Below are 115,343 nucleotides of genomic sequence, written 5' to 3' on the forward strand. Positions count from 1 at the left end.
GTGCGTTTTAATATCCTGGAGTTTCGTAATCGTAAGTATCGTCAGTATGTCGAGGCCCAGGTTGAAAATTACCAACGACTTCTCTGGTCCTTGATTGATCCCGACGATGCCTCTACCTTTACTGGTCTGATTGGCATCATTCATCATTTGAGCGAATATGAGGCGAGGCATGCGACCACTGATATGCGCTATACAGCCTCCAGTGATCGACTACGCCAGCTGCGCTACGCGATCGCGCTGATGATTGCCCGGGTAGGGGTCTACCATTTCACGAAACTGCGTATCCTGCTGGAGCAACTCGTGGGTGATAAACGTGCCCCGGTCTCGCTCACAGCCGCTTTTGTGCTGGCTGAAATTGCACGTCGCGACGTGCATTTCGATTTTATCGAGCAGCTTTTGCGAGCTTGGTGCCAAAGTCAACGCTTTGACCAGATGTGGGTGGTTGCCGCCAGTATTGCCTACATCTACGAAGCGATTGCCCGCACTCTGGAAGATGAGCACCTGGCATCAAGTGAAGGGGATGAGCTGGAAGAGGAGGATGATGCTGATCTGCCGGAATACCAGGCCACGATGACGCAAGACCAGAAACAACGTGGGAAAGCGCAACTAGCAACATTACGGAATATCCTGACAGAACTGGTTGAAGTTCATAGCCGCTTTGGTGAAGAGGCGATCAATGAAGAGCAGCGTAACATATATGCCGCGTACCGGGCACGGCTCAGGCAGGAAGCTGAAACCGCCGTGGAACCTGTCACGGACAAAGGCCGCCTCTTCAGAAACCTCAGCGAGATCGAGCAGGAGCAGTATCTCAATCGTCTCTATGCAGACCACAAAGAGGCTATTGATGCAGCCATCCGACGCGATATTGGCGCGCTAACCAATTCCTGGAAAAATCAGATGCGCATGATGCTGCTGCAAACGCTGGGACATATGGCGCAGATGTCGCCGCGCGATATCACGCACCTGGTGCGCGTTTGGCTGGATCGTAAAGATACAAAGAGTTCGCTCTGGCAAATCGGACATATGGCCTTAAACTATCTTTTTTATGCATCGATCAGCATCAAGGATGCCTCACTGTTAGAGCAATCGGCATACCCGCTGCTGTACCTGATTCCCATGGCAATGCGTACACACATCGTGACGCAGGAGGTATTTCTGTATGATGTGAAATTTCTTTTGCAGTTCGAAGATCTCATAGATAGCGGGACTGCGGATATCCACATGGAGGTAGGCAAACTGCTGCGGGGCGATTCCCTGGTCTACGCACTCTATGCTATTCAGCAGTGGTACGAGAACCTGTCGCGCCTGCCAGTTCGGGAGGAGCACACTGCAAATGATCGTCAATTCACGGCCTCCAAAGAGTATGAACTGGCAGAAGATGAACGAGCAGAAGCTGACGAGGCAGAGAATCCGTATCAGGAGCGCTGGCAAACGGTTGTCAGCGCGGTCCTGTCTCAAGCCATGAACAGCGCGGCTCAGGAGGAGCGTCGCAGGTTGCGCAATGTTCTCTTTCTCTGGATCAAATCCGGCTACCCGGTGCTCAATCGTATCGCGCGCATCTTGATCTCTCATTCCTACGTTATGGATGGAGTTGTGATGGACTTACCAGCCAGTAAACGAGCCGGGATTGTCGTCGTTGATGGCGAGCAGGAATCACGAGAAAGCCGTGAACGCATCTTCAATCTGTTGCAGAACCTCTCCGCCATCACCCCCGTTCACCTGCACTGGCTGGGTTATACCGGTCGCAGCCGTGTTTTGAATAGCGACAACCGGGCTGAGAATGGGCAGGAGGATAGTAATGATGGGATGACCTCTTTTGGTCCGGATGATCTGCAACTCCGAGGGGCCAATCGCCCGCCCCTTCTGTTGCCGGTGATGATTTCCAGGCAGGGGCAGGGATACACAGCGGAGCAGACGTACTTTGTAACAGTTTTTCATACCGAACCGATTCTGGACCTGGCTGAATTATACCGCAATGCTGCTGATGCTACCCAGGAACCTAAAGGTAATATCTTCACGGAGCATCTTCAGCGCCAGAAAGCGACCACAGGGGCCACTAGCCAGCCCTGGCAAGGTAAAGTTTATCTGCTGTCGCCGGCAGCAACGATGGGGTTGCCCGACTCACTCGCCGCTCTTCTGAAGGTTGTGCGCACAGAAAGCCTGGGGACGTTGGAGGAGGAGCTGCGGCAGAAAGTTACCACGACGTTACGCTCCTGCCCGGTAGAGGAGCTCTGGCGTGACTTGCGCGCATATATTGGCGTGCCTGGGGTTGAACCGCGCACGTTTGAGAGTCTGTGCGGCGAAATTGAGACCTGGTTGGCGCAACTTTCGGATACCAGTGCTCTTTATCCCGATGTCTCGCTCTTTATTCTCTGGACAATCATGCTGAGATCGCGGGAAAACTTGCCCGAGGCCATCCGTCTGGTCGAGCATATGTTGCGTGAGAAGGCAGAAGAGCGTGAAGATAAGGCGACAAAGAGAGCCAAAAAACTCAGGCAGCAGATGGGGATCGCCTGTACGCGCATGCTTTTTTACTTCTACGGAGTGGATAATCCAACCCTGGCGGCTAATACGTATGGAGCTCTGACTGGCCTGCTGACGCAGGTCGTGGCCTGTGCCAGTTTGTATACAGAGATTGTGCCAGTGCTCTCTGTGCTTTTCCAACTCGCCAGGGCGAGCGATTGGCTCCAGCTCTTAAATGAAAGTGATGGAGCACTCTTCGTGTGCATCAATAAAATTTCTACCAGAGATATCGCTCCTTTGCGTGAACGGTTGAAGTATGATTATCAATTGATCGCTATGACCCGGCTGTTCATTGAATTCAATCAATCGTTCAGTAACTTTCGCACCTTTGGTGAAAATGTTTCTCGTCGTTATCTCTCGTCTCAATCGGCTCGACCTGCCAGGAAAGGGGAGCCCGCACCCAGGGATATGGACAGCAAGTTTCTGGCTGTTTTGCCTTCCAGTGAGGGACAGGAAGAGAACGCTCGTTACCAGTGGGCACTCCAGCAAATCGAATTTCAGCAGGCCAGTTTGCGCGATCCCGATGCCAGAGCCGCTACCCTGGCCGGCCTGCAAAATCTGGAAGTATTGCTTAATCATCTGATGAATGCGCTCCAGAACCGCTTGGATGGCACTATTGAGCGCTTGAAACAGGGCGAATCTTACGGAGTCGTGTTGGTCGAAGCACATAACAAAACCGCTGTTCGCCAGGCCAACCTTGTGCTTGATGAGTTTGTCAGACAGCGGCGGCAGGGCAAAGGCCAACGTATCACGCTGATGTTACAGTGGCTGGGCAAGAAAGAGATTCGAGCCAAGGTACATAACAGTCGCCGAAAAATAAGCGAGTACGAGATCAGCAATCGGCGTAAACACCCACAGCTAATCGGCCCCTTACTCGAATGCTATCCTGCCGAACAGGTAGACTTTGTGCTTATTATCACGGCTACGCCCGTGATTGATTACGATGATTGGGTCGAGCAGGATCACTGGTCCTCACGCTTATGGGTGGCCCGCCTTGGCGGATGGCATCCCTATCGTGGTGAGATAGTTGCCCTGGGGGAGAGCACTCAATTAACCCTGGAAACTTTACTAAAACAATCTCGAGGAGAAAAAGAAAGCTATGATCATGTGTCCCTATTGTCTGACCATGCAGGACCCACAACCAACCAATCTGTGCAATAACGCGGATTGCGGGGAAAAGCTTCCGTCCAAGTACGTTGAGTGCGCACGAAACAGGAATGTGATGTGCTTGGGCACGTTCGGATTGCCATCCCATGGGAAAACGGTGTTACTCTTCAGCCTTATGCAATCCACCCAGGCGGTGGCGAAAATCGCTACCGGTAGTTATGTGCGCCCACTCGATGATGCCACGCAGAAAAAGCTAGCTGAGTGGTCAGCACGCTTTAAAAGCGGGAATGTGAAACTACCAGCGACACAGCCCAGTACACAGCCCAAACCGCTTCTGATAATGAATAATAAATTTTTGGTTGCAAACTCGATGGCGATGGTCGCTTATGATCTGGCCGGTGAAGTGCTCGACAAAGCTGGCAGCCAACCGGAATATGTACGTGCGCTTCACCGCGTCAACACCATCTGGTGCGTGGTCAGCCTGGATGACCTGATCAATAATAATGAAGCGGGTTATTCGCTGGATAGTTTATTTACGATCTACCTGGATGCTATGTCCGAGCTGAATATTCCGATTCTTGACAAAAATATCCTGGTCGTCTACACCAAAGCAGATATCCTCCTGGGTATGCGGCCCGGATTAGAACCGCTACCATTTGATGTCATCGACTATCTGTCGACTGATCCTTATGATCAACTGCGAGCAAAGCGCAGTTCCGAGCTACCAGCGCTGGATGAAGATGCCTATTTTGAGAAGATGTGCGAAATATCTGACATCTTGCGAGAATACACGATTGAGTGTGTCGATGGGGGCGATGCTTTTGTCAATATGATCCAGGATGCCGGCGCGCAAGTCTACTTTACGATCAATTCTGCATATGGTAGCAATATGGATGCAAGTGATATCATCTTGCATACCCAGGTGCGGGCTATTCGTGTACTTGACGCTTTAATCTGGGCCATCAAACTTGGTCAACCACGGGTCTCTGAACAGGAAGTGGCTTTAATCGTGCCTGCGACGATTGAGAGCACGGGCCTGGCCAGCCAGGAGACGATTGTGCGCTTTTATGATGAGTTGAAGGCGCATGGGGGCTATGTTGCGACATACTATCCGGGGCAGATTGAGCCAGCATTTCCCCTGGGCATCTTACCGATGGGAATTCAATCATCTTACCACCTTTCACTGATTGGTCCGATTCTGGACAGTCTTAAACCTGATACCGCTGTTGTTCTTCTTGTGAATGATACGCTCCCCCTGGACTTTGTTGATCTGTTCTCCACGCACTGGATGAACAGAGTGTTGCTGGTCGTTGCTCACAGAGAGTTGGTCGCGACCTGGTTGCCTCATCGACGGGTTTTTACGCATAGTGGAGAAATAGCCCCGGCTGTCAGTGCCTTCCTGGAGCATGTAATGGAGAGAACGAAAAAGCTATGATGAACATGCTATCATGCCGCGTCGATCCGCAAACCCATTTTCCGCTGGTTGATGTACCAGGGCAAGGATTCGCGCTTTTCTGGCTGCCCATCACCAAAATCCAGATCGAATACTTTTTGTGTGAGACGATTGATAGCCGGTTTGATCGCGCCTGGTATCGTGAGCGTATGCGCATGAACCCGCGCCTGGCACCCGAGGAACTCGTTGCTCAGAATTTCTTGTGTGCATTTCTTACAGGTATCACACTCTCTGAGGCGCGTGCGTTTATTCACTGGTACGGGCGAGGTTTTGACTTGCCCACTGTTGAGGAATGGAGTAGAGCCTTACAAGCCTTTGATCAGCTCAAAGCGCACCCTGCTTTTTTTGAGCAGATCATGGACCTATCAGGACTGCATCCACGCGCTAAATACTTGCTAGAGTCCTGTGAAAAGATCTTACCGACGTATCAACGTCTGCGAGACGGGGTGGAACGCAAGCTCTCGCATCAGCTGATGCTACGTTCTGGCATGTTAGAGTACGTATACCAGGATACTACCTACAATCGCTGTAGCGCATGTGGAATCCCTCCTCAATCAGGAAGATCCGGAACAAGCATACAGGAGATCTTCCATCCTCTACGACATCCGGATATAGGAGAGCGCATGTTACAATTGGGTATACGTCCTATACTACGTGATTCTGTGTGAGCTGTTATGATTTGTCATAGACATCAATCATTGACGTTCCTACGAAAATCCCCGCAGTACCTCAATCCTTTGTATCATTTTTGTTAGAAGGTGCCGAGTTTCTGGGCGAGCGCGATAAAGAACTTCAAGCTTGCATGATTCATGCCGACTTGGCCTATGAGGTACAATGGCATAGGGAGAGAATGATTCTCCATGCTGAGTTTCAGAGCCGTCGACTCAAGAAGATGCCGCAACGTGTCTGGGAATATAATGTCCTACTAGAGTGTGCGACGCCTGTACCGTCAGGAATGTTTGGCCCGTACCATTTCTGACTGATGCATCATTAAGTGTCAGGCACAGTGTTCCTGGAGAGGGGCTGAGTGGTATGATGTCTATATTGTAAGCAATATTATATTGTTTCACTTTAGAAAACTGTTTGCGCGGTAGACACTCCTGAGGGAACAGGAGTATCTGGCTGGCTGTCCAGGGAGAATAAAGAAGCGTGTTATTTCGTAACGGTCTTGTAGTTTTGGAGGATGGTCCAGTGCGGCTGGATCTGCGTACGCGTGGAGAAATTATTGTAGAGTTGGCCTCCCAACTTGCGCCCGAGCCGGAGGAGCAGTGCATCGATGCGTCTGGCCTGTATGTTCTGCCGGGTTTTATCGACTCGCACGTTCATTTTAGAGATCCGGGTGCGACCTATAAAGAGGATTTTTTAAGTGGGACACAAGCGGCCCTGGCGGGCGGTGTGACGACGGTGCTCGATATGCCGAATACGCATCCCTCCACAGCCAGTCTGGAGCATTTGAGAGAAAAAGCTGCTCTGGTAGCGACGAAGGCGGTCGTCGATTATGGATTGTATTTTGGGGCGACCGATACGAATATCGATGAAGCTCTCTCCAGCGCCGATGAAGTTGCGGCGCTAAAACTCTATATGGGATCGTCCACAGGATCGTTGCTCGTGACGGAGTTCTCACCTATTTATCGACACTTCTCGACTTTCCCCGCCCACAAGCCGATCGTTGTCCATGCGGAGGACGAACAATCGCTCAAATATTTTGGAGCGCTCGGCTTGCAGGATCATAATCAGGCGCGTCCGCCTGTCAGTGCGCAGATCGCTTTGAGTCGTGCGCTGGCGATTGCCGAACGAACGGGGCGTATGGTCCACGTTGCCCACACGACCACGCAAAGAGAGCTTGAACTGATCCAGGAAGCCAGGCATAAAGGCGTCCGCGTCACCTGCGAAGTCACGCCTCTGCATCTCTTTCTGAACTCCGATGATCAGCAGCGACTGGGGAATTATGGCAAAGTGAATCCCCCTCTGCGTAGTCCGGCAGATCAACAAGCCTTGTGGCGTCTCTTTGGCAGTATCGACACAATTGGCACCGACCACGCTCCACATACGCGTGCAGAGAAGGATCAGCCTTATGAGAAGGCTCCCTCGGGTATGCCTGGTGTCCAAACAATGCTCCCCCTTCTGATGACAGCCGTCAGCGCAGGAAAAGTCTCGCTGGCAGAGATCATCACGCGCTGCGTCAGTAATCCAGCCCGGATCTTCGGCTTGCAAAACAAAGGAGCCCTCTCTATTGGCAAAGATGCTGATATCGTCCTATTTGATCCGCATCCCATCTCCGAGATCACCAACCAGCAGATTCTCTCAAAATGCGGCTGGACACCGTTCGCCGGCACTAAAGTCGTCGGAAAAATCGAACAGGTCTACCTGCGCGGCACCCTTGCCTATGAGCGAGAAACGTGTCTGACGCAACCCGGTAGTGGTAAGCCTGTAAGATATGGACATCCCCAGTAGATGTGTTCCCCGTTACGGTATAGCAACGAGCGGTCGCCGACCACGAAATTAGTGGTCGGCGACCGCTCGTTGCTGTGGAGATAATACTTTCCTCTTTGATCTGTCCCCACATGGTGTAAGAATCACTGAAGAACTGTGAAGTACATCATAGAAAATATTTTATTAAAGATGTATAGTTTGAAATAAGAATACATATTATAGAAATCACATGTAGGACTCCTCTTGGGCTTTTCGCGTATACGAGTATTGATGCTTTTCTATGCTTAGGGGATATATAAAGAGGTAATAATCTGTGAATATTAGAAAAAGAACGCAAAAGAAGTTTTACTGGCTCACTCTGGGCATGCTATGTTGCCTGATCTTATGTTTGAGTGCTTGTAGTAATCAGCCTACTTCGGATACAGGGAATGTGCCAACTATCCCCACGACTTCAGTAAAAGGGAGCATGACTGCGATTGTGCATGCAAGCAGTACGGCGAAGGCAACCTCGGGTAGCGTGGGGAGTGGAGGGAGTGGAGGCAGTCCGACAAGCTCTGCAGTGCGTCTGACAACGGTGCGTATGATCAATCAGTCGGTTGGATGGGCGGTTGCCAACAAGACGACGGTTCTGCGTACTATCGATGGCGGTGACCATTGGATGATTGTGACACCTACCTATACCAATGGCCCATCCAGCCAGCTGCCGCCAACCTTTACGTTTACCGATGGCTTGCATGCCTGGATTGCTTATCAGGCTGGCATGTATCAGAATCCGGTGACGATATTGCGCACGACGGATGGCGGACAGACATGGGGAAAAACAACCATCTCGCCATCAAACGTATCACATATTGTGGCCTTACAATTTCGCGGGACTATTGGGTGGTTGATGCTTGGTGGTGATCCTGGTGCCGGTCACGAGGGATATAGCTTCTATAAAACGACGAATAGTGGTGCGAGCTGGTCGGCTTTATCGACGCTCTATACCAGCGATCAAGTCAGTGGCATCTCGTTTCTTGATACGACGACAGGTTTCCTGGCTTTTGGAGGTCCTTATGCCACGCCTCAGCTGGCTGTGACCCATGATGGTGGCCTGACGTGGACCAATCTCAGCCTTCCAGTGATCAAGAATCTGCCATCTGCGGCGGGTGAATACCTGACCACGCCTCCTGTTCTCTTTGGATCGCATGGTTATCTGCCCGTCTATGTGTCGATCGGGACATCGATCCAGGGATTTGTGGTCTATCAGACGCTTGATAGCGGTAAGACCTGGATCGCTGGCGATGCCAAAACATTGCGTTCCAGTGGGAGTCCTGGTAGCCCAAGTGACTTTTATATCGTTGATCAGTCCCACGGCTATGTCACCGATAATTACGGTATAACCTGGATGACTACTCTGAATAATGCTGATCTACAGAACGGTACTTATTGGCGCAAATTGGACGGAGTGGTTGGTCCTGAGGTTCATTCGCTTAGCTTCACTGATAACCAGCATGGATGGGCAGCAGGCAATGGTCTGTGGCGCACCTCCAATGGAGGAAACTCCTGGCAAGAGGTGAATTATACAGTCCTATAAATAACCCAAAAGTAGCGTCGTACGCTCGCGTACGATGTCCACTCGACGTACGATCAGGCACCCCGGTGTGGCTCGCTGTAAGCCTGCTGTCTCGTACGAGAAACTGGACATCGTACGCGAGCGTACGACGCTACTTTTGGGTTCAGAAATTGCACACGTGCACAGGTCTTTATTTTTACAGAAGTGTGTTTATGACAGAAAAATATCCTAAAAAAATATGATTTAGGTTGAGAAACCTTAACTGGTGGTGGTACCTTTTCTTAACCAAAAAGAAGTGCCCGCATGTGCATTTCTAAATAGTGGTAGTATTTTGCGTAGAGCACGAAAGTTGAATGTCAATGAGTAAATTCATGGCCAGCTTAATCGATGTAGTGATATGTGTGAAAGGCAGTGAAGTGAATAATGTACTTTTTTCTTATGTCTGCTGCTCGCCGTAAAAGTTGCCTACCAACAGACGTGATGCATATAGAAATTGTTGATCGTAGTCTAAGAGAGGGTTAAGAAATCATGCCGACCAAGTTACGAGCTAATTTAGGATCAAGCACCTCCATGTACTCGCAGAGGCGAGGACGGCGCTTTTCGCCGCTGATGCTGATTGGTATCATTGTTCCACTGGTACTTCTGATTATTGGTGGATCAGTGTTCGCATGGTATAAAGTTGCATCTCATGCTGCTGCGGCCGATCCGAATCCTAACTGCACCTTGCAAGTGCCCGCGAACCCACTATCTGCGAAGGGACTTGCTACGCCATATCAGCTCTCGGCACCCGATGCGGCTGCCAATGGACCTTGTAACGAGGCCAATGCAGCTCAAAGTGCCTTTGTCCAGGGTGTTATTTATGATCCGGCTACAGGCGCATTTAGCGTATATAATCCATTGGTCATTGATGCTGGTACGCAGCCAGCAGTTGTCCCAACTGCTCCTACGTTGCCTGCAAATGCCGTCGTGGGTCTCTGGTTTGGATTTAACGGGACCAACCTGACACTCAAAGGAGCGACAGGAAATACGCTCAATCAGGGCAGATGTGTCAATGGCCTGAATGGATCGGTCTTTGGACAATTTGCCTATTGTAATGCAGTGCGCTTCTTTGCCTCTGCCAAACAGGGGATTGCCGCTGGCCTGGTGAAGGTACCGGCTCTGGGAACTGCTAAAGATGGTATGCCATGCCTGACATCACGCGACTTTGGCTTGATTGACCAGGACCAGAGCGATAACGTTCAGACACAATACATTGCCAATGGAAATGGTCAGACAGCACAATTTAGTGCAGCCAACCAGGCTGCGGTTGCAAATGGAACCACCATCGCCAATCCGAGCGATAACGCTCTGCTTACAGCATTTGTTGATCCTGCGCTTGGTTGTACTCCCTGGACTGCTCCTGACCTGGCCAATAATAACACGCCAGTCTCTGCGCTTGCCCTGGATGAGATTATGGCCAATGCTGATCAGGCTGCTCCCATCGCGCTTCTTCCAGTAACTGACCCGATGGTATTGAATAATAATAATGCTAGCCTGAGAAAAACTAATTTATACCGCGTTGGTGTAGATCAGGCCCCTGCCGGCAATGCTGGGGCGGCAAGTGGTACAACCTATTGTCAGAACTTCTTTACAACTGGTTTAGCCCGTCTCAAATTAGACATGCCTATCACCGTGGCGGCTACCTCGCCAGTACCAGACGCTGCAAATTCTCTGTTCTCCTTTCTGGCGATGCGCTATAACCAATCTTTCACCAATCTAAACTGTCAGAATCTTATCAATCAGGCCAACCCGGTTACCCTCCAGATGGACGGAAATGGCATTGTGATTGGCGCTACCTTTGCAGGTGCTGCAAATGGGGGAGGCAATGGAGGGGCAGGTAACGGCGGAGGCAATGGAGGTACAGGCAACGGTGCTGGGACAGGTGCTGGCGGAGTACAACAAGTAGCAACCGGTCAGGCCACTATTGCTCTTGATACGCAGGCTGGTAACGCCGATGTGACGTTAGCACTCACATATCCAAATCATCCGAATCAGAGAGTCAATGTTAATCTTGCTCCCAATAGTTGCACGGGAACGGCGACCTTTACACAGGTCGAAGATACAGATGGCAACGGGGCTGTAAATGCAAGTACGGTGATTAACGGTCTGCAAGGACTTACCGCATTGCCAGCCAACTGGTTCTTTACCGTGACAGATCCAAATCAGGCTGGAACTCCAGTGGTCGGCTGTGGAAGTGTTACTGTCAATGGTGTAAATGGTACCGCAGTCTTAGGGACTGTTGCCACTGCTTGTACGACGACTGGTGCCACGGCCGCACCAACGACAGCTGCCGCCGCACCAACGACAGCCGCCGCTGCACCAACGACAGCCGCCGCTGCACCAACGACAGCCGCCGCTGCACCAACGACAGCTGCCGCTGCACCAACGACAGCCGCCGCTGCACCAACGACAGCCGCCGCTGCACCAACGACAGCCGCCGCTGCACCAACGACAGCCGCCGCTGCACCGACAACAGCTGCAACCACGCCTTGTGGGACGGCTACAACGCCAACTGCTGGTAACGGTGGTACCGTAACGACATCACCAACGGCTCCTGCTTCGGCTGGTAATGTAACAAAAAAGAATAGAATGTATGGTAATAACAAGAAGCATTCGAAGTGGTAAGTCTCCTGCTGTGGGACGAGCATAGAAGAGTGAGAGAGAAGGCGTGCAAAAACTTGCATGCCTTCTCTCTATTTTTATACTTTATGGGTCGGTGACTCAGATTTTTAGCTCTTTATAGAAGAAAAGAGGAAGCGATAAGAGCTTCAGATCATAAAACTCTTATCGCTTCCGCAAAGGTGCTTATCACCACTGCTTCCTGGCTGGATTAATCTCCATACCAGGGCTCAATCGCTACGCAATCGTATGAGCGAAGCCGCCTGCGAGGCTCAGACGTTTCTTCAACCGATCAGTTCCCCATGACCGAGCTTATAGTCGGCTTCGCTTATGCTCCTGATTGCTACTTAGCCGTAAGAGCATGGCGTTTACGATTGCTTTGTATTGCCTGTTACCAGCAGGGTGCTACATTGCGGCTGAAACCTGACCACATGGAATAGGATGGCATGTAGTTGGTATAGCTTGGGGCTGATGGTGGGCAAGGTGCAGCACTATTAGGGAAACTTGGGGTTGATGGCGTACATGATGTGCCGCCAGGGAAACTTGGGTATGCCGGCTGGCATGGTGCTGCGCTGTTAGGATAACTTGGTGCAGTCGTGCCAGGATAACTTGGTGCAGTCGTGCTAGGGAAACTTGGTGCAGTCGTGCTAGGGAAACTTGGTGTCGATGTCTGACAAGGTGCAGTTGTGCTAGGGAAACTTGGATAGGATGGCTGACATCCTTGTGTTGGAGTATATCCGGTAGGTGCAGTTGATGGGCCTACTGGTGGCGTTGTATCCACAGGCGTAGCTGTGATAATTACCGGCGGCAATGGTGTCGCTGTTGATGTGACGTAGTTAATTGGTGGCGCTTGATTATATTGCACAATTGGTGCTGGATTTTGTGCAAAGTAAATCGTTTGCTGTGGTGGCGCCGGCAGGTTGACGGTTATTTGTGGTGGTGTCACGTTGATTGTGTTTGGTGACGGCTGAATCAAGATAGGTGGTGCTGGCGTCTGTGGAATATCGATTGAAACAGGCGTCAGTACAATATTAATTGGAGCTGTTGGTGGCTGCTGAACCACAATTGGCGTGGTTGCGTCGCTGGGGACCTGACCTGGTGTGGTATTGGGTCCTTGCGTTGATCCAGGATAGGTTCCACCAGGATAGGTACTGGGTCCAATTGGTTGTGTGTCGCATGGTGGCAGCGGCACCGGAGTGCACGAAGCATCAAAATGAGCAGTAGTGGATACTACATGGTTATGAATAGTGTGGGTCGCTGCATATGCGCTATGAGGTACCAGCAAGGCCGCGAATCCCAGTGCCAGGGCTGCTGTTCCTACTAATTGCTGTCCCCGTGCGAAATTGCTACGGGATTGGTGTAAGGTCATATTTATCCTCGTACTGTATTCTACTTGCGCTGCTAGAAAAGCGTCTCTAGCAGCATAAATTGTAAATAGGGAGCCCACGAATTTTTATTGTATGAGTCCCTATTAATAGTATACAGATCGCGATAAATAGATAAAAGCTTATTTTGTGCAGTAGTGACGCTTTCCACTTTGTCAGGCGGATAGAACTGGCTGAAGTCCTTCGCGGCGATAAGCGGCGGCTGACTCGTATTTGTTGGCGTAGACACGGTCGCCGCAAAACACATTTTTGCGCGCAAATTCTAGCGGAGTTTCCAGGCGCAGGCGCTCCTGAACCGGTTTTCTTTTAGCACCGATGCCCAGAAACCATGGATCTGCCAGGGGAGCATATTGCTCTGCATGGACCCAGTTGGGGCAGGGGAGGAGATATTTTGCGCTGAGATATTCGACGGATGCAGCACAAAAGACGGCCCAGCGCTGTTGCTCAAGCGAGGCATTCAGCGGCAGAGAGACAGCCTGATAGAGCAGATCGGCGCGTTGATCTGTCGCATAGCCAAAGAAATCATTCATAAAGTTGCCGAGCGCCACCCAGGGAGTCTCGCCGGAGCAGATCTCCACATAGGCATCATGCAACGTATGCAATCTCTGATCGAACATTTTATCTATCCTCCACTTCTATTGTACCATGGAAGAAAGAAGCATGCAGGCATCTATCCGAAAAGAGCATCCAGGGTCTTGGGGAGCATCTCATGGGCGTGCCAACGGGTGTCCGGGACAAAAAAGTTGATGAGTTCTTGCGCCTGCTCACGTGTTGCTAGATCCAACTCGTCGAGGAGGACATCGATGTCATCGCTATCCTTTGGACGACCGGCCATCAATTTCAGCACTAGTAGACATCTTTTTGAGGGGATATCGACCTGCAAATGATGTCCTGAGAACCACGGCAGCAACTCGGGAGCAGGCATCATATCACGGACAAAGAGCGCGGCGTCGTCGTTGAGCCAATCCTTGGGCAGATGATGCTTGCGGGCGACGATGCGTACCGCTTTCACCAGGGCATCGCTTTGAGGTGTCCTGGTGAGCGTATCGATCTTGTCGAAGACCGCATCGATGTCTTTTGTGGCCTTCCGATGAGACATCCCGTGGGCCAAGATAGCACCACCGCCCGGGACCCAGCAGCGGATGACTGTCTCCGTCAAGAGTGGTTGTGCGGCAATCGCATCGTCCAGATCACGTAAATAGATTTCGATTTGTGCTCGGCTCTCCACTAAATCTGTAACCTTTCTCTGCTTTTTTCTAGTGTAGCCTATTCTTGGTTCAGCGACAAGGCTTATGCTGTGTTTTTTAGAGAAGAGCGGATTAGATAAGCAGGAGGAGTCCGATGACGACGACGATGACGCCTCCAATTTTTTGTCGCATATGGTTCCTCTCTTTGAGGATCAGGATGGCAAGGATGACGGTGACGATTGTTCCTGAGGCGCTGATGGGTGCGATTAATGAGGCGTTTCTGGCGACTTGATAGGCTCTCGAGATGCAGATACTTCCCATTGTGGCTGTACAGGAGACGATACATACGCTGAGCAGATGCTTTGGCTGTCGATAAAAAGACAACTTTTTGTAGATTTTTGGGCGGATACAGATGAGTAATAGGAGTGGGAGGAACCAGGTGTAGGCGTTAAAAGAGAAAACGTCATAGTCTCTCACGACATAGTCTCCAACGATGTTGTTGAGCGCATAGAGTAGCGCGGCCATCATAGCAAAAATGACGGCATGGTTGAACACAAAGCGCTTTTTCCTCCATTGCGCGATGCCAATGCCAATCAAGACGATGAAGGTCCCTAAAAGCCTCCTACTGGAAAAGGTCTCCTGTAACGCAAAAAAGGCCAGAACCACCTCCCAGAGGTTTTGGGTGGAGAGCAAGATACTGCATTCCGAGGCCTCTAAATATTTGACGGCTCTGAAGCGGCAGATGGGAGCTAACATGCCGGCGAGCATCAAAAACGCAAAAAAAGGGACTTGATGCCACGAAATCGCATACTGGAAATTCCCACGCGCTATTGCGAGCGACAACGTAAGCAAGCCTGCGATCCCATAGTACACAAAGGTTTGTGCGAAGGGATCTGACTTAATATCTCTCATTACTACTCTATGAAATAGATTACTAAGAGAAAACAGCAGGGTGCTTAATACAATTAATACTGTCCATGACATAGAATAGGCACTTCCTTTATTCACTTTCTTATAGAATAGATTATAAATAAATGGAAGTCAAATAGAGCAATTTATATCTTGGATGTATTTATAGTCGTAAAAACTACCTGGAAAAGCATAGCACCATACAAGGTAATATGTAATGCTCAAATTCTCTACACCAAAAATAACATCGTAGGCCTGTATACGATGCGTCGCTTCAGGTATGAAAATCCAACCAGCGGTGTGTAACGCCTGGACTAGCTGAGATGCTCGCTGATGCGGTAGGCGTTGGCGAGGATGGTGAGAACGGGATTCACTCCGCCGTTGGTGACGTGGAGCGAGGCGTCGACGATATGGACATTGTCATGCCCCCAGACGCGTCCCCATTTGTCGGTAACGGAGGTGGCGGGATCATCGCCCATCCGGCACGTGCCCGCTTGATGCTGTCCGCCGCTTGGTCCTTCGGCTCTGGCTCGGGTGAGTGGAACAATTGTCCGAGCACCGCTAGCCATGAGCCAATTGCTCGCCTTCTCAGCCATAAATTCCATTGTCTTATAGTCAAGATCGTGGATGCTGCCACTGAGGCGAATGACCGGGATGCCGAAGCCGTCGCGTACGTGTGGATCGAGCGTAACTCTGGCCTCGGGATTAGGGATTTCCTGTCCCGGTCCCGTGACAAGGATCATGCGGGGGTAAAGATCGCGCATGCCCTGCTTGCTATCTGCGCCCCAGCGGGGGATAACTCCGAGGGAGGTGAGCATGTTCCAGCTAGCCAATGGCGTCTGGATAAAGTCATTGGCTAGCATACCGCCGCCGATAATCCCGTCGTTGTGATGGCGGAAGTCGTTGGTCGCGATATTTGGACCTGGTCCAAAGCAATCCTGAATATCCTGGGTAAAAAGCCCGATGGCTCCAGTGTAGACGTGTCCTTGCAGGTGGCGTCCAACCTGATCGTGATTGTTGCCGAGTCCATTGACCTCACGCGCTGAACTGCTATTAAGTAGCAGACGAGCAGTCTCGATAGCACCGGCCGCGAGGATGATCTGCTGCGCGTTGATCGTGCGTCTCTGGATAGATCCGTCGTGAGAAGTCACCAGCGCCACCGCAGTTGCCTTGCCCTCCGTGTTCGTGAGCAACTTCTCAGCCCGGACGTTGATGAGCACCTCGCAACGGCCCGTGGCGATGGCTCGCTGGATGACGGTGTTATACGTCCCATTTTTGAACTCGCCGGGACAGCCGAAACCGACGCAGGCCGCGCAATTGAGGCAAGCTCCACGACCGTCGCGAGGCACCGAATTAATCAGGAGTGGCACGGGACCTGTCTTAATTCCCATCGTCCGAGCGCCAGCGTCGAGGACTTTACGGGCTGCGTTGCCGGGCAGTGGCGGCATCGGATAATCCCGTGAGCGAGGACCGGTGGCGCTATCCCCGGATGGATCTCCAGACACCCCGATCTCCCATTCGGCCCGCGTATAGAACGGTTCAAGATCTTCATAGGAGATTGGCCAATCCGCCAGCGAACTATCTGTGGGGACACCATACGTTGTAGCCATACGGAAATCCTCGGGAGAAAAGCGCCACGCCTGCGCACCGTAGACGCGTGTGCCACCACCGATCGTCATCGCGTTATTATTCCAGCGATAATCTGCTGGAGTGATAACCTCGTCCCCGGCGGACGTCGAGAAGACCCGAGGATTTCCCTCGCTGGGCGGTCCCGCCGGAGTATCATAGCCCAGAACCACCCTCTGATTGCGTAGATGATCCGGTCGGAGATCGCTCGTGAGTAGCCAGTCGCCGCGTTCAACCAGCAACACCTGATGTCCAGCCTCAGCCAGCACACAGGCCGCCACGCCACCGCCTGCGCCCGCACCGATTACCACATACTCATAGGCGGCTTGCAGATGCTCCCAGGAGAGCGTCCGGGGAGGCGTCGCAGCTATCTGCGGCCAGATTGTCTGCTTCTGAACCGGACGATAACCGATCATCGACCAGGAGATCGCAGCACGATTGCCTCCGTTATCTGGATCGCTATAGAAGCCGTGGATCGTCAAATTGAGCAGCAACTGCGCAAAATCCTGAGCAGGGACCGTCCAGGATAGAATTGTCCTGCCCGCCAGCAAATCCTCAAAGAGAGCATCTTGCTCTGCCGCAGGGATAGCGGCAAAGCTTTTCCCATCGTAGCGGGCTGCCGACTCCCGCTCAAGATCGTCCAGACCAGACTCGATCAGCGGTCGACGGCTTGCAAGATCGCTTGTGAGCACGCGCTTAATAAAGACTCCCACGCCGGCTTGCCAGCCCGATGGATGGCTATCCGCCGGGATAATTCTGTCTACTAATGCTTCAAGCGTCCGATTGGTGTCCAATGCCTCACCCATATTTTTACTTTGCTCCTTTGCGCGCTCATTGCTAGCCTCTTCTTTGACGATAATGCAGGACTCTCTAGTATAAACGTATGTGAAGAATACAAATCCTCTTTGGATTTCTATAAATAAGCAGGCAGGCTTTATATATAGAGCGGAATGTGAGCAGGTTCTATGCATTTGAAGATTTTCTCTCTAGGCGCGTTTAATAGATGTAAAGATGAATTTTATTAGGAAGGTGATAGAAGATAAATGATATGACAGATTGAATTAATACGAGTCACATGTGCAGGATGTGTGTCAGGAATGCGCGGACACGCGCATCATACAGGTTGGGATTTTTATTCCACGACTGGACGTGTTCTGCGCCCTGGACGCGATAGTAGGTGACAATGCTGGCATGGAGCCTGGCAAAGGTGTCGCTGACGGCGATGGGTGTGGAGCTATCGCTGGTGCCGTGGAAGAGCAGGATCGGTATCTGCTTTTGTGCTTGATCGAGTTGGTCGAGGCGATCGAAGTTGATGCCGCTGCGCAGCGAGGCGATGGATTCGACGATATTGGCGAAGGCGTCGGGCAGATGGCGATGAGCGGCCTGGAAGTTCAGGGTGGAGCGCCAATCGAGGACGGGGGCGTCGAGAATGAGTGCCTGGACGCTGCTGGCGTACGTTGAATGCTCAAGGAACTCTTCGGCGATTGATCCGCCCATCGACCATCCATAGAGGACAAGATGGTGAGCACCGTGCTGCATGGCATATCTGACAGGTGCCTCGACGTCTTGCCACTCGCTATCGCCGAGATGCAGCAAGCCATCGGGACTCTTTGGGGCGTCGGCGTCGTTGCGATAGGCGGCCTCCAGGATGGGCAGTCCCAGCTTTGCCAGGGGTTGAAAGAAGTGGACGCCTGATCCCAGTGAATCGTTGCGGCCGTGGATCAAGATGGCCCAGGTATCTAATTTTCCAGGCACGTACAGCGTGGGTAGATCTCCAAGTGGACTTGTGAGCTGAATCTCCTGAACGTGCACTCCTCGGGCGGGATCGAGCTTGCCGAAGGGGCTGCTGCCCCGATGATTGGGGACCAGGAGGTCATTGGTGAAGATGAATCCAGCGCTTCCGGTCACGATCGCCAGCAACAGGATGACTGACAGTAGGAGCAATAGCCATCGGCGTAGTCGCAGCCTGCCTTTGTGGAGTGTCGAATTTTGTCTGATGATCATCGTCACACATTTCTTTCTCTGGATTTTCTTCTGATGATCATATCATGATATGTGCGAAATAATTGTATAGCCGGGCTGCTCTTTTCGCATGCATCATATTATTGTGGATTGTTTTTTGAGATGATTTTCCGTTGACATTCGTTTGAAATCCTGTTACATTCTCGTTAATCGATTAACAGGCAGCTTTTAACAAGGATGTTTCCCGTGTCTGGTCGATTTAATCGATTAACTGTTGGATCTATGAGCGGGCAAAGAGGCTTTGTATGACGACGATCTATGACGTTGCGAAGGCGGCGGGGGTGACGGCGGCGACGGTTTCGCATGTGCTTTCGGGCAAGAAACCGGTCAGTGATGCGACGCGTGCGAAGGTGTTGCGGTTTGTTGAGGAGTTGGGATATCGTCCGAATCTGGTGGCACGCAGCCTGATTACTCAGAAGACGCGTACGATCGGTTTTGTGGTGCCGATGATTACGAATCCTTTCTACGCGGAACTGATCGAGGTAGCTGAGCGCATCTTGCATCGTGAGGGTTTCCAGATTCTGGTGACCAATACGCAGAATGATAAGCTGTTGGGTGAGGATCTTCTGGTTGATTTGCATGCTCGACGTGTCGACGGCATTATCATGATGAGTGGATCTGGCGGATTGCCTTTCGCGACGCTCAATGATCTTGTGGCCGGGGGCTTGCCTATCCTGGGATGTATCTGGGATGAGGAGGAGCTGGATTTCCCTGCCACGATCGGTTTCGATTATTATACTGGCGGGCGTCTGGTGGCCGAGCATTTTCTGGCGTTGGGACATCGTCGCATTGGCATTGTCGCGCACGGAGTCGTTGGCGAGCGGCTTCGGCATCATCTGCGCGTGGCAGGCTTTGTGGAGGCTTTGGCGGCAGCTGGATATCCTTTCGATGCCGAACTGCTCCTTTATGGTGACTCGTCGGCACGTAGTGGAGAGGCGGCGGCGCTTCAGCTTTTAGCACTTCCAGATCCACCGACGGCTATTTTTGCGACCAATGATTTGATGGCGATCGGAGTGCTCTCCGCTGCATGGATGCGAGGTCTTCAGGTGCCTCATGATCTCTCCGTTGCCGGATTTGATGATATTGTGCTGGCTGCCTATATGACTCCTCCACTGACCACGATCCGGATGGATCGGATTGCTTTGATGGAAAAATCTATCGCGATTTTGCTTGATATGATTGCTGGCAAACGTGTTATCTCGCTGCCATTGTTGGCTCCAACTCTCAGAACACGGGCCTCTACGGGCAAAAAAGTGGAGCGAAGAAAAACATGATTATCTCATCGATCCTGGTATCCCGCCTGAACTGGCATGTCCTGTCATCGGCTGTGATTGTATACGTACAATGGGCATGAAAAGCTTGTTGCGCGTCATGTAATGTTACTGAATACTCGTTGAGGAGATGATATGTTTACGCGCAAATATTTATATAATATAATTTTTCTTATCATGCTAAGCTGCTTACTTTTTCCGCTGCTGGTTGCCTGTGGAGGTTCAAGCAGCACCACTTCCAATGGACCTGTCACGCTCACCTTCTGGTCCTGGGTACCCAATCTTCAGGCTGAAGTCGATCTTTTTGAAAAATCGCATCCCAACATCAAGATCAAGTTGGAGAATGCAGGACAGTCGGCACCAGAGTATACCAAGCTACAGGCGACTTTGAAGGCTGGTACTGGAGCGCCAGATGTAGCCCAGATCGAGTTATCTCATCTTCCTGAATTTATCTTAACCGGTAAACTGCTCGATCTGACTCAATATGGTGCCGATGCGGTCAAAAATGATTATGTCTCCTGGGCCTGGAACCAGGTCTCGCGGGATAATAAAGTCTATGCCATCCCACAGGATAGTGGTCCCATGGGGATGCTGTATCGTAAGGATATTTTTGTACAATACCATCTCGCGGTGCCGACGACCTGGGCCGAATTTGCTCAGGAGGCCGAAACTCTCCATAATGCCAATCCCAACATCTATCTGACCAACTTCCCCAACGACTCGTCCCCTTTTGAGGCGTTCGCGGCGCAGGCCGGTTCCCGACCCTTTAGCGTAAGCGGAACGACCGTGGGCATCTCAATCAATGATGCCGGAGCTCTGAAGGTGGCGAATTATTGGAATGGGCTGATTAATAATGGATCGGTTTCTACCGCCTCGGACTTTACTAACGATTGGTATGCGGGCCTGGGAAATGGAACCTATGCCACGTGGCTCACGGCTGCCTGGGGACCAGTCTTCCTCTCGGGCGTTGCTGCCAAATCTGCGGGTAAATGGGCTGTGGCACCGTTACCGCAGTGGAATGCAGGAGATTCCGTCTCTGCCAACTGGGGAGGCTCATCAGACGCCGTCACCACGCAGAGCCGGCATCCGAAGGAAGCGACCGAGTTTGCAATCTGGTTGAACCATGACTCAGCCTCCACATTGATGTTGAACCAAAAGCAATCGCTCTTTCCCGTTCTCAACAGCACTCTGACCAATAGCGCCATTAATACGGCCGTCCCTTTCTTTGGAGGGCAAAAGGTCAACGAGATCTTCAGTGCATCATCCAAGGCGATCGACACAACCTATCAGTGGAGTCCTTTCGAGAGTTATGTTGATAACGAGCTACGAAATCAGCTCGCAGCCGCCAATAGTGGAAAATACACACTTGCGCAAGGACTACAGAATCTGCAACAATCAACTGTAACCTACGCGAAAAGCCAGGGTTTCACCGTCAAATAATTTAAAGGTGGTTTTTTCTATGCAATATGAGCAGGAGTTAAAGCGCCGTTTTCCAGTGACCGGTAGGGAACGGGATCGGAGAAGATCGAGGTGGCATATCTGGCGTCGGCACGTCGGCTTTCCCTATCTTTTCATGGCACCGTTTCTGATCTTATTTCTGCTGTTCTTTCTTTTTCCGCTGGGCTATGCGCTGTGGGTCAGTCTCTTTGCCGATCGCTTGATCGGAGGGACCGTTTTTATGGGGGTGCAAAACTATCTTCAGGTATTTCAGGATAGTACCTTCTGGGATGGCATTCGTCGTATGCTGCTCTTTATGATTGTCCAGGTGCCTGTAATGCTGATCTGTGCGCTGATCTTTGCCTTACTCCTCGATAGTGGGCTCCCGTGGGCCAGGACACTCTTTCGTCTGGGATATTTTCTTCCCTATGCCATCCCAGAGGTTGTCTCGGCGCTGATCTGGGGATATCTCTACGGCCCAAGTTTTGGGCTTTTTACGCAGGTGGCCAATGCTATCCATGTTGCGCCCCCTGCCTTTCTGAGTAGTTCGTGGATGCTGACTTCGATTGGGAATGTCGTGACCTGGCAGTATATGGGCTACAATATGATCGTTATGTATACAGCATTGAAGGGTATTCCCTCAGATCTGTACGATGCGGCTCGCGTCGATGGAGCCTCCGGCATCAACGTTGCACGCTTCGTCAAGATCCCCTTGATCGCGCCTGCCATTACACTCACCATGATATTTTCTATTATTGGTAGCCTGCAACTGTTTGGCATCCCTCAGATCATGTCCACACTGGCACCCGACGTGATCAATAGTTACTATACGCCAAACTACTATGCCTACACGCTGGCATTCACCAATCAACAATACAACTACTCGGCTGCCATCTCCTTCACACTGGGGCTGATCGTCTTTATCTGCTCGTACCTTTTTATGTATCGCAGCAATAGGGGGCTTCGCTAATGGCTGTCTACTCACGCACATCGCGATCGGACGCTCAACCTGAGTCCTTGTCGGCGCGTGCGTCACGACCAGCCAATCGGCGCTGGCAGGGACGCAGTATCGTAACATCGCTTATGCTGCTCAGCCTGATCTATTTTTTGCTGCCGTTCATCTGGCTTATCATCTCGGCGACGAAGACGAATGCCGATCTTTTTTCCACCTTCGGGCTAGGCTTTGCCAGAGATTTCAATCTTTTTACTAATCTTCAAGAGCTCTTTACGCAAGATGGGGGCATCTTCCTGATCTGGATGCTGAATACTCTCTACTACTCGATCTGTAGCGCTGTTGGAGCATCCTTGCTGGCAGCGCTGGCCGGTTACGTCTTCTCGAAATATCTCTTTCCGGGGCGACGACTCCTCTATGCAATTATCCTGGGTTCGGTCATGATTCCCAACACAGCTCTCGCGGTCCCCATCTATTTGCTGCTCAGCAAAGTTGGATTGATTAATACGCCTTTAGCCTTGATTTTGCCGTCGTTGGTCAGTCCTTTCGGAGTGTTTTTGATACGTGTCTATGTCGATCTGTCGGTCCCCGATGAGATTCTGGACGCGGCCCGCGTCGATGGCGCAAGCGAGTTTCGCATCTTCTATAGTATTGTCTTGCGTATCCTTGCGCCCGGATTTGTCACTGTGCTACTCTTTACCTTCGTCGGAACGTGGAACAACTACTTTCTGCCCCTGCTCGTCTTTAGCGATCCGACGCTCTATCCGCTCACGCTGGGATTAGCCACCTGGAACGCAGAAGCAAGCGTCAACGGGGGAGCTCAGTTATTGTATACGCTGGTGATCACAGGAGCGCTTGTCTCGATCACGCCGCTGGTTATCGCCTTCTTGTTTCTACAGCGCTACTGGCAGAGCGGATTGACCGCCGGTAGTGTGAAAGCTTAGCAATGGCGTGCGTGTATGACCCAGCTTGTCGGAAGGTTGAACATGACTTCACTCGGTAGGGGTCAGATACCACTCCTGATAGGGACTGCCATTGTAGTCCGCTTGATCAACTGTCCCGCCATCATCCATTGATTCGTCCGCCACTTCCAGCACTTTATTGCTGTTGCGGTTGACAAGCTTGAAGTTCTGATCGGTGGTATGCACGAATTGCCACTCCTGCGTTGGCGTTGCATCATTGTCCCATTGGTCGATGGTCGCGCCATCGTTTAAGGAAGAGAATTGGACTTCCAGTACCTTGTTGCTGTTGTGATTAATGAGCTCGTAATAGTTGTTTGAGGTCGATTGTATGCTCCACTTCTGTGTTCGTGTTCCGTTATCTCTCCATTGATCAACGATGCTGCCATCGTCGGTTAAAGCACCTGCCACCTCCAGCGTTTTGCCGCTGCCACGATTGATGATATGGAAGGTCTGTCCCGGTTGAAGGTTCGCGACCACGGACTGATTCGCCTGCGCGGTGGCGGTCATCTGTATCTGTGCGATGGCGGTGGCGGATTGGTGTGCCTGGGCGATGGCGGTAGCAGTCTGGCCGGCCTGGAGATTGGCCGTGGCGGTCTGGCTGGCCTGAAGATTAGCGGCAGCGGTTTGACTGGCCTGGATGTTCGCGGCAGCGGTCTGGCTGGCCTGGAGATTCGTGATGGCTGTCTGAGTCGCTTGTGCGGCAACCTGCTGTTGTTGCTGGTTGCTGTAGTAGATGAGTCCGCTGGTCACTCCGATGAGGATGAGCACGAGCAGGATCAGCGCCATCATGATACTTCCCCGCCGATGCTGGCGGCTATTTTCTATGGCTCTATTCCAGGCGGAAGGCGATAATGGGATGATAGGTTCTGCATATGGGTTGGAAGGCGATGAGGGTCTGCCAGGTCCTGGATAGAAATTTGATGGTGAGGATGGCGTGCCGGGTCCTGAATAGAAATTCGATGGTGAGGATGGTCCGCCCGCTCCCGCATATGGGTTGGATGGCGCTGAGGGGATACCAGGCTCTGCATATGGATTAGATGGCGCTGGCGGCGTGTAAGGATTAGGATCGTAGTCCCAATAATTGGTTAATTTTGGATTAGCTATGGTCTCGTCGTTGGACTCATCTGGATTGGATCTATATGCAGCGTTGAGGTTGTGTTCCTGATTGGAATCCTGGCTCATGCTTTTCTCTCCCTGTAAATCACATTTCTCTTCTCTTATCGATTAGACATATGATGATCTCATGCTGGATCGATCAGAAAGCATGAGGAAGATGGCCTTTAAGGTCGCTTGTGAAGGATAATTTCTGCAAAGTATGGATATACTTAAATAGCCGCTAATCGATTGATTATATAGTATAGCATAGACGTTTATCAACGGCTAAGCTTATGTACTTTAGTACTTTGAGGAGAGATCTGTAGCGCCGTACGCTTAGCGTACGACGCCTGGGTTAGACTTGTCCGTAGGTGAGGTGGAAGCGATGATGAGTTCGATTTTTCTTCCATTCGGTGGGCAGCGCAGCCAGCAGGCGATCATATTCTTCCGGCGGAACATGTAGCTGGGAGCAGATGCCTGCTTTGATGCCGACAAAGGCGGATAGGATGTCTTTTTCCAGCAAGACTCCCAGATGTGTGTCCCAACTGCCGATGGGGATATCGATGATATGATGTTCGACCCGGTGCAGCCCGGCTTGTTTGAGCATCATGGAGAGCCGCTCAGCGATATGCAAATCGAAGCTACGTCGCATCAGAAAGGCATTGGAGAGGTCAAGGATACGCTCCGTAGCCGGACCTGCATGATACATCTTGCCGCCCAGTTCAAGCATCTCAACCCAACCTCCTGTACGGGTGACACGGATAAGCTCGGTGATGACACCAGGCCATTCCTTGGACGGAAGTGCCAGGACCAGCATACGTTGATGTGTTAAATTAAAGGTCCGATCGGGAAATGGGAGTCCCTGTAAGACGTTGCCCTCGACGAAGTGATAGTTGGGCGGCGACGATGTGACCGATGCCGCTAATGAGAGCGTCTGAGGCGGTTCGAGATCTAGACCGAAAACACGTGCGGAGGGGAATTGTCGTGCAATCTCATGACCCCAGATGCCGGTGCCGCTTCCCACATCCAGGATCTGCTGGATCGGCTCTTCAACGGGAGCCAAAAAATTGCTTTTTATCGCATAGCGTAATAAATAGTGCTGGAGATTTAAACGAGAACCTTCTTCGATGTCCTTTGGGAGTAAATAGGGAATATCGTTGCGACGACGACGGCTATCATCGCTATGTTCTATTGTAGAATTAGGCGCCTCATATTCCTGATTGATCGCGGTATCCTGGATCTCTTGCCGATTGCCAAAGATCCAGCGGAAGAACCTCATGTATGAACCCTTTCGTCACATCCATTGGTTGATGTGTATACGATGATAGAAAATAAGTGGCAGGGGTGGTTGATCCCTGATGGTCAAAATAGGCAAGCAAGGTGTGATGCTTGTGTAATTATAAATCAATAGATAAGTGAATGTATAAATGTAGCATTAAAATTGTGAGGAAAGCAGTAATACTAAGAGTTATTTAACCTTTTTGATAACATGGCTCGGTGTAGATCTTGCGGATCTCCCCACACTGTCACATCAACACTGATGAGGACCTTGAGCGCTATTGGTTTGACATCTCTTTGAGTTATATGATATCGTTTGTTCAACGGACGTTTAATGAATGAATATGTTAAGAGAGATGAAGGTAGGTTTTTTATGGCCTTAAAATTTGGTGTATCTTTGCCACAAGGCTGGATGATGGATCTGGTCAGCATCAAAGATCCTGGTGCAGCCTATGAGGCGATGACGCGGATCGCTCAGACTGCCGACGAAGTCGGCTTTGAATCGGTATGGCTTGTTGATCACTTTCATACGATTCCGCAACCTTCCCAATAAAAAAGAAGAGAGCCATTCGCTGCACAAATCTGCGGCGGATAGCTCTCTTTGGTCTCATTATCGTGCTCTACTGGTCTCTATGCCTCCCTTGATGATGGTTTTGATGATGGTGGTGATGGTCATGCTGATCATGCTGGTCCTGATGATGGCCTTCCTTCACATCGACGACATCGACGGAGCGGTTGTTGTTCGTATTGATGTCATTGAGAGTTGTGACGGTTGCTATTGTCACCAGGTCTGGTCCGGCGGCGTTGGTGACGATGCCGCTGATGAAGATTGACGGTAGGGACCCTCCTGGAGCCAGCGGTGCGGCGTTGATGCGGTTGGCTGTGATGAGGGTCGGGCTACTATGCGGAAAGGTATAGACATTCATGGAGTTGGCTGCGATGTTCCATCCCAGGCCGCGCACCTGGATGTCTGCCAGGCCAGCGGGCAGTGCCTCGGTGACGCTGATGGGATTGCTGGCACTTTGAGCTGCGCGTGCATTTGAAACGGTCAGGACATAGGTGATCCGTTGACCGACTTTGAAGGGATCGCTACCCAGATGCATTTGGGTGATCATCAGATCGGGATAAGTAGCTGTCACAGGGATTGTGTTAACCGCAGGGAGTACGGTGATGCTATCAACGGCGATGTTGGGATCGTCGATTGAGGTGGTTGTGGCTTGATTGGTAAAGGTGGGGATGGCGTCTGTGGTTAAGGTGCCACTGATGAACAATGGCGGTAGGGCCGTGGCGGCGGCGATGGGATAGGTGCCTGTGTAGACGGCGGTGATGACTGCCGGGCTGATGGCACTGGTGTTTGTGATCTGCCAGCCAGCTCCTGTGGCTACGATATTGGTCAGGCCGATTGGTAGGGTATCGGTGGTGGTCACGGTCTGATTTTCGGGCGTGCTTCCGGCCAGATTGGTGGTGGTGATGGTGTAGTTGATGGTTTGTCCGACCGAGAAGACGTTTCCACCACTGTGGTTGATGACTGTATACAGGTTGGGTTTGGCTATCGCTGGTCCAAATGCTTCAAGCTCGTTGAGCGTGATATAGGGTCCAGCAAACGCTGTGGCGTACATGCGTAGATAGTGGGCGAATCCTGTGAGGCCTGTAAGATCCTGGGATTCTCCGGCTCCTGTGGTCGTGCTATAGATGGTTGTCCAGGTGACGCCGTCGTTAGAGGTCTGGATCTGGTAAGCTGTCGCGAAGTTGGCGCCCCAGAGTAGTTGTACTTCGTCGATGGCTTTAATACTTCCCAGGTCGGCTTCTACCCATTGAGGAGGTCCACTTCCGGCCGCCGATGACCAACTGGTGGCAGGGTTCCCATCGACTGCATTTTCTGCTACTGAGCCCAGTAGTACAGAGGAGGCAGTTGCTGGAGTATCCAGTGCCAGATTTGTTGGTATAGGAGTCACTGTAGGCGTTGGTGTCACTGTAGATGTCGATGTCACTGTAGGTGTAGATGTCGATGTCACTGTAGGTGTAGGTGTCACGACAGCAAATGTATATGTCGAGGCATCATTTGTGCTGTTCGTATCACCTGTAGTAGTGACTGTGGCGGTCGTTGTATAGGAGGCGCCAGTCGTATTTGAGAAGTTAGGTCCGGCCGTCGATGCCAGGGTGCCGGCGACTGTTATGGTTGGCAGTATGGTTTCTGTGCCGATGGGAAAGGTGCCGATATAGGATGCTGTAATTAATGATGGGCTTGTGGTGGTCGATGTGTTGACGGCCCAACTGGCACCTCCGTTGACGGTGACATTTGTGAGACCAAGCGGTAACGGGTCCGTAACCTCAACCGTTGCACCAGTAGTAATGGGGGTGGAGGAAGGTGTTGTCGATACTATAAGGCTGTAAAAGACCGTGTCTCCAATCGTATAAGATGCATACTGCGCTGTGTTGGTGATCGTGGCATCCACACCCGGGGCGTCTCCATTGGCGTGCGTCTTTTTTATAATGGGCAGTTGCTTCATGGGTATGTTCTGCTGTGCCGTCTGAAGCCGTTTGGAGGTTGCGGCAGCATGAGCACTGGAATTTTTTGGCGCAAGCATCAGGAGTTGACTACCAAATAGAAATATGCAGAGTAGGGTTACGCGCAGCCATGTATTGTAGGGTGTGCGAAGCCTTGTTGGCTGCTGAAATTGGTCTATCATTGTACTACCTTCTTCCATTATCTGTCATCATAAGTAAAATATGAAAAGCACGAACAATCAGGAGAAGAGAATCGATTATCAACGTAATCGATTCTCTTCTGTGCGATGCTATTTCAGTTTAATTATACAGATAGTCACCAAGAATCATCTTTTTATGTTATTTCGCTATCTTTTCATGATCCACTTTTTAGGGAAGGTTGATCTCTGGTGTGATCAGGCGTGAATACGCGCTGTTGCTTCGCCTGGATTGCCTCCCGTCAGCGGGAGTCCGGGATAGTTGCTACCGCTGGATGATGATGACGATGATGAGCTTCCACTCGTCGCGCTGCTGGGGCTTTCGCTCTGGTCACTATGATTAGTGTCCTGTCGATCGTCGTGATGGTCTTTTTCAACATCGATCACATTGACGTCCCGATTGTTGCTCGTGTCGGCATCGTTAATTGTATGGACGATAGCTGTTGTCATGTATGTTGGGACCGCGTCGTCCGTTAGGGTGCCGGTAACGATGATCGATGGTAGCGACGCCTTTGCGGCCAGTGCGGACGTGTCGAGATAGTGAGCGGAGATCAGCGTAGGGCTGACGATCTCATTGAATACAAAGCTCCAGCCAATTCCTCGCACCTGGATATCCTTCAAGCCAGCGGGTAGGTCTTCGGTGACGTTGATGGGATAGGCTCCGCCTGACGTATTGAGCGCGTTGGAGACGGTCAGAATGTAGGTAACTTTGTGCCCGACTTTGAAGGGATCGCTGCCCAGGTGCATCTGTGTGATCGTCAGGTCGGAAGCTGCGAGCGCTGTGGCTGGCAGTACGGTGATGGTGTCGATGGCGGTGTTGGGATCATCAACCGAGCTCGACGATGCCTGATTGGTAAAGCTTGGGACGGCTTCATTGGTCAATGTGCCTCTGATGTAGAGAGGTGGCAGGGTTGTGCCGGCTGCGATGGGATAGGCTCCCGTATAGACGGCGCTGATGATGGTGGGACTGATTGTGTTGTTGTTGGTGATTAGCCAGTTGTCTCCGGTCACCACAATGTTAGTCAGGCCGATGGGAAGCAGATCGGTTGTCGTCACGATCTGATTTTCCGCGACGCCTCCAGCCGGATTGGAGGTGGTGATCGTATAATTGATGGTCTGTCCAACCGAGAAGACTGCTCCTCCTGCATGACTGATGGCTGTGTAGAGATTGGGTTTTGCGGCGGCTGGCCCGAATACTTCAAGCTCGTCGAGCGTAATATTGAGTCCGGGATATGCTGTGGCGTAGACACGCAGGTAGCGACCAGATCCACTCAGACCCGTTAAGTCGTCGGTGCCACCGCTTCTTCCTGTCTGATTGGAGATCGTTGTCCAGTTTGTGCCGTCATTGGAAATCTGGATCTGATAGGCCGAGGCATAGGCTGCTCCCCACAGCAGTTTTACTTCGTTGATTGCCTGGATGCTCCCCAGATCGACTTGCAGCCATTGAGGTCCACCACCCTCTCCCGATGACCAGCTGGTGGCAGGGTTCCCATCGACGGCATTGGCCGATGATGATCCCGGTAGTGTTGAGGAGGCCGTGGTTTGACCATCGAGCGCCAGATTAGGCGTAGGGGTCAGGGATGCAATGGCGGTAGGCGTGCTGGTAGGAGCTGCAACGGTGGTAGGAGTTCCGGTCGGGGACGCAGTGCTGGTGGGAGATGCTGTCGTTGTGGGTGTTGTGGTCCCGATTGTGAATGTAGCTGTCGAGGTATTATTTGAGAGGTCGTTGTCTCCGGGGACGGTTAAGTTCGCTGTGGTGGAGTATGTGCTGCCCGCAGATGCACTGACGATCCCTGTGATTACCATCGCTGGTAGCACGGTTGGATATACAATCGGGTAGGTGCCTTCATATGTGGCTGTGACTAACGAAGGGCTTGCCATTGACGATGCGTGTACCGACCAGGTGTTCCCACTACCGACGGTGATACCTGTCAGGCCAACCGGTAATGGAATTGTAATCGTGATTGGGGTTCCTGCTGTGATCGGATCTGAGTTCGAGGTGACTATCCCGACGATGGTGCTGTACGTGACTGTAGCACCGATGGCATAAGATGCCTGTGGTATCGAGATCAGGATAGCTGGATCAATCCCAACGGGTGTGGGCGTGGGACTTGGCGTCGCTGTCGGAGTCTGTGGTCCGATCGTAAATGTGTATGTCGATGTGTTATTTGCGCTGTTGATATCTCCAGGGACCGCCAGACTGGCAGTGCTGGTGTACGACGTACCGGCAGAGACGGCCACAATTCCGGTGATCGTTATGACCGGTAGTGTGGTCGACGCGGGAATTGGATACGTGCCTGTGTACGATGCCGTGACTAATGAGGGGCTGGTCGCAGCCGACGAATTGAGGGTCCAACTTGAGCCGCTAACTGCTACGTTGGTGAGTCCAAGCGGTAACAGCACGGTGATATCGATCGAAGTACTGGATGAAATTGTATCTGTTAGTGCGATTGTTGATACTGCCACTGAGTACGTAACGGTAGCGCCGACCGTATAATTTGCATTGGGTGCTGTCATACTCACGGCGGCATCGATGCCGCCATCGTTTCTACGCATGGGTGTATGGATAACGGCTGGAGCTGGCCTGGTCTGGATCGGATATGCAGCGCCTTTCAACATTTTGGGTGTCGCGGCCGCCTGTACGCTAGAACTCCTTGGAGCAAAGGTAAGGAACTGACCTCCTAGCAACAGGATGCAGAGTGCCAATAGACAGAGCCAGGGGCGCTGAGGTGTCCGATGTTTTATACGCTGTTTCGATTGATGTATCATTACAATGCCTTCTTCCGCTATCTTGTCATCCCAAAAGAACATGAAAAGCATGAATAACTGAATTTCAAAAAGTACTGATGTTTATGAGGGCAGGCAGTAACTTATTATGCTATTTCAGAATAATTATATAGAGCGCGACCAAAAATACATCTTCGTCAGCGCTCTATATCTCTTATACATATGAAATTGAACGTAGAATAGGGGAGCTCATAATGGCTTCCCTGAAGAGAGCAAGCAGACGTAGCGCCGTGGTCTTGTGCCCGGCGGACTCGTGACGTACGTAACGTTTGCCTTTGCCACTCGATGCCGAAAGAAGAGAGATCATGCTACGAAGATCGTTTTGCCTGTTATTCTTGATTGCGACGTATCCGGCGGACTCGTGACGTACGTAACGTTCAATTTTGTTGCTCAATGTCGAAAGAAGAGAAAGATCTTCATCGCACGATCATTCTGCCTGTTCTTCTTGTCCAAAATGACAGGCAATTGTGTATACAGAGCCTGATATTGGACGTTTTCGTACGTGAACTGGTCGCCGGGCACAAGACCACGGCGCTACGTTGGCGAGCATTTGTGGCAAGTGCCAAGAGAGCTATTGGCTAACTGAAGTGTATTGGGCACAAGACCACGGTGCTACGTTGGCGATCAAGCGAATTGCGAAGTGAGCCGATAGCTCACTTCGGATGTCTGTGGTACTTTACAAGCCTTGTCCGACGACATGTAGAATCTTGATGTATAAGATGACGCGTGGATCGCCCGCATAGCCCCAGGGAGCGCCATAATGTTTGGCCAGTGTATCGTAGAAGGCTCCAGTTGGATCTTCCTCGATGCGCTCGACGGTGCCACGAAATTCGGCGTAGATGTAGGGATCATCGGAGTCGGTGATCGAGATGGCGACACGGGGATCACGCTTGATATTCTGATATTTTTTGCGCGTGGTGGTATGTGTGAACTTGATATGCTCACCATCCCAGATAAACCACATCGGGGAGGATTGTGGATCTCCGTCAACTCCGATGGTGGCGAGATGTGCAAATGCTTTGGATTGCAGTATTTTTTGAACTTTTGGATTACTTAAGTCTGCCATAAAGAAAAAACCATCCTTTCTCTTCTACATACATAGCTTCATTTAGTATCATCGTCATTATTATCGTATCACAGCGTGCTATCGAGGACCAAAAGGAGGCTCGCATGTGGAGCGGTGGGGATTTGTCGATGTTTTCCCGGCTTCCAACGTACTATACTTGAGGCTTTCTCGATTGGGTTTTCTTATAGTTCCAAGAAAAAGGGAATAATGCAAATAAATGATGAGCGAGTGGAAACTGAAGCTATGAAGGAACGTCGCAACCGCAGTCGACTTTTGACAAGATTATCCCGCTTGCCGGTCCGATATAAAAAGGCTCGCACGCAGACGACGATCGCGGGAGGATATACGCCTGGCACGACGACGACGACGTTGATGTCGGATGTGCTCGCATTTGATAAGGGGATGATGGGTGCGCAGGCGGAGGCGCAGCAACTGACTACGTTTATGGGCTATGTGTTTCATGGGACCGAGAAGCCACAAAATCTGGCAGTTGAGTTGTTGCCTGAGCTGATTACCGATGAAGAGAATTATCTCTGGATCGATCTTTCCAGGCCGGTGGCGGAGGATTTGCAGTTGTTGGCGGAAGTCTTAAAGATCGATGCCAGCGCAGTCCAGATGATCCTCACGGGGAGCGGGAGTCCGCGTCTGGATGTCTTTGACGATCATTTTTTTGTCACGGCCATCATTCCGCAGCTTGAAACGCGTCCGACCTACCGTGTCCGCGCACACCAGTTGAGTCTGATCGTGGGGGATCATTTCTTATTGACCGCCCATCAAGATCCGCTGTCCTTTGCCGATAGAATTCTGGCGCGACTCTCCTTGCACGTCGAGAAGAGCGCGATCGAATCGACCTTTCTGCTCTACATTGTGCTCGACGAACTGTTGGCCTACTATGAGGAGCTGAATGTGCGCATCCAGGAGCAGATTGAGCGCATGGAAGAGCGTGCCCTGATCGATCCGACCGATAGCTTTCTGACCGATCTGCTGCATTTCAAGCGCTATGCCTTTGCACTAAGTCAGGTCGCCGCCCAGCATCGCTCAGTCTTCTCCGTCTTCCAGCGACCAGATTTTCACTACGTTGCTGAGCATAACGTGCTGCTCTATTATCGCGACCTCGAAGCGCGGCTCAATCGCTTAATCGATAGCTTGATGGCCGCCAAAGAATCGGTCAATGGCATCTTTGATATCTATGTCTCGCACGTCTCGCATCGCACCAACAGCATCATGAAGATTCTAACCATGGTCTCAACTATCCTGCTGCCAGCCACAGTCATCCTCACCTTTTTCAGCACCTACAATATTGAGGACATCCCTATCCTCACGCATACCGTCGGCTTTCTTCTGATGGTTGGCAGTATCGTTTGTGTAAGCATTGCCATCATCTGGCGCTTCCGCCATCAAGGCTGGCTCTAAGCGTGATGCCTGGCGGGGCCGAGCAGCTTAGTAGCCGTAGGTACACGCGGTTGGCTGCCTGCCCCAGTAGGGTGGATATCCAACCTGGATCACGCCAATGGCGTAGACACAGGCTCCGTTGGTTTGAAAATGGATCGTGGCATTGTAATTGGAGCCGTTGAATTGCGCGGCTGAGATGAGATTGCCGGTCGAGGCGTAGCGCAGCTCAAGATGGTTGATGTTGCCATTTCCTGGTACATATGAAGACATGGCATGAGCCCAGACCCAGCCACAGCCATCGGCCTCAATCTCCACATAGCCGAGCGGAGCCCGCGAGGTCATATCAACGATCATTTTGCTGTCCATGTGATGATAATTTCCAGGCGTGCAGGTGGCGATCGGAGGATCGTCCGCAGCCGCTTGCTTGTCCATGCTTGCCGCCGATGCCGCGTAAGGCGCTGAAAATAGCAGACAAGCCAAAAGGATCGCAATACTGAAAATAGAGCGTAAGCGTTTCATAAAATAGTATTCCTTTGTTTTGTTAGCAATGACGGTATCACTTCAATTATACCATCGATGCCCATATTGACGAAAAACTATGGTCTGATCCGCTTACTTTTAACAGTTTGAATATAAATATCTCGGCTCTCATCCGTTATACTGATAGCATGCATGGCATGTGATTCATTTAAGCCGCTTTTAGGCTTGCAAGGAGTGCTGATAAAATGACGCATCAACCCCTCGAACTCTTCTATTCCTATACCCATGAAGATGAAAATCTTCGTGATCAACTTGACGACCATCTGATTCTGCTCCAGCGGCAAAATCTGATCAGTGGCTGGCATGATCGTAACATCAGCGCCGGTGCGCAGTGGTCGGATGAGATACACAATCACTTACGCTCGGCTCGGATTATTTTGCTGTTGATCAGCAGCTCGTTTCTGGCGTCCGATTATTGCTTTAATGTCGAGGTGGCCGAAGCGCTCAAACGGCATGCATCTGGCGAGGCCAGGGTGATCCCGATTATCTTGCGTCCCTGCTACTGGCAGATAGCTCCCTTCGCAGATTTGCAGGCCTTGCCGAAGAATGCCAAGCCCGTGACGTCGTGGAAGGATCGCGATGCCGCTTTCACCGATATCGTGCGAGGGATTGCGAAAATCATTAAAGAACTTGATATATAGAGGATAAATTATTTATTCCTGATGGTGCACTGTCGGCTCTTTTTGCTTCCGAGGACGAAGCATCCATATTTTTCAACTCGCAACGCGGGTACCCCTGCATTCATGACTCTGTTAGCGAAATCGGTCTAGATAACTATACCCGGTGATCCAATGTAAGCGATCACGATCTTTTCTTCAACAATTGTGTGGCATGAATCACACTTATGTCTTGACGTACCGCAAATGTAGCACAGGGGTTTTACGCCCCTGTGAGGTGCCCATGTCACTTATGTATCGTGTTCAGCTTACAGAGCCTCCCTGGTAATATGATCAATAGAGGATCTTTTGCGCTATGGCACCTCAAAGGGGTTTTACGCCCCTGTGAGGTGCCCATGCCACTTATGTATCATGTTCAGCTTACAGAGCCTCCCTGGAAATATGATCAATAGGGGATCTTTTGCGCTATGGCACCTCACAGGGGCGTAAAACCCCTGTGCTACATTTGCGGTTTTTCAATCAATACTGATTTAAAAGACACATTTTATCAACGCGTGGAGCTCTTTTTCTCTGAGCTCGCTTACGTTCGCACCTATGGGTTTTACGCCCCTGTGAGGTCACATAGCGCTCAAGACCACTTCTGGGTGTTTTCCTGAGAGAGAGGCTCTGGGTGCCAACATGTCGCGTATAGCCTGCGAGATCATTCAACTCCACAGAGAGGGAAATCTATTGGCCTGGAGATTATGAATAGAGAGCGTTTTGATAGATATACAGTATTTACGTCTTCCTTGTTGGAAGTGTATTTTTGTGTGATCCCCTGTTGGACTAGAGGCAAGAAAGGGGTTGTACGTTCGCTATGATGGTACTGATAACGATTCTGAGCGTGCTGGGTGTGGCTACGGTTCCGCTCTTGTGGATAGTTTTCACAATCAGAGGCCGAAAAACGTCAACTCGCCAGGGCAGAAATGTCATTGATGTGGGGCCGCGTTTCCGCGATGGCGCTACCACGTACAATCAGTTTCGAGGTGTGCGCTTCAACATTGAACTGGAAGATCCACGTCCGCAAGGCAGCCTGCGTTATCAACGCCGACATGTGCGTAAGCAGCGCAAGCCTGTCAAGCCGTGGCAGAAGCGGTGAACGATATGATAAGATTTTGCTTTTGGCTTATTGATGCACTTAGCCTTGTGATGAATCTGTATCTTTTTATCTATCTTTTGTACTACTGCCTGCAACGGTTTCGTCTGCCACATTTCTTTATGCAGATCTTTTTGCCTCACATTCCTTTCCTCGTTTTGTTTCTCTCTATCTTTTATGTGCAATGGACAGGCTTCATTTATTCGGATAAGGGCGTTGAGCTTGTTGGATCGCTTATGGTTCTGCTCGGTTCTTTTCACTGCCTGGCTTTGGAGCTTGAGCAACCGTTTGCGAAAAGCAACCTTATTATCTTATCTTTTCCTTTCTTCAGTATCATCTTTTTGCTTGCCGGTGGCACATTGATGTCCTATGTGGGCGTGTAGCATATCCTTTACTTTTCGCGCTCTGTGCGATTGGATAATGGAGACATTATGCGGATGTGCCCTTTCGTGTCTTGACTCATCCTTAACGATTCGTGTGTTATGGTAGGGATGAGGTTATTTTTTCAGTTCTCTTGATAATGAGCACACACTTTTTTTACAACCCCCTGATAGATATTTGATCTTGCTCCTCTATACTGGCATCAAAAGGTATTTTGATCTACTCGCCAGGAACTGTTTAAAATTTATCAACTATATACCTGTCAACAGATCTCTACTTTTCAGAAGGAGCTATTTATTTCTATGGGTATCATTTTACGTGGCATGGCGAATGTGCTGCGCAATCCCGTTCGCCTGGTTCTGGTCGTTGTTCTGCTGGGAGCAAGCCTGATGTTTGTAGCGGCAATGACGAGTTTGAACAACAGTGCGCAGCAGGAGATTGCCAGCGTCCACGCGCAAGTGGGGACATCGATCACCATCAACTACGCGGAGAACAATGCCGGCCAATTTGGTGGCACTTTTGGTGGCAATGGAGCCAACGGCGGTGGAGGCACGGGGACTGGTGGTACTGGGACTCCCAGCACCGGGACGGGTCGTAACCGTGGTGGTACCGGCACTCCTGGCGCGACGACACCGCCTAGGAATACTGGTGGTTTTGGCAACATCACGACGACCCCTATCCCCACATCGGTCGTGACGACGGTCAGCAAGACGGCTGGTATCACCAGTACGGAGGAGACGGTTCGCCAGACGGATACTGACGGTAAGTTGACTGCTGGCTCGATCACAGCCCCCAATGGTAACAAGATCACCCTGTCGCCCACGGTCTATGGCATCTCAAATGGAGCGACGCATTACTCCCTGGGGACAGGAAGTACGCCGAAGATCGTCTCTGGAACGAGCTTTCTAACCAATGGATCAAGCGACTATGTGGCGATGATGAGTCAAACATTGGCGAATACCAATAAGCTCAAAGTTGGCTCGACCTTTACGATCAAGGGCAAAACCTTCAAGCTGGTGGCTTTGTATACGACCGGCACGACCGGCACCGCCGATCAAATTGCGGGGAATACGATTGTGATCCCCTTGAGCGTGGCGCAAAGCCTGTACTCAGTCAATGGTGTCGACTCCATCACGGCCTACGCGACGACCTATGATGAGGTGAATACGGCGGCGGCTAAATTAAAGACGACGCTGGGCTCGAAATACGATGTGGTGACTTCTGCAGACACCTATCAGAGCACCTTTAGCGCCCTCAGTGTGGCACAGAACAGCATCTATCTGGCACTGATCGTCTCCGTCGTCGTGGCGGTTGTTGTGATCATCTTCGCCGTCTTCATCGTGGTGCGGGAGCGCACCAGTGAGATCGGCATCTTGAAGGCGATCGGAGCATCGCACTGGCAGGTGATCAGACAGTTCTGGGGAGAAGTTCTCGCCATGAGTGCGCTGGGAGCCATCATCGGGATCATTCTACTGGCTGCCTTCGGGCCGATGATCTCGGATAAGTTTAATGTGAATACTACGAGCGCTACGACTAATGCCAGCACGGCTGCCTTAGGTGGTCGCACCTTCAACGGATTTGGTGGTGGCGGAGGCGGCGGCGGTGGTACAGGGACCGCAACTGCGACAGGTGGCGGCGGACGTGGTTTCGGCGGAGGCTTCTTTAATCGAGCATCAACGACGCTCACCAACGTCCATATCGCCTCGGCCACTCTGAACCTGGAGACCGTCCTGATCATCGTAGGATTCGGCATTGCTTTAGCGGTCCTTACGAGCGTCATCCCGGCCTGGTATGTAGCGCGTATCAAGCCTGCCGTTGTCCTCAGAAAAGGCAACTAATCGCAGCAGCATTGCAAAGGATAGAAGAACATGGATGCAGAACTCTCGCCGATTGAGCAAGAAGAAACCTCTGCCGATGAGCAGGACGATCTGGAGACAGGTGAACAGCAGTCAACTCAGCCATCTGTGTCGAGCGGACCAGTTGTGACCGCTCAGACAGTGCCTGAAGGGAATTTTCGTCCAGCGGCTGAAGCCAACGAGAAGAAGGTCACGATTCATGCCGAGGGACTGAGCAAGTATTTCAAGTCACTGGGAGAAACCGTCAAAGCCGTCAACAACGTCAGCTTTACCTTTACAGAAGGCCAATTTATCACGATTATGGGTCCAAGCGGTTGCGGAAAATCGACGCTGCTGTATATATTGGGCGGTCTGGATAAAGCTACATCTGGCGAGCTGATCGTTGATGGCGTCGATGTCCGTCGGCTCTCGCCGCGTCAGGAGCATCTATTCCGCCGTCAGAAGCTCGGCTTTGTCTTTCAGTCGTTCCACCTGATCCCTAATCTGAGCGCGCTTGAGAACGTCATTCTGCCGATGCAATTAGCCGGGCATCAATCGCATCGGGCCATGGCGGAAAAGGCGAAAAACCTCCTGATCCAGGTCGGCATCAACGAAGATCGACACAATCACAAGCCGGGCAAGCTATCCGGTGGACAGAAGCAGCGCGTCGCCATCGCACGCGCCCTGGCGAACGATCCCAAGGTGATCCTCGCCGACGAGCCCACCGGAAATCTGGACTCCAAGAACGGGAAGCTGATCATTCAACTGCTCAAATCGCTTGCGGAGCAGGGCAGGACTGTCCTCGTCGTGACCCACGATGCGGGCGCCGCCAATATTGCCGATGTGCGTATGCGTCTCGACGATGGCATGATCGAGGCTTTGGAGAACTATACAACACCGGTACGCAATGTTCCTCAGACGCGCAAGAAAAAACGCCGCGCTTAACTTTCGGAAGCAGGGAGCAAGCCTGATCAGGGCTTGTATCTCTGCTTTCATTTTTGTATACGCGCCTTTATGTTATGTCACCCCGTAGGATAAAAAGATTTATAAACAACAAATGTGTAGGTCTATCTATGCGATAAAAAAAAGAGGTCTGTACCATGATTTTACAAAGATTATATCAAGCACAACTCTCTCAGGCCAGCTATCTGATTGGCTGCTCCAAGACCAAAGAAGCTGTGGTGATTGATCCTCATCGGGACGTCGATTATTATATCGAGGCCGCCGCACGTGAAGGCTTACAGATCGTTGCCGTCACTGAAACGCATATCCACGCGGACTTTGTATCCGGGGCCTATGAGCTTGCCCTGCGGACCGGTGCCGACCTGTATCTCTCTAACGAAGGGCCAGATGAATGGAGTTATCAGTATAGTCAGGAGGCCGGAGCGATTCCGCTCTACAACGGTGATCAGTTCATGGTTGGACATATCCAGCTGGACGTGCTTGCTACCCCCGGACATACTCCCGAGCACGTGGTGTTCTTGATCACGGATACGTCTGAGGCCAATGAGCCGATGGGTATCTGTACCGGCGATTTCTTGTTTGTGGGCGATGTTGGCCGTCCTGATCTGCTGGAGAAAGTGGTAGGTGTCGCAGGGAATAAGGAGGATGCAGCCAGGAGTCTCTTCCAGACGTTACAACGCTTCCGCGTTCTCCCTGATTATCTCCAGATCTGGCCTGGCCATGGAGCTGGAAGTCCCTGTGGTCGGGCGCTGGGAGCTGTCCCGCAGAGCACGCTTGGATATGAGAGGCGTTTTAACTGGGCCTTCGAGTTGAGAGATCAAGAAAGCTTTGTCGACGCTGTCCTGGCTGGACAACCGGAACCGCCCCATTATTTCGCCGTCATGAAACGCATTAATCGGGATAGCCCCACGTTACTGCATCCGCGTATCCAGCCGAGCCGCCTGCCGCTTGATCAATTGGATACCTATCGGTCCTCTGAAACCATGATCATCGATCTACGCCCGGCCGACGAATATGCCGCCGAACACGTTCCGGGAACGATCACACTCCCTATTACTGGACCCTTTCTCACCTGGTCGGGATGGCTTATCCCCTACGATCAACCGTTTCTACTGATCGGGGACGCCTCAGAAGTCGATGAGGCTGCTCGCCAGCTGCGCTTTATCGGCCTGGATGACATCACAGGCTTCTGGACACGTGAAGATATCAGCGCCTGGCAACGTAAAGGAAATGCTTTCGCTCAAAGCTCGCCTATCGATGTGCCTCATGTACAGACATTACTGCAACAGGATGCTGCTACAATTGTTGATGTTCGTGCCACAGATGAATATGCCCATGGGTTTATCCCAGGCAGCCACAATATTCCCCTGGGAAACCTCGTGCAGCGTATGAGCGAGATACCAACTGACCGACCAGTTGTCGTGCTCTGCCAGGGAGGAACGCGCTCGGCCATCGGAGCGAGCCTGCTCGAAGCCCACGGACGTACCAACATCTTTAGCCTGAGCGGTGGCTTCCAGGCCTGGCAAAAATCCGCGGCCCTGGTCGCCCACATATAACATGCTCGCTCACCTGTTTCTCAGATGGGCTTCGACGGCGATGGGATGTAGGATCTGGTCTCCGTGTCGGAGATATGTCTCCCGGCACATATTCATGATCACGCAGATGTGAACGGGCATGATCTCGACCCGATCGCCAATTTTGAGCGGATTTGTCGCCTCTACCTCGCAGACGCCGTGTTCTTCGGATAATCTGGCGATGCGCAGATCTGGATAAGCGGGGACGATCCCGTAGCCGAAACGATCATCGCGGGTCGGCGTGAGCGTCTTAGAGCCGGCGTCGAGGACGAGCCGCTCGGGCGTGGGACGGCTGACGACGGTGGCAATAATGGTGGCGGCGATGTCGGACATTTCGCAGCGATGCAGCTCTTCGGTGCGCAGATCGTTGAAGATGTAGGTCCCCGGACGGATCTCGGTCAGGCCGGGGACGAGTAGCGCATCCTGGCTGGTGATGGTCGATCCCGCGCTGATCACCGTGATGGCGAAGCCAGCAGCTTGCAGAGCCTGTGCCGTCTCCAGCATGATATGCGTCTCTCTTTTCGAGATATCTCTTATCGTGGCCTCATTGGTCGTATCGTGAGCGTGACCGGCATGGGTCATGATCCCGACCAGATGCAGTTCGGCGTACCGACGCGAATATTCCGCGAGCCGTACCGCATCGGCAGGCGACATCACTCCGCAGCGATGCATGCCGCTATCAACTTCGATCATGAAATCAAGCGTGCGGTCGAGGGAGGATACAGCCTCGGCCAGCGCGTCGATACCGGTCTCGCTGTCCACTGTAAAGCGAAAGTATCCCTTCGACGTTGTGAGCAAGGTGCGCAGGCGAGCAATTTTCGCTTTCCCGATCAGGGGATAGGCCATGTAGATATTCGCGATCCCCTCCTGAGCCAGCACTTCCGCCTCGCTCAACTTGGCCACCGTAATCCCCACGGCACCCAGCTCGATCTGCTTTTTTGCCCAATAGGCGCTCTTATGGGTCTTGATGTGTGGACGCAGGACGGCTCCATGTTGGTCCGCCAGCGCCTGCATCCGCTGTAGATTCGCTGTCGCGATCGTGTCATCGATGACCACAGCCGGAGTATCTAATTCATCGACATGCATATGTAACCTCCTGTTATTTTCATCCAAGCATCAGGGCAGATTTAATACCTTCCAAATAAATGATCCTTTGTTCCAGGTATACACGTTCTACGTTGAGTTGTGGATCTCTTCCACCGCAGAGGTATGAAACCCGACGTAGCGCCGTGGTCTTGTGCCCGGCGGCCAGTTCACGTACGAAAACGTTCCTCGTCGATTCGCAGCATTGGGTGACGAAAACCAACGTTACGTACGTCACGTGGCCGCCGGGCACAAGACCACGGCGCTACGTCGGCGAGCGTTGGCTATGAGGGCGAAGGATGTCTTGGGCTTAAAATGGGGAGCGCAGATTCAATACGATGAGTCTGGACTCCGTCATTTCGTCGATGGCATATTTGACGCCTTCTCGGCCCATTCCGCTTTGCTTGACGCCTCCATAGGGCATCTGATCGATGCGGTAGTTTGATGTGTCGTTGATGATGACGCCTCCGACCTCTAGCTTTTTGGCGGCGTAGAATGCGACGTCGAGATCTTGCGTAAAGACGCCGGCTTGCAGTCCATAGATGCTTGTGTTGGCCTGCGTGATAGCGTCCTCAAGCTGCTCATAGGGAATCAGGTTCATGATGGGAGCAAACACTTCTCGACAGACGATGAACATGTCGGGAGTGACGTTTTCGACCACCGTTGGCTGGAACCAGGGACCATCGTGTGTACCTCCGGCGACGATTTTGGCACCTTGCTGGACGGCGTCATGGACCCAGGAGGCCGCACGTTCGGCCGCCTCGGCGCTGATCATCGGTCCGATATCGGTCTCTTCGTCGCTCGGATCGCCGACGACAATTTTTTGAATCTCATGCGAGAGCGCTTCTTTAAAGCGGTCATAAATGTCCTTATGCACGTAGACGCGTTGCACCGAGATACATATCTGTCCGGCGTAGACGTTGCCCGCTTTGGCGATCAAGCGGCTGGCCAGTTCGATATCGGCGTCTTTATGCACGATCACGGATGAGTTCGAGCCCAGTTCAAGCAACGTCTTCCTGAGTCCGGCCTTGCGATGAATTCTGGCTCCAACGGCGGCGCTGCCGGTAAACGAGTAGGCGTTGATCAACTGATTGTCCAGTAGCCACTCGCCGACGACCTCGCCACGTCCTTGCACCATATTGAGTGCACCGGATGGGAGTCCAGCATTTTGGAGCGACCTCATCAGTCGAATGGCGCTGAGCGGCGTTATTTCGGGTGGCTTGACGATCACGCCGTTGCCCGCTGCCAATCCTGTTGGCACCTTGTGATTCATCTGGTTCAGTGGAGAATTAAATGGGGTGATGGCACAGACCACCCCGAGTGGGACGCGGATCGTCATGCCAAGGCGTCCCTCGGAGCCAGGGGTCCCGGCCAGCGGGACCTCCTCTCCGTGGATGCGTTTGGCCTCTTCGCTGGCCAGACGGAATGTTTGCGCCGCTCGCGCCGCCTCGATGCGTGCGTCTTTGATTGGCTTACCCGATTCGGCAACGATCAGTCGGGCGTAGATCTCGCTATTGTCTGCGATCTCCTGCGACACTTTATGCAGGAGCTCGTAGCGTTGAAAGGGGCTGAGTGGATGACCCTGATCAAACCAATGGCGTACTCCCTGCACCGCTGTCGCAGTCATCTGCTCGGACGTCTCGTTCAAGACGGCCAGTACTTCTCCCGAAGAGGGCGCGACGACGGAGAATGACGGTCCGTCTCCTCGTACCCATTCGTTATTGATCAAATTGCCCGATAACGCCTCCAGGTCTTCGCCAGCCAGCGCTTTTTGTACATCATCCTGTAGTCTAGTGGTCATCTGCTCATCCCTACTTTCTAAACACTGCTAAACACTCTTTTCTTCGAAAACGGTTGAACCGATCTTCTCCAGACGATGTGGATCTCTCCTTCCCATGGTATAAATGATAACAAATCCGATGGCGGCAAACAGGATCGTTAACCATGGCATCATCGCCAGCGGCATGCCTGGATAAGGATATAGGCTGGTAATGATCGGGAAGATGTAGAAGATCAGAGTCACGAGCGGAACCAGACCATGCTTAAACCAGGAGAAGGTGCCATTTTTGCGCGTATAGCGCCACAGGGCGATACAGACCATCAGGTAGACAGGCATCACGCCCAGACTGGCCCAGAAGCCCAGATATCCGAACGCTCCGCTGACTCCCGGTCCCCAGAACAAGCCTGCGGCGAGCGTCACCACGATGGAGAAGACCGAGTAGGCAAGAATGGCGTTGATGGGCGTGTGATGTTTGCTCATACTGGCCAGTCTGGTTGGTAGCGCGCCTTCACGTCCCATGGCAAAGAGTACGCGGAAGTTGGCGGTATGCGCGGCGATGATAACAGCGATCAGTGCGCTGATACCTGCCAGATCAACCGCGATCTGATAGCCATGACCCAAATAGCGGTTGGCGATATCGCTGAGAGGAGCCTGGCTACTGACGAGATCCTGTACATGTGATGCGCCAAATCCGATCACAATCGCGTAGGTTGTGATGGCAAAGTAGACGCCGGTGAGCGCGACCGAGGCGATCAAGGCAATCGGGACGTTGCGGCGTGGATTTTTTGTTTCCTCCGAGATGGTAATCGAGGACTCGAAGCCGAAGAAGGCGAACAGGATGTAGACGAATGAGAGGCCGATACCACTAAAACCGTGTAGCGGCTCGACTGGTGCAAAGGCGCTGAGATGTTGTCCCTCGGCACCCCCGGTGACCAGTACCCATACGACAAGGAAGCCAATGATCAGTACTTCGATGCAGACAAAGACAAGATCGATCGTGATGGAACGGCTGACGCTGCGATAGGCGAGCCAGCTGACGAACACGATCACCAGCACGGATAGAATCTCCCAGGGTATCCTGACCTGAATGAGATTATAGATAAAGTCCGATGAAAAAGATCCGAAGAGCGCGGCGTTCAGTGGACCCTGGAGCCCGTAGGCTATGAGTAGCAGCCAGCCAGACATGAAGCCGGCTTTGGGTCCGATACCTTTGCTGTTGAAGGTGTAGAATGTGCCCGCCGCCGGTATCTGATGGGCGAACATGGCTAACACCCAGGCCATGAGAAGTACGCCAAGCGTACCGATGATAAAAGCGAATGGGGAGGCTATGCCCGCCTGTGAGGCGATCAGCGTGGTGATAAACAGTACACCTGTGGTCGGCGAAATGAAAGCCAACGACATACCGAGTGCGCCCGGGAGCCCAACGGCATTTTTCTCAAGTTTCTCATCGGTAGTGGTGACTATCCCTGATGAGCTATTGGTATCATCAACGATCTGATTAATTGAATCCAATGCTTTCGTCCTTCATGTGCTAATAGTTGTACTACATTTGACAAAAAGTCTCATATGTGTAGCTGTATCTATTGCGCGGTATAACCGCCATCAACCATTACAGCTGAACCAACCATAAATGAAGCCATATCAGACGCCAGAAATAAAGCCGGATGAGCAACTTCCATTGGGTCGGCCACTCTGCCGATGGGCGCCCAGGCATTGTTCTCCTCTTCTCGCAGCTTTGGATCGGGGCTTGTGTCTACCTCTTTTTGTAATAGTGGTGTATTGGTGACACCGGGACAGACAGAGTTGACGCGGATGTTGTGTTTGATGAGATCGAGTGCCATCGATTTCGTCAGCATCACCACTCCCGCTTTAGAGGAGTCGTAGACTGGATTGGCGGGATCAGCCGCAAAAGCCATCTCCGAGCCGGTCGTGACGATAGCTCCTCCGCCCGCCTGGATCAAGGCAGGAATAGCATATTTGCAAATGTAGATCATCCCCTTGAGATTGATATCGATGACGCGATCGACATCTTCCGGCTCGACGTCCATGATACTGGCAATCAAGGGCACGCCTGCGTTGGGGAAGAGCAATTGCAATTGTCCGTACTGCTCGATGGCAGTATCGACCGCCCGCTTGCAATCGGCCGGCTTGGATACATCTCCTACCACACCTGTCACGGTATAGTGTTCCGCTTGTAGCCTGGCAACCGTTTGCGTCAGAGCCTTTTCGTCGTAATCGAGAATAACGACTTTTGCCCCTTCCTGGGCACATAATGTCGCTATCGCGCCTCCAATACCCTGTGCTCCACCTGTGACCAGCGCGACGCGCCCTTCAATACCATATCTACCCATGCGTAAATCCTCCAAATCTTGTAAATGTGTCGCTCAACATGATGTCTTATCTACCGTAACAAAAAGGCGAAAAGCGCTCTGATGCCCAGATCAGGAGGAGCTCTTTTCCTGTGCTGCCTGCTTGCTGTTATGTAGATGACACTTTTCCTGGTGCCGCAGGGTAACAATCAAGGCACGCTATGCTGGCTGAACGATACGTCATGTGATTAAAAAGCCATCGTCAACGCCGCGCTCACGCAGACGATGCTACCAGTGTAAGACGCTCCCAATGCCTTGCTGCGCTGCAAACTGAAGTGCCAGTTCTGCCGTGACCAGGTCGAGCAATGCAATGCCAGTTGCGTCGAAGACCGTGATCTGTGCTTCGTGCTCTCTGCCAATCTGCTTGTCCAGCAGCACATCGCCAATCTCGATAGCGCTTCTGTGCGGATCCTTTTGGAGTTCACCGATCGTGCGCGATTGGTGCAGATCGTCGGTAAATACGCTGGCGAGATCCAATACCGATGCGTCCAGCTCAGACTTGCCCTTTGTATCCGAACCGATGGCATTGATGTGGACTCCCGCTTTGAGATACGTGCCCATCAGTAGAGGAGTGGTTGTCGGAGTGGCCGTGACAATAATATCCGCGCCTTCAACCGCCTCGAGCACGTTGGTGCAAACTTTCACATCTACACGATCTTGAAACTGTGCCGTGTATGCGGCAACCGAATGTCCAGTCAACCCTAAACAGCGGACCTCCTTGAGGCCGGGGCGGACCTTCAAGATACCCTCCGTTTGGATTTTTCCTTGCACTCCGGTTCCAATCACCGCCGCGACACGCGCATCCTGGTTTGCCAGACGAGCAACTGCTACAGCACCGGCGGCACCCGTACGAATGGTCGTAATATAATTTCCATCCATAAATGCTCTGGGCTTGCCTGTCTGTGGATCAATCAGTAGAACCGTTGCCTGATGTGCCTCCTCATTGTGCGCACGGTTTTTGCCCCAAAAACCAGCGGCCTTTAATCCTAAAACACTCCCTTGCTCCAGATATCCAGCTTTGACGCCAAATACCGCATCCTCTGAGAACTTCTCTCGAATGATAGGATAGGTGTGTCCCGTATGTAGCGAATGTGCCATGTATGCCTGCTGTACCGCTTCCATGACGGCCTCAAATGAAAGCACACGACGCACATCAGATGTCGAAAGACACAAAATTTCTGGCATGATTTTACACCTACTATGACAACTTGTTCAATGTGTTAACCGATTATTAATAATCTTGTGTGAACTATTAATAATCTTGTGCGAAGTATAGAATATCAATGCGCAGATTGTCAATATTTTTTTATCCAATTTAGATATTTTTTTATCAAAAATCTGAAAGCTGATGTTTGGCTCTGCGGCGTGGGGAGCATGAGATGTAGGGAGGGATTTTGCGCTGTGTCAGATTGTCTCGCCGAGCGATTTCAATTCGTCGAGGTATCCATAGATAGTCACTTTGGAGATATTTAAGGACGTGGCCAGTTCGTCGATGGCCCCTTTGATCAGAAAAAGGCCCTTTTCGTTGAGGAAGGAAACAATTTTGAGCTTGTCTTGCTTGGTCATCTCGTGGATCGGTACAGGATATTCTTCTACCGCATAACGAATGAGATTGGTCACCACATCCCATACGCTCTCGACAATCTCCTTCTCCTCGCGCAACGTCTCCACCTCGTCCATCGCCACGAACTCTTCCACAAAGAGCTTCGATTTCAACAGATCGTCGACGTCGAAGTTGATGCAAAAAGCTCCGATCACGACGTTATTCTCGTCGCGCACAAGGGCCGTCGATGACTTTATGATGCGCCCATCGCTGGCAATCGTTTTATAATTGCTCAAATAATCGTCATTGAACTTGCTCGAACTTAACACCTTGGGGAACAAATGATGAAATGATTGACCGATCTTGCGTCCGGTGACGTGTCCATTCTTCGTGTACACGACCGACGATTGAGGATGCGTGAGATCATGGAGTACAATTTCGCAGCGTTTCCCAAACATCTCCGCCACGGCTTCTGCAATCGGAATAACTTTTTTCAAATAGCTGTCGTCCATTGACAATTCTCTACTCTCTATCTCGATCTCAGGAGGCATCGTTTGAGAAACACGCTTCTCTTTTATTTATCAGTTAAGAATACCCACGAATTATACGAACCTCGTGCTTGATCTGTCAAGAGCTATGTTCTGTTCAAAGAAATAATTATTGTGATCCAAGCGACCAGGATGACCCGTTGGTTCCCGATGTCCACGCCGCTACTGCTCTATCAATGATCATCGCGACGTGCCAGGCGTCAAGGCCAGCCAACGTAGCGGCGCGGCTCCGCCGTGCTGTCACTGGACGTACGAAAACGTCCCATGTGCTGATGGAAGCAACGCCAACGAGACGATCCGTGGTGGGAAGATCGCTCAATGGAACCTCATGAGGAGCGTGGTCGTACGAGTCACAGACAGCACGGCGGAGCCGCGCCGCTACGTCGGCGAACCTGTCATCCCATCGCCTACCGGAGCTGTTTGGGAGACACATCACCGCTCCTGCATCGACGCAATGACGTGGGTTAGACCACTACGTCAGTGAGCATTGGTGGCTGGCGATAAAGTTACTTGTACACAAGTAACTGTTGTCAAAGTATCTTGTCTGTGTTATACTCTGGTTACAGAAATCGGCTGAGGGATGATCATCTCTCTTGGCACAGGAGGTGCTATGGAACATATTGAGGATTGTTTGAGCTTTTATCTCGGCAAAGCCTATCAGAGAGTGACGCAGTCGGCCAAGAAGCGTCTGGCGTCCTACGGTGTGACGCCGGTCCAGTATGCGCTTCTTAAGGTGCTCTGGGAGCGGGATGATCAGAGCGGGGCCGAGATCGGTGAGCGTCTCGTGCTGGATAGCGCGACGATTACTGGTCTACTTGATCGCTTGGAGCAAGCTGGATTGATCGAGCGTCACGCGCATGCCACGGATCGTCGTATCAACCAGGTTGTGCTGACCGCACGCGGACGCGATCTCCAGGAGCCACTTGATCATGAAATGGATCAGATGAATGAGGATTTCCTTGGTGAATTTGCGCCCTCCGAGGTACAACTCCTGCGAGATCTCCTCACCACGATTGCCGGAAGCCGTAGCGTCGCACGCTCGCGTGCGATGTCCCACTCAACGTACGATGATGCCCCCTAGCGTCGGTGTGCCAAGATCCAGCAGGCTCTTACGTCAAGTGGGACGTCGCACGCGAGCGTGCGACGTTACAAGGTCTTCGCTTCGCTTGACCTCTTTATACTTTTTAGCGGAAAGGGACTTTTATGCTCTTCGATACCAAAGTTGCTTTAATTATTCGGTCCGATCTGATGCCATGGCAAAAAATGAATGTGGCTGCCTTCTTAGCGAGCGGCATTGCTGCATCCTATCCTGACAGTATTGGAGAGCCCTATCAGGATGGATCGGGGAATAGCTATTTACCATTGATTGGACAACCCATCCTGATCTATGGTGCCGACACTTCGGCCTTAGCGCGAGCGCTTGAGCGAGCGTTGGCACGCGGAGTTCAACCGGCTCTCTATACCGAGGAGATGTTTTCGACGACGCATGACGAAGCCAATCGAGAAGTTGTCCGCAGCGTCGAGCAAGCGAACCTCAATCTGGTGGGCCTTGCCATGCGAGCCGAGAGAAAAACGCTCGACAAGATCGTCGATAAGCTTAAATTTCACCAATAAGTCCAAAAAGACAGTATCTGCTCATGGATGCCCATCAGCCTCCATGCATCCTCTTCAGAGCGATCTCATAGAGATCCGGATGGAGTTGTACCCAGGAAAGTGCTCGCGCTTCTGAGGGAGTAAATAGAGCACGATCCTGCGTCTCAGCCGTCGGAAGGAAATCCTCGAAGGAGAGCACGCGCCCCCAATAGAAGACCTGATAGCTATCGGGATAGGGATAGCGGTACGCTGGCGGTCGCGCTCCCAGCAGTCGCAACTGTTGATAACCAAGCAGACTCAATGGCCCCAGGATCGTCCTCGTTTCTTCATCGACCTCGCGGCGCACCGTCTCCTCGGGCGACTCGCCAGCCTCAACGTGTCCTCCCGGGATGTCCCAGCCACGATGCCTCAGATGGGTCATCAGCAGACGATCTCCCTCGAAGGCGAGTACCAGCGCGCTGGTGATCAATTCCCGTGGAGGGAGTTGAGCGGAATGCCAGATCTGACTTTCGTTCGGCTTTGGTAAAAAGTCGATGTCATGCTCGCTACGCAGAAGCTTTTTTGTTTCATCCATGTGTTAAAAATCCTCTCTTCAGTAGCGTCGTGCCCTCGGGCACGATGTCCCACTAGACGTACGATCAAGCAGGTAAGCGTGGCTCGCCGCTATCCAGCAGTCTCGTACGAGGAACTGGGACATCGTGCCCGAGGGCACGACGCTACTACTCTGTCAAATGTCATCGCGACGTTGCCGGACAAGAAGGATGACCCCTTGAACCAGGCATCCACGTTTGCCGACGTAGCGGCGCGGCAATTCGCTTGATCGCGACGTACCGCCGTGCTGTCTGTGACTCGTACGACCACGCTCCCCATGGGGTTCCATTGCGTGATCTTCCCACCGTGGATCGTCTCGTCTGCGTTGCATTCAGATGCACATGGGACGTGTTCGTGCGGGAAGTGACAGCACGGCGGTACGTCGCGATCAAGCGAATTGCCGCGCCGCTACGTCGGCGAGCCTGAGCGCCTGGTTCAAGGGGCCATCCTCCTTTGCCACGCAACGTCCTTCTGTGTTTTGACAGAGCACTACTTTAGCGGTCAAGTTCAAGTAGTTTGATCGCATTCTCTTTGAGAATCAAAGGGCGTACTTCGGGACGAATATCGATTTTGGCGAAGTCGGCGAGCCAGCGATCGGGCGTGATCAAGGGATAATCGGAGCCAAAGAGTATCTTGTGCTTGAGCTGGGTGTTGGCGTATTGGATCAGTTGCGGCGGGAAGTACTTTGGCGACCAGCCTGAGAGGTCGATGTAGACTTGCGGCTTGTGCAGGCAGACCGAGATGGCCTCGTCCTGCCAGGGAAATGATGGATGTGCCATGATGATGGGCATATCGGGGAAGTCCACGGCGACGTCGTCGAGGTGCATGGGATTGCTGTATTTGAGATGGATACCGCCTCCGCCGCGCATCCCGGTGCCGATCCCCGAATGGCCGGTGTGGAAGATCGCCGGGAGTCCAGCGGCGGCGATGACTTCGTAGAGGGGATAGGCTTTGTGGTCGTTGGGATAGAAGGCTTGCAGCGATGGATGGAATTTGAAGCCGCGTACGCCAAATTGTTCGATGAGACGACGAGCCTCCCGTGCGCCCATCATGCCCCTGGCCGGATCGATGCTGGCGAAGGGGATAAGCACGTCAGAGTTCTCGGCGGCACGCTCGGCGACCTCCTCGTTGGGGACGCGAACCTGTCCGGTTGTCGATTCTGTGTCGACAGGAAAGATGACGCAGGCCATCTTGCGCTCTCGATAGTAGCTGGCGATCTCGGGGATCGTTGGATGAGGCTCTGTGTGCTTGAAGTATGTCTTCGCTGCCTCCTGCATGGCCTGCCATTCTGGATCTTCAGGCAGGCGCTCGGAGATTTCGGCATGGGTATGGACGTCGATGGCCACGATGTTGTTTATATCGATTGTCATGAGTTTCCTTTCTCAATGCTCGTTAACGCTCGTTCTTCTTGCCAATTGCTTTTCCGGTGCTGGATGGTTATTGTAAGCCCAGGCGTTGTAGCTCTTGCTGCTTGAGGATGCGGCGCAGGATTTTCCCTGAGGGGTTTCTGGGAATGGTGTCGATGAACTCAACTTCGCAGACGTTTTTGAAGCTTGCCAGTTTGCCATTCGCCCAGAGGAGCAGCTCGGAGCCGCTCAATGGTGCAGAGCCAGCGCGCAGGACTACAAACGCTTTGGGGACTTCACCGGCCTCCTGATCGGGTCTGGCGATCACGGCCACGTCTGCGACCGCTGGATGCTCAAGGAATAAGGCTTCAATTTGAGCTGGAGCCACGCTGAATCCCTTGACCTTGATCATTTCTTTCTTGCGATCGGTGATTGTCACATAGCCGGCAGCATCGCGGGAGCCGATATCGCCGGTATAGAGCCAGCCGTCGCGTAAGGCATCGCAGGTGGCCTCTGGCGCTTTCCAATAGCCCTGCATCACCTGAGGTCCCTGGACGATCAACTCGCCGACCTCATCGACTCCCAACTCGCGCTGACCAGTCTCGACGTCGACGATCTTTTGTCTGGTATCGTGGATGGGTAAGCCGATCGTCTCGACTTTGATGAGCCGAGGATTGTACACAGGATTGGAGTGGGTGCCAGGCGCGGCTTCGGTCAGGCCGTAGGAGGTCATTACCGTAATGTGTGTGCGCTCCTCGAAGCGATGCGCGAGTATGGGAGGAACTGGGGCCGCTCCGCACTGGGTGAAGCGCACCGTATGGAGATCATAAGCATCCAGGCGCGGCCAGGCGCTCAGGGCGGATAAAACCTGCGGGACGGTGTAGAGTAGCGTGATTCCTTGCGTCTGAATGAGCTGCAATGCTTGCTCGGGATCAAAGCGCTCCATCAGCACGAGGCGAGCTCCTGACAGGGCCGCGCAGCCCATCAGCATGATGCCGTAGATATGATAGAGTGGGAGGAAGACCAGCATACGATCGTCGAACGTGATGCGGGCCGTGGCCACGGATTGATAGGCGTTGCAGACCAGATTTTTGTGGCTGAGTATCACGCCCTTGGGCAAGCCTGTCGTCCCGCTGCTATAAGGGAGGGCGATCATCTCGTCCCAGGACTCCTCCGGGCGTGGTGGTGGCACGGATGTTTGCTGATGCACTAACTGGCTGAATGCGTAAATATGGGATGCTGGATCATGTCGGTTTGATCCGACGACGATCATGGATTGTAGTCCAGCTCTGTCCGCACGATTGGCTTCGATGATGGGCAGCAGATGCTCATGGACGATAACGGCGATCGCTTCGCTATTGTCGATCTGGTAAGCGACTTCGCGCTCCTTGTACGATGGGTTGATCGGGCTGACTGTGGCTCCGACGCGTGTGACGGCGAACCAGCTGATGACATATTCGGCACAATTGGTCATGAACAAGCAAACCTGTTGTCCCTTGCCGATGCCAAGTTGCGATAGGGCATTGGCAAAGGCATTGACAAGAGCATCCAACTCGCGGTAGGTCAGATCGACGTCGTTGAAGACGATGGCAACCTGTTCTGGATAACGCTCTGCGGTGCGCATTAACATTTGATCATACAGTTGGATAGGATAGGTGAGCGATGGACGAAATAACTCTGTTTGCACAGACGATTGATAGATCGGCATGGTAGTAGTTACCTCACTGTTCTCCTGATGGATATCAGCACTGATAGTTCCAATGTTACGAAGTCCTACCGTTATATGTGTGAGATAGTTTTGATGAGATCACTTTCTTATAAGTTTAATTGATGAAGATGAATATTTCTATGGTGTCCAATAATTCGGTCCCCAATACTGCTTAATGACATGGCGAAGCTGCCGATCGATATCCCACCAGGCATCATCGCGATTGCGCTGGGACGCGACTGGTATGCCATTGCTTGGCAGAGAAGAGAAATTTCCAAATGGCGATCCTGTCAGGTTGACGCGGCGCAAAATAATTGGAATGATGAGTGTTTCTCCTTTGTCGCGTCGCTCAGACATCTCCCGTGCCTCTGCTCCAGAGCAATAGCCCGAACTAACGAGGCGTGGACTGAGAAGCATCAGGATAATATCAGCGGTAAAGATGCGAGGGTCAACTGTTTGGGACCAATCTGATCCTCGCTGCGCCTGACGCTCTGCCCACCCTGAGATGAGCTGGTCCTGTTGCAAAATGATAAGATAGTCTTCGAGTTCTTGCTTGAGCGCTTCATCTTCTTGCGCGTAGCTCACGTAGATGCTCAAAGGTTGTTTGGGTCCTCTTGTCATGTCTGATTTTCCTTCGCCTCTATTGATAGTGTTCAACTTTCTTTCAAATGTAGAGACGAAAAATTTCTCTTACCTATGAAAGCAGCCGGTGATTTTTCATGGAGATCGTGTAACACTCCTAATCATCTTCAGGTGAAGTCGCCTCGCGCTTTGATTATTTGTGCTTTTCTAACACGTCGGGAAATTGTATTTGTAGCGAGTTGTGAGATATGATAGAAAGAAGTATTTGGCCAACATGTGGACATGCGTGGCTTATCTTTGCCCTGATAGATTGATCTCTTTGGACATGTTTTACGTTTATTTGTGAGTATTTGAGGATTTATCGACATGGCAAGTAGCGAATTACAGGATCAGGTCTACCTTGTGACAGGTGCCAATGGGGGAATTGGGAAGGCGACCGCTCAGGCTCTGGCGCAGCGCGGGGCGACGGTGGTGATGATTTGTCGAGATCGTGCGCGAGGCGAGGCGGCTCGGGCTGAGATCAAGGCAAGTAGTGGCAACGAGCATATTGATCTGTTGATTGGAGATATGTCATCGCTGACATCGGTGCGGCAACTGGTGCAGGAGATCCTGGTTAACTATCCGCAGGTGCATGCTTTGATTAATAATGCCGGTGGGTCGTTCGCGCAGCGGGACGTGACTCCCGATGGCCTGGAGGCGACGCTGGCCTTGAATTATATTGGACCTTTTTTGTTGACGACTCTGTTGCTCGATCGGCTGAAGGCCAGCGCTCCATCCCGTATCGTCAACGTCGGCTCAATGGTGCACAAATTTGCTCGCATCAAGTTCGATGATCTGCAAAGCGAACGTCAGTATCGTAGTTTGCTTGTCTATGGGCAGGCAAAATTGGCCCTGATTATGTTCTCCTATGAGCTCGCTCGACGCCTGGCAGGTACGCAAGTGACCGTCAATGTCCTGCATCCAGGAGGTGTTGCGACCGGCTTTGTCGGCGATGGCATCGTTGGGAAGTTGAGCCGCCTGGTCCTGTTGACCCCTGAGCAGGGGGCACAGACCTCTCTCTATCTGGCGACCTCGCCCGCTGTCGAGCACGTCAGTGGCCAATATTTTATTAAAAGCAAGCAAGTGGCATCTTCGAAGGCATCGTACGACGAGCAGCAGCAGCAGCGACTCTGGCAGGTAACTGAGTCTTTGATCGCTGAAAAGAGCGCGTCGTTGGAATCGGCCTGAAAGAGATCAGGTTAGCTCATGGCGCAGCGGACCATGCTATCTGACGCGTCGTGAGCTTCACTGTTGTTGCTGGCAACAAACGAGATGATACAATTATTCTTTGATCCGATGAATGGAGAAGATGCGATGAGGACAATCACACTTGAGGAACACTATGCGAGTCCGGCTTTTTTGGAAGGTCCTGGCAGGGGCATGAAGATTCATGCTCCACAACTCGTTGAGCTGTTATGCGACCTCGACGATGGGCGGATCGCTGCTATGGACGCTGCTCATATCGATCTGCAAGTTCTCTCGTTGACCTCTCCCGGCGTGGAGAATCTGGATGCTGCCGAGGCTGTGACGCTGTCCCACAAGATGAATGATCTGCTTGCGGACGCCGTGCGACGCCATCCGAGTCGTTTTGCTGGCTTCGCTGCGCTTTCGACCCCCGCTCCTGACCAGGCCGCCGACGAGTTGTCGCGCATGGTTAACGAGCATGGCTTCAAGGGAGCAATGATCAATGGTCATACACGCGGTCGCTATCTGGACGATCCCTTTTTCGAGCCGATCCTGGAGCGTGCCGAAGCTCTCCAGGTGCCGATCTATCTGCATCCGGCTGAGCCTCCACGGGCAGTGATAGAAGCGTCCTACGCAGGTTTCTCACCCGAGGTGACCGTTCAACTGGCGCGAGCTGCCTGGGGCTGGCATATCGAGACCTCAAACCACATCCTGCGCCTGATCCTTGGCGGAGTCTTCGATCGCCATCCGCGCTTGCAGTTTGTGATCGGCCATATGGGAGAAGGTATCCCCTTCATGCTGCCCAGGATCAATCGCATGCTGCCAACCGAGATCACCAGGCTGGAGCGTCCTATGGAAGCCTATCTGCGCGAAAACCTCCACTACACCTTTGGCGGCTTCAATTTCACCTCCACCTTCCTCGACCTGCTGCTTGAGGTCGGCGTCGAGCGGATCATGTTCTCCGCCGACTATCCCTTTGCCTCGATGCAGGAGGCTCGCACCTTCCTCGACACGCTCCCTGTCAGTCCAGCCGATCGGGAACGGATCGCTCATGGGAATGCCGAACGTCTGCTACGCCTGTGAACGGATGTGAGATCTCCATCGAAAATAAGCTTGCATCTCTCCTCAAGCATACGATAGAAGAATCAAAGACCCGCAAGTGCCTGGTAAAAAACATCAACATCAGCCCTTGGAGGTAATCCGGCGACCTGACCATCACCAAGCTCAATAATATTCCATGTGCCATCACTCTTTCTGGCCACATCCATTAGAGATAAACTCACAGCCTTTCATCGCGTTGCGGCTTTCTTATAGCTTTTTGTCCGCTTTGTCGATCGATCTCGGCATGGATGCTTTCTGGACTGATATCGAGCTGGTGCGCGATGATGAGTAGTTCGCCGACGGCCTGCTCAAGGCGGTGTTGACGCTCTTCGTCGCTGAGAATTGGCGGATGTGAGGCGACCATCACACCCTTGCGCATGGATGTGATGACCCATCCGGCCTGTTCGAGCTCGCTATAGGCTCGTGCGATGGTGTTGGGGGCGACTCCGAGGTCGCGGGCGAATTGGCGCACCGAGGGCAATAATGTCCCCGGTGCCAGTTGTCCCGCTGCGATCAAGCTGCGTATTTGCAAGCGAATCTGCTCGTAGGGCGGTATCGGACTCGCTTGATTCAGGAGCACGAGCAAGTTACCCATTTGGATGTCCATTTTCTCCGGTCTGGATGAGAGATCGGGCTTGCCAGGGCCAGCGAGAAATCTTCCCTCCAAGGTGGCCTCTCATTATCAAGATGCCCGTACCCAGGAATTGCATCGCCGGGGGGAGGAATACGCAGACGCTTAAGAGTTCTGCGTATGGCTGGTGATCACCTTGCCAGTAGTGAGAGTTCAATAATTGCTGCGAGAGCAACGAAAATGGCAAAGAACCCAGCCACCCTATCGCCAATAGTTCGCTGTACTGGATGAATCCTATCGCAGTGGCTCGTAACATATCGTCGGCGTGTTGCGATAGCGTTGAGTCGGAGGTAACCAGCAAGCGTGAAAAGCTCACGATGCGGAAGAAAATGATCTCTGTCAGGATAAAAACCAGCAGCATGATGTCTGGCACGATGCTTAAACCGGCTGGTGTTGTTGGTACTACTATCACTTGAAAAAACAGATCGATTGGCAATGTCGATCCTGTATGAGGTGCCAGTACGAGCAGGACCCCAAATGTCCAGGCAATGATAGCAATGATTAGCCAGCGGAATAGATTGCTGCGATAGTCAGACAAGCTGCGGCGTCGCAAGTCTGCATAGGTGATACCACTGTTGAACCTTGCCGTATTGCGCAAACGCCATGCAGCAAATATCGCCCCAATACCTCCGCCAATACCAAAGCTTAACAAGAAACTTGCCAGTACAAAGGTGTAGTTGTTACTATCGACTGATACGGCTCCATTTGCCCGTAGTACAATAATCATCCACATGATTGACATCAGAGCCATCCCGATGCCACTCGCCAGTAGGCTCATCGACGTGAAATAATTCCAGCTACGCCTGACATCTGTGAGGGCTTGAGGGTGCATATCCAGGCCTACGATATGCCAGGTCATAAGCTCTTTCATCCATTGCTGATTGATGGGCAATCCATGCCAGAGGCCATAGATGCCCATTCCGATTGCTCCAAGCCCCAGGAACAAGAATAAGAAGAGTGGCAATAGCAGTAAAAGTTGATCCATAATGTAATCCGAGGCTCCTTCCTGTTTGTCTCTGCTGATGGCTGTTTGGGATGGATCGCTGGCTGACAAGACAATCCCCCCCTCATCTGTATTAAGCACATGATACAGTCTGTATTAACTACATGATACAGATAAGGAGCCGCCTTTGTCAAGGGGCAGATTTTTGTTGCCAGCAATTGCCTGAAAAGGAAGATTTTTCTGCTTTTAGCTGTGAGTGGTCGCAGGTGTCGTGCGCAAGAGGAGGCGCATGCGCATGAGATAGCCAATGGAGACGCATCCGAAGATGCTGCCGAGCGCTACGAACGCCGCTGTATTGGTGAGCTCTTGTGAGAGCATGGTATAAATGAGGTGATGTAAAAAGTTGGCGATCCCTCCGATGATGGGAGCATGCATGGCGTCATCGGAAAGCAGGCTCGTGACGAGGCTGAAGAGACAGATAATGTAAAAGGGTAGACCACACAGATAAGCCATCTGTCGCTGGGTGCGCAACGCTTCTGAGGCAAAGGTGTGACGAATGCGGCGTGCTGCAAAGCGCGTGAAGATAGCTCCAGAAATAAGAGAGAGACCTACAGGTACCAGTAGCCATCCTCCTCTTATAAATAGTTGATAGAGTGGATTTTGAGGAACGGCATATGTGCGGTATTGAACGAGACGTATCACGATGCTCAATGCTAAGATGCTTGCAAAAAGAATAATCGCACTTACAGCGATCATAGCAGCGGCCAGACATGTTAGCAGTGAGAGTGTAGAGATACGGTCTTTTCTGGTTGTCACCATGCGAGTAGATCCTTCCCTGGACATGTTTTATCGGAGGACGTGCTTTTGTACCTTTGAGCATAATTGAGACGAAGGATGTTGTAAATATGCATAGCTCGATGGTCCTTCGATGAGGGGTGGTTTTTCATATAGTTTATCACGGGCGTGTTGCTTTCTACTATAAAAACAAAAACACTCAAAAGAAAAGCAGATGAATGGAAACATGAAAAAATATTTGATCGAATTGCCGAGTGCACAAGCCTTTTTGTCCGAGCACTGCGGAGCTGATGTTCAACATATTTACGAATTAGGCAGAGGCGAATGGTCGGTTGCCTTCGCTTATCAGGTGGCCGGGCAAGCATGTGTGGCACGCTTTGGATTCTTCGATGAGGACTTCAGGAAGGATCGGATTGTCGCACAGTACGCCCTGGACAGGTTACCAATCCCGCGTATCGGAGAAATTGGACGCTACGAAAATGGCTTCTTTGCCCTATCGGAGCGTGCCTATGGAGACTTTCTTGATCAACTCGATGAAAATGCCATGCGAACGGTGCTTCCTGGCTTACTTGCGACCCTCGATGCGATTAAAGAGGTCGATCTGAGTACTACAACTGGCTTTGGCCTCTGGGATGCCTGGGGCAGAGCTCCTTATGCAAGCTGGCAGGAAGCTCTGCTGGATGTCGTCAATGATCGGCCGGGATATCGGACTTCGGGATGGCGCAAGGCTCTGGATGACGTTCCTGGCAATCTTGCACTCTTTGAGCAAGCGGCCGCTTTGTTGGCGGTGCAGGTCCCTTTGTGTCCAAATGAGCGACATCTGATTCATAATGATCTTCTGAACCGGAATGTTCTCGTTGATAGGCATCGTATCGCCTCCCTGCTTGATTGGGGCGATTCACGCTACGGCGATTATCTCTATGATCTCGCACACTTACTCTTCTGGTGGCCATGGTTTCCCCAATGGCACAATATAGATATTCGTGGAGCGATTGAGCAACACTATCAGATGAAGAAATTGGATCTACAAAACTTTCACGCGAGATTATTGTGCTACCAGATTCATATCGGCTTAGACTCTATGGCCTATCACTGCTACACAAAGCGCTGGGATAGCTTTGCAGGGAGCGCCAGGAGAATATTAGAGATCTCTGGCTTATAATGTGCATTTAGAACAGGCTGAGATCATTCTTTTGCTATTGATCTCTAAGTTTTTCTCTTCAGAGAATTATCGGGAGTATAGGATAGATTGATCTTAACTTCACAGAAAAAATTTGTTATATATAATATAGATATATAGTAATATATAACAATAGGTGAAGATAGAAATATTGTGGAAGTTATGAGAGATTGGAGCTCTTTTTATGCCCGAAGAAGTGATCAAAACCTTTCGCTATACCGCCCGACGTGGCTCTTACATAGCCACGGTAGGAACTTTCGCCTTTTTACTGATCGTCGAAGGAGGTGCTGTAGAGCTATTGACAGCGGTACTCGTGCCACTCCTCTGGCTCAAAATGGCGCTTCTGATTGCCACTATCGGATTGTCATGTCTGACATTTATCCAGTTGTTGCCCCCTTTGTGGACCACGCATCGCTTGACTGCTACCCACCTCCATCTGCACTATGGCCTCGCATTCAGTGCGCAGATTCCCCTCGATGCTATCAATGAGGCGTATGGGATACGCAAAAGCTCGACCAGGATACAACCGTTTCGTGCTCGCTATGAAGCAAAAAAGCTGCGTATTGTGGCATGCTTTTCTAATCAGGAACTGGTGTTACTGATCTTCAAACAGGAACTCATCCTCAGAATTGGCCTGCGAAAGTGTCGAACGATGAATATCCTGCTTAACGTGGATCAGCGCGACGCTTTGCTTGATGCCCTTGCCTTAACGCGTCCTGGCGATGCGGGGCAGCACACGGCATGAAATCATCTCTCCAGAGGAGAGATGATTTTGTAAGGGGATGCTTGAAATATATCCGGTTTATTCCCGGGAAGGTTGGTAGATAAGTATGACGATGCCTGTCTTGAATGTCTTTGTTTCGATCAGTTTCAGCGAGAGTTTCTCGAGGTTGTCACCGAAGAGGCGTTTGCCTTTGCCGACGAGAATGGGATGGATCATGAACTTGTACTCGTCGATCAGGTTGTGCTGCATCAGTGTGTCGACAAGTGCCGCGCTTCCGGCGACCAGGATGTCCTGTCCCGGCTGCTGCTTAAGCCTGGAGATCTCTTCCACGACGTTCTCTTTGATGATCGTCGAGTTGTTCCAGCTTGCTTCCGTGAGGGTGGTCGAGACGACGTATTTGGGGAGGCCATTCATGCGGTCGGCAAAGCCTTGTTCGTCGGTCATCGCGGGCCAGGCCTGAGCAAATCCCTCGTAGGTTGTACGCCCCAGCAGGAGCGCATCGCTGGCAAAGAGCTCATCGAATTTATACTGCGCCGCCTCCTCGTTCCAGAAGGGAAAGCTCCAGCCGCCACCGCCTGGATCTTCCATCACGCCGTCCAATGTCACGTACTCAGATACTACTACTTTTCTCATGAGACTCTCCTTCAGTGATGCGTTACGATACTGTCAATGCAGCCACGTTGTTATGGTTTTGCGCTGTCTTCTAGCTATTCGTTTTCTCGGCCTGAAGTCCGGTCATTTTGCGAGCATCGCGTCGGAAAGCCATTATCCAATCAGATCCGCCAGGCGATCAATCTGGTCGAGATCGGAGCTCCAGGTATAACATATCAATTCGTCCGTGCCGATGCTTTCAAAGGCGTCGATTGCCTCGCGCACCTGTTGTCGGGTAGAGAGCATGGCAGTTGCCTTGACATGCGCAAACGGTCCAAAAACGGAGTAGTAGCGAAAGATTTCAGCTCGGACCTGTTCCTCATCCCCTGTCTCCAGGGCCATATTCAACTGACCAATCAGCCGGGGCTTTCCGGCTCGTCCTGCCTGTCTCCACTCCTGTTCGATGGCCCGGAAGAAGTGATCAGCTTCGTGGGGATCGTCATGCCCACTCAATCCTCCCTGCGCCTCACGAGCAATACGCCGGATTGCCGTAGGGGAATCCCCTCCCAGGATCAGCTCTGGCCCTCCGGGCTGCACTGGTTGAGGCCCAATGGGACCGATCTCAGCGTCCAGAAGGTGGCCGGACCAGATTTGCTTCATTGTGGTAAGCAGATCATCGAAGCGCTTGCCGCGTGTGGTGAAATCTACCTGAGCGGCGTGGAAATCATCTTCTCGGATGCCAACGCCCAATCCCAGCGTCAGACGACCCCCTGAAAAAGCATCCAGGGTGGCGCATTCTTTGGCGAGGATGACCGGATTGCGCAATGGAGCAAGCAATACTTCGGTCAACAAACGCACCCGTGTGGTGACTGCGGCGGCCATCGCCAATGTCATGAGCGGTTCGTAGTTGCTATATACCAACCGATCATACATCCCAAGGCTGGAGAACGGACCGTTATCAACTTTTTTGGCCCAGGGGAAAAGATCCTCAGGGGAAGCGAATTGTGGAATGCTTATGCCTATTTTCATCATGATACCCTTTCCTGCTCAGAAGCGCAGCGGCTCCTGATAAATGAAGATGAAGGAAGACGAAATCTTATACCTCTTTGGGTGGTGTTTCGGTCTCCTGGCTGGCAGATTTTTCCGCCTGGCACTGCTCTCGTAGGCGTTGTGCCCAGGCCAATTCAAGCTGCCAGCGTTCAAGGATGTGCCGCATCGCCATCACCATATCTTCGCGCTTCCACACCGTTTGTCCGCTCGGCTGCACATGTCTGAGCAAATCATCAATCTCTGCTTGCTCGTAGAAAATATGACTCTGACAATAATGGATATAATGGTCGATCAGTCGGAGACGCTCTTGCACGGTGATAAAGGCAAAAAAGCCTGTTTTTTGCAAAAAGGTCTCTTGATAGGTTTTCTGATTGAGGCTGGTATCCAGCATCAGATCGTAGAAGCGCTGGCGGCCGGCCTCGGTTGTGCGGTAGACGTGAGGCTCACGATCTCCGGGACGGGTGGCAGGAAGCGACTCCTCGATGGCGATCAAGCCCTGCTGTTCAAGTCTGGCAAACGCTGGATAGATGGTTCCATTGCTGACACGGATATAGGGGCCGTTCATATCGTTAATGATCTTGGCAATCAGGTATCCATGCATAGGACCTCGCATCAGATGCGCCAGAATAACAAACTCATACACGATAGCTTCTCCTCGCCGGTGCGCGTCTCACATCCATCTGGTCTCGTATAGTATGGAAAAACCGGACGCTTCAACATGTCGAATCGTACTATTAATAGGATAACCCCTCGCATTGTTTCTGTCAAGGGGCTTTGAATGAAGGTGGGGATTCTACCGTGTGAGCTGTGAGGAAAATAATGTCATCTGCTGTGTCACTCGCGCTTGCAAAGATGATAAGACGGTTCCACATATAATCAGGCACAAAATGAGCAGGAGAAAAAAGCTCAATTGGCCTCTTCACCATAGATCGTATTCCTTGCTGATGTTATGTGATTATGCGAAGAATCAGATAGAATATGTTATTTGGTGGCGTCTAGATGGAAATTGGATCTTATATCTCTTCGGGAGAAATATCAGGTGCGTCCTCAATGAGATCGTGAGAACTGACACCAAGCGCTCCCGCCAGGCGAGCTAGAGTTGTTGTCGTGATCTCCGCATAAGGCTCTCGAAATATGCGACGAATGGTATTGTAGGAGACTTCGGACTTAATATGTAATTTTGTCATTGAAACGCCCTTGGTTCCTGCTACCTCTTTGATACGTAATCTTATCCTCATGATTTTAGAATACACCGCTCTCATGCTTGACGACAGAGTGTTTACAATGGTAACATCAGAATAGTAACACTTAAATGGCGATTTTTGAATATATATCGATGGAGGCTTTTCTGTGAGTGAGATTGCACGATTGAGGCAGCAGATTGCGTTGGAATGCGAGGCGATGCGGCGGGCGATGGAGGACTTTCGTGCGACCGCATCTCATGACATCATCAATTATCGGTACAGCAGCATCGGAGGCATGCAGGAGCAACTTGCGACGCTGGTTGGCGAGAAAGAGGCGGCGCAGATCATGGTAGAGGTTTACATTCAAGCGATCGGCTAGCAGTAATTCAAAGCAGGAGAGCATTGATGTCGGCGATGGCCTGCTTGGTCTCCTGGAAGAGGATGCCATGGATGCCGATAGCGCGGGCGGCATTGATGTGTCCGGCGACGTCGTCGAGGAAGATAGTCTCCTCTGGCTGGACGGCGAGGCGCTGGCAGGTGAGCTCGAAGATGCGCCGATCGGGCTTGCTCATGCCGACCTCGTGGGAGTAGATGATCATATCGGTTATCTGGTCGAAATGATAGAGCTCCTGCTCACGGCTCCTGGCCCCCACGAAGCTGTTACTGAGGATGGCTGTTTTATAGCGCGGCCTCAGGCTGCTGAAGTAGCTTGCCAGGGGAGCGTTCAGCGTCCCGACATACTCTATCCAATGATCCTGCATGAAAGCATCCACCAGCGCCTGATCGATCCCCAGGATCTCCCGCATGCTCTGCTGCACCTGCTCTTCGGAACAAAGTCCCAGCGAGCCAGCCTGCCAGACGCTCTCAAGGCGTTGATTGAGCTCGCCCGGCTTCAGATGGAGCTTCGCATCCCATTTTTGCATCCTGCCGGTGTCTGGCGTATGTTCCAGGACTCCGCCGATATCAAAAACAATCGCTCGTATCGCCATGATCGTTCCATCCTTTCAAGTTCAGGGCTCAGATAGGGACAAGATCAATCGTGCTTGAAGATGTCTCCTCCCTGATATATCCACAGTGGATATATCCATTAAGGATATAGTATGCTCTGCCCCGGCGGATTGTCAAGTGCAGAGCGATCTCATTTGACGATCAATTTTAACAGGATCTCAAGTGCGAGCACCGCTCCCAAACCGATATAGACCATTTTCTGGATGGCCGAGAACTCACTGCGAGTGACAAATTGTGAGGTCTGATCTCTGATCACCGAAAACTCTCCACGAGTGATAAATTGTGAAGACTGATCTTTGATCACCGAGAACTCTCCACGAGTGATAAATTGTGAAGTCTGATCTTTGATGCTGTCGAATTCTGTGCGGGTGATGAATTGTGAAGCCTGATCTTTGACGCCGGTGAATTCTGTGCGGGTGATGAATTGTGCGGCCTGGTCTTTCAGCTGTGCACGAAACTCATTCATCCCTTCGAGCCTGCGTGTCATGCCTTCTTCAGATTTATCGACCGCTAGTTGGAACGCTGCAAAGTGGGTATTTACAATGGCCTGCACGTCTTCAAAGCGCGTATCGATATGTTCATTTCTACGCAGCAGCGTTTCTGCCATGACGGCTTCAATTTTGTCGAGGGCCGATTTAGCAGCAGCAAAGCGGATATCAATATATTCTTTGGTACTTTCCTGCTGTTTAAAGAGGTCTATCTCTGCTTTATCTACCGAGCGTTGCACGGTTGATGTGCGTAGGTCGACCGCTTTTTGCATATCGGCAAAGCGAGCCTCGGTTAAGAATTTGGTGTCGTCAAAGCGCGTATCGACATATTCATTGCGGCGCAACAGCGTCTCCGCCATGACGGCTTCAATTTTGTCGAGGGCCGATTTAGCATCGGCGAAGCGTATTTCCACATACTCTTTGGTACCATCTAGCTTTTTAAACAACTCTATCTCTGCTTTATCCACCGCGATCTGTACAATTGACGTACGTAAATCAACCGCCTTTTGCATGTCAACAAAACGGATGTCGGTCGCCGCTTGAATGTCTGCGAAACGCGTATTGATATAGACTTGCAAATCGTTTACATCCACTTCTTCACTCCCCACCCACTAGAGGCCCAAAACATACTTCATCTTTTTTACACAGATAAATTTTATCATAGACAATCACTACTCAATCACAATAGAGAGGAATTTCATTCTCTTTCATCCTATATATATAAGACGTTCGAGTATAGGAATTATACACAAAACACCTCTATATGCACGTAATTCGATGAAGATTGCCACCCATGTGGGCGAAATGGCTGGAAGCCAACGTAATCGTATTTGATTATTCGACTTTTAATCATCTGGCCGCAGATTTTCTCGCTGCGTAGCAAAGAAGATCGTGTATCCGCAGTTCAAGCAGGTGACTGCCGTGATGGGTGACGTATTTTCTTTCCGTGAGAAAAGAGGGGCTTTTCGTTTGAGTTGTTGGAGAAATATTATCCCCCTCCCCTGTGCTTGTGCATAAGCTGCAACGGGTGTGCGCTGGTCACTGCCACAGATTGGGCACGGCTCTAAATCTAGTTGTTCCATCGACATACTCCCTGAATGATCTGGTTTTCTCTGTCGCTTATAATACATATAAGCCTGATATGCTTGCAAAGTCAATATGTCTTAAATATGTGTGTGTGATAGAAAGAGGTGGTTCTATGTGGCAGATGAATTTCGTTCGTACAGGTATCATTGATCTCCTGAGCATGCGCCGTCGTGATACATCAGAGTTTACGGCGTCTGTGTGCCTCGTGCTGTTTCTGGCCTCGCTGCTCTGCTGTGCGTTTAGCAGTGTGCACGCGCCTGTTGTGCTGACTGATCTGGATAATGGGAAGGTGGTGACGGTCGCGAGCGGGACACAGGTGATTGTCCGACTCACGGCCAATTCCGGGAGCACTGGCTATGCATGGAGCGTGGGGACTCCTCTAATAAAGGTTGTGGCATTGCAAGATACGAGATATCTGGCACCAACCTTTGCGCCCGGCAGTGCTCCAAGGGTGGGAGCTCCTGGGATTGCCGAGTTTACCTTCCTGACGCTAAGTAGCGGTAACTCTCCATTAAATTTTGTGCTGCGTCGTCCCTGGGAGACAAATATGCCCTCGGTTCGACACTTCGGAGTGGTCGTCCATGTCATTCCGCCGTATGGGAAATAAAGTATAGGGGGTCCTTCCTGATGGACAAATGTAGCGCGATTAAATTATAATCGGCGCGGCACCGCTGACGTTGTCCTGTGTTTCTCAAGGATGAGTATAAAGAAAGAGGAAGGAATCCAGTACGTGTATAATTATATTGGCCGTGGACGTAGAAGAAATAATCCATTTACCTCGGGGTGTCTTACACTTATCATTGGTGGCTTTTTCCTGGTGGCGGGGATTTTTATGCTGCGAGATACCTTGAGGTTCTTGCCGGGCACTCTGACAACTCAGGGGGTGATTGTTCATTGTAGTTATGAGCAGGACAAGAAAAATTCCACACCCACCTGTACTCCTACGGTATCATTTAAAACGCAATCCGGGCAGAAGATGAGCTTCATTGCCTCAGAAAGTTCGTCTTCTTATCACGTAAATGATACGGTTTCGGTGAAATATCATCTGGCGACCCCCCAGGATGGACGTATCGATTCTCTGCTGGGTACCTGGTTACTGCCCATTATATGCTGTGTCGTTGGTCTGCTTTTACTCCTCGCCAGTCCATTTGTCCTCTTCGGCGGGGTCATCCGCAGGCTGTTTGGCTGGGGGCTCTGATTTGCGCCCGCCCTTTTTTCTGTGATAGCATGGTCTGTAGTGGTGATGATGCCATGCTATCTTCTCTGATCCCTTCCGGTGGAAATGTTGCGTCTCTTTGTGGCGTCCCTGGATCTCTTCTCTGCTTTAGATAGATGACAGTATATACATCATGGTTCTGCCTTTTCTGTCATATAAGTTGAAAGGATATTTCTCTGTGGAATATACACATCTGGGTCGCACTGGATTAGAAGTCAGTCGCTTGTGTCTGGGCACAATGAACTTTGGCCCTCAGACGAGTGAAGCCGATAGCTTTGCCATTATGGATCATGCTTTGGAATTGGGCGTCAATTTCTTTGATACCGCCAACGTCTATGGACAAAAACTGGGCGAAGGTGTCACTGAAAACATCATTGGTCGCTGGTTTGCTCAGGGCGGCGAGCGACGCGAGAAGGTGGTGCTGGCTACCAAGCTCAATGGAAAGATGAGCAATTGGCCCAATGATCAGCATCTGTCGGCGCGTCACATCCGCAAGGCGTGCGAGGATAGCCTGCGCCGCCTGCAAACGGATCATATCGATCTCTATCAGATGCACCACATCGATCGCCGGACACCCTGGGAAGAGATCTGGCAGGCGATGGAGCAGTTGGTGCGCGAAGGAAAAGTCATCTACATCGGCAGCAGCAACTTCGCTGGATGGCATATCGCTCGCGCCAACGAAATGGCTCAGAAGCGCAACTTCTTCGGACTCGTCTCCGAGCAGAGCCTCTACAACCTCACCGCTCGCACCATCGAGCTGGAAGTCCTGCCTGCCTGCGAAGCCTACGGCATGGGAGTCATCCCCTGGAGTCCTCTCGGCGGCGGATTACTGGGTGGCGTCCTGCGTAAAGCCGAGACCGGTCGACGCTCCAGTCCGGCCTCGCAGGAGAATGTCGAGAAACTGCGACCACAACTCGAAGCCTACGAGAAGCTCTGTAGCGATATCGACGAAGAGCCTGCGAACGTCGCGCTGGCCTGGCTACTCGCTCAACCAGTCGTTACCGCACCGATCGTCGGACCACGTACCATCGAGCAACTTGATGGCGAATTGCGTGCCCTCGAAGTCAACCTGTCAGAGGATGTCCTGACCAAACTTGATGGTATCTTCCCCGGCCCCGGTGGAGCTGCTCCAGAAGCCTACGCCTGGTAGACTACATCCCCTTGCCAAAGTAGCGCTGTATGCTCGCATACGGCGCTACTTGTTTTTTGTTATAAGATGTGCAAAGATATTTCTACATATAAATTTTGATACTCTACAAGGGAAAGATTTTATTGCGGTAGGAGTTGTAATCTTATGTATGCACATCTATTTGCGCGTCGGCGACTCTTTTTACTTGCGTTTCTCCTCCTGATTGTTTGCGGATGTGGTTCGGCTCCCGTTAAAACGACAACGGCACCTCTCAAAGCTCCAGCCAGCCAGCAGGTTCTGATCGAGCCGATCACGGGGCGGGCGGATCTCAAGACATTTGATCCGGCACTGGCGGGAGATCTTAATTCGATTCAGGCCGTCGATATGGTCTTCACGGGTCTGGTCTCGCTCAACGACAATCTGTATGTTCAGAAGCAGCTGGCGCAATCCTATCAGATGAGCTCTGATGGCTTGACCTGGACGTTTACGCTGCGTCCGAACTTGAAGTTTAGTGATGGCACCGCATTGACCTCTACCGATGTTGCTTATAGTCTTGATCGCGCTCTGGACCCGCAGGTCGGGTCAGGGATTGCCAGTACCTATCTTGGCCTGATCAAGGATGCCGATAAGAGAAGCGCGGGAAGCGTCAAATCGCTCCTCAACGACAGCATCTTCACGCCTAACAGCACCACGGTCATCATTCGGACGAGTAGTCAGGCGGCTTATTTTCTTCAGGCGCTCACCTACAATACATCATTTGTGGTCGAGAAGAAGCTGATCGACAAATACGGTAAGACCTTTACCGATCATTTGGATGAGGGAGGCTGTACCGGTCCCTGGAAAGTCTCAAGCTACGTGCACGGCAAAGAGATTGATCTGGTACCGAATCCCTACTATTACGGTGCCAGGCCGCAGCTCCAAAAGCTGGTGATCCCATTTTATAAGAGCGAGGAGACGGCGTATCAGGCGTACCTCAATGGACAGGTTGATAGCGCTGGCATTCCCAATGCCTCGATCAATGCGGCCAAAGCCCTCCCCGATCATCAATACCATCGCGTGCCGATTCTGGCCATCGATTTTATCGGGATGAATTATTTGACCAAACCCTTCGATAATTTGAAGATCCGTCAGGCGTTTGCGCTGGCGCTGGACAAATATGTCCTGGCGCATAACGTCGCCAAGGATGCCGGTATCGCCACCAACCACATCGTGCCGCAGGGGATGCCGGCCTATAATAGCAAGCTGGTAGGTCCTCTGGGAGTCAAAGATGTCCATGGCGATGCGACGATCGCGAAGACGATCTTTGCTCAGGGGATGCAGGAGGCTGGCTATACGGAGAAGACCTTCCCCAAAGTGACCTTCTCGGTGTCGACCGAGGGATCATCCGATGCATCTAATCTCTTTAGCGCCATGCAGCAGATGTGGAAGACGACGCTGGGTGTCAATGTGACGATCCAGGATAGCGATTTTGGGACGCTGCTGGATCAGATCAGTAGCTCTACCAACAATGCCAAGGGACTGCAAATGTGGTATTCTGACTGGTTCGCCGACTATCCCGACGCTCAGGATTGGTTAACCCTTCAATTTGGACCCCAGAGTGGGAGCCTCAATAGTGGGAACTATGGGAAAAGCTCTGCATCCTACGTCGAGGAGCAAAAAGCGAACCAGTCTTTAATGCTCAACGCTGATATCAATCCGAACGCGGCCGTTCGGATGCAACAGTATAATAACGCCGAGCAGATTCTTGTGAATGATGTGGCCTGGCTACCAATCGCGCAAGAGACATCAATGTATGTCCAGAAGCCCTGTGTGATTGGCACCGTCGAGAACGCCCAGAGTCTGACGCCTCCCGACGATTGGGGTGCAATCTATATTGCGGCTAATGCATCCTGTGCGCATACGAATTAGGAGAGACGTTCTGCTGCTACCTGAGCCATCCTCTCTTCCTTGGATGGCTTGTACTCCTTTGCGCCCTCCAGGATGTTGACTGCTGTATGAAAGAAGCGCGTCGTGGTCTTCTCGCCCAGCTCTTTGAATCCTGGAGCCGCCTGGGTCTTACCCTCCATGTGATGCCAGACCACAAAGGCTTCATAGTCTCTGGTCTGGATAATCTCCATGTCTCCTTTTGGTGAATAGAGGGGCAACTCAAGTGTTGTCGGTATCTGTTCAGCGGTAAAGATCACGCACAACCGCATGTCCGGCTTTATATCCATATCTTTGAATGGATCGATGGACAGTATCTGCTCCATTTCTGGCACGGTACGCAAAAAGACTGAAACGTTGTACTTTAATGAGTTGATGAGATGAGGCTCGATCAATTGTGTTAATTCTTTGCGATCTGTCTCCTCGGTCTCGAAGAAAACATTCCCGCTTTGCATATGAGTCCGCACATTATTGAAGCCGAGCTCCCTGAAGAGTTCACGAATGCGTCTCATTTTCACATAGTGACGGCCAACATTTATACCACGCAACAGTGCTATGTATATCATTTCTCACTCCTTCTTGCCTGTTTGCTATTTTTACAGTCACTGCGCTGCTTATCTCACGATAATCCAGCCTGTAGTGCTTAGCAGGCTTCGGGAAACGTCCCGATTTCCATTTTATATCACAGCTACGAGCGGAAGGGAACAAATCTCCTCGAAGGTACTGATAAAAAAACGCAGCGGGCCGAAAATTGAGCGTTATGATCCATCCTGACATGATCTCCAAATTGATATCCGAAAATGTGTGCTCGGGGTAGTCTTATACCTATGAGAGAGAATAATCTCAATAAGGAGTAGACAATGTTTGGTAAACATCTTGAGCCAGCCGAAGCGACCGTGCTCTATGCAGAAATGAGCTCTGTCAGCACGCATACATCCTGGCAGACCTACGAGTTTATCCTCGACGTCCGTACAGCCAGTGGACAGGTCTTTCGAGCGGATAAGAAGCAAGAATTTGTCCCATTTTCGCATCCAAAGGTCGGAGACGTCGTCAAAGTCAAATACAATCCGAAGAACATGAAAGTGGAGTTCGATCTTAAGGGAGATATCCGCTATGACGCAAAGGCGCAGGAGGCCGCGACGAAGGCCAGGCGTGACGCTATTTTGGCCTCAGAGCCGGGAGCGCCACTGCCAGCCAATCAGTATCAAGATGCGTTGCGAGCTCAGTTCCATCCGGGAGGACAGCCGCTGAACATAGCCGCCGGGAGCCTGGATTTGAATGAGATCATCAGCAGCGCTCTGGCAAATGGTAACGCGACGGTGATTCATATGGATGGCAGTTCTGGCTCGGCTCAGGGCCTGACACCTGAAGTGCTACAGCGCTTGCAGGGTCTTGCCGGTAGTCTGCCAGGCTTTGAGGGCCTGCAAAATATGCCAGGCTTGCAAGGGCAAGCCAATCAAGCAGGATTCCAAAGCCAGGCGGGTCAGATGGGTTATCCGGGGCAAGCAGGACCGACCGATCAAACTACTCAGGCGCAACAGGCCTTTGCGCAGAGCAATGTGCTGCGCGCCGATCTGCAAAGTCACGGCGTGATCGGTTCCGCGCTCGTTTTGTCCGTCGAGGAGACCGGAATGACATTTCCTCCCTTTAGCGCCAAAAAAGTTACTGCGCGTATACAGGAAGCCGCCAGCTATCAGGTATTTGACCGCACCTTTATAACCTGGGTCGACAGCAGGGCGGTCCAGTTATCGATCGGAGCAAGTATCACCGTGCGTTACGATCCATCCAACCATGATCGCATCATCATAGATCATTGACCGCGCTCTATTTGATTTTGTCGATGGCTACGGCGGCTATGATGAAGACAGCCAGGCTGGCCGAGCAAAAACTTATCCAGCCGCCAGTGCCCCCGACGATAACCAGGCAGATCACGGCAAACACGACCAGTGCGATCAGCGCCATTCCAAAAGCGATCAGGCGTATCACATTGGCATTGTCAGGCGGCCGAGCATAGACTTTGGCGTTCCGTGATGGCTCGTAGAAGGATTCGTCGCGTGGAGGGGCGTAGGCTTGCTCGCCTTGATAAGCTCCATAGCCGGGGATCTCTTGATTAGGAAGAGGCTCATTTTCTTCTCTTTGGGGTGGCATCATCTGCTTTTTCTCCTCTGTCGCCTGTCTGAAGGACCATAACATCTCGTTAGATGATACGCATGAGCAAATGTAGAGTTGTATATATGACTCTGGACACTTTTGTCCCCGACATTTCAACATGGCTTCACTGAAGAGATCAAGCAAGCAGACGTAGCGGCGCGGCTCCGCCGTGCTGTCTGTGACTCGTATGATTCGGCCAAGGATGCGTTTCTCAATGGAATGCCATGGGCAACGTAGTCGTACGAGTCACAGACAGCACGGCGGAGCCGCGCCGCTACGTCGGTGAGCGTTAACGCCATAGGCGAAAGGTTTTTTTATTCCCCATCTTAACAGTATTGGACGCCGTTGTCCGCACTTTCAATCAGGCGACTTTCAATGAGACGTCATCGACGTAGAATTCGGTCGGATTTTTGCTGCCGTTGCTGGCAACCAGGGCGATCTGGATGGTTGATCCTTTGTACGCGCTGACGTCGTAGCTGGATGTCTGCCAGCTGCCGGTAGTACTGCCGTCGCTGATGGTCTGGACGGTGCTGAGCGTGCTCCCACTGCCGTTGCGTATGCGTACGTAGAGGTAGTCGTAGGAGTGGGTGGTCTCGCTGGTGGTGACGTACCAGGAGTAGCTGAGCGTGGCGCTGCTGATGCTCGCCGGGATGCTGACTTGCTGATACATGCTATCGCTACAGTTGTTGGCTCCGCAGAAGTCGGCGCTGTACGAGCCGCTGTGCGGTTTGACGGTGTCGACGATCTCGTAACCGGCGCTCGATGACTCGGTCCAGGACGCTCCGACGCTTTCGAAGCCGCCGTTGCTGATCAGGTTGCTTCCTCCGCTGACGGTGGTCGGCGTGGGAGTTGGCGTCGAGCCGTTTCCGGCGGTCGGTGTTGGCGTGGGTGTGGTACCTCCGCTGCTGTAACCGGACAACCAATCGGTGGCGTTCGGGAAGAGGATGTTGTCCTGTGCAGAGCTATCGTTCCAGCCGTTGTAGCAGGTGTTGCCGGAGGCACAGGTGCCGTCGTCGATGGCAGAACTGTCTCCCATCGCGGCGACGCGTCCGCTGCCGTAGCTGCTGTGCGCGAAGACAACGTTGGTGGTCCCACTGTTGGAGGCGCTGGCTCGATAGATGTCTCCTCTGACATTGGCGTTGTCGGCGGTCTTCAAGGTCTCGGTGGTGCCGTTGCGCAGGATCGTTCCTGTGGCGCTCCCAAAGGCTCCCTTGAGGATCGGGTCGCTGGCAGCACCGGCTGTGTCGTTGGATGGGTTCTCGCTGGCGATGTTGACCGCGTCGTATTGGATGCCGAAGGGATCTGTCTGGACGCTGTTGTTGTTCATCAGGTCGTTGAGGACCTGGAGCGAGTCTGCTCCGTCGTTGTTGCGGTCGCTGCCGGTGTGGTCGGCGATCATAAAGAGTCCGCCGCCGTTCTTGACGAAGGTGATGATGGCGGTCTTTTCGCTGGCCGTGAATAAGATGTTGGGCTCGGGTAGCACAAGCTCGTTGAAGTTTTTCAGATCAAGCGCACTACTGGTCCCATAGGTCAAAGCCGCGTTATTGGTCTTCAGGCTGTAGCGACCAGTTTTCTGGAGCGCCACGCCCCAGGCGCTGATCCCACCGGTCCAATCGGTCTCCGCCGACGGGCTGGCATTCTGCGTGAGCGGATTGGGGATACTGCTGCTGATAACCCAATCGGCGTTGCCTGCCTGCTCGGCGTGATAGTCGTCGAAGAGCACGCTGAAGGTCGCAGCGTGAGCTGTCTGCGTCCGTGAGGTCGGGAGGAAGATGATCGCGCTCAGCGCGACAACGATAATGATGGCACATAACGAGATTATGTGCTGCTTCTGAACGGTCATAGAGACTCCTTTATGGAAGCGATTCACATCCTTGCTAAAGTCGACGTTCAATAGGCGGTCTGCGGGAGCAGGCCGGGCACCCCGATCTAGTATAACATATCGCCTAATACATCTCTCTTTGGCATCATATGCTTGTATTGTACATGGAGGATAGATGGACGTGCTAAAGGGCTCTGTTGGCGAAATTGGTCCAGACAACTCTGCCAGCTTCTGTTGTCTTGGAAGGGTACTATAATCAGGTGAACGTGGTCGTATGGCGAGGGAGCGGACGCCGTAAACGGTGGCCCCTCCCTCGCCACACGATCAGGCTCGCCGGAAGATTGATCCCGACGTCCTCTTGTCTGGACACAATGTGCTACAGCGTCCTTTTGTACGTCTGCAACCATCTACATGCGATATAGGCACATTAGATATCATTCAGCACGGATATCTAATGTGCCTGACGCTACTAGATAGCGCAACTCTCGTCGGTGCACTGTCCCGCGTCGTCGGAGGGCGTGCTCGCAAGCTGGATCAGGGGATGTGACTTGGTCCAGATCTCATCCATGGTGCTCTTGAAGAGCTCGGCGGGCTGAGCGCCGGAGATGCCGTAGGTCTCGTCGATGGCGAAGAAGGGCACTCCCTGGATGCCAAAGTCTTCGGCTCGTTGCACGTCGGCGCGCACCTCATCGGCGTAGGCATCGCTCTCAAGCGTAGCGCGAGCCTCATCGGTGTCCAGACCGATCTCGGTGGCTAGCCGTAGCAGTTCCTCTTTCTCGCCGATCGCGACGCCTTCGGTAAAGTAAGCTTTGAAGAGTCGCTCCTCCATGGCGTCCTGCTTGCCGTGGGCGGTGGCCAGATGAACCAGGCGATGCGCGTCAAAGCTATTGTCGTACTGCGCCTGGTCCATGTGATAATCGAGTCCCTCCTGGGCGGCCAGCTTGCTGACGTGATCGTTCATGGCAATCGCTTTCTCACGGCTGGTGCGCATCTTCTTCGCCAGGACCTCGTTTACGTTTTGTCCCGAGGCTCGGGGAGCGCTTGGATCGAGCTGATAGCTACGCCAGATTATCTCAACTTGATCTCGATGCTTGAATTGCTTGAGGGCCGTTTCAAAGCGGCGCTTGCCGATGTAGCACCAGGGGCAGGCGACGTCGGACCAGATTTCTACTTGCATGGTTGTTTTCCTGTAATGTTATCTTTGCTTGTTTATGCTTCTGCGATAATGGTCACTTCACTATTGACCTTTGCTACAAGGTCTTTCTTTGCTTTACTCAAAAGCTTGCCTGATAAACTGGCAGGCTTAGTCAGCGAATTCGAGTTCGACCTCGTCGACATAGCACCAGCCCCAATCCTCGCCGCGCTCAAACGATGCCATGATCGGATGCTGGGTGGCGTGAAAATGCTTGGTGGCATGCGTGTTGGGAGAGTCATCGCAGCAGCCGACATGTCCGCACGAGAGGCAAATGCGCAGATGAACCCATGAGCTGCCAGTTTTCAAACACTCCTCGCAGCCATTAGCGCTTGGAGTCACGTCTTTAATTTGATCTAAATGTGTACATTGTGTTGCTGCCATCTATCATCTTCTCCTCTTGGCTGCTACTCGCAACGGATAGTCTGAACGTAAATTGGCATTATTTCTACCAATTTACTATATCATATCGGGAGCGTGAGATGCTTCCTTGCTGAAACAATGACAGGGCGATTTAAAGTTCCTCCAGCGACTTATTGCAAGCGGAGGAAAAGTAAAAAGCTCTGGACTTACAGCACAAATGTTGTTTTGATTGAAGAATTGTTATATAGTTATCTGAGGTCTTTGACCTTTTTTCGGATTGACATGTTAATGACGGTGTTCAATAGATTTACGAATTAAAGGGTATATTCATGAAAGTTGGTATCAGTATCCCGGCAGCGCTGACTGACCCGGATACTATTCTCGATTGGGCTCAGCGTGTTGACAAAGGTCCATATTCTACACTGAGCGTGCTTGATCGCGTTGTCTATTCCAATCCCGATCCGCTCTTAACCTTAACCATGGCTGCTGCCGTTTCACGTCGTGTTCGTCTCATGACCGAGGTCTTGCTCTCTCCCCTTCGTAATGGAACCCTCCTTGCGAAAGAAGCTGCGACTCTGGATGCGTTCTCTCGTGGACGCCTCACGTTGGGATTAGGTGTGGGGATGAGAGAAGACGATTTTATCGCCGCTGGAGCGACGAACTATAAAAGACGTGGGAAGTATTTTGAAGAGCAGATTACTGAGATGAAACATGTCTGGTCAGGAAAGTCCTGGGACGAAAATATCGGCCCTGTCGGCCCTGCTCCTGTACAGAATGGTGGACCTGAAATCATTCTTGGTGGTGTTGTTCCGGCTGTATTCAAGCGTGTTGCCCGCCTTGCTGACGGTCTTGTCACGCCTCTGAATGATCTTGAGGTGGTGGCCGGGATGTTTCAACAAGTCGAACAAGCGTGGCAGGAGGCAAGCAGGCCTGGCAAGCCGCGCCTGATTGCTCAGATAGACATTGGACTGGAAACTCCACACAATGACGTCGCAATTGATAGTGTGCTGTCATACTACAAAACAGCAGCTCCATTTGATACCTATAAAGCATCAACGTTGATCAGGACCGAGCAGCAGCTCCGTGAGATCCTGAAGGGCGCCGAACAACTTGGTACGGACGAAGTGGTCTTGTTCACCTGGAGCACAGATATCGATCAGATTGAGCGTATCGCAGACATCATCGGCTAGCTCTTCCCTGAATCCGTGTCAGACACCGTACTACTCTGTCAAAAGTCATCGCGCCGATGCGGCATTGGTGATGTGTGTCCAAAACAGCTCCAGAAGGCGATGGGGTGTGAGGCTCACCGACGTAGCGGCGCGGCTCCGCCGTGCTGTCTGTGACTCGTACGACCACGCTCTCCATGGGGTTCCATTGCGTGATCTTCCCACCGTGGATCGTCTCGTCTGCGTTGCTTTCAGATGCACATGGGACGTGTTCGTGCGGGAAGTGACAGCACGGCGGAGCCGCGCCGCTACGTCGGCGAGCCTGAGCGCCTGGTTCAAGGGGCCATCCTCCTTTGCCACGCAACGTCCTTCTGTGTTTTGACAGAGCAGTAGCGTCGCACGCTTGCGTGCGATGTCCCAGTGACTCGTACGATCAGGTCCCCCTGCATGGTGCGCCGAGATCCTGTTGGCTCGTACGAGTCACTGGGACATTGCACGCAAGCGTGCAACGCTACATGGTCTTCGCTTCGCTTGACCTCCTCACGCTTATGTCCGGGAATGTGCCTGAGCGTTATCATGCAGTTTTTTGTAGTAGGCGAAACACTTGCCCCCATCTGTGTAGCCGATCGCCTCGTAGAACGGAATGGCCTCCGGCTCCGAGATCAGGGTGATGATGGTCTGTGGATAGAGCAAGTAGCATACTTCGAGCAGCAGGCGACCGATCCCTTGCTTTCGTGTGTGGGGACTGACAAGCAGGTCCGTAATGTGGAGTATCGTGATACTATCGGTGATGCCACGCACATAACCAACTATCTGGTCATCATTGGTCGCAACGAGGGCGGGCCAGGCGTTGTGCCATGATGCCAGGACCTCTTCCGGCGTATGATTCGTTGGCCAGCCGTGCTCGTCTGAGAGACGCTGGATGGCTGGCATATCCTCATCGGTCCAGGCTCGTATCTGGATATGTGGTGGCAATGGTAAGGTCGCGAGTACGGTCTCAAGCTGCGCTTGTCGGTCAGTCATAAAGGGTCCTTTCGCATTTGGATGTATCAATATTGTACGACATCGTCGCTCCGTTCGTTGAACAACCAGCAGGTGGAGTGGCTCTGGACATTCATGTCCTCTCCTTGAGAGGTGGATCAGATGTGGATCGCGACGGCGAGCAGGAAGGCGATCGAGAGGAGCGAGTGGATGGTGTAGATGACCTGCGGCATGCGTTGCTTGCGGACATTTCTGACATACCAGATCCACAGGCCGAGTAGGACAGAAAGGGCCAGGATGCCGATGGCTATGAAGCCTGTGATGATTTCGTAGCCGAGCTCCTGAGACAGATGTGGCAGAAAGACGATCATGTGCGCGACTGCGCCCGCCACGACGAGCCAGCCGAAGAAGATATGCTGCTTGCGTACAAAGAGCAACAGTGCGCGTGATTGTTGGGACAGAAATGACCCGCGCCATCTTTTAACGAAGAGATACCAGTGTCGCACGATCCACTGCCCGGCGGCGTAGATGGAGATGAGGAAGGATAATCCTCCCAGATCGTTGCCGAAGCCGAAGTCGCGTGACGTGAGTGTCGCTGTGATCCAGGAGTAGCCAAGTGCCAGACTGGCCACGATCAGCACGAAGCCGATTATCCACACGACCCAATCGACCGAAATATGGAGCAAGCGTAGGAGCGCGTAGCCTCCGATAAAGACAATGCTGTCCAGGAGTATCAGGATACAGCTCTGGATAATGCGATCGGTAAGTATTGGCACTGATAGCATAAAAGGCCTCATCTCCTTCTCTGTACATACGCTCTTAGGATACAACCTGGTAGGCGTTTCAGGTCAAGCGCAGATGACGGAAGTACTCATATTTTTCAATGACGTAGTTATTTTTGAGTAGAGCAATGGGGCGAAAAAATACGTAATTATAAGTATTGTCTTTTCCCAATCTTCTCAGTATTATGAGTAAATAGTTTGATACGTATGTTGTTTGAATGGCTTTAGCATCGGGTGGATGTGAGGGGATGGTGGTGGCTAGAATGATGCATCAACTTTTTCCTTCCTCATCAGGCATCCCCCTTCCTTTTTCTGCCAGATCAGATCGCTCCAGACATGCCATGTTTCTGCTTGCGACGACGCTTCTGCCGCCCGCTTCGATGGCTCAATTGCGCTCGTTGGATCGACTCATCGACCGCTATGACATCAGCAAGCACTGCGCGATCTGTGATGATGCAGACCTCTTCGACACACGGACATGGTCAGCTGACAGAGATGTCCGTAGATAGCTTCAACGCTCCTCAGAGCAGATATGATAGGAGGTCAGCCAATGAGTGCATGCCTTACTGCCGAACACGTCACAGACATCCTGGGTCCGGAGTCTCCACTGGAGCAGGCCTGGGGCAATTACTTCGGATGGGAGCTTCTTTCCGATGGGATGATGATCCTCCCCTTTGCGATTGAAAAATACTATCCCGATACCCAGGCGACCGATTGGGAGCTGGCGATACTCCGTGCCGTCGTGTACAGTAGCCCCCTGAAGAACGGTCCCGTCGCTTGCTTCGATCCCAACCTGCTGCTGGGACGCTTCAAATTGAGTATGCGTCAGATCCGCCGCAAGCTCAAGGCGATGGCCGAGAAGGGACTGATCATCATCACGCCCTGTTACGACGAGCGCGGAAAAAAGACGAAACTCAAATCGTTCGACTGCAATCCCTTCCTCGACAAAATTTTTGCGTGCATCTGTGCGCACGAAGAGTGGAAGCGGCAGCATCCCGAGTGCGTAGCCAATCAGGGTCATGAGAAAGAAGGCTTTGATGATCTGGATATGCTGGCGTATCTTGATCCCCCAGAGACATTCATGTCCTCATCCGATGAGACGCTTGTGGGGACATCGATGTCCTCGCCTGATGAGATGCGCTCGGGGATATCGGTGTCCTCATCCGATGAGCAGTACTCAGGGACATTGATGTCCTCATCTGATGAGCAGTACTCGGGGACATCGATGTCCTCATCTGATGAGCAGTACTCGGAGATATCAATGTCCTCGCCTGATAAAAAACACCTGGGGACATCGATGTCCTCGGTCGCGGAAATGATCTCAGGGACATCGATGTCCTCGTCCGCAAAAAAACACCTGGGGACATTCGTGTCCGCATCCTCCGTCTTCTCTTCTGATCAGATGCACGCGCCCGCGCATGCGCTCGCGCACACACCCGCGCACGTTTCGAATTCGAGTAATATTATAAATAATATTACGTTACTTTCTTCGAGTTCGAATTCGAACTCGAAGAAGACAAATACAAATATAAAAAATTTAGATACGTCGAACTCGAATTCGAAACAGACTCCAATGCAATTTTTTCATGGAGTGAATGATCATGCCTGTATGGCTGCTACCGCTTTGGATCTGTCTCATATGGATGAGGATATGCCTATCTCTGACGAGGACGACACTTCCATACCAGCAAGCAATCGAGAGAAAGCAGCGAACAGGCAGAAAAGAAAAGCAGACATACAAGCAGCTAGCATTCACAGGCAATGGGGCGAAGCAAGCGAGCAAGAAAAAGAAGCAAGCGAGCAAGCCAGAAACGCACAACAGCAGGGACAGGTACAAAAACAGAGACCGCCACAGGAGCAGCCACATGCGTTGGAGCAGGCAGATAGTGAACCGGCGGCCAGAGCATTGACGCTGGTGAAAACTGAGCGGGTTGAGCCAGTCGAGATGGATGAGTCCGATCTTCTGGATGATCCCGTTGATCCGGTTGAGGCTGTCCCGGTGGTGGCCGTCAATGACCCAGAACTACCGGTCATCCTCCAGAAGAGATCCAGAGCGGCACTGCATCATATCTCCAACGACCTGCATGACGCTCAGCCCAACTCATCGCGCACGCGTGCCCGCACGCTCTACAACCGGCTGCTGAACATCAATCAGGTTAATGACGAGTACACCATGAACGATCCCGACCTATACTTCTCCGATCTGATGTTCACCGTGCGCGATCATATTCGCCACAAAAACTTCCGCAGTCGCGATAGCTATGGACAGCCCAATGGGATGCCACTCTTCTTCCATGAGCTCCAGAAGCGCGTCGACGATCAGATCTCGACCATCGCGGATATGCGCCAGGATGGCAATTATCAGCGCATGTACCACGAGCGGCGCTCTGACGCCGCTCAGCAGCAACGCGAGCAGAAGGATGAGAGCGTCGATGCCTTCGTCGCAGCGTACAACTACGAGCAGCACGTCCGCCGCGAGGTCGCGGAACGACCATTGACCGCTGCCGAGCTGGTCGCACTGGCTCCGCGTCTGCACGTCCCGCTGCCCGACGAGGAGGCGCAGGCCCTGCTCGATGGCACCGCCGACGAGCGACTGCGCGACAGTGTCACGATTGCCATTCGCCAGGGGCTCTACTACGAGCTCCTCGACGCCTACAAAAAGTAGCGGGGGCGCTAAGCGCGTACAATCCTACATGATGCGCACGTTTTTGCGACGCTGGCTTTTGATCAGGGTCTCCACAAAGAAGCGGACCAGGCGCTCCATGAACGTGGCCACGAGTGCCAGCAGAGAGGCGCCGAAGCCATAAAGAAAGATCGCTAAAATGACGCGCAGCGTCGAGTATGGACCAGTCTGGTAGACGAAATGATTGATGAAGCGGTAGCACGCCAGCATCAGAATAGCGCCCAACAAGAAGCGTACGTTGACCTTTACGAAGCCATCGGAGCGTTTGCTGTTATACAGCTGTCCTACGAGCAGGGGCGTGAGGAGAAAGCTAACCAGAGGCAGCAGGTTCAGCACCGAGTGAAAATAGACCAGGTCTAACACGGCGTAGATGGCAAAAGAGATCGCTACAGCGATGAATCCTCGTCGCGTTCCCAGTACCGGGCCTGCGAGCAGGACTTCTAACGGCATGGTCAGATTTAGCCAGATGAGGTAGCTGAAAGGCATGGCTGTTTTCTGATTGGAGTTGATGAATGCTTGCATGGCGGTGAATGAGTCGGAGGAAAAGATTGAGCTGAACGATGAGAGCATGATCAGGACATAGAGTCCAATCAGTAAGAAGCTGGGAATGAAGAGGCCAGTATAAGATGTTGATGTCTGGTTCGTCTGATCGATTTTTTGAGTCAATGGCGAGAGCAAGGGCGTCAAGGTCAGTTGTGCCAGTGGCTCTGAGTATGGATCAGACTGCGTCGATGGATACATGCGTTGAGTTGGCGGGACGAATGAGCTTGGCGTTACCTGATTGGCATAGGGTGGCGTCTGCATCATCTGCGTTGCCTGTACCGTCTGGACCGGTGCCAATATTCCCTGCAGCGGCGCTGGCTGGGCTGGATTGGACTGGTTGAGGTAGTCCGTCGGAGTGTTTGTGTACATGGTGGCAGTCGATCCATGAGCCGCCTGCTCTAATGCCTGGGCGAAATCGCTTATCTGCGCGAAGCGTTGCGATGGATCTTTTGCCAGTGCCTTGAAAATAACCTGCTCGACTGCTGGTGAAATCGAGATCAATGTATGGAGTAATGGGGGCTGGACTGTCATCTGCTTGACCGCGATCTCAGGAAACGTGCCATCAAATGGTCGTTGTCCACACAGACCTTCGTAGACCATAATGGCCAGCGAATACTGATCGCTGGCGGGCCTGGCGTGGGCCTGGATCTGTTCCGGTGCCATATAAGCGACCGTACCAGCCATGTCTTGCTCGGCCTGATGATGGGAGCTCTGGGAGATGACGGCGATACCAAAATCGCTGACCAGGACCTCGTTCTGGCGTCCGATGAGCATGTTTGCTGGCTTGATGTCTCGATGGACGATTTTGTGCTGGTGTGCATACTGCAATGCGGACGCAATCTGCTTCGTGTGGATCACAATGCTGTTCAGCGGCACGATCTTACCTCTGGCATACCACTGGCGCAGCGATCCGTGGGGAGCATGATCCATGACGAGAAAGGGGACTGTATTCTCTACTCCGAACTCAAGCACGCGGACAATATTTGGATGCGTCAATTGAGCGATGATACGAGCCTCTTTGCGAAAACCCTCGCTGGCTTTCTCATCTCCTAACTGGGTATGCAGGACTTTAATCGCTGCCTGTGTGCCCAAATGCACATGCTCTCCCACATACACCTCTGCGAAGCCACCAGCTCCCACCAACTGCGTCAGGCGATAATTTCCGAGCTGCTGACCTACGCGTGACGTCATATCATTCTCCTTCTGATCCTTCAATCAAATTGCTAATAAAGCCTCTTACTATATACAACGTACTATTCTTTCCTGCATATCAAATTGAGGCGAAGGTTCTACTTGCTGAAGAAAATCGGTCCTTCCAGCGAGGGATACGGGCAGGTTCTCCTCGAAATGAAGATATTTTATTTATAGATTTGCTACTGTGTACCCAAGTATTCAGAGAATTAATCTACTCCAGAGACTTCATAAAGTATAGAATTTCTATATGTCAATGTGTTATAATAGGCGCTCTACTAAATAAATTCCAAAAAGGGGGGATTAATGCGTTCTTTTATACGGATACTGTTTCCGCTTATGATTGTGTCGCTTCTGGCTTTAGAGCTGTCCGGCTGTGGGAGCTCTCCGGCAGCGCAAGATAAGACCGCGCCACTTACGACGCTTAAAGTGGGACAAATCAGTAACTCTATCGCATATTTTCCATTTTATGTGGCAGACAAACAGGGATTTTTTAAGGCACAAAAGCTGGATATCAGTTCTTCACGTCCATTGCTGGGGACGGGTGCGAAGTTGGTGGCGGCGATCAGATCGGGCAGCCTTGACATTGGGGGCGGAGTGATCACCGAGGTTTTTAATGTCTCAAAAGTGGATACGACCACAAAGGTGATTGGATCTCTAGTTAATAGCTATTATGTCGATATAATTGCCAGCAAAAAGTTTGAACAGGAGACGAAGCTTACAGCGAGCAGTTCGCTGGCAGATCGTGTGAAAGCGCTACGCGGCAAGAAAATCGGGATCACTGGTCCTGGCAGTGGAACGGCGGCTCTTGTCACCTATTTATTTAAGACGCAGGGACTCAATGCCGACAAAGACGCTGTCCTGGTCAATCTTGGCTCGGATAGCACAGCGGTCCTGAGCGCACTGAGTACCGGCCGTGTCGATGCGCTCTCCTTCTTCTCACCGATTGGACAGATCGCCGAAGCTAAAAATATTGGCTCTATTTTGATCAGCCCCAATCGTGGAGATATCCCATCGATGAATGGTGAGCTCCAGGGAGTATTTTATACCAGCCAGAGTGCGATCCAAAACAAGTCGGCGGCGGTTCAAGCTTTTATTCGAGCCATCGCGCAAGCTGAGACCTACATCCTTGATCATCCCACGCAAGCCTTGACACTTTTGGCCAGCTATCTTAAGATGGACCAGAAGGTGGCTCAGACTACTCTGGCGACGCTTCAACCGATCCTGGCGCGGACCCCACAAGTTGATCAGCAGGCATACGATAAAGCCGTCCAATTTCATCGGCAAGCTGGCCTGATCAAAACATCGCCAGATTATAATGTCATAATCGCGAGCAGTACGATCGCGAGCGCCCTGAACGTCAAATCGTCCTGACGTTCAAAACAGCATAGACAGGAAAAAAGAAAGATGCAAACGAATTCGACATCCAAGCAACTCCTCGGCTCCACATCGCGTTGGACTGCCGGTGCCCGCGCTAGCGAGAGCTTACGCCCGGATCGCCTCTTCAACGATCCCTGGGCCGCAGCACTCGCTACTGAGGTTGGCATCACATGGGTTGATAAGAGCGCCGAAGACGCAGGATCATCAATTATTGTGCGCACCCGTTTCTTAGATGATGTGCTTCAACATGCCACCTCTCGCGAGAACGTGCGACAGGTGGTACTCATCGCCGCCGGACTCGACACACGTGCCTTTCGACTCAAATGGCCCGCTCACACCCATCTCTTTGAGCTTGATCAGGCCGCCGTTCTCGAATACAAGGACAGTGTGCTGGCTCAGGAAGGGGCCACAGCCACCTGTGAGCGGCAGACCGTCCCGGTGGATCTGACTCAGCCCTGGAAAGAACCACTCCTGAAAGCGGGCTTTGATCCCCAGCAGCCATCGGCCTGGCTCATCGAAGGTATTCTATTTTATCTGCCCAACGACACCATTGCTCACCTTCTCGATGAAGTCAACAGCCTCACCGCGCCCGGCAGCTGGCTTGGCTTTGACATCATCAACAACGCCTTCCTCACCTCACCCTGGACCAGGCAGCGAGCAGATCGCCTCGCCAGCTATGGTACTCCCTGGATCGGCACAATGGATGATCCTGCCGCTTATTTGCACGAACTCGGCTGGCAGGCCACTGTCTCGAACGCGGTTGAGCAAGCGGAAAAATATGACCGCCCACGCTATCCCGTCTTTCCTGCCACTCCCATCCCCGACAAGCCCTACCAGTGGCTTGTCTCCGCTCAGAAGGTAGATGCCATCTAAGTATTGATAAGCATTGCTCCAAGGGAAAGGGCTCTCAGAGAAGTCATCCGACTTCCTGAGAGCCCTCCTGTTGTAACGAGATGTAATTAATGCTGGCTCAAAGCAGGCGTGTTTGATGTTGTCGTGGGTGGCCATGGTTGTTAAAATCAAACATTCAATGTATTCTTGAAGAGGATAAGAAAACGCGCTGAAAAGAAAGAAGCCAAAATGTCAGTAGACAAAATAAAAGAGGTCAAGGGAAAAAGCTCTTCGGGGGGATTCGATGTTTTAAGAAGCTTCTTCCGAATAAAACGGGGTGAAGCATCTTCTGAAGGCTCTTCTGATATCTTTGCTCATAACCGTACCAATGCTTCAATAGGAGATAAGCAACGTTGGGATATCATTAGCCGACTTCATAAGACGAAAAAATATGATGAACTGCCACAGTACACACGAGCCTTCCAGTCACCCGCGGGGGCGCGTTTTGAAACCGACGCAGGTAATGACATCGCGCTTCGGTCGACACCGAATCGAGCTTTCCGTTCCCAGGAGCCAACCAGTAGTAAAGAGATACAGAAAGGAGAAAGGGAATACTTAAAGACGCGAGGGATGGGGAAGGTGCTTGATAAGATTGAGTTGGTGGGGGAACCAGGAACTGGGTATAATTGTCATGGTTTTACTTTTCTCGGAGGTGCAGGATGGGTCACAAGTCCGAAGGAAGTTCAAAAGATTCTCAGTGATAATGGCTATCAGCAAACATCAAAGCCTCTGGTAGGAGATGTCATTATCTATCGCAATACTGATGGCGAGATTCAACATAGTGGGATTGTTACGAAAGTAGAACAATCTCAAGGTGACACATTCAAAGTAACAGAGGTTATGAGTAAGTGGAATGACCACGGCCTCTATCGTCATGCTCCAGATCATGTTCCTTCAGAGTACGGAACAGGACAAATCTATCACAGCGAGCGTGAAGGTGCTCTCTTAAATCTCAAGTACCCAGAGCAGGAGACAAGTATGGTCTAGAATTTATTATGAACGTAGAAGGAAGGTATCGTGCGAGTACTGGCTTGCCGACGATAGCCAACGCCGTAACGTCGGCTATCGTCGCATACTTACTCAAGTGAAAGAGTATTTCTCCCTGACTTTTACAATATGTAAGCAAGCGTACAGAACTACTTGACGACTGTGTCGACCACTTCGCGTTGGAGGTATTCGACGGTCTGTCCGCTGAGCGTGACGGTCTGGCTGGCGCGGATGTCGGCCGAGGATGCTCCGATGCTGAAGGTGAAGTCGCCGGGCTCGGTGACGTAGCGCATCTGCGGATTGTAGAAGGCGAGTCGCGATGGATGGACGCTAAAGGTGACACGCTGTGACTCTCCCGCCGCGAGCGAGATGCGGGCGAATCCGAGCAGGATATGCTCTGGTCGGGCGACGGAGGCGACCATGTCGCGTACGTAGAGCTGGACAACTTCTGCGCCGTCGCGCTCGCCGCTATTGCGCACGTCGACGGAGATCTCGATCGGATCGACGCTGCTGTGAACGTCGATCGACAGGTCACTATAGGCGAAGGTGGTATAGCTCAAGCCGTGTCCAAAAGGGAAGAGTGGAGTTGTTGGCGAATCGGTATAATCGTCGAAGAACATGGCGCGATCGCCACCGGCGCGAGATCCGATGGAATTGGGGATCTGTCCCACGGAGCGGGGCATGCTGACTGTTAGGTGTCCGCTCGGACTGACTTTTCCGGTGAGAATATCGGCCAATCCGTTGCCGCCCTCTTCTCCTGGAGGATAGACCTGGAGCAGGGCGTTGGCGCTGGCTGCGGCGCTGGCCAGCGTGTGGATGCGTCCGCTGAGGACAACGACGACCACGGGTGTGCCTTTGCCGACAAGGGTGTCGATGAGCTCTTGCTGGACTCCAGTGAGATCCAGATTGGTGGCGTCGTTTCCTTCTCCTACTGTGACCGGTCGCAGGAGTCCGCTCTTGCCGGCCACCACGACGATGGCGACGTCGGCGTTCTTGACGAGCTGGCTGGCTTCCGCGAAGCCCGATTGATCATCCCCGAAGACATCACAGCCTTTGGCGTAGCTGATCTCGACCTCTGAGCCCAGGGCCTCACGCAATCCGGCCAGTGGAGTGACATGCGGTGTGTAGTATGGACCTGGTCGATAGCGTCCATTGGCCTGCGGGACGGCGAGTCCAGCGATATCCACATCCTGCTTGACTGCATAGATCAATTCTAGATGGGCCGGGTAATGATAGTCCCCCTGGAGCAACCTCTGATCGTCGGCTCCTGGTCCGATGACGGCGACGCGCTTGACTGTGGGAGCCAGCGGCAGGACGCCGTCGTTGCTGAGCAAGATGACGGATTCTGCGACCGCTTGACGAGCCAGGGCACGCTGCTCAGCTGTCTGAAAGACCTCGGCAGCGTTCTCGGCGTCAACGTAGGGATGCTCAAAGAGTCCAAGATCGAACTTGAGGCGCAGGACACGACGTACAGAGGTGTCGACGATCTCCTGCGAGAGGCGTCCAGACTCAACTTCGTCCTGGAGCGTTCCATAGCAGTCGAGCGTGGGAAGCTCCATATCGAGTCCAGCAGTGAGCGCCAGTCGTGCTGCCTCGCCCTTGTTGGCGGCCACGTGATGATAGTCCATCAGCATAGGAACCGACGAGTAATCGGCGACTACGGTACCTTTGAAGCCAAGTTCGTCGCGCAGGAGCTCGGTCAGGATGGCTGGACTGCCGGCGCACGGGATGCCGTCGACGGAGGCGTACGAGTTCATGATGGTGGCTAATCCGGCGTTGCGGATCACGGCCGCGAATGGCTCGGCATAGACCTCGCGCAGCTCGCGTGGTCCAAGCTGGACCGGCCCCCAGTTGCGTCCGCCCTCAGACATCGCGTAACCCAGAAAATGCTTGCCGGTAGCGGCGATGCCCTCCTCCAGACTGGAGCCCTGAAGTCCCTGGACGTAGGCGCTCCCAATGATGCCGTTGTAGATAGGATCTTCTCCATAGGTCTCTTCAACACGTCCCCAGCGAGGATCACGGGCCACATCGAGCACAGGAGCCAGAGCATGTCGTGCACCGACTGCCAGCATCTGTCGTCGAATCACGTCGGCGACCTGCTTGACCAGGGCCGGGTCCCAGCTGGCGGCCAATCCCAGACCCTGTGGGAAGACGGTCGCGTCGCGATGGCAGAAGCCTCCAGTCGACTCTTCGTGCACGATGATCGGGATGCCTAAGCGCGTCTGTTCAACCGCAATCTTTTGCAGATCATTCATATAGGCCGCGCTCTCCTGAGGATGCAGTCCCGTCGAGGCACCGATACGCGTTACCTGACCAATCCCGTGCGGCATCATCTCCGCGACAGCCTTGGCATCGAAGGTACCCGTGCTGACGAATGCGGTACTCCAGAGACAGCCCAGTTGTGCTAGCTTCTCCTCCAGAGTCATCAGGGAGAGCAGATCCTCGACCCGCTCATCAACGGGCGCGTGCGCATCCCGATAGGACGTTGTAGACATTATTGCTGCTCCTTATAAGAATTAACACCGCAAATGTAGCACAGGGGTTTTACGCCCCTGTGAGCTCCCATAGCGTCAAAGACGCTCCATTGATCTATTGCCAGGGAGGCGCTGGGAGCCGAACATGGGACATGAGTGGTATGGGTACCTCACAGGGGCGTAAAACCCCTGTGCTACATTTGGGTTAATTATAAGCAAAAGATGTAAAATGATGTGCCCATGAAATGTATCAATGAACACATCATATGATCAACAGAATCGTTGTACGTTATTTGCTAAAGCCGGCGACCAATCCACCGAGGAGCTGGCGTCTGCCGAAGATGTAGAGCAGGATGATTGGGGTGGCCGAGAGAAAGACCGCCGCCATGATCGCTGGTACATTGGTGCTGAACTGTCCCTGGAAGTTTGCCAGAGAGAGTGGTAGCACGGCTACGCTGTCACTCTGTGTCAGGACGAGTGGGAAGAGGAAGCTGTTCCATACCTGGATTGTTTCGTAGATGATCACGGTAATGATGGCTGGTCGCGACAACGGCACGACGAGGCTCATCAGGATGCGAAAATGTCCGGCTCCATCGAGGAGCATCGATTCGTGCAGCTCGTTGGGGATGTCTCGGACATAGGTGACCAGGACGAGAATCGAGAGCGGAATGCCAAAGGCGATCGATGGCAAGATCAGCGCAAACAGGCTATCATAGAGGCCCAGACGGATCACGATCGCGTAAATGGGAATAATGGTGGCCTGTAAGGGGATCGCCAATCCCAGCAGGAACAAGTTGAAGATGCCTTGCGTCAAGCCGTTGCGCACCTGCGAGATCGCATAGGCGGCGAGCAATGAAACGACCAGGATCAGCAAGACACTGATGACTGTGACGAAGACAGTATTGGCAAAGTAGGTAGCAAAGCCGGTCTCGATCACATTCACGTAATTTTCGAGTGTCGGTTGGGACGGGAATGACCAGGGTGCATCGGAATACATGTCTGCCAGCGGGCGAAAGCTGGTGAAGAGCATGTAAATGATGGGATACATCGAAAAAATGAGCCAGAGCAGACCCAGAAACGCCGGCACGATCTCCCAGAGAGAAGTTGGACGAAATGATGTTTTCCGCGCTTTGGGCTTTTCGGTCACAACTTGTGATGGGAGATTGGTTTGTAAAACAGGTTGGTTTTCTTGTTGTAACGACATAGTTATAGTCCCTCTAACTGGCTTGACATCTTGCTGAAACCGGTGAAGCGTAGCAGCAGGAACGAGAGCAGAATACCAAAGATGGCCAGCACGACAGCGATCATGCTACCATAGCCAACCTGCTGGTTTTTGAAAGCTGTGATGTACATTTGTAGTGGGAGGACACGCGTGGCATAGCCCGGGCCTCCTTGTGTGGTCACCCAGAAGAGGTCAAAGTAGGTCAGTGAGCCTGTGAAGATCAGGGTAGTCGAGGTTATAATCGTGTATTTCAGCTGTGGCAAGGTGATGCCAAAGAAATTTTGGATGCGTCCACCACCATCGATGTTTGCCGCTTCATAGAGCTCTTTGGGAATCTGACGCGCACCGCCAAGATAGAGCAGCGCATGGAAGGGGATAAATTCCCAGCAAATGATGACCAGCACGACGTAAAATGCCAGATGTGGATCTCCCAACCAGCCCAGTGCCAGCCCTGAGAGGCCAATCGATTTCAGGAGAATATCGACCAGGCCAAAGTTTGGATCTAAAAGTGATTGCCAGGTGATACCGATGGCAACAGCCGAGAAGAGTAAGGGGAGAAAGAATAGCACGCTCAAAACGGCGCGATACTTTTGGGCGCCAGCCATAAAGACACCCAGCATGATACTTAAAGGCGTCTGAACGATCCAACTCAAAAGCATCACTTCAATGGTGAGCAAGAGGGATTGACCGGTCACCGCATCGGATAACAGGCCGACCCAGTTCTGTAATCCGATCCATTTGGCGTCGGTGAGACCATTCCAATCGGTAAAGCTCAGGTACAGGGCGATAAATAGAGGAATGATCGCAAAGGCGACATAGAATAGTAATGCTGGCACAGTCCAAAGTATCACGAACAAGTTTGACTGCTTCGCAGCTTGTGTTGTTTTTATCGATGCGCTCATAGCGCTCTCCTATCTGGGGAATTCTACTATTACAGCTGCGTTCCGCTCTATGAGGCATGTCCTCCTCTTCTGTTACTAAAGAGGAGGACTGTATCCTGGTTAAATCGAAATCGAAGCTGACAGATCTCAACGCTGAGCCCCGAACTTGGACTTGAACCAGCGGTAAAGGAAACCAGAGTTCAACACAGCTTATCTGAGATCAGACTAGGCCAGTGTTTTATTCATGTTATCCGAGAACTGCTTGGGAGTAATCTGGTTCAAGAAGATCTGGTCCAGATTGGTCAAGACGGCCTGCGCTGGCGTTGGAGCCAGAGCCTGGTCCCATGACAACTGGAAGCTTTTCGCATTGAGTGCCAGATTGTAGTTATAGAGCAACCACTCGCTGTTCTGCGCCTTCGATAGCTGAGATTCGAGATTTTTTACCGGCGGGACGTCACCAACGCCGATATAGCCAGTCACCTGGGCGTCACTCAAGACAGCCTTTTTCAGGTACTCAACAGCATTCTTGGGCGATTTGGCCGTAGACGAGATGGAGTTGAAGTTACAAGGGTTGCCGTAGACGTCGGAAGGATCGCCTGTGCCACCATCAACGGTTGGGAAGGGGAACCAGCCAAGATCGTTGGTAATGAAATCAGGCTTGTTGGTCTGGATGGTTGAGAAGTTCCAGTTACCCTGTAACATCATGCCGGCTTTTCCGGTATAGAGCAGAGCCGCATCCTGGTTGGTATCAGCCGTGGTCGAGGTATAGGATGTGCCGAAGGCGCCCATCTTGACAAGATCCTGGATCGTCGTGTTTGCCTTGATGAAAGCATCCTGCGACCATGAATTCTTCTCACCATTAAAGACCGATGTGAAGACCTGTGAGCCTCCCTGGCGGTCGACGAGATACTCGGCAACCATCAGGTATGGCCATTTGCTGGCACCAGCCAGAGCAATTGGGATGACCTTATTGGCTTTCAACGCATCAATGGCTTTGATGAAATCATTCCATGTCTTGGGCACGGTAATATTGAGCTGCTTGAACAGGGTCTTATTATAGAAGAATGAGACCGTTTGCATACCAGAGGTTGGAACACCATAGATCTTGCCATCGAAGGTAGCTCCAGAGAGAATGGCAGGGAAGAATTTGTCCTTCCAGGCGGTATCTGCATTGAGATCGGCTGTCATGTCATAGACATCGCCGGCATCAATGTAGGATTTGAGACCACCGCCGCCCCAACCAAAGAAGACATCGGGTGGATTCTTTGCGCCCATGGCAACTTGTAATTTTTGCTTGTAAGGATCGTTCTCGTAGTAGTTGACGACTACTTTAATCGCTGTCTGACTCTTATTAAATGAGTCGGCAGCGGTCTGGACGACTTTCTTCTCATTGCCGGTACGGATATCCCAGACTGTCACAGTTGATGTGCTTCCACCATTTGATGTGGTAGAAGTTCCACCAACGCCGAAACAACCAGCCAATGATGTTGCCATCGCGGCAGCACCGGTTACTTCTAAAAATCTACGACGTGATAGCTTAGATTGCATCTCTTCGCCTCTTCTGGCATCTCTGCCTACCAGGCCACTCAACCGAGCCTGATCTAGTTCATCGTATAATTGATGATGATATCAAAATAATCAAACGCGCCCAACATACATCCATGCTTGCGGGAGAAAACGTGGCGTCACCTCAATCATTGAAGTTTGCCGATGTTTACATTGATGCTCATACAATCTTAGCTCTAAAGCGTTGATTGTAGCAAGACCAACAATCACCCCTCTCTCCTCATGCGATGTAAGGGAGCGCACGAGTCCCGAACGACAAGGTTCGTGGTTAACTCGACGCGCATACTATCGAGAGGTTCTTCCGAAATATGGCGTAACAACATCCTTGTTGCCATGCGACCCATTTCAGTTAACGGTTGGCGCACAGTTGTCAGTGCGGGAGTCACCAGCGATGCGATTGCCACATCGTCGAAGCCGACCACACTCATATCGGCTGGAACCGAGAGCCCACGCGTATGGAGAGCACTATAGACTCCCATTGCCTGAGCATCGCTTCCTGCGAATATCGCGGTTGGTGGATTGTCAAAATCCAACAATTCGCACGTCTGTTCGTAGCCAGAGGTCTGACTAAACGCGCCAGGCCGGATTAACATAGGATCGATAGGAATACCCGCCTCTTCCAACGCGGCTTTATAGCCAGCAATACGATCACGACTACACTGATGCGATGACGGACCAGTAATCATAGCCACTCGGCAATGCCCGAGTGAAATCAGATACTCGGTCGCTGTACGTCCACCGAACCAGTTGGTCGCCCCCACCGAAGGGACATCGGCCGCCAGCTCACCACGATGATCCACGACCACAAACGGAATCTTATTGGCACGCAGGATCTCCAGATGTTGCGTTTGCCCCAGTGCCAGCACCAGGATCGCCCCATCAGTCGCTCCACCAAGCACCTTGGCTAGCCAACGCTGCTCTAATTGGAGTGACTCACCTGTCACAGAAAGAGCCAGGCGGAGATCAGTCCGTTCCAGCACCTCCTCGACCCCTCGCACAATTTCAACCGAATATAGATTGGTAAGATCGGGTACAATCATATCAACGATGCCGCTACTCACCTTCCGTAAGGCAGATCGCTCTCGGCTTCGCGTAAACCCACTCTCCTCAATTATCTGCTCCACACGTCGGCGCGTGTCCGGAGCAACATCGGGACGATGATGCAGAACACGTGAGACTGTTGGAACAGACACCCCAGCCTTCGCAGCAATATCAGCGATAGTGCTACGCTTCGTTGAAGATTGATCCATTGTTGAAATTGACCAGCCTCTTTTATCGGAATATGTCATAAGTATTCCCGAAAAAGCTGCGTTTGTCAAGGGATAAAGCATCAAACAATCGCGCATCTTCAGCTAATCTGTGCAAAATAGTCATAAAATACGCCTTAATGTGCGGAATATTCGTCCTGCATGTGCTGGAATACCGGAATTGTACCGGTACAAATCTGAAAAATAATATCGGTAAATGGTAGAGGGATAAGTGAAGTTACTTGGACGAGTGACATTCTTCCAAATAATCAGTATACACAGGCATAATACTTTCCGCTTTTCATCTACTTAATGGGTATAGGTATATCATGGGCACTAATCCATTTTTGACAAAAAGGAGTTAAATACTTTGCCAAAAGATGTACAGAAAACACAGCAGACATATTACCAGCCTCGAAAACGTATGCATCTCCTCAACTATGACTATCAAACAGCAGGAGCCTATGCCATAACTATATGTGCATATGAGCGCCAGGATAACCTTTTTTGCATACCGGCCGTCGAAGATATCCTTCAGGAGGAATGGAAACATCTCCCTAACCATTTTGCAGGTATCACACCAGATCTTATTGTGATCATGCCAGACCATTTGCATTGTATTATCTGGCATCATGGACGAAGAGAAAACACCAAAAGTATTATAGGCATTATTGGTGGTTATAAATCAATCTGTACTAATGTGTGGCGAGACTATGTTCGAGCGACACATACTGACTACCAGGGACACTTTTGGCAACGGAATTTTTATGATCATATCGTTCGAAACGAAAAAGATTTGGAGAATCAAAGAAAGTATATGTTAAACAATCCTGCCATGGCTGTGCTTAAGCGAGGAAAGCAGAGTATGAAAGACGCATGTGAATATAATTCGTGCGGGCACATTCCCTTTCCACCACAGCCCACGTAGCGGCGTCGGCTTGGCCACGCCGACCACGTCCCGTATGATAATGCAGGCCCTTGCTCAATGTGGTCAGGTGCCGTGGCGAGCTGTTTCGTACGAGTTACTGGTCGGCGTGGCCAAGCCGACCACGTCCGTATGATCACGTGGTCAGGTGCCGTGGCGAGCTGTTTCGTACGAGTTACTGGTCGGCGTGGCCAAGCCGACCACGTCCGTATGATCACGTGGTCAGGTGCCGTGGCGAGCTGTTTCGTACGAGTTACTGGTCGGTGTGGCCAAAGCCGACCACGTCCGTATGATCACGTGGTCAGGTGCCGTGGCGAGCTGTTTCGTACGAGTTACTGGTCGGCGTGGCCAAGCCGACGCCGCTACGTGGGTATCTTCAGAGGTGACGATTTTGCACTGCCAGGGACGTTTATATTATGATGGAGATCAATTAAATATATTTGATTATAAAGCGAAAGAGACTTTCATGCAGCTATCGTCGATGTATTTTGATCGTGCAAGTTTTGAGCGTAATATTGCCAGCCAGCGGGCAAGAGGCGAGCAGCGGATCTTGACCGAGGGGATTGTCATTGATGAGCGTTTAAGCGGGATTGAGAACGGTATTAAAGAGGATGATCGCTACGGGATTAGCTTGATTGCGCGGTTGCCACCGAGTGTGATCGCTGCTGTGGCGGCGATCCAGGATCATCTGAAACGCTATGATCCGACGCAATACTACTATCCGGTCGCCGACCTGCATCTGACCTTTGTCGAGATGCTGACCGGACGCACTGCTATGGAGGTCTCAGTGGCGATGTCGCGCTTGCTGCCTCGTGCCGAACAGATCATGACCGGTATGCCACTTGCTGTCGTCGACGCGCCTCAACTGGTCTTTGATCAGCAAGCCTGCGCCCTCAACTTCCTCCCTCTGGATGAGACATTGCAGCGGGCACGTCAATTGATCATCACGCGACTGCGCGAAGCAGATATTCCGGTCGCTCCGCGTTATCAGCCGAAGTCGGCGCACATTACCTTGCTCAGATATCACGCGCCCTTGCAGACAACCCGTGAACAATGGCTGCACGCGCTAAAAAGTGCTCCTCTGCCTGATCAGCTTAGCTGGCAGGTTGATACTATCTCGGTGATCTGGCAACGTACCTGGTACGCGATGCATGAGACTATTCAAGAGCGCCTGCTAAGTCCAGCCAGAGCGCGATGATGCTCCAGCTGGACTCGGTATGCCATTTAAGGAACTAATTCGACTGGCTTTGCTGATAGTGTTTCAAGGCTGTTTGCAAGAAGGCTGATTCCTCGTCGCTGTAGCTATAGGCTGCCTGCGGTCGCTCCTCGACCGGAAGCTCATTGTGGCCTTGCCACCATTTTTTCAGACCCGCCTCCACATTGGCATCGCCACGCGTAAACTGTCCAATCAACGTGCTGTGCTGCCGCGCCAGCGCCTGACCCTCCGGACCACGTGGATCTTTTTTCTCCGCCACCAGACGTCTCAGGTCCGCGAAGACCGCATCCCACTGCTGACTGACGCGTTGCTGATCCTCCTCGGTCCAACTTTGTCGCCATTCTGCCAGCTTCTGAGCCGCCTCAGGATTGTATGACTTGCTGGATAGCTCTGCCATCTTCTGTTGTTGCTCGGGGGTCAGATACGTGTTGACCCATCCCTTATCTTGTTCCATATGCATGACCTGGATCACCTTGATAATCGACTCCCAGGAGCCTTGATCCCGCTGCAACACCGTCTCAGCCTGCTCAATTGCCTCGATGACGCGATCCAATTGAAGACGCTTCTCGCGCATCATCAACTTCTGCGTAGTCAGCGCCTCATATAAGCGCTCAGGATCATTTTGCAGGCAGATCTTGATCTCTTCGAGAGAGAAGCCAAGAAACTTCAGCGCCAGAATCTGCTGTAAGCTCCACAGATCCTCGTCTGAGTACAGCCGGTGTCCCGCCTGCGTATACTCCGAAGGGACCAGCAGACCAACTTTGTCGTAGAAGCGCAAGGTCCGCGTCGTAACCGCAGCCTTCTGCGCAAATTGACTGGTCGTGTAATGTCGATGTTTGTATTGACGATCCAAGGTCTTCCTCCTTTCCTTCGGAGTATAAAGTATGACGTAACGTCATATGCAAGCCTTTTGCGACGCAGTTTTGAGGCCAGATTATTCTCAGGAGAGCAATTTTTCGATTTGCTTACAATGCTCCTCTTCGTGAATCGCCAGATTTTGAACGATATCGAACAAGCTCTGCATCCCCTTTGTTTCGTGGAGTCCTTTGCGCTGCCAGTCTTCGAGGAAGAGATGGCGCAGAGCGGTGACGACTTCGATGCGTCGCAGGGTGAAGAGGGTGAGCGATTGATGGATGTCTCGGTTGACATAATGAGCGATCTCGGCCCAGCGTCGTTCGTCGAGCTCGACGAGGAGGGCGTTGCTGCGTGTCATCAGGGTATAGATGCGGGACGTCATGATATCATCGACGGCGCGCATATGGGCAAAGACCTCGATGACCGACCACTCATCGGGACCGGGACGGCCTCCCAATTGCTTTGGAGACTTATTATCCAGTGCGCGTACCAGGCGCTCAGGGACGCTGGCCATATGTTGTACCAGTACCACAATATCCTCTTGTATATTATTGGGCATAGAAAAAGTATCCTTTCCATACGGGGAGGCCGCCTGGAGCGACTCACCATCTGCACTATTTGTCGCTGTGAGTATAGCAGATGGAGGGCCGCCGGGGATAGCTTTGATGGGCAGTGTTGCCAGAAACTTGCAGATTGTCTCTCTTATAAGTGTTCAATTGTCCATTGTCTCCTGACAAGCCATCGCGTATAGTTGATAGCATAACTATTGATTCTCTTTTCTCGCACTGACTTGTCGTGCTGACAACTGGTGACACAAAGGATAACCTCTTATGCATACGTTTTCCTGGCGCACGCTTTTTTCCTGGATGTATCTTGTACGATTGCTGATTTTGCTGGTAGGTTTATTTCTCTACGCGCTAGGCATCGTCTGCCTTTATCGCTCCAACATGGGATTGGGTCCGTGGGATGTTTTTCATCAGGGACTGAGTTTTCATACGCCGCTCTCATTTGGCCTGGCGGGTATCGTCGTTGGCATCTTTCTGGTTGCGGCGAGCCTGCTGATCAAAGTGATCCCTGGTGTTGGCACCATCTGCAATATGATCTTAATCGGTATATTTGAAGATATGCTCCTGAATATTCGTGCCTTCCAGCATATAGGAGAAGCCTTCTGGGTCTGGCGTCTGCTGCTCAATGTGGCGGGAGTCATCATCGTGGGATTGGGGACCGCTTTATATATCGCCCCCCGCCTGGGTGCTGGACCTCGTGATGGCCTGATGTTGCGCTTGCATGAGATCACTCACTTGCGTGTGACTATCGTACGAGCTTGTATCGAAGTCAGCGTCTTGATCCTCGGCTTTCTGCTCGGAGGAACTATTGGTGTTGGGACCGTGATTTTCGCGCTTGGCGTGGGACCTGTGATCGAGTTTGGTTTCTCCTTCCTCAAGAAGCTGGGATTGACGGCCTGGCTTGTTCCCACTCCCGTTGTTGCTGCTTCTGAGCCGCTAGAATCCGTAGCGCCTCAATTGATCGGCGACTAGTCTGCTGGACGAACATTTTTTGATGTGGGCTTCATTTGGCCTATTTGACCTATCTTGTGAGGCAAGTACCTTCATTCGTGTTAGAATAGAAGAAAACAGGAAAAGGTTGCTGATCATGTTGGAGCGTGCAGAGGATTATCTAGGTTTACAGATTGGGAGCTATCGGCTGATCCGTTTACTGGGAGAGGGGACCTTCTCGCAAGTTTATCTGGGAGAACATGTGTATCTGAGAACGCAGAGCGCCATCAAGCTTTTGCGGATACTATTATCGCCCGAGGTGCGAGAAAATTTTTTGCATGAGGCCCAAACCATCGCTAAATTGGAGCATCCAAACATAATCCGTGTCTTCGACTATGGAGTGTTTGACAGCACTCCATTTCTGGTCATGAACTACGCGCCCAACGGCTCATTGCGGCAGAGGTATCCTGTTGGGACGATCCTGCCGCTCAACGAGATCATCCCGATTCTGAAGCAGATTGCTCCTGCACTTGACTATGCTCATCAGCGCCGCCTGATTCATCGTGATGTGAAGCCGGAGAATATTCTGATTGGCGAGCAGGATCAGATGTACCTCAGTGATTTTGGTCTGGTACTGGAGGCGCATAGCCATAGCTCTCAGACCATCGGAAATGCGGCCGGGACGGTCCTCTATATGGCCCCTGAACAATTCCAGGGCAATGTGCGCTTTGCCAGCGATCAATATGCCCTGGCTATCGTTGCCTATCAATGGCTCTGTGGAGAATGTCCTTTTACAGGAACGTTCACAGAAATCATCAGCCAGCATCTCTACACCACGCCACCCTTGCTGCATAGCCGTATCCCGAACTTTCCGCGACCCGTAGAGAAAGTTATTCTCAAAGCGCTCTCCAAAGATCCAACCGAACGTTATGAAAGCACCGTCGCCTTCGTCGATGCTCTTCAGCAGGCCTATGACAGTCCCTTATCCCATATCGACATCTATAATACTCCCTCGGAGGAGGAAGGAACGCTGGCGAGCGCTGTGACCTCCGTGGCCTCACCGCCGGTGCTCGGCGTCCTTGCCGCTTCGGATGCAGCTGTAGGTCAGGTACCGGCCGAGCCACTGACACCTTTTGAGCAGAAAAAGGTTGCCGCCCTCTTTCAAGCGTCAGATCCAGGGAGCAACATGATGGGAACTCAACGGAGCGCCTCATCCCGCACTTTTAAACCATTCTGGCGCATCGCCCTACCGCTGCTGGCTCTCTTTATCGTCATCGCCGGCAGCGTTGGCATCTGGTATGGCAGTACCCATTCCTCTTCAGGAAACACACGGATAGCGCAAACACCAACCTTTCAAGGGAAGCATACAGGCATCAACACGCCTCAGAACACGCCGAAATCATCGGGAACGGGAACGGTCCCATCAACCGTTGGTGCGGGCCATGGTCCCATTGTCGGCCCACCAGCAGGAAACTCCACCGCGCCAGCCGTAAAGCCAACACCAAAGACTACCACTCCAGCGGCCAGGCCAACAACTGCCACGCAGCCAACGCCAACGCCAACGCCCGTCGTCGATTGTCTCACCGGCTCGCCGACCACGCTCACTTTCAGCTCCTCTAAAAAGCAATCCAATCCAGCTCCCGAAGTGGTCACACTTACCAACTGTGGAGGAAACTCTGGCTGGAACGCTTCCGTACAGACAAATGATGGAAACAATTGGCTCGGTATTAATCCTGTCAGTGGCAGTATTGCCCTTAATGATAGCGAGAATATTGCTGTGGGTGTTGTCCACAATGGATTAGCTCACGGTACCTATCAGGGAACCATAGTCTTCATGCATGGTACTGCTTCCCTGACCATAACCATTGTGAACATTGTTAAGAAGGCTTCAAATGGCTGACCCATCTCAAGATAGCTCCGGCGCATCTGTTTTTCATATAGTCTAACATGCCTCTTTATCGTGACACTGAAGAGAGGATCTTTTTGTGTGGTAGGGAACGATTTTATCAAAATGGTCGGTCTTAAAAGTGGGATTACAGGTGGAGGGGGATAAGCGATTTGATAATGAGTAAAAGTATTTCGTCTTTGTATTTGTGTAGTATTTTATCAATTGATCGATAAAGATGCAAGTGTTCCACTATTTCCCTCTATTTATTCTATGTGCTTGCTTTAACAGGGCTACCAGTCAAGACAGTGGCTGGTAAAGGAGAGTAGTTGGGCACTTGTCTTTTTCATCCCGATAACTTTACCGCTCTTTTAAGATGGTCAGAACACACAATTATTAAAGAAAGCATATTGGATTCATGGGAGAGCCGCAGCAATCCGATGTCGAGGAATTAGCCCAACTGCTGGAACTGAGGAAGGATAATGAGCAGCCTACCGTACTTCTTCTCGGATCAAGGGCGGGTGGATTATTTCGGAATAGATATTTCTATGATCACCTACAAAGATTCAGTCATCGAGGTTTTAGGAACCTTTCACGTATAGAGCAATTCAGCGAGTGTTATACTATTCTGACGAGAGATCATCAATTTAGTGAAACGGATATTCATAATATTCTAAGAACCTCTTTACGTGACCTTACTGTAACAAGGACCAACGTTTATCTGGCAGAGCTTATCAAACAGCGTTACTTTGATGAAATTATATCTACGAATATTGATGATGTGCTGGAACTTTCTTTTATACAGGCCGAGATGAAAGAGCATAGAGATTTTGAAGTTGCGATACCTGTACGTGAGTCTTTACATGAGAAGAGTCTGCCACATCGGATTATTAAAATCTTTGGAGATTTTGGCTCAAGGAGTTATATTATAAATGAACGCTTAACTCTGCTTGATAACAATCAAGAGGTTAAAAATGCTTTACAACGTATTTTGTCAAGGGATATGATTATTGTAGGCATGGACTCTAAGTGGGATGAAGATATACTCCGTATCATTCCTACAAAATCGGGCTCAATCTTTTTGGTGAGTGAGGAGAATTTTGTCGAACAATCGATGCATGCCAGTGTTTTCAAACAGCGTAAAACTCAGTATATACGAGGGAGCTATGAATCTTTTATGCGAGAATTATATATCGCCCTCTATGGTAGCCCTGGCCTTCCCATGAATTATCAACTCGCCCAGGAGATTCTGGTACACCTGGAAGACATCTCGCAGCGCTTACAAAGCGTACAGAACGATCAACAGGGAATTCTCAAAGCAATAGAAAAAAATAACGAAAGAAATGGGAAGCAGTAGTTCAAAGTTACAGTTCAGGAGTACCTCTGCTGTATTGCTGCTTCCAGTTGGAGTGAGACATGGAACTTTTTGTCAATCGAGAAGATGAGTTACAACTCATTGACGAATCTTTCAGTGCATTAATAGATAAGAAACGCCTCTTACGTAATCCTATCATCGAGTTTCAGGGTGTGAGTGGAATTGGAAAAACGTCATTATTAAAGCAAGTTGAAAAACGTTGTCGTAGCCAGCAACTTCCCTATTTATGGATCGATGTGAGTAAAAACGCATCTGATGTGACAGATGAGATCGTTACTCAAGCGAAGAAGTACATCCAGCAGGATAGCTCTGTTGCCGGCTTGTCGGCAGTGGAGGCGACCAGGGCTTTGCTGAGACAGCAGCCTGTTGTGATGCTGTTTGACGCGGTCGATACCGCTAATACTGAACAGTTGGATGTGATTGAGAGGCTGCTCAAAGATCTGCTTGACGACGAAAAGCTCTTTGTTGTTCTGGCAAGCAAGAGGGCGTTATTGTTTGAGCAAGAGCGCTCGGTGGCCCTGAAATTGACGTCGCGACCGCTTGAGTCGCTTGATCGGAAGAATTGCGAGCTCTATTTCGCTCATCAGGAGAAGCCACTCGATCCAGAGGTACGCCAACTAATTTTTACATGGACTCGAGGTTATCCTCTGGCGATGAACATCATGACGCAAGCTATTCATGATGAACTTGATCCCAGGACGCCAGATGGTCAGGCGGAGATCATACACCTTTTTACCACCCTGATTATCAGTCAAGAAGTTCTCAAGCATGTTGTGCCTGAGAAGCGTGCCACCTATCGCGCGATCCTCGAACTTTTTGCTGTTCCCCGGCGCTTCAATCTTGTGATCATGCAAGATCTGATCGAAGAGTTTCTCCCGGCGATGAAACGCGAGAGTAGCATGGCCTATTTTGGCTTGCCCAAGGAGATCAACGATGCCACGGCGATCTTAAATTGGAATATGCTGCGTGCCGGTTTCTCGGTCGACGAGCCCTTGCGTCACATTTTTCTCTTGATTCTGGCCAATGAACGTCCTGACTATTATTTTGCGCTTCACCATTATCTTGCACAAAACTCTTTCCGGCTTGCGAAAGAATTTCCTGGTTTAGATCGCGTCCATTACGTACGTGAGTGTTTATATCATACTGCTAGTAATACGAATGATCCTCTCGTGCTGGAGCAGCTTATGCAAGCATTACAAATCGTCTTGCAGGAATCGCTCGAGATCTTTCAACAGTTCTTCGAGGAATTTGCGCAGGACAAAGAGCTCAAAGAAGCGTTGGGAGACCATCTTGCAGTGGTCGAGGCCACGCTTGCCGCTCATCTCGCCACCATTGATCATCACACAATTGAGGAATAGGATAATGCATGAGCAACAGCAACTGAGCCATTTTATTGGCCGCGCCAGCGAATTGGAGACATTTGCCACCTGGCTAACTGATCCAGCAGCTCCCTGGCTCCTCTATGTTCATGATGCCTCCGAAGATACAAGTAGAAAGGGAGGTGTCGGTAAGACCTGGTTGTTACGTAAATACGCCGAGCTGGCAAAACAGATGCATAAAGACATTGCGATCGTGAGGGCCGACTTTTTTAATGTCAGTGATCGTGATCGTGTATTCCTGGCCGAAAAAATCGTTGCGGGCATCCAGGAGCTGTATCCTACCTGGGCTCCAACATCGTTTACCTCCGCCATACAGCACTATCGAGCGATCACTGGCGAAGTTGTTTCCACCTCGGGTAGCAGTGAAAGCATTGATTTTAGAATCCGCCAGGAAGCGGCGGCCGCGCTCGCTGATGATCTACATCGCCTGAACCGCTATCTGCTTCAGGAGCAAAAAATCCTCCTGGTCCTTCTCGATACCTTTGAAACGATCGAGCAGAATCCCAGCATTGCCGTGTTGCGTCCATCGCAGATCTTTCCAGACAACTATTTGTTGGAGAATATGAAAGTTGTGATCGCGGGACGCAACAGCATTGATTGGACGCATCCCAATTGGAGAGATCGCGAACACGAGTTGCTGCGCCTGGCGCTTGAGCCCTTTAATCAGCAAGAGATGCTGGAGTTTGTGCGCACCGATTCTTTTTATCGGGTCGCCCCTGATAGCGTGGAGGCTCGTGCCTTGCATGAACGCACCGAAGGGCGTCCGATCATCATTGGCCTGGCTATGGATGTACTCAATCATCGAATTCTCACGCTCAGTGATCTTCTCTCCGTCTCCCATGCTGAGTTTGAAAGATATCTTGTCCCGCAGATTAACAAACTTGAAAACCCCCTGAACTGGGTCATTCTCTTCATGGCCCATGCCTATCACCGCTTTAACCTCTCCCTGCTTGATTGGATAATGCATGGTGTCGAGGTGGGAGAGCCAGTGAGCGTGCTGAGCCGCGAAGAGCTGCTTCAGAGACTGCCTGATCTCTCTTTTATACGTAAGCCGGGATCGGGAGACGATTTTGTCCTGCATGACGAGATGCAACGGCTCGTGGCAAAATATTGTTGGGAGGTGCAGGACCCCGGGGGACGTTATCGACGGGAGATCAGCCGCTCTGTGATCAGCTATTATGAGCGCGAAATGAGCCAGCCTCTCAACGAGCAACGGCGGCAGGGCGATGTGATTGAGACACTGTATCATCGACTCTTTGTAGATCTGGATACAGGTTTGAGCTACTTTCAAGAACACTTTCTCAATGCCATTCGCTTTCTCAAGAACTCATTTGCCCGACTCTTACTTCAGGAAGCACAAAAGTTTATGCCGCTTTTCTCCACATTTCAGCAGCATGAATTAAGCTACTACGAGGGGATGCTCTTGCGTTCCGAAGAAAACTCCACTGCCGCATTACGCATCTTGCAGCAACTCGAAAGTGAGGCCGATCCCCAATGGTATCCACATCGCCGCTCGAATATCTTTATTGAGAAGGGACGATGCTATTCACAGCAAAGTAAATTATCCGCTGCCAACGAAAATTTTACGCGAGCTCTGGAGATAGAGCAGGCCGCAGGGCATGAATTGCAATGTGCACAATTGTATAATAATCTTGGCGGTATCCTCAGACGCAGAGGCCGCTTTACTGAGGCATTAGAGTACTATGAACGTGGTCTGGGCATGTATCGGAAATTAGGTCGGCCACGCGATTATGCCAGTTCGTTGACCAATATTAGTGCCGTATACCGCTTGCAAGGAAAAATTGATGAGGCGCTTCGTCGTTGTAAGGTCGCCTGGAGCCTGCGCCTGAAATTATTTCAGGAAGGCATAATTAGCGAGGTACAGGTTGGTTTGAGTCTGCAGGTACTGGGGACGATCTATCTGCATGCTGGAAATATTATTGAAGCCGAGAGATGTTTTCAAGACGCCTTTGATGTTTTTTTACGCATGAATTACAAGGCGGGCATTGCGGCAATTTATAATCGTTTTGGATCTGTGCAATTATCGAAGCGTGAACTGTCCAGTGCGCAAGCATGGTTTATCAAGGCGCAGGATGCCTCGTATGAATTTGAAATAGAACAGTATACCAATAGCTTAAATAAGCAAGGACGTATCTGTGTACTCCAGCAAAAATGGCCAGAGGCGGTCGTATTTTTTGAGCAGGCGCTGGTATCGGCCAGAAAAGTCTCTGATTATTATCAACAGACGGAGAGCCTGATTGATCTGGCCGAGCCGTTGGGTTATTTGGGGGAGCGTGAACGTGCCCTGCATACCTTGCAAGAGGCGGCAGAGATTGCAACACGAGAAAATTATATCTACCTCTCAGGATTGATTGAAAAGGTGCATGCGGAGATCGTTTATCGGCAAGCAGGATATGAAGAGGCATTTCAGTACTTTGTGCGCTATTGCCATTACATGGCTCGTTATAACTCCCTGGAGTTCAAGCGGGCTGTCGAGAACGTCGTTGATGCTTTAATTGGGACTCCCTACGGTATGGGGCCAGGCCTCGTGCAAAAAATGGTGGCTTACTGGACAGAGCATCAGTTGGAGAAAAGTTATCCTGAGTTGATACGAGCATTCGAAGAAATAGATGGTCTAATGACGTTCTAGCTACGTGTTCTAGATAAGAAGAGTAAGGAGGAAGGTGAGCTGTGTTGTAGAGAAGCTATTCACTGTAGAGGATTACTTACCCGCTTTAGGAGCTCTTGATGAAGATTTGGATTGATTCGATCCTACTTTCGCCAGACTCAATGGATGTGTATGGCAATAATTGTTTCAACGATGACACGTGTCCGGTCGATGGCGATAATAATACCACTGGCTCTTATCAATCGACGTTGGGGAGCAGTGAGAACAGTACTGACGCTCGATTCATTATGCATCTTTCTGAAGAGGAGATCTCCAGGTTCTCTCACCATCGCTTTATGTGTGCTGAGGCAATCTATACACAGGAGATGGGAGCACTCTGGTTGCTTTGTACTCCCATTGGCACGGGGAAAGTTGCTGCCCTGGATGCAGAGGCCTATCGCTTGCTCCAGCGTTTTCAGAAGGCTACTACTTTAGATGCCATCATGCTTGACGCGCAGCTCTCTTTCTCTCGTACCATCGATGTCGTAGCGCTTTTGAACAAGGCTGGTTTTCTGCATGACCTGGATCAACCGCTTCCTCTACCAGGTCCCGAGCAGGGACAGACCTTAGCCGCTTGGCTACACGTCACCAATGCGTGTAATCTGGGCTGTCATTATTGCTACGTCAGCAAGAGTTCCGAACATATGGCTGACGATACTTCAATGCATGCTGTGGATGCCGTAATCCGCTCGGCCATCGCTTATAAACATAGCGGAATTCATCTTACCTATGCAGGTGGTGAGGCCACGCTGCGTCTCCCTCAGGTCCTTGTCACGCATGATTATGCTGAGCAACAGGCCCTCGCACATGGATTGAGCCTGTCGGCCAGTCTGCTCAGCAATGGCGTGGCTCTGCCGTCTCGTTCGATCGAGCAACTCAAGCTACGTCGGATTAGAGTTGGACTCTCACTTGATGGCATCGAGGAGAGCCATAATCAGCAGCGTCCTTTGCTCAATGGCAAAGGCTCTTTTGAGTTTATCGATCGCACGATTACACGGCTACTGGCCGGTGGGCTTATTCCGAGTATCAATGTGACCGTGACTCAGCGCAATCTGGATGACCTGCCACGCCTATTAAAATACATCCTGGAGCGTGATTTACCATTTGGGTTGAGCTACTATCGGGATAACTCCTGCTCTACCCATCTCTCCGATCTGCAATTTACCGACGCTCATATGATCAGCGGGATGCGGAGAGCTTTTGACTATATTGAACAACATCTGCCCCGCCGACCTCTACTGGGATTGCTGGTGGATAAAGCGAACTCTGGTGCTCCTCGTGAGTATAAATGTGGCGTGGGACGCAACTATCTTGCAATCGATCAGCGTGGGGGCATTGCTCGCTGTCAGGCTGATATAAGCGACACGATTACATCGATACATGCGGCTAATCCTCTCCAGGTGATACGAGCACACCGGGGAGGCGTGCAGGCGGTCCCTATTGATGATAAAGAGGGCTGTCGCACCTGTGAGTGGCGCTACTGGTGTAGTGGCGGATGTCCCATGCTCACCTATCGCTTAACCGGAAGAAGTGATATCAAGTCACCGAATTGTGCTATCTACAAAGCGCTCTTTCCGCAGGCTTTGTACCTTGAAGCGCTACGTTTGTTGAAGTATGAGCAACCATATGTCTTATAGTCAAAGATGCTGAGGATGTATCGATGGATAGAGTAATACAGCAGCTGAGCGATATTTTGAGGATGCGTCGCAGTGGTTCGTCAATTCCTTATCGACTGCTGCTCACCTCGGACCTTTCTTTGACACCTGCTATCCGCCAGCGTATTTGTCTTGCAGACGACTGGGCATCCTTTTGCCAGTATCTTTATGCACTGGGACGACGGGATCGCTTGAATGCGTTGATCCCTCTTGCCCAGGCACCAGCACAAAGGGGGGGATATAAGTCGCTGGCTCGCTTGATTGTACAGGGATATTTCCCTCTCGTTTTCACGACGAATGTCGATTCGCTGTTAGAACAGGCGCTGGATGAGGCCTTGTTGGAGGCTGGTTTGCGTCCACATGCGTTTCAAACGCTGATTGTTGGGCGCGACCATGCTGATTATATTGTTGAGGCACTCGATAATAGGAGCTCGCCTATATGTATTGTCAAACTGCATGGGAGCTTACAGGATGGCGTGCTCGCTGACGAGTTCCCGGATTTTTATGAAGTCTCTTCTCCGATACAAGAAAGTGTCCAGCGCTACCTCAATCAAGATAGCATCATTGTTGGATCGATGGCACATGAGAGCGATGTGAGCCGCGTCTTGCTCAGAAAAGGAAAAAGTAGCCTGTATTATGCGCTTTCTCACGTGCCGGCGGCGGATGACGAAGTTGTCAGGCTGATAAAAGCGCGAGGCTATATTCCTGAGGAGAAGATAATTGCCGGGCCATCTGGCGAGTTTACGCAGCTATTTACGGCTCTTGAGAGGCTTCTACAATCTCCTGCGGTTATCCCGACTCAGCCAGATCGGCAGGAGAAGGATGTTGTATCTCATGGACAGGCCCAGGCCATACCTCCACCTCTGCGAGGAGATCCTGTTACCATTTTTTATTCTTGTGCGCAGAGTGAGCGGGATGAGGAGTTGTGTGCTCAATTGGAAACACATCTCAAACTATTGGAGCGTCTGGGACGCATCGTGGTATGGCATAAACGCAAAATCCTGGCTGGCCAGGATTGGGCAAAAGTTATTGATCACAATCTTCAAACGGCTCAGGTCACATTGTTGTTGATTAGCCCGGATTTTATGGCCTCTCAGTATTGTTATGGCATAGAAATGATGCGTGCCCTGGAACGTCAACAGCGTGGTGAAACACGTGTTATCCCCATTTTGTTGCGACCAGTCTTTTACAAAGGGGCTCCTTTTGAGCATCTCATGTCCTTGCCGACGAATGGCAAAGCTATTACAGCCTGGGAGCGGCCTGATGAAGCCTTCACGGATATTGTGGAAGGTATCCATCTTGTTCTGCAAGATATTTGATGATCCTCTTTGATCTGATTGACATGTGCATGGGAAAGAAGAGGAGCCCGAGGAGAATCCATCCTCCTCGGGCTCCTGGAGACTCATTAGCATCCCTGCATATTTACTGGATACTAATATCGTCGATATAGCCGCGATAGCCTCCGGTGCTATTGGCCTGGTCGTAGCCGACGTCGATCTGCGAGATCGTTTTGCCGCTGGCGACGTTTCCCAGATTGACGGTGACATGATTCCAGGTGTCGAGGGTAAGGTGTCCGCATTGATTGGTGGGATGGATGCGGTTCCCATTTTCATCGACGGCAGCGGTCATATCGCGCAGATTGGTATTATCGCTAAAGAGCAGGTCGAGCGAGACGCAGGTGCTGTTGGTGCCGGTGACCTGACTTCTGGCGGTATTGCTCTCGGGATAGATCCAATAGCTCAACGTGGTGCCGGAGGCGACCGTGAGCGGGGTAGTACTCAGATTGAACGCCTTCATATAGGCAAAGTCAGTGGCAGCGCCGCTGGCATTGCCCGAATACATCAGGGCAGTCGTGCCGCTATGTGTCGTTTCGTTACGGGGGGCTAATTCTGGCCCTGTCAGGCCGCAGCAGATGCCAGTGATATTGGCTTCTCCGCCTGCTGGATAGACACCGGAGTCGGCGGTACTTGTCCAGGTTGGTTGAGGATCGCTGCTTTCGAAGCCCGTCGAGAAAGAGCCTGTACTTGTGTTGCTTCCAGCGGCATAGACCTCAAGCTCATAGAGGCGTGTCGCGGTATCGGTGGTATTGGTCGGCTTGGTCACGTTCAGCTTGACGTAGCGGGCCTGTTGCGGCGTGATGCTGTTGACAACGCGACTGGCCTGGTTGTTCGTGACGCTGACTGGCGTGGTCCAATTCGTGTTGTCGCTGCTGAGTTGGATCGTATAGGTGTTGGTGTTCCAGGCGGACGTCTCACCTCCGAGAGCGGCATTTTTGAGCACGAATGTGCCGACCGTTTGCACCGAGCCAAGATCGACCTCCAGGAACGATGGGCTGGCACTTGAGCACCACTTACTGTTGCCTTTCAGTACTCCATCGACGGCATTGGCGGACGTTTCGGTTGATGCGCAGGTCGCCGATGAGGTTGTGGTCTTGTTGAGCGCCAGATTGGTGCCCAGATTAGGAGCCGTGGCTGGTGGCGTAAAGCCGTCGTTAAAGGATGGCGGAAGCGTTGACGTGCTGCCCCAACTGGAAGGGCTACTGCCCATGGTAAAGTTGAGCGTGCCACCGTTGGCGATGTCGCTATAGTGCAGCCAGTCTTGATTGGTTGCCGTGCCGTTGAACGTGAGTCCCTGGACATACTGATTGCCATCACCGGCGCCTGCTCCATTGATCTGGAGCGTATTGCCGCCCGCTAATTGCACCGCTGCGGAGGTGAAGAGGGGACCATGCAGCACAAGTGTGTCGGCACCGGGCGTGGCGGGATAGAGTCCCAGAGCGGCCCAGACAAACCAGGCGGATGTCGCTCCCAGATCGTCATTGCCGGGCAGTCCGCCGGGAGCGGCGGTGTAGGCTCCGTTCATGACGCTGCGTACCGCTGCCTGCGTCCCTGATGGATCACCCGCATAGGAGTAGGCCCAGGGGGTGGCAAACTCTGGCTCGTTGCCGATGTAGTAGTAGGGGAGTGAGAGGCCGGCGTTGACCTGCGTGAACAGATGGTTGAGTCGTTGGATCGCGGTTGCGTTGCCTCCCATCAGATTAATCAGGCTTTGCAGATTATAGGTAACGTTCCAGGTATACTGTGCCGCATTGCCCTCGGTAAAGTTGCTGTTGCTGACCGGGTCAAGTGGCAAGATCCAACTGCCGTCGCTGTTGCGCGGATTGATGTAGCTGGTGGTTGGGTTAAAGACGTTCTTCCACCATTGCGCATGACTCATATAGGTGTTGTAGTACGTCGTGTTGCCCAGCGCCTTCGCGAATTGCGCGATGGCAAAGTCCGAGGCCGAATATTCCAATGAATCCGAAGCATCCCCGGGGATATAGTTATGGCTTACATAGGTCGACTGGTTGCCTCGGATTGGGCTGCCCTGCGCGGTCGCACTGGGATTACTTCCGGCATTATTCATCAGTGTCAGAGCCGCTGCCGTATCGAAATTGTGGATACCAAAGGCATAGGCACTCGACACGATAATTGGACCTGGATCACCGGTCATGACGAAGTCCTCATTTGTCTCTTGCGACCATTTTGGCAATTCGCCACCTTGCTGGCCGTCGAGGACCATCGACTTGATAATATCGGTCATCTCGGTGGGAGCGATCAGCGAGACCAGCGCCGTCCACGAGCGATAGATATCCCAGCCGGAATAGTTCTGGTAGACCGTCATGCCGCTGGCCGTATGGACAGCTCCATCGAAGCCCATATACTGTCCATTGGTATCGCTGGCGACGTTGGGGCTCTGGACTGTATGATAGAGGGCGGTATAAAATTCGGTCAGATTGGTTGTGGAGGTCCCGCTGACCTGGACGCGATTGAGCATGGTATTCCAGGTGGTACTGGCATTGCTCTGGGTGGTTGCGAAGTTCCAGCCGGAGTTCTCCGTGCTCAGGTTTTGCTGCGCGTTGGCGATGCTCACGTAGGAGAGCGCGATCTTCATCTGCACGACAGCATTGGTGCTGGTATTGAAGGTCAGATAGCCACCGGTATTGGTGCCGCTCACGCTGGTCGAGCCTGCTGTGATGGTGCTTCCGGACCATGTGCCTGTGCTGGTCGGCGTCTGATCAAACTGAGCCGCGTAGTAGATCTGATAGGTCTTCGAGGAGCCACAGAAGCCGCCAGCGGTCACGTGTCCGGTGACCTGACTGCCACTGATGCTGACCGATCCGCTGCGACTCCCGGTCGCACTCAGACTACTGTTGAGCAGAACCGTGGCCTGTGTGGTGCCTGGATAGGTAAACTTTGCCATCCCGGTACGCGTTGTCGCCGTCAACTCGACCTGCGTATTATACTTATCGAGCTTCGTCTTATAGTACCCGGGAGCAGCGCTCTCATTGGTCTTGGTGAAGGTGGAGTTATAGGAGTTCCAACTCGTACCGGGAGAAGCGCTCAAAGTACCTGTGATCGGCATAATCGGAATGTCATCATTATTGTTGCAGCCGGCGCCATCGAAGTGGGTGACGCTAAATTCTTTGATCGTCGTATCGCTATAAAGATAGCCTTGAGGTGAAGCATTGGGGGTGTCTGGACTAAATTGCACCATCCCGAATGGGACTACAGCTCCTGGATAGGTACTGCCACCACTACCGCCTCCCACTGGATTTGGTGCATTGCTCGGCGCTGAGCCAATAAATGGGTTGACATACTGGACCAGATTCTGTGTGGCGTTGGCCCGTGCATGGGCCGCCATTGCCTGGGATAAAATAAGGCTTTGCGCTAATATCAGGCTCATTATAAGCGCACAGGAAAGTAGAACGCGTCGTGCCATCGTTTCCCTCTTCCTTTTGTCATCTTAGACAAATGGGCACCTGCCTCCGGGGCAAATGACCATTGTTCAAGATTGAGCATCCATTCTCAACCCTCATTCACCTGAGCATCCATCCTTGACACCATTCTCGGCTCGTCTGCCAGCTCATTCTGGTCTAGACAACTACAGAACAGGATGTCGATGATCAAGATAAATAAAAAGGTATTTGCTTCGGAAATTACTGATTCTATTAGGGAACATAACATATATAAAATCAGCTTGTCAAGCATTTTGAGGAGAAAAGAGCAAAATTCCCGGAACTGGTCCGTTTGCTTGATCCTTGACAGTGCCACTTTTTCCAGCTATGCTTTTACTACTATTGTCAACGTAATTGTTAACAATTTCTCCCGCCAGAAAATCTTTTGCTGCTGAAGCCTCTTGACATGAGCAGGGAAGATGTGTTGGTATATCCATATTTATTCAGAGGAGAAAGCATATGACCAATTCTCAACCCCACCCACAACCTTCGGAACGTGCTCGTCAGCTTGTGCTGGGGGCATATGATCTGCATGTACATACTGGACCAGATGTGATGGCTCGTGCCGTGACAGATCTAGAGCTTGCACGGAGTTTTCGCGAGCGGGGACTGGGCGGCTTTGTGATCAAATCGCACTACACACCGACCGCTGAGCGGGCCGCGCTGGTCCGAGCTGTCGTTCCCGAAGTCCATGTGATCGGGGCCATCACCCTCAATGCCGCCATTGGAGGCATGAACGCGCTCGCCGTGGAGATCGCTGCTCGCGAAGGGGCGCGCATCGTCTGGATGCCGACCTTTGATGCCGTTAACGAGCAGAATGGACTGGCAAAACTACCGGCGGGAGCCACCCCTCCAGGCTGGGCGCGTATGCAGCAGGAGCTACGCGATGAGGGCGTGAGTAGTGGTGTGGTACGGGTATTCGATGAGCAGCATCAGATCTTGCCCGAGACGCAGCGCGTCCTGCAACGGATCGCCAAGCACAACCTGATCCTGGCGACCAGCCATCTTCAGCGGGATGAAATATTTGCGCTTGTCGATGCTGCCATCGCAGAGGGAGTACGCTCCATCTTGATCACGCATCCGGAGTATCCGACGCAGAACCTATCGGCCGAGGATCAAGTGGCCCTGGCGGATCGCGGAGCCTGGATCGAGCATTGCTACACCACCGCCTATAGCGGAAAATGCAGTTGGGAGCAGATGTATGCGAATATTCGAGCCGTCGGACCCGCACGCTGCATCCTCTCGACCGACCTGGGACAACCATTCAACCCACCAATCGAGGACGGTCTGGCGCTCATGGCTGATCAATTGCTCTCCGCCGACTTCACCGCAGAGGAGATCCATCTGATGGCCGTTACCAACACTACCCGCCTCGCTCGCGGATTGGATAACTAAGCTGTAATTGGCATTCATCATGTTTAAGGACCCGACAGGTTTGAGAAAACCTGTCGGGTCCCTTGTGTGTGTAGCGCACCTAATATAGATCAGGACAACTATTTGATCGCGTTGGCGATTGTGCTAGCTGCTACCAGATCAGAGTAACGTGGGGCGGCGGCAATCAAGCCAGCTTTTACATGGAACGCGGTCGAAATGTTGTAGGCGGCCTCGCTGACTGTAGGATCCTTGGCCCAGATAGGCAACGTCGCATTGAAGACGACCTTAGCAACGGCTGGGGTAAGTTTAAGATAGGCTTGAAGCAGTGGGAGAGCTTCCTTTGGATTGCTCTGGATGAATGCCTCGGCTTGAGCAATACCTTTAATGAAAGCAGCCATCGATTTAGGTTTAGCATCTATGGTCGTCTGCTGCACATAGAATAAGCCGTGCACATCGCCAGTCAATTCTGGTACATCACCTAGATCCGGGCTGATGTACATATCTCCAATTCCCTGAGCGACAGCCGTGGGTCCTACTGGTGAGAAGAAGGACAGAGCATCAACTTTCCCATTTTTCAGGGCTGCCAGAGCGGCTGTACTTGTTGACCCAAGACTGACCAGTGTGGCATCTTTGTTGGCGTCGAGTCCCGCTTCTTTGAAGAGATACGTTAAAAGAGCAGAAGTACCACTACCAGGTCCAGTGATACCAATCTTTTTACCCTTGAGCGCTTTTATTCTGTCATCAAGGGAACTTCCCTTTTCGGTCAGACCAGTTGATGCTGTGAAGTCTTTGCTCACCACGACGTCAACATAATAGCCGTTCACGAGTGCTCCCGCAATCCTTGCCGCAGAGTCTTTGCTTGCCAGATTAAAAGCATCGCTCGCGACACCATCGCCTACATCCACGCTGCCTGACAGGACCGCAGCAGCAACCTTAGCACCGGTGCCAAGAATGATTGGGGTATTCACTTTGAGGCCCAGATTGGTGAAGTATCCTTTTTTGTCGGCCAGGTACTCAGGAAAATAGGCCACCGAATTACTGATCTGCCCGATCTTCAATGTCATGTCATCTTTGCTCGGAGTAGAGGAGTTAGAACTGGTACTGGTATTGAAACCAGGTACAGTACAGGCAGATAGTGCGATACCTGCGAGTAGGATGCACGAAAAAATCGACGCTAAACGCCGCATAGAATGACGCATTTTTGCTATCTCCAGTGCACAAAAAATAAAATGTACGTAGATATATCTACATATAGTCGATGTTGCTAGTCTTATAGTCAATTAAAGCAACCGTGTTTAGAAGAACAACGAGAAAAATGACATGTACCACCAATAAAATCCCACAACCTCCTGACCCAACAACCGCCTGGCATTACAATTTCACCCACAGAGATCAATATATTTCTATGCTGACATTGAAACGCATAGAGCTCAACTCATCTTTGTGCAATAGAGTTCTCTCAATTATTCTCCCAATGAATACAACCACGAGAAGAACTTATAAAATCTACAGGAGCATATATGTATCTCTATATGCTCCTTTATGTATATTCAATCAAGCAGGACTAGCACCTCTTGAAAGTTTTATTCTAGTGGTCATTATTTTTCATGACCCTACTTTAACATACCATCTTTAAGCTTGCAACCGTATAGCCCTATTAGCATGGGTTGCCCTACACAATCAATCGATACATACAAAAAGTCAAAAAAGGCAAAGCAAGGTGCCGTGACTGTCAAAAAAGACAGCGCACGGCACCTTGCTAATTGTGGGTTAGTTATGCTTGCTCGAAGAGGGCTCTCAAGCCGTGGAGGTCGTAGGAGAGTGCGCCGGACTCCAGCCTGGCTCTGAGGATGGTTTCGCGCTCCTCGCGAGCCTGCGAGGCTGCCAGGACCTGCTCCGCCTGTTGGGCTGCGACGGAGACCGCGCCATCGGCGTCCAGGACGACGATATCG

General features: G+C 51.7%; 101 protein-coding genes and 1 pseudogene (2 of these 102 cut by a window edge). 47 read left to right on the forward strand and 55 right to left on the reverse strand.

All coding sequences use genetic code 11. The features are described 5' to 3' along the window. The 6 genes from AC27N8_RS33655 to AC27N8_RS33680 all read left to right on the forward strand — a co-directional run. Window positions 1-3,684, forward strand: the 3' portion of a protein-coding gene (locus AC27N8_RS33655; RefSeq protein ID WP_487073797.1) for a hypothetical protein. It extends 1,266 nt beyond the left edge of the window; 3,684 of the gene's 4,950 nt are visible here — the last part of the coding sequence; the start codon falls outside the window, past its left edge; the stop codon is at window positions 3,682-3,684. Between the two features lie 67 nt (window positions 3,685-3,751). Beyond that, entirely contained in the window at window positions 3,752-5,065 is a 1,314-nt protein-coding gene (locus AC27N8_RS33660) for a hypothetical protein (RefSeq protein WP_487073799.1), read from the forward strand. Further along, a complete protein-coding gene (locus AC27N8_RS33665) occupies window positions 5,062-5,751 on the forward strand; it encodes a hypothetical protein (protein ID WP_487073801.1) in 690 nt (229 codons plus the stop codon). The genes AC27N8_RS33660 and AC27N8_RS33665 overlap by 4 nt, the downstream gene beginning before the upstream one ends. 481 nt (window positions 5,752-6,232) lie before the next feature. Next, the gene (locus AC27N8_RS33670) at window positions 6,233-7,537 is read left to right on the forward strand and encodes a dihydroorotase (protein ID WP_487073803.1); all 1,305 of its coding nucleotides are present in this window, start codon (window positions 6,233-6,235) and stop codon (window positions 7,535-7,537) included. A 292-nt stretch (window positions 7,538-7,829) separates the two neighbouring features. Then, on the forward strand, window positions 7,830-9,092 hold the full coding sequence (locus AC27N8_RS33675; protein ID WP_487073805.1) for a WD40/YVTN/BNR-like repeat-containing protein: 1,263 nt from the start codon (window positions 7,830-7,832) through the stop codon (window positions 9,090-9,092). 507 nt (window positions 9,093-9,599) lie between these two features. Next, window positions 9,600-11,735, forward strand: coding sequence for a hypothetical protein (locus AC27N8_RS33680; protein ID WP_487073807.1), 2,136 nt, complete (start codon window positions 9,600-9,602; stop codon window positions 11,733-11,735). A 385-nt stretch (window positions 11,736-12,120) separates the two neighbouring features. Here AC27N8_RS33680 and AC27N8_RS33685 read toward each other — a convergent pair whose 3' ends face one another. From AC27N8_RS33685 to AC27N8_RS33710, 6 genes are all read right to left on the reverse strand, one after another. Further along, a complete protein-coding gene (locus AC27N8_RS33685) occupies window positions 12,121-13,098 on the reverse strand; it encodes a hypothetical protein (protein ID WP_487073809.1) in 978 nt (325 codons plus the stop codon). Between the two features lie 171 nt (window positions 13,099-13,269). Beyond that, a complete protein-coding gene (locus AC27N8_RS33690; RefSeq protein ID WP_487073811.1) occupies window positions 13,270-13,731 on the reverse strand; it encodes a hypothetical protein in 462 nt (153 codons plus the stop codon). A 53-nt stretch (window positions 13,732-13,784) separates the two neighbouring features. After that, a complete protein-coding gene (locus tag AC27N8_RS33695) occupies window positions 13,785-14,342 on the reverse strand; it encodes a hypothetical protein (protein ID WP_487073813.1) in 558 nt (185 codons plus the stop codon). 91 nt (window positions 14,343-14,433) lie between these two features. Then, window positions 14,434-15,285 carry a DMT family transporter gene (locus AC27N8_RS33700; protein WP_487073815.1) on the reverse strand — a complete coding sequence of 284 codons (852 nt, stop codon included), beginning with the start codon at window positions 15,283-15,285 and terminating at the stop codon, window positions 14,434-14,436. A gap of 239 nt (window positions 15,286-15,524) precedes the next feature. Next, the gene (locus AC27N8_RS33705; RefSeq protein WP_487073817.1) at window positions 15,525-17,642 is read right to left on the reverse strand and encodes a GMC family oxidoreductase; all 2,118 of its coding nucleotides are present in this window, start codon (window positions 17,640-17,642) and stop codon (window positions 15,525-15,527) included. Window positions 17,643-17,907: 265 nt separating this feature from the next. After that, window positions 17,908-18,840 carry an alpha/beta hydrolase family protein gene (locus AC27N8_RS33710; protein WP_487073819.1) on the reverse strand — a complete coding sequence of 311 codons (933 nt, stop codon included), beginning with the start codon at window positions 18,838-18,840 and terminating at the stop codon, window positions 17,908-17,910. A 263-nt stretch (window positions 18,841-19,103) separates the two neighbouring features. Here AC27N8_RS33710 and AC27N8_RS33715 point away from each other — a divergent pair, with 263 nt between their 5' ends. From AC27N8_RS33715 to AC27N8_RS33730, 4 genes are all read left to right on the forward strand, one after another. Further along, complete coding sequence (locus AC27N8_RS33715; RefSeq protein ID WP_487073821.1) at window positions 19,104-20,132, forward strand: LacI family DNA-binding transcriptional regulator; 1,029 nt, start codon at window positions 19,104-19,106, stop codon at window positions 20,130-20,132. Between the two features lie 132 nt (window positions 20,133-20,264). Then, a complete protein-coding gene (locus AC27N8_RS33720) occupies window positions 20,265-21,569 on the forward strand; it encodes an ABC transporter substrate-binding protein (RefSeq protein WP_487073823.1) in 1,305 nt (434 codons plus the stop codon). A 19-nt stretch (window positions 21,570-21,588) separates the two neighbouring features. Then, window positions 21,589-22,536, forward strand: coding sequence for a carbohydrate ABC transporter permease (locus AC27N8_RS33725; protein WP_487073825.1), 948 nt, complete (start codon window positions 21,589-21,591; stop codon window positions 22,534-22,536). After that, window positions 22,536-23,462 (forward strand): carbohydrate ABC transporter permease, encoded by a 927-nt coding sequence (locus AC27N8_RS33730; protein ID WP_487073827.1) that lies wholly within the window; start codon window positions 22,536-22,538, stop codon window positions 23,460-23,462. The genes AC27N8_RS33725 and AC27N8_RS33730 overlap by 1 nt, the downstream gene beginning before the upstream one ends. 48 nt (window positions 23,463-23,510) lie before the next feature. Here AC27N8_RS33730 and AC27N8_RS33735 read toward each other — a convergent pair whose 3' ends face one another. Together AC27N8_RS33735 and AC27N8_RS33740 are read right to left on the reverse strand one after the other, a co-directional pair. Then, the gene (locus AC27N8_RS33735; RefSeq protein WP_487073829.1) at window positions 23,511-24,662 is read right to left on the reverse strand and encodes an RICIN domain-containing protein; all 1,152 of its coding nucleotides are present in this window, start codon (window positions 24,660-24,662) and stop codon (window positions 23,511-23,513) included. A gap of 268 nt (window positions 24,663-24,930) precedes the next feature. After that, entirely contained in the window at window positions 24,931-25,854 is a 924-nt protein-coding gene (locus AC27N8_RS33740) for a class I SAM-dependent methyltransferase (protein ID WP_487073831.1), read from the reverse strand. 372 nt (window positions 25,855-26,226) lie between these two features. Here AC27N8_RS33740 and AC27N8_RS33745 point away from each other — a divergent pair. Then, window positions 26,227-26,403: pseudogene (locus AC27N8_RS33745) on the forward strand (LLM class flavin-dependent oxidoreductase); the annotation flags it as partial. 70 nt (window positions 26,404-26,473) lie between these two features. Here AC27N8_RS33745 and AC27N8_RS33750 read toward each other — a convergent pair. From AC27N8_RS33750 to AC27N8_RS33760, 3 genes are all read right to left on the reverse strand, one after another. Further along, a complete protein-coding gene (locus tag AC27N8_RS33750; RefSeq protein WP_487073833.1) occupies window positions 26,474-28,543 on the reverse strand; it encodes a discoidin domain-containing protein in 2,070 nt (689 codons plus the stop codon). A gap of 213 nt (window positions 28,544-28,756) precedes the next feature. Further along, window positions 28,757-31,327: a discoidin domain-containing protein gene (locus tag AC27N8_RS33755; RefSeq protein ID WP_487073835.1), complete on the reverse strand. Its 2,571-nt coding sequence runs from the start codon at window positions 31,325-31,327 to the stop codon at window positions 28,757-28,759. A gap of 694 nt (window positions 31,328-32,021) precedes the next feature. Beyond that, window positions 32,022-32,411 carry a PPOX class F420-dependent oxidoreductase gene (locus tag AC27N8_RS33760; RefSeq protein ID WP_487073837.1) on the reverse strand — a complete coding sequence of 130 codons (390 nt, stop codon included), beginning with the start codon at window positions 32,409-32,411 and terminating at the stop codon, window positions 32,022-32,024. A gap of 243 nt (window positions 32,412-32,654) precedes the next feature. Between AC27N8_RS33760 and AC27N8_RS33765 the strand changes: the two genes are divergently transcribed. Continuing rightward, a complete protein-coding gene (locus tag AC27N8_RS33765) occupies window positions 32,655-33,824 on the forward strand; it encodes a magnesium transporter CorA family protein (protein WP_487073839.1) in 1,170 nt (389 codons plus the stop codon). 27 nt (window positions 33,825-33,851) lie between these two features. On the opposite strand, the gene AC27N8_RS33770 is transcribed toward AC27N8_RS33765, so the two are convergent. Then, entirely contained in the window at window positions 33,852-34,322 is a 471-nt protein-coding gene (locus AC27N8_RS33770) for a hypothetical protein (RefSeq protein ID WP_487073841.1), read from the reverse strand. Between the two features lie 206 nt (window positions 34,323-34,528). Here AC27N8_RS33770 and AC27N8_RS33775 point away from each other — a divergent pair, with 206 nt between their 5' ends. The 6 genes from AC27N8_RS33775 to AC27N8_RS33800 all read left to right on the forward strand — a co-directional run bounded on the left by AC27N8_RS33775 (window position 34,529) and on the right by AC27N8_RS33800 (window position 40,830). Next, window positions 34,529-34,984, forward strand: a complete 456-nt coding sequence (locus tag AC27N8_RS33775) for a toll/interleukin-1 receptor domain-containing protein (protein WP_487073843.1) — start codon at window positions 34,529-34,531, stop codon at window positions 34,982-34,984. A gap of 832 nt (window positions 34,985-35,816) precedes the next feature. Next, window positions 35,817-36,098, forward strand: a complete 282-nt coding sequence (locus AC27N8_RS33780; protein ID WP_487073845.1) for a hypothetical protein — start codon at window positions 35,817-35,819, stop codon at window positions 36,096-36,098. Between the two features lie 50 nt (window positions 36,099-36,148). Further along, window positions 36,149-36,478: a hypothetical protein gene (locus tag AC27N8_RS33785; protein ID WP_487073847.1), complete on the forward strand. Its 330-nt coding sequence runs from the start codon at window positions 36,149-36,151 to the stop codon at window positions 36,476-36,478. Window positions 36,479-36,778: 300 nt separating this feature from the next. Then, on the forward strand, window positions 36,779-38,314 hold the full coding sequence (locus tag AC27N8_RS33790) for an ABC transporter permease (RefSeq protein WP_487073849.1): 1,536 nt from the start codon (window positions 36,779-36,781) through the stop codon (window positions 38,312-38,314). A gap of 30 nt (window positions 38,315-38,344) precedes the next feature. Then, window positions 38,345-39,256, forward strand: coding sequence for an ABC transporter ATP-binding protein (locus AC27N8_RS33795; protein WP_487073851.1), 912 nt, complete (start codon window positions 38,345-38,347; stop codon window positions 39,254-39,256). A 155-nt stretch (window positions 39,257-39,411) separates the two neighbouring features. Continuing rightward, the gene (locus tag AC27N8_RS33800; protein WP_487073853.1) at window positions 39,412-40,830 is read left to right on the forward strand and encodes a rhodanese-like domain-containing protein; all 1,419 of its coding nucleotides are present in this window, start codon (window positions 39,412-39,414) and stop codon (window positions 40,828-40,830) included. A gap of 9 nt (window positions 40,831-40,839) precedes the next feature. Here AC27N8_RS33800 and AC27N8_RS33805 read toward each other — a convergent pair whose 3' ends face one another. From AC27N8_RS33805 to AC27N8_RS33835, 7 genes are all read right to left on the reverse strand, one after another. Then, window positions 40,840-41,961 carry an alanine racemase gene (locus AC27N8_RS33805; protein WP_487073855.1) on the reverse strand — a complete coding sequence of 374 codons (1,122 nt, stop codon included), beginning with the start codon at window positions 41,959-41,961 and terminating at the stop codon, window positions 40,840-40,842. Between the two features lie 280 nt (window positions 41,962-42,241). After that, on the reverse strand, window positions 42,242-43,732 hold the full coding sequence (locus AC27N8_RS33810; RefSeq protein WP_487073857.1) for an aldehyde dehydrogenase family protein: 1,491 nt from the start codon (window positions 43,730-43,732) through the stop codon (window positions 42,242-42,244). A gap of 27 nt (window positions 43,733-43,759) precedes the next feature. Continuing rightward, on the reverse strand, window positions 43,760-45,223 hold the full coding sequence (locus AC27N8_RS33815) for an APC family permease (protein ID WP_487073859.1): 1,464 nt from the start codon (window positions 45,221-45,223) through the stop codon (window positions 43,760-43,762). 68 nt (window positions 45,224-45,291) lie between these two features. Beyond that, window positions 45,292-46,062 carry an SDR family NAD(P)-dependent oxidoreductase gene (locus AC27N8_RS33820; protein WP_487073861.1) on the reverse strand — a complete coding sequence of 257 codons (771 nt, stop codon included), beginning with the start codon at window positions 46,060-46,062 and terminating at the stop codon, window positions 45,292-45,294. A 246-nt stretch (window positions 46,063-46,308) separates the two neighbouring features. Further along, entirely contained in the window at window positions 46,309-47,265 is a 957-nt protein-coding gene (locus tag AC27N8_RS33825; RefSeq protein WP_487073863.1) for an ornithine cyclodeaminase family protein, read from the reverse strand. A 219-nt stretch (window positions 47,266-47,484) separates the two neighbouring features. Next, window positions 47,485-48,135, reverse strand: a complete 651-nt coding sequence (locus tag AC27N8_RS33830; RefSeq protein WP_487073865.1) for a helix-turn-helix transcriptional regulator — start codon at window positions 48,133-48,135, stop codon at window positions 47,485-47,487. A gap of 145 nt (window positions 48,136-48,280) precedes the next feature. Beyond that, window positions 48,281-48,604 (reverse strand): hypothetical protein, encoded by a 324-nt coding sequence (locus tag AC27N8_RS33835; RefSeq protein ID WP_487073867.1) that lies wholly within the window; start codon window positions 48,602-48,604, stop codon window positions 48,281-48,283. A 177-nt stretch (window positions 48,605-48,781) separates the two neighbouring features. Between AC27N8_RS33835 and AC27N8_RS33840 the strand changes: the two genes are divergently transcribed. Further along, complete coding sequence (locus AC27N8_RS33840) at window positions 48,782-49,252, forward strand: MarR family winged helix-turn-helix transcriptional regulator (RefSeq protein ID WP_487073869.1); 471 nt, start codon at window positions 48,782-48,784, stop codon at window positions 49,250-49,252. Between the two features lie 122 nt (window positions 49,253-49,374). Then, the gene (locus AC27N8_RS33845; protein ID WP_487073871.1) at window positions 49,375-49,785 is read left to right on the forward strand and encodes a DUF2000 family protein; all 411 of its coding nucleotides are present in this window, start codon (window positions 49,375-49,377) and stop codon (window positions 49,783-49,785) included. A gap of 34 nt (window positions 49,786-49,819) precedes the next feature. Here AC27N8_RS33845 and AC27N8_RS33850 read toward each other — a convergent pair whose 3' ends face one another. The 5 genes from AC27N8_RS33850 to AC27N8_RS33870 form a co-directional block, all read right to left on the reverse strand. Next, window positions 49,820-50,338, reverse strand: coding sequence for an NUDIX domain-containing protein (locus tag AC27N8_RS33850; protein WP_487073873.1), 519 nt, complete (start codon window positions 50,336-50,338; stop codon window positions 49,820-49,822). Window positions 50,339-50,498: 160 nt separating this feature from the next. Beyond that, window positions 50,499-50,819 carry a hypothetical protein gene (locus AC27N8_RS33855; RefSeq protein ID WP_487073875.1) on the reverse strand — a complete coding sequence of 107 codons (321 nt, stop codon included), beginning with the start codon at window positions 50,817-50,819 and terminating at the stop codon, window positions 50,499-50,501. Between the two features lie 30 nt (window positions 50,820-50,849). Beyond that, a complete protein-coding gene (locus AC27N8_RS33860) occupies window positions 50,850-51,725 on the reverse strand; it encodes an amidohydrolase family protein (protein WP_487073877.1) in 876 nt (291 codons plus the stop codon). A gap of 67 nt (window positions 51,726-51,792) precedes the next feature. Next, window positions 51,793-53,409, reverse strand: a complete 1,617-nt coding sequence (locus AC27N8_RS33865; RefSeq protein ID WP_487073879.1) for a class I adenylate-forming enzyme family protein — start codon at window positions 53,407-53,409, stop codon at window positions 51,793-51,795. Window positions 53,410-53,547: 138 nt separating this feature from the next. Then, on the reverse strand, window positions 53,548-54,030 hold the full coding sequence (locus AC27N8_RS33870) for a toll/interleukin-1 receptor domain-containing protein (protein WP_487073881.1): 483 nt from the start codon (window positions 54,028-54,030) through the stop codon (window positions 53,548-53,550). A 327-nt stretch (window positions 54,031-54,357) separates the two neighbouring features. Between AC27N8_RS33870 and AC27N8_RS33875 the strand changes: the two genes are divergently transcribed. Next, window positions 54,358-55,218, forward strand: coding sequence for an SDR family oxidoreductase (locus AC27N8_RS33875; RefSeq protein ID WP_487073883.1), 861 nt, complete (start codon window positions 54,358-54,360; stop codon window positions 55,216-55,218). Between the two features lie 126 nt (window positions 55,219-55,344). Next, window positions 55,345-56,298: an amidohydrolase family protein gene (locus AC27N8_RS33880; RefSeq protein WP_487073885.1), complete on the forward strand. Its 954-nt coding sequence runs from the start codon at window positions 55,345-55,347 to the stop codon at window positions 56,296-56,298. 62 nt (window positions 56,299-56,360) lie between these two features. Here the strand turns inward: AC27N8_RS33880 and AC27N8_RS33885 are convergent, their stop codons facing one another. From AC27N8_RS33885 to AC27N8_RS33900, 4 genes are all read right to left on the reverse strand, one after another. Next, window positions 56,361-56,498: an ATP-grasp domain-containing protein gene (locus AC27N8_RS33885; RefSeq protein WP_487073887.1), complete on the reverse strand. Its 138-nt coding sequence runs from the start codon at window positions 56,496-56,498 to the stop codon at window positions 56,361-56,363. Next, window positions 56,495-56,911, reverse strand: coding sequence for a GntR family transcriptional regulator (locus tag AC27N8_RS33890; protein WP_487073889.1), 417 nt, complete (start codon window positions 56,909-56,911; stop codon window positions 56,495-56,497). The genes AC27N8_RS33885 and AC27N8_RS33890 overlap by 4 nt, the downstream gene beginning before the upstream one ends. Beyond that, a complete protein-coding gene (locus AC27N8_RS33895) occupies window positions 56,904-57,932 on the reverse strand; it encodes a hypothetical protein (RefSeq protein ID WP_487073891.1) in 1,029 nt (342 codons plus the stop codon). Before AC27N8_RS33895 ends, AC27N8_RS33890 begins: the two co-directional genes overlap by 8 nt. Window positions 57,933-58,136: 204 nt before the next feature. After that, window positions 58,137-58,709 (reverse strand): hypothetical protein, encoded by a 573-nt coding sequence (locus tag AC27N8_RS33900; protein WP_487073893.1) that lies wholly within the window; start codon window positions 58,707-58,709, stop codon window positions 58,137-58,139. A 202-nt stretch (window positions 58,710-58,911) separates the two neighbouring features. Between AC27N8_RS33900 and AC27N8_RS33905 the strand changes: the two genes are divergently transcribed. After that, window positions 58,912-59,847, forward strand: coding sequence for a phosphotransferase (locus AC27N8_RS33905; protein WP_487073895.1), 936 nt, complete (start codon window positions 58,912-58,914; stop codon window positions 59,845-59,847). A 202-nt stretch (window positions 59,848-60,049) separates the two neighbouring features. After that, window positions 60,050-60,610, forward strand: a complete 561-nt coding sequence (locus AC27N8_RS33910; protein ID WP_487073897.1) for a hypothetical protein — start codon at window positions 60,050-60,052, stop codon at window positions 60,608-60,610. Window positions 60,611-60,667: 57 nt separating this feature from the next. Here the strand turns inward: AC27N8_RS33910 and AC27N8_RS33915 are convergent, their stop codons facing one another. From AC27N8_RS33915 to AC27N8_RS33930, 4 genes are all read right to left on the reverse strand, one after another. After that, window positions 60,668-61,222, reverse strand: coding sequence for a dihydrofolate reductase family protein (locus tag AC27N8_RS33915; RefSeq protein ID WP_487073899.1), 555 nt, complete (start codon window positions 61,220-61,222; stop codon window positions 60,668-60,670). Between the two features lie 132 nt (window positions 61,223-61,354). Then, the gene (locus AC27N8_RS33920; RefSeq protein ID WP_487073901.1) at window positions 61,355-62,212 is read right to left on the reverse strand and encodes an LLM class flavin-dependent oxidoreductase; all 858 of its coding nucleotides are present in this window, start codon (window positions 62,210-62,212) and stop codon (window positions 61,355-61,357) included. Window positions 62,213-62,276: 64 nt separating this feature from the next. After that, window positions 62,277-62,873, reverse strand: a complete 597-nt coding sequence (locus AC27N8_RS33925; protein WP_487073903.1) for a PadR family transcriptional regulator — start codon at window positions 62,871-62,873, stop codon at window positions 62,277-62,279. 370 nt (window positions 62,874-63,243) lie between these two features. After that, complete coding sequence (locus AC27N8_RS33930; RefSeq protein ID WP_487073905.1) at window positions 63,244-63,492, reverse strand: helix-turn-helix domain-containing protein; 249 nt, start codon at window positions 63,490-63,492, stop codon at window positions 63,244-63,246. Window positions 63,493-63,580: 88 nt separating this feature from the next. Here AC27N8_RS33930 and AC27N8_RS33935 point away from each other — a divergent pair, with 88 nt between their 5' ends. Beyond that, window positions 63,581-63,793, forward strand: coding sequence for a hypothetical protein (locus tag AC27N8_RS33935; protein ID WP_487073907.1), 213 nt, complete (start codon window positions 63,581-63,583; stop codon window positions 63,791-63,793). Between the two features lie 7 nt (window positions 63,794-63,800). Here the strand turns inward: AC27N8_RS33935 and AC27N8_RS33940 are convergent, their stop codons facing one another. The 3 genes from AC27N8_RS33940 to AC27N8_RS33950 all read right to left on the reverse strand — a co-directional run bounded on the left by AC27N8_RS33940 (window position 63,801) and on the right by AC27N8_RS33950 (window position 65,992). Next, a complete protein-coding gene (locus AC27N8_RS33940; RefSeq protein WP_487073909.1) occupies window positions 63,801-64,403 on the reverse strand; it encodes an HAD family hydrolase in 603 nt (200 codons plus the stop codon). Between the two features lie 149 nt (window positions 64,404-64,552). Beyond that, the gene (locus AC27N8_RS33945) at window positions 64,553-65,503 is read right to left on the reverse strand and encodes a hypothetical protein (protein ID WP_487073911.1); all 951 of its coding nucleotides are present in this window, start codon (window positions 65,501-65,503) and stop codon (window positions 64,553-64,555) included. A 252-nt stretch (window positions 65,504-65,755) separates the two neighbouring features. Then, a complete protein-coding gene (locus tag AC27N8_RS33950) occupies window positions 65,756-65,992 on the reverse strand; it encodes a hypothetical protein (RefSeq protein ID WP_487073913.1) in 237 nt (78 codons plus the stop codon). A 116-nt stretch (window positions 65,993-66,108) separates the two neighbouring features. On the opposite strand from AC27N8_RS33950, the gene AC27N8_RS33955 reads away from it, so the two are divergent. The 4 genes from AC27N8_RS33955 to AC27N8_RS33970 all read left to right on the forward strand — a co-directional run bounded on the left by AC27N8_RS33955 (window position 66,109) and on the right by AC27N8_RS33970 (window position 70,249). Further along, window positions 66,109-66,603, forward strand: a complete 495-nt coding sequence (locus AC27N8_RS33955; RefSeq protein ID WP_487073915.1) for a protease inhibitor I42 family protein — start codon at window positions 66,109-66,111, stop codon at window positions 66,601-66,603. Between the two features lie 123 nt (window positions 66,604-66,726). Continuing rightward, window positions 66,727-67,194: a DUF3592 domain-containing protein gene (locus tag AC27N8_RS33960; protein WP_487073917.1), complete on the forward strand. Its 468-nt coding sequence runs from the start codon at window positions 66,727-66,729 to the stop codon at window positions 67,192-67,194. Between the two features lie 196 nt (window positions 67,195-67,390). After that, a complete protein-coding gene (locus tag AC27N8_RS33965) occupies window positions 67,391-68,362 on the forward strand; it encodes an aldo/keto reductase (protein ID WP_487073919.1) in 972 nt (323 codons plus the stop codon). A 144-nt stretch (window positions 68,363-68,506) separates the two neighbouring features. After that, window positions 68,507-70,249, forward strand: a complete 1,743-nt coding sequence (locus AC27N8_RS33970; protein ID WP_487073921.1) for a peptide ABC transporter substrate-binding protein — start codon at window positions 68,507-68,509, stop codon at window positions 70,247-70,249. Here AC27N8_RS33970 and AC27N8_RS33975 read toward each other — a convergent pair. Next, window positions 70,246-70,830 carry a DUF1697 domain-containing protein gene (locus tag AC27N8_RS33975; RefSeq protein ID WP_487073923.1) on the reverse strand — a complete coding sequence of 195 codons (585 nt, stop codon included), beginning with the start codon at window positions 70,828-70,830 and terminating at the stop codon, window positions 70,246-70,248. The two genes, AC27N8_RS33970 and AC27N8_RS33975, sit on opposite strands and share 4 nt — an antisense overlap. Window positions 70,831-71,124: 294 nt before the next feature. Between AC27N8_RS33975 and AC27N8_RS33980 the strand changes: the two genes are divergently transcribed. Continuing rightward, on the forward strand, window positions 71,125-72,081 hold the full coding sequence (locus tag AC27N8_RS33980) for a collagen-like triple helix repeat-containing protein (protein WP_487073925.1): 957 nt from the start codon (window positions 71,125-71,127) through the stop codon (window positions 72,079-72,081). A gap of 7 nt (window positions 72,082-72,088) precedes the next feature. On the opposite strand, the gene AC27N8_RS33985 is transcribed toward AC27N8_RS33980, so the two are convergent. From AC27N8_RS33985 to AC27N8_RS34005, 5 genes are all read right to left on the reverse strand, one after another. Then, window positions 72,089-72,415, reverse strand: coding sequence for a hypothetical protein (locus tag AC27N8_RS33985; protein ID WP_487073927.1), 327 nt, complete (start codon window positions 72,413-72,415; stop codon window positions 72,089-72,091). Between the two features lie 113 nt (window positions 72,416-72,528). Then, window positions 72,529-72,714: a hypothetical protein gene (locus AC27N8_RS33990; protein WP_487073929.1), complete on the reverse strand. Its 186-nt coding sequence runs from the start codon at window positions 72,712-72,714 to the stop codon at window positions 72,529-72,531. A gap of 62 nt (window positions 72,715-72,776) precedes the next feature. After that, window positions 72,777-74,258 carry a hydrolase gene (locus AC27N8_RS33995; RefSeq protein WP_487073931.1) on the reverse strand — a complete coding sequence of 494 codons (1,482 nt, stop codon included), beginning with the start codon at window positions 74,256-74,258 and terminating at the stop codon, window positions 72,777-72,779. Window positions 74,259-74,706: 448 nt separating this feature from the next. Then, window positions 74,707-75,414 carry a DsbA family oxidoreductase gene (locus AC27N8_RS34000; RefSeq protein ID WP_487073933.1) on the reverse strand — a complete coding sequence of 236 codons (708 nt, stop codon included), beginning with the start codon at window positions 75,412-75,414 and terminating at the stop codon, window positions 74,707-74,709. Between the two features lie 126 nt (window positions 75,415-75,540). Then, window positions 75,541-75,813 (reverse strand): ubiquitin carboxyl-terminal hydrolase 14, encoded by a 273-nt coding sequence (locus AC27N8_RS34005; protein ID WP_487073935.1) that lies wholly within the window; start codon window positions 75,811-75,813, stop codon window positions 75,541-75,543. Window positions 75,814-76,121: 308 nt separating this feature from the next. On the opposite strand from AC27N8_RS34005, the gene AC27N8_RS34010 reads away from it, so the two are divergent. Further along, complete coding sequence (locus tag AC27N8_RS34010; protein ID WP_487073937.1) at window positions 76,122-76,982, forward strand: LLM class flavin-dependent oxidoreductase; 861 nt, start codon at window positions 76,122-76,124, stop codon at window positions 76,980-76,982. A gap of 45 nt (window positions 76,983-77,027) precedes the next feature. Here AC27N8_RS34010 and AC27N8_RS34015 read toward each other — a convergent pair whose 3' ends face one another. The 3 genes from AC27N8_RS34015 to AC27N8_RS34025 form a co-directional block, all read right to left on the reverse strand. Next, window positions 77,028-77,318, reverse strand: a complete 291-nt coding sequence (locus tag AC27N8_RS34015; protein WP_487073939.1) for a hypothetical protein — start codon at window positions 77,316-77,318, stop codon at window positions 77,028-77,030. Between the two features lie 186 nt (window positions 77,319-77,504). After that, window positions 77,505-77,981: a GNAT family N-acetyltransferase gene (locus AC27N8_RS34020; protein WP_487073941.1), complete on the reverse strand. Its 477-nt coding sequence runs from the start codon at window positions 77,979-77,981 to the stop codon at window positions 77,505-77,507. 116 nt (window positions 77,982-78,097) lie between these two features. Continuing rightward, window positions 78,098-78,724 carry a hypothetical protein gene (locus AC27N8_RS34025; RefSeq protein ID WP_487073943.1) on the reverse strand — a complete coding sequence of 209 codons (627 nt, stop codon included), beginning with the start codon at window positions 78,722-78,724 and terminating at the stop codon, window positions 78,098-78,100. 251 nt (window positions 78,725-78,975) lie between these two features. Here AC27N8_RS34025 and AC27N8_RS34030 point away from each other — a divergent pair, with 251 nt between their 5' ends. Together AC27N8_RS34030 and AC27N8_RS34035 are read left to right on the forward strand one after the other, a co-directional pair. Next, complete coding sequence (locus AC27N8_RS34030) at window positions 78,976-79,230, forward strand: hypothetical protein (protein ID WP_487073945.1); 255 nt, start codon at window positions 78,976-78,978, stop codon at window positions 79,228-79,230. Between the two features lie 41 nt (window positions 79,231-79,271). Then, window positions 79,272-81,386, forward strand: coding sequence for a hypothetical protein (locus AC27N8_RS34035; protein ID WP_487073947.1), 2,115 nt, complete (start codon window positions 79,272-79,274; stop codon window positions 81,384-81,386). A gap of 24 nt (window positions 81,387-81,410) precedes the next feature. Here the strand turns inward: AC27N8_RS34035 and AC27N8_RS34040 are convergent, their stop codons facing one another. Beyond that, the gene (locus AC27N8_RS34040) at window positions 81,411-83,138 is read right to left on the reverse strand and encodes a serine/threonine protein kinase (RefSeq protein WP_487073949.1); all 1,728 of its coding nucleotides are present in this window, start codon (window positions 83,136-83,138) and stop codon (window positions 81,411-81,413) included. Window positions 83,139-83,444: 306 nt separating this feature from the next. Between AC27N8_RS34040 and AC27N8_RS34045 the strand changes: the two genes are divergently transcribed. The 3 genes from AC27N8_RS34045 to AC27N8_RS34055 all read left to right on the forward strand — a co-directional run bounded on the left by AC27N8_RS34045 (window position 83,445) and on the right by AC27N8_RS34055 (window position 86,396). Then, window positions 83,445-84,512 carry an ABC transporter substrate-binding protein gene (locus AC27N8_RS34045; RefSeq protein WP_487073951.1) on the forward strand — a complete coding sequence of 356 codons (1,068 nt, stop codon included), beginning with the start codon at window positions 83,445-83,447 and terminating at the stop codon, window positions 84,510-84,512. Window positions 84,513-84,545: 33 nt separating this feature from the next. Continuing rightward, window positions 84,546-85,391, forward strand: a complete 846-nt coding sequence (locus AC27N8_RS34050) for an SAM-dependent methyltransferase (protein WP_487073953.1) — start codon at window positions 84,546-84,548, stop codon at window positions 85,389-85,391. Between the two features lie 207 nt (window positions 85,392-85,598). After that, window positions 85,599-86,396, forward strand: a complete 798-nt coding sequence (locus AC27N8_RS34055; RefSeq protein ID WP_487073955.1) for a hypothetical protein — start codon at window positions 85,599-85,601, stop codon at window positions 86,394-86,396. A 149-nt stretch (window positions 86,397-86,545) separates the two neighbouring features. Here AC27N8_RS34055 and AC27N8_RS34060 read toward each other — a convergent pair whose 3' ends face one another. The 5 genes from AC27N8_RS34060 to AC27N8_RS34080 form a co-directional block, all read right to left on the reverse strand. Continuing rightward, entirely contained in the window at window positions 86,546-88,891 is a 2,346-nt protein-coding gene (locus tag AC27N8_RS34060) for a glycoside hydrolase family 3 N-terminal domain-containing protein (protein ID WP_487073957.1), read from the reverse strand. Window positions 88,892-89,159: 268 nt separating this feature from the next. Continuing rightward, window positions 89,160-90,074, reverse strand: a complete 915-nt coding sequence (locus AC27N8_RS34065; protein WP_487073959.1) for a carbohydrate ABC transporter permease — start codon at window positions 90,072-90,074, stop codon at window positions 89,160-89,162. Window positions 90,075-90,076: 2 nt separating this feature from the next. Beyond that, on the reverse strand, window positions 90,077-90,994 hold the full coding sequence (locus AC27N8_RS34070) for a carbohydrate ABC transporter permease (protein ID WP_487073961.1): 918 nt from the start codon (window positions 90,992-90,994) through the stop codon (window positions 90,077-90,079). Window positions 90,995-91,198: 204 nt separating this feature from the next. Further along, window positions 91,199-92,521 (reverse strand): ABC transporter substrate-binding protein, encoded by a 1,323-nt coding sequence (locus AC27N8_RS34075; protein WP_487073963.1) that lies wholly within the window; start codon window positions 92,519-92,521, stop codon window positions 91,199-91,201. A 224-nt stretch (window positions 92,522-92,745) separates the two neighbouring features. Next, entirely contained in the window at window positions 92,746-93,828 is a 1,083-nt protein-coding gene (locus tag AC27N8_RS34080) for a LacI family DNA-binding transcriptional regulator (protein WP_487073965.1), read from the reverse strand. Between the two features lie 556 nt (window positions 93,829-94,384). Here AC27N8_RS34080 and AC27N8_RS34085 point away from each other — a divergent pair. From AC27N8_RS34085 to AC27N8_RS34095, 3 genes are all read left to right on the forward strand, one after another. After that, window positions 94,385-94,714, forward strand: a complete 330-nt coding sequence (locus AC27N8_RS34085; protein WP_487074810.1) for a transposase — start codon at window positions 94,385-94,387, stop codon at window positions 94,712-94,714. Then, window positions 94,665-94,847, forward strand: coding sequence for a hypothetical protein (locus AC27N8_RS34090; protein WP_487074843.1), 183 nt, complete (start codon window positions 94,665-94,667; stop codon window positions 94,845-94,847). Before AC27N8_RS34085 ends, AC27N8_RS34090 begins: the two co-directional genes overlap by 50 nt. Window positions 94,848-95,177: 330 nt before the next feature. Further along, the gene (locus tag AC27N8_RS34095; protein ID WP_487073967.1) at window positions 95,178-95,909 is read left to right on the forward strand and encodes a hypothetical protein; all 732 of its coding nucleotides are present in this window, start codon (window positions 95,178-95,180) and stop codon (window positions 95,907-95,909) included. 34 nt (window positions 95,910-95,943) lie between these two features. On the opposite strand, the gene AC27N8_RS34100 is transcribed toward AC27N8_RS34095, so the two are convergent. After that, window positions 95,944-96,780, reverse strand: coding sequence for a MerR family transcriptional regulator (locus tag AC27N8_RS34100; RefSeq protein WP_487073969.1), 837 nt, complete (start codon window positions 96,778-96,780; stop codon window positions 95,944-95,946). Window positions 96,781-96,867: 87 nt separating this feature from the next. Next, on the reverse strand, window positions 96,868-97,341 hold the full coding sequence (locus AC27N8_RS34105) for a DinB family protein (RefSeq protein WP_487073971.1): 474 nt from the start codon (window positions 97,339-97,341) through the stop codon (window positions 96,868-96,870). 271 nt (window positions 97,342-97,612) lie between these two features. On the opposite strand from AC27N8_RS34105, the gene AC27N8_RS34110 reads away from it, so the two are divergent. The 7 genes from AC27N8_RS34110 to AC27N8_RS34140 all read left to right on the forward strand — a co-directional run bounded on the left by AC27N8_RS34110 (window position 97,613) and on the right by AC27N8_RS34140 (window position 108,559). After that, complete coding sequence (locus AC27N8_RS34110; RefSeq protein WP_487073973.1) at window positions 97,613-98,320, forward strand: YczE/YyaS/YitT family protein; 708 nt, start codon at window positions 97,613-97,615, stop codon at window positions 98,318-98,320. Window positions 98,321-98,435: 115 nt separating this feature from the next. Next, window positions 98,436-100,178, forward strand: a complete 1,743-nt coding sequence (locus AC27N8_RS34115) for a protein kinase domain-containing protein (RefSeq protein ID WP_487073975.1) — start codon at window positions 98,436-98,438, stop codon at window positions 100,176-100,178. A 403-nt stretch (window positions 100,179-100,581) separates the two neighbouring features. Continuing rightward, entirely contained in the window at window positions 100,582-101,520 is a 939-nt protein-coding gene (locus tag AC27N8_RS34120) for an SIR2 family protein (RefSeq protein ID WP_487073977.1), read from the forward strand. Between the two features lie 59 nt (window positions 101,521-101,579). After that, the gene (locus tag AC27N8_RS34125; RefSeq protein WP_487073979.1) at window positions 101,580-102,896 is read left to right on the forward strand and encodes an ATP-binding protein; all 1,317 of its coding nucleotides are present in this window, start codon (window positions 101,580-101,582) and stop codon (window positions 102,894-102,896) included. A gap of 4 nt (window positions 102,897-102,900) precedes the next feature. Continuing rightward, the gene (locus AC27N8_RS34130; protein ID WP_487073981.1) at window positions 102,901-105,567 is read left to right on the forward strand and encodes a tetratricopeptide repeat protein; all 2,667 of its coding nucleotides are present in this window, start codon (window positions 102,901-102,903) and stop codon (window positions 105,565-105,567) included. A 98-nt stretch (window positions 105,568-105,665) separates the two neighbouring features. After that, the gene (locus AC27N8_RS34135) at window positions 105,666-107,222 is read left to right on the forward strand and encodes a radical SAM protein (protein WP_487073983.1); all 1,557 of its coding nucleotides are present in this window, start codon (window positions 105,666-105,668) and stop codon (window positions 107,220-107,222) included. Between the two features lie 23 nt (window positions 107,223-107,245). Next, entirely contained in the window at window positions 107,246-108,559 is a 1,314-nt protein-coding gene (locus AC27N8_RS34140; RefSeq protein WP_487073985.1) for a toll/interleukin-1 receptor domain-containing protein, read from the forward strand. 103 nt (window positions 108,560-108,662) lie between these two features. Here AC27N8_RS34140 and AC27N8_RS34145 read toward each other — a convergent pair whose 3' ends face one another. After that, on the reverse strand, window positions 108,663-112,001 hold the full coding sequence (locus tag AC27N8_RS34145; RefSeq protein WP_487073987.1) for a GH92 family glycosyl hydrolase: 3,339 nt from the start codon (window positions 111,999-112,001) through the stop codon (window positions 108,663-108,665). A 475-nt stretch (window positions 112,002-112,476) separates the two neighbouring features. Here AC27N8_RS34145 and AC27N8_RS34150 point away from each other — a divergent pair, with 475 nt between their 5' ends. Next, entirely contained in the window at window positions 112,477-113,412 is a 936-nt protein-coding gene (locus tag AC27N8_RS34150) for a DUF6282 family protein (RefSeq protein WP_487073989.1), read from the forward strand. 98 nt (window positions 113,413-113,510) lie between these two features. Here the strand turns inward: AC27N8_RS34150 and AC27N8_RS34155 are convergent, their stop codons facing one another. Next, window positions 113,511-114,590 (reverse strand): ABC transporter substrate-binding protein, encoded by a 1,080-nt coding sequence (locus tag AC27N8_RS34155; protein WP_487073991.1) that lies wholly within the window; start codon window positions 114,588-114,590, stop codon window positions 113,511-113,513. A gap of 575 nt (window positions 114,591-115,165) precedes the next feature. Next, window positions 115,166-115,343: the final stretch of a 4-carboxy-4-hydroxy-2-oxoadipate aldolase/oxaloacetate decarboxylase gene (locus tag AC27N8_RS34160; RefSeq protein ID WP_487073993.1), read on the reverse strand. It continues 461 nt past the right edge of the window; the window shows 178 of its 639 coding nt (coding positions 462-639); its start codon lies beyond the right edge, outside the window; the stop codon is at window positions 115,166-115,168.

The sequence above is a fragment of the Dictyobacter sp. Z7_2 genome, assembly GCF_057551105.1.

What these genes read in the sequence shown, in the direction of transcription:
- AC27N8_RS34155 (WP_487073991.1), bottom strand. Translation starts at nt 114,590, where the DNA reads ATGCGTCATTCTATGCGGCGTTTAGCGTCGATTTTTTCGTGCATCCTA.
- AC27N8_RS34045 (WP_487073951.1), top strand. Translation starts at nt 83,445, where the DNA reads ATGCGTTCTTTTATACGGATACTGTTTCCGCTTATGATTGTGTCGCTT.
- AC27N8_RS33690 (WP_487073811.1), bottom strand. Translation starts at nt 13,731, where the DNA reads ATGTTCGATCAGAGATTGCATACGTTGCATGATGCCTATGTGGAGATC.
- AC27N8_RS33740 (WP_487073831.1), bottom strand. Translation starts at nt 25,854, where the DNA reads ATGAGGTTCTTCCGCTGGATCTTTGGCAATCGGCAAGAGATCCAGGAT.
- AC27N8_RS33790 (WP_487073849.1), top strand. Translation starts at nt 36,779, where the DNA reads ATGGGTATCATTTTACGTGGCATGGCGAATGTGCTGCGCAATCCCGTT.
- AC27N8_RS33785 (WP_487073847.1), top strand. Translation starts at nt 36,149, where the DNA reads ATGAATCTGTATCTTTTTATCTATCTTTTGTACTACTGCCTGCAACGG.
- AC27N8_RS33835 (WP_487073867.1), bottom strand. Translation starts at nt 48,604, where the DNA reads ATGTGTCTCCCAAACAGCTCCGGTAGGCGATGGGATGACAGGTTCGCC.
- AC27N8_RS33715 (WP_487073821.1), top strand. Translation starts at nt 19,104, where the DNA reads ATGACGACGATCTATGACGTTGCGAAGGCGGCGGGGGTGACGGCGGCG.
- AC27N8_RS33770 (WP_487073841.1), bottom strand. Translation starts at nt 34,322, where the DNA reads ATGAAACGCTTACGCTCTATTTTCAGTATTGCGATCCTTTTGGCTTGT.
- AC27N8_RS33755 (WP_487073835.1), bottom strand. Translation starts at nt 31,327, where the DNA reads ATGATACATCAATCGAAACAGCGTATAAAACATCGGACACCTCAGCGC.
- AC27N8_RS33750 (WP_487073833.1), bottom strand. Translation starts at nt 28,543, where the DNA reads ATGATAGACCAATTTCAGCAGCCAACAAGGCTTCGCACACCCTACAAT.
- AC27N8_RS34120 (WP_487073977.1), top strand. Translation starts at nt 100,582, where the DNA reads ATGGGAGAGCCGCAGCAATCCGATGTCGAGGAATTAGCCCAACTGCTG.
- AC27N8_RS33905 (WP_487073895.1), top strand. Translation starts at nt 58,912, where the DNA reads ATGAAAAAATATTTGATCGAATTGCCGAGTGCACAAGCCTTTTTGTCC.
- AC27N8_RS33895 (WP_487073891.1), bottom strand. Translation starts at nt 57,932, where the DNA reads ATGGATCAACTTTTACTGCTATTGCCACTCTTCTTATTCTTGTTCCTG.
- AC27N8_RS33860 (WP_487073877.1), bottom strand. Translation starts at nt 51,725, where the DNA reads ATGACAATCGATATAAACAACATCGTGGCCATCGACGTCCATACCCAT.
- AC27N8_RS34135 (WP_487073983.1), top strand. Translation starts at nt 105,666, where the DNA reads ATGAAGATTTGGATTGATTCGATCCTACTTTCGCCAGACTCAATGGAT.
- AC27N8_RS33825 (WP_487073863.1), bottom strand. Translation starts at nt 47,265, where the DNA reads ATGCCAGAAATTTTGTGTCTTTCGACATCTGATGTGCGTCGTGTGCTT.
- AC27N8_RS33725 (WP_487073825.1), top strand. Translation starts at nt 21,589, where the DNA reads ATGCAATATGAGCAGGAGTTAAAGCGCCGTTTTCCAGTGACCGGTAGG.
- AC27N8_RS33795 (WP_487073851.1), top strand. Translation starts at nt 38,345, where the DNA reads ATGGATGCAGAACTCTCGCCGATTGAGCAAGAAGAAACCTCTGCCGAT.
- AC27N8_RS34065 (WP_487073959.1), bottom strand. Translation starts at nt 90,074, where the DNA reads ATGTCGTTACAACAAGAAAACCAACCTGTTTTACAAACCAATCTCCCA.
- AC27N8_RS33775 (WP_487073843.1), top strand. Translation starts at nt 34,529, where the DNA reads ATGACGCATCAACCCCTCGAACTCTTCTATTCCTATACCCATGAAGAT.
- AC27N8_RS33780 (WP_487073845.1), top strand. Translation starts at nt 35,817, where the DNA reads ATGATGGTACTGATAACGATTCTGAGCGTGCTGGGTGTGGCTACGGTT.
- AC27N8_RS33875 (WP_487073883.1), top strand. Translation starts at nt 54,358, where the DNA reads ATGGCAAGTAGCGAATTACAGGATCAGGTCTACCTTGTGACAGGTGCC.
- AC27N8_RS33980 (WP_487073925.1), top strand. Translation starts at nt 71,125, where the DNA reads ATGTTTGGTAAACATCTTGAGCCAGCCGAAGCGACCGTGCTCTATGCA.
- AC27N8_RS34105 (WP_487073971.1), bottom strand. Translation starts at nt 97,341, where the DNA reads ATGCCCAATAATATACAAGAGGATATTGTGGTACTGGTACAACATATG.
- AC27N8_RS33850 (WP_487073873.1), bottom strand. Translation starts at nt 50,338, where the DNA reads ATGGATGAAACAAAAAAGCTTCTGCGTAGCGAGCATGACATCGACTTT.
- AC27N8_RS33710 (WP_487073819.1), bottom strand. Translation starts at nt 18,840, where the DNA reads ATGATCATCAGACAAAATTCGACACTCCACAAAGGCAGGCTGCGACTA.
- AC27N8_RS33800 (WP_487073853.1), top strand. Translation starts at nt 39,412, where the DNA reads ATGATTTTACAAAGATTATATCAAGCACAACTCTCTCAGGCCAGCTAT.
- AC27N8_RS33845 (WP_487073871.1), top strand. Translation starts at nt 49,375, where the DNA reads ATGCTCTTCGATACCAAAGTTGCTTTAATTATTCGGTCCGATCTGATG.
- AC27N8_RS33970 (WP_487073921.1), top strand. Translation starts at nt 68,507, where the DNA reads ATGTATGCACATCTATTTGCGCGTCGGCGACTCTTTTTACTTGCGTTT.
- AC27N8_RS33955 (WP_487073915.1), top strand. Translation starts at nt 66,109, where the DNA reads ATGTGGCAGATGAATTTCGTTCGTACAGGTATCATTGATCTCCTGAGC.
- AC27N8_RS33900 (WP_487073893.1), bottom strand. Translation starts at nt 58,709, where the DNA reads ATGGTGACAACCAGAAAAGACCGTATCTCTACACTCTCACTGCTAACA.
- AC27N8_RS33720 (WP_487073823.1), top strand. Translation starts at nt 20,265, where the DNA reads ATGTTTACGCGCAAATATTTATATAATATAATTTTTCTTATCATGCTA.
- AC27N8_RS34080 (WP_487073965.1), bottom strand. Translation starts at nt 93,828, where the DNA reads ATGACATATTCCGATAAAAGAGGCTGGTCAATTTCAACAATGGATCAA.
- AC27N8_RS33685 (WP_487073809.1), bottom strand. Translation starts at nt 13,098, where the DNA reads ATGACCTTACACCAATCCCGTAGCAATTTCGCACGGGGACAGCAATTA.
- AC27N8_RS34075 (WP_487073963.1), bottom strand. Translation starts at nt 92,521, where the DNA reads ATGCAATCTAAGCTATCACGTCGTAGATTTTTAGAAGTAACCGGTGCT.
- AC27N8_RS33680 (WP_487073807.1), top strand. Translation starts at nt 9,600, where the DNA reads ATGCCGACCAAGTTACGAGCTAATTTAGGATCAAGCACCTCCATGTAC.
- AC27N8_RS33975 (WP_487073923.1), bottom strand. Translation starts at nt 70,830, where the DNA reads ATGATATACATAGCACTGTTGCGTGGTATAAATGTTGGCCGTCACTAT.
- AC27N8_RS33950 (WP_487073913.1), bottom strand. Translation starts at nt 65,992, where the DNA reads ATGGAACAACTAGATTTAGAGCCGTGCCCAATCTGTGGCAGTGACCAG.
- AC27N8_RS33995 (WP_487073931.1), bottom strand. Translation starts at nt 74,258, where the DNA reads ATGACCGTTCAGAAGCAGCACATAATCTCGTTATGTGCCATCATTATC.
- AC27N8_RS34145 (WP_487073987.1), bottom strand. Translation starts at nt 112,001, where the DNA reads ATGGCACGACGCGTTCTACTTTCCTGTGCGCTTATAATGAGCCTGATA.
- AC27N8_RS34140 (WP_487073985.1), top strand. Translation starts at nt 107,246, where the DNA reads ATGGATAGAGTAATACAGCAGCTGAGCGATATTTTGAGGATGCGTCGC.
- AC27N8_RS33665 (WP_487073801.1), top strand. Translation starts at nt 5,062, where the DNA reads ATGATGAACATGCTATCATGCCGCGTCGATCCGCAAACCCATTTTCCG.
- AC27N8_RS33865 (WP_487073879.1), bottom strand. Translation starts at nt 53,409, where the DNA reads ATGCCGATCTATCAATCGTCTGTGCAAACAGAGTTATTTCGTCCATCG.
- AC27N8_RS33990 (WP_487073929.1), bottom strand. Translation starts at nt 72,714, where the DNA reads ATGGCGTTAACGCTCACCGACGTAGCGGCGCGGCTCCGCCGTGCTGTC.
- AC27N8_RS34110 (WP_487073973.1), top strand. Translation starts at nt 97,613, where the DNA reads ATGCATACGTTTTCCTGGCGCACGCTTTTTTCCTGGATGTATCTTGTA.
- AC27N8_RS34040 (WP_487073949.1), bottom strand. Translation starts at nt 83,138, where the DNA reads ATGACGTCACGCGTAGGTCAGCAGCTCGGAAATTATCGCCTGACGCAG.
- AC27N8_RS34000 (WP_487073933.1), bottom strand. Translation starts at nt 75,414, where the DNA reads ATGCAAGTAGAAATCTGGTCCGACGTCGCCTGCCCCTGGTGCTACATC.
- AC27N8_RS33760 (WP_487073837.1), bottom strand. Translation starts at nt 32,411, where the DNA reads ATGGCAGACTTAAGTAATCCAAAAGTTCAAAAAATACTGCAATCCAAA.
- AC27N8_RS34035 (WP_487073947.1), top strand. Translation starts at nt 79,272, where the DNA reads ATGAGTGCATGCCTTACTGCCGAACACGTCACAGACATCCTGGGTCCG.
- AC27N8_RS34070 (WP_487073961.1), bottom strand. Translation starts at nt 90,994, where the DNA reads ATGAGCGCATCGATAAAAACAACACAAGCTGCGAAGCAGTCAAACTTG.
- AC27N8_RS33930 (WP_487073905.1), bottom strand. Translation starts at nt 63,492, where the DNA reads ATGAGAGCGGTGTATTCTAAAATCATGAGGATAAGATTACGTATCAAA.
- AC27N8_RS34115 (WP_487073975.1), top strand. Translation starts at nt 98,436, where the DNA reads ATGTTGGAGCGTGCAGAGGATTATCTAGGTTTACAGATTGGGAGCTAT.
- AC27N8_RS33820 (WP_487073861.1), bottom strand. Translation starts at nt 46,062, where the DNA reads ATGGGTAGATATGGTATTGAAGGGCGCGTCGCGCTGGTCACAGGTGGA.
- AC27N8_RS34125 (WP_487073979.1), top strand. Translation starts at nt 101,580, where the DNA reads ATGGAACTTTTTGTCAATCGAGAAGATGAGTTACAACTCATTGACGAA.
- AC27N8_RS33880 (WP_487073885.1), top strand. Translation starts at nt 55,345, where the DNA reads ATGAGGACAATCACACTTGAGGAACACTATGCGAGTCCGGCTTTTTTG.
- AC27N8_RS34130 (WP_487073981.1), top strand. Translation starts at nt 102,901, where the DNA reads ATGCATGAGCAACAGCAACTGAGCCATTTTATTGGCCGCGCCAGCGAA.
- AC27N8_RS33830 (WP_487073865.1), bottom strand. Translation starts at nt 48,135, where the DNA reads ATGGACGACAGCTATTTGAAAAAAGTTATTCCGATTGCAGAAGCCGTG.
- AC27N8_RS33910 (WP_487073897.1), top strand. Translation starts at nt 60,050, where the DNA reads ATGCCCGAAGAAGTGATCAAAACCTTTCGCTATACCGCCCGACGTGGC.
- AC27N8_RS34050 (WP_487073953.1), top strand. Translation starts at nt 84,546, where the DNA reads ATGCAAACGAATTCGACATCCAAGCAACTCCTCGGCTCCACATCGCGT.
- AC27N8_RS33705 (WP_487073817.1), bottom strand. Translation starts at nt 17,642, where the DNA reads ATGGGTGAGGCATTGGACACCAATCGGACGCTTGAAGCATTAGTAGAC.
- AC27N8_RS34010 (WP_487073937.1), top strand. Translation starts at nt 76,122, where the DNA reads ATGAAAGTTGGTATCAGTATCCCGGCAGCGCTGACTGACCCGGATACT.
- AC27N8_RS33940 (WP_487073909.1), bottom strand. Translation starts at nt 64,403, where the DNA reads ATGGCGATACGAGCGATTGTTTTTGATATCGGCGGAGTCCTGGAACAT.
- AC27N8_RS33730 (WP_487073827.1), top strand. Translation starts at nt 22,536, where the DNA reads ATGGCTGTCTACTCACGCACATCGCGATCGGACGCTCAACCTGAGTCC.
- AC27N8_RS33870 (WP_487073881.1), bottom strand. Translation starts at nt 54,030, where the DNA reads ATGACAAGAGGACCCAAACAACCTTTGAGCATCTACGTGAGCTACGCG.
- AC27N8_RS34085 (WP_487074810.1), top strand. Translation starts at nt 94,385, where the DNA reads ATGCCAGACCATTTGCATTGTATTATCTGGCATCATGGACGAAGAGAA.
- AC27N8_RS34055 (WP_487073955.1), top strand. Translation starts at nt 85,599, where the DNA reads ATGTCAGTAGACAAAATAAAAGAGGTCAAGGGAAAAAGCTCTTCGGGG.
- AC27N8_RS33985 (WP_487073927.1), bottom strand. Translation starts at nt 72,415, where the DNA reads ATGATGCCACCCCAAAGAGAAGAAAATGAGCCTCTTCCTAATCAAGAG.
- AC27N8_RS34020 (WP_487073941.1), bottom strand. Translation starts at nt 77,981, where the DNA reads ATGACTGACCGACAAGCGCAGCTTGAGACCGTACTCGCGACCTTACCA.
- AC27N8_RS33890 (WP_487073889.1), bottom strand. Translation starts at nt 56,911, where the DNA reads ATGGGTAACTTGCTCGTGCTCCTGAATCAAGCGAGTCCGATACCGCCC.
- AC27N8_RS34005 (WP_487073935.1), bottom strand. Translation starts at nt 75,813, where the DNA reads ATGGCAGCAACACAATGTACACATTTAGATCAAATTAAAGACGTGACT.
- AC27N8_RS33915 (WP_487073899.1), bottom strand. Translation starts at nt 61,222, where the DNA reads ATGAGAAAAGTAGTAGTATCTGAGTACGTGACATTGGACGGCGTGATG.
- AC27N8_RS34150 (WP_487073989.1), top strand. Translation starts at nt 112,477, where the DNA reads ATGACCAATTCTCAACCCCACCCACAACCTTCGGAACGTGCTCGTCAG.
- AC27N8_RS33810 (WP_487073857.1), bottom strand. Translation starts at nt 43,732, where the DNA reads ATGACCACTAGACTACAGGATGATGTACAAAAAGCGCTGGCTGGCGAA.
- AC27N8_RS34025 (WP_487073943.1), bottom strand. Translation starts at nt 78,724, where the DNA reads ATGCTATCAGTGCCAATACTTACCGATCGCATTATCCAGAGCTGTATC.
- AC27N8_RS33700 (WP_487073815.1), bottom strand. Translation starts at nt 15,285, where the DNA reads ATGTCATGGACAGTATTAATTGTATTAAGCACCCTGCTGTTTTCTCTT.
- AC27N8_RS34095 (WP_487073967.1), top strand. Translation starts at nt 95,178, where the DNA reads ATGCAGCTATCGTCGATGTATTTTGATCGTGCAAGTTTTGAGCGTAAT.
- AC27N8_RS33840 (WP_487073869.1), top strand. Translation starts at nt 48,782, where the DNA reads ATGGAACATATTGAGGATTGTTTGAGCTTTTATCTCGGCAAAGCCTAT.
- AC27N8_RS33765 (WP_487073839.1), top strand. Translation starts at nt 32,655, where the DNA reads ATGAAGGAACGTCGCAACCGCAGTCGACTTTTGACAAGATTATCCCGC.
- AC27N8_RS33735 (WP_487073829.1), bottom strand. Translation starts at nt 24,662, where the DNA reads ATGAGCCAGGATTCCAATCAGGAACACAACCTCAACGCTGCATATAGA.
- AC27N8_RS34060 (WP_487073957.1), bottom strand. Translation starts at nt 88,891, where the DNA reads ATGTCTACAACGTCCTATCGGGATGCGCACGCGCCCGTTGATGAGCGG.
- AC27N8_RS33920 (WP_487073901.1), bottom strand. Translation starts at nt 62,212, where the DNA reads ATGATGAAAATAGGCATAAGCATTCCACAATTCGCTTCCCCTGAGGAT.